Annotated in this window: 97 protein-coding genes and 9 pseudogenes (2 of these 106 only partly in view); 34 read left to right on the top strand and 72 right to left on the bottom strand. The window is 60.8% G+C overall.

Features of this window, described 5'->3' with window-relative positions:
• From OKW35_RS27145 to OKW35_RS27105, 9 genes and pseudogenes are all read right to left on the bottom strand, one after another.
• Positions 1–11, bottom strand: partial view of a peptidylprolyl isomerase gene (locus tag OKW35_RS27145; protein WP_429553638.1) — the 5' portion only. Its footprint begins 829 nt before the window's first position; the window shows 11 of its 840 coding nt (coding positions 1–11); it begins with the start codon at positions 9–11; the stop codon falls past the left edge of the window.
• 26 nt (positions 12–37) lie between these two features.
• Positions 38–1174 carry a DUF2827 domain-containing protein gene (locus OKW35_RS27140; protein ID WP_429553637.1) on the bottom strand — a complete coding sequence of 379 codons (1137 nt, stop codon included), beginning with the start codon at positions 1172–1174 and terminating at the stop codon, positions 38–40.
• 33 nt (positions 1175–1207) lie between these two features.
• The gene (locus tag OKW35_RS27135; RefSeq protein WP_429553636.1) at positions 1208–2311 is read right to left on the bottom strand and encodes a DUF2827 domain-containing protein; all 1104 of its coding nucleotides are present in this window, start codon (positions 2309–2311) and stop codon (positions 1208–1210) included.
• Positions 2308–3447, bottom strand: a complete 1140-nt coding sequence (locus tag OKW35_RS27130; protein WP_429553635.1) for a DUF2827 family protein — start codon at positions 3445–3447, stop codon at positions 2308–2310. Before OKW35_RS27130 ends, OKW35_RS27135 begins: the two co-directional genes overlap by 4 nt.
• 137 nt (positions 3448–3584) lie before the next feature.
• Positions 3585–4247, bottom strand: a complete 663-nt coding sequence (locus OKW35_RS27125; protein ID WP_429553634.1) for an OmpA family protein — start codon at positions 4245–4247, stop codon at positions 3585–3587.
• A 131-nt stretch (positions 4248–4378) separates the two neighbouring features.
• Positions 4379–4699, bottom strand: a pseudogene (locus OKW35_RS27120) (YadA-like family protein); the annotation flags it as partial.
• Positions 4700–4735: 36 nt separating this feature from the next.
• Positions 4736–8752, bottom strand: a pseudogene (locus OKW35_RS27115) (beta strand repeat-containing protein); the annotation flags it as partial.
• A 726-nt stretch (positions 8753–9478) separates the two neighbouring features.
• Positions 9479–9964, bottom strand: a pseudogene (locus OKW35_RS27110) (YadA-like family protein); the annotation flags it as partial.
• 828 nt (positions 9965–10792) lie between these two features.
• A pseudogene (locus OKW35_RS27105) lies at positions 10793–14026 on the bottom strand (beta strand repeat-containing protein); the annotation flags it as partial.
• On the opposite strand from OKW35_RS27105, the gene OKW35_RS27100 reads away from it, so the two are divergent.
• Positions 13950–14192: a hypothetical protein gene (locus tag OKW35_RS27100; RefSeq protein WP_429553633.1), complete on the top strand. Its 243-nt coding sequence runs from the start codon at positions 13950–13952 to the stop codon at positions 14190–14192. The pseudogene OKW35_RS27105 and the gene OKW35_RS27100 sit on opposite strands and share 77 nt — an antisense overlap.
• Here OKW35_RS27100 and OKW35_RS27095 read toward each other — a convergent pair.
• Positions 14096–15865, bottom strand: a pseudogene (locus OKW35_RS27095) (ESPR-type extended signal peptide-containing protein); the annotation flags it as partial. The gene OKW35_RS27100 and the pseudogene OKW35_RS27095 overlap by 97 nt on opposite strands.
• A gap of 114 nt (positions 15866–15979) precedes the next feature.
• Complete coding sequence (locus tag OKW35_RS27090; RefSeq protein ID WP_429553632.1) at positions 15980–16723, bottom strand: EAL domain-containing protein; 744 nt, start codon at positions 16721–16723, stop codon at positions 15980–15982.
• Between the two features lie 569 nt (positions 16724–17292).
• Between OKW35_RS27090 and OKW35_RS27085 the strand changes: the two genes are divergently transcribed.
• Positions 17293–17889 carry a recombinase family protein gene (locus OKW35_RS27085; protein ID WP_184031423.1) on the top strand — a complete coding sequence of 199 codons (597 nt, stop codon included), beginning with the start codon at positions 17293–17295 and terminating at the stop codon, positions 17887–17889.
• Between the two features lie 176 nt (positions 17890–18065).
• On the opposite strand, the gene OKW35_RS27080 is transcribed toward OKW35_RS27085, so the two are convergent.
• Entirely contained in the window at positions 18066–18662 is a 597-nt protein-coding gene (locus OKW35_RS27080) for a recombinase family protein (RefSeq protein WP_429553631.1), read from the bottom strand.
• Between the two features lie 1759 nt (positions 18663–20421).
• Between OKW35_RS27080 and OKW35_RS27075 the strand changes: the two genes are divergently transcribed.
• A complete protein-coding gene (locus OKW35_RS27075; RefSeq protein ID WP_429492225.1) occupies positions 20422–20913 on the top strand; it encodes a hypothetical protein in 492 nt (163 codons plus the stop codon).
• A gap of 782 nt (positions 20914–21695) precedes the next feature.
• On the opposite strand, the gene OKW35_RS27070 is transcribed toward OKW35_RS27075, so the two are convergent.
• From OKW35_RS27070 to OKW35_RS27040, 7 genes are all read right to left on the bottom strand, one after another.
• Positions 21696–23036, bottom strand: coding sequence for a serine hydrolase domain-containing protein (locus OKW35_RS27070; protein WP_184061702.1), 1341 nt, complete (start codon positions 23034–23036; stop codon positions 21696–21698).
• Between the two features lie 22 nt (positions 23037–23058).
• Positions 23059–23424: a BON domain-containing protein gene (locus OKW35_RS27065; RefSeq protein WP_260321224.1), complete on the bottom strand. Its 366-nt coding sequence runs from the start codon at positions 23422–23424 to the stop codon at positions 23059–23061.
• A gap of 60 nt (positions 23425–23484) precedes the next feature.
• Complete coding sequence (locus OKW35_RS27060; RefSeq protein WP_429353588.1) at positions 23485–24543, bottom strand: porin; 1059 nt, start codon at positions 24541–24543, stop codon at positions 23485–23487.
• Positions 24544–24645: 102 nt separating this feature from the next.
• The gene (locus OKW35_RS27055) at positions 24646–25950 is read right to left on the bottom strand and encodes an MFS transporter (RefSeq protein ID WP_184061704.1); all 1305 of its coding nucleotides are present in this window, start codon (positions 25948–25950) and stop codon (positions 24646–24648) included.
• A gap of 68 nt (positions 25951–26018) precedes the next feature.
• Positions 26019–27116, bottom strand: coding sequence for a CaiB/BaiF CoA transferase family protein (locus OKW35_RS27050; protein WP_429553630.1), 1098 nt, complete (start codon positions 27114–27116; stop codon positions 26019–26021).
• A gap of 50 nt (positions 27117–27166) precedes the next feature.
• Positions 27167–28348, bottom strand: a complete 1182-nt coding sequence (locus OKW35_RS27045) for an acyl-CoA dehydrogenase family protein (RefSeq protein ID WP_184052644.1) — start codon at positions 28346–28348, stop codon at positions 27167–27169.
• A gap of 11 nt (positions 28349–28359) precedes the next feature.
• A complete protein-coding gene (locus OKW35_RS27040; RefSeq protein WP_429553629.1) occupies positions 28360–29913 on the bottom strand; it encodes an AMP-binding protein in 1554 nt (517 codons plus the stop codon).
• A gap of 99 nt (positions 29914–30012) precedes the next feature.
• On the opposite strand from OKW35_RS27040, the gene OKW35_RS27035 reads away from it, so the two are divergent.
• Positions 30013–30903 carry a LysR family transcriptional regulator gene (locus OKW35_RS27035; RefSeq protein WP_429553628.1) on the top strand — a complete coding sequence of 297 codons (891 nt, stop codon included), beginning with the start codon at positions 30013–30015 and terminating at the stop codon, positions 30901–30903.
• Positions 30904–31462: 559 nt separating this feature from the next.
• A complete protein-coding gene (locus OKW35_RS27030) occupies positions 31463–33814 on the top strand; it encodes a filamentous hemagglutinin N-terminal domain-containing protein (protein ID WP_429553627.1) in 2352 nt (783 codons plus the stop codon).
• Between the two features lie 518 nt (positions 33815–34332).
• Here OKW35_RS27030 and OKW35_RS27025 read toward each other — a convergent pair.
• The gene (locus OKW35_RS27025; protein ID WP_429553626.1) at positions 34333–35595 is read right to left on the bottom strand and encodes an IS110 family transposase; all 1263 of its coding nucleotides are present in this window, start codon (positions 35593–35595) and stop codon (positions 34333–34335) included.
• A 768-nt stretch (positions 35596–36363) separates the two neighbouring features.
• On the opposite strand from OKW35_RS27025, the gene OKW35_RS27020 reads away from it, so the two are divergent.
• Together OKW35_RS27020 and OKW35_RS27015 are read left to right on the top strand one after the other, a co-directional pair.
• Entirely contained in the window at positions 36364–36900 is a 537-nt protein-coding gene (locus OKW35_RS27020; RefSeq protein ID WP_184041163.1) for a hypothetical protein, read from the top strand.
• A gap of 357 nt (positions 36901–37257) precedes the next feature.
• Entirely contained in the window at positions 37258–37446 is a 189-nt protein-coding gene (locus OKW35_RS27015; protein WP_429353581.1) for a hypothetical protein, read from the top strand.
• A 213-nt stretch (positions 37447–37659) separates the two neighbouring features.
• On the opposite strand, the pseudogene OKW35_RS27010 reads toward OKW35_RS27015, so the two are convergent.
• A pseudogene (locus OKW35_RS27010) lies at positions 37660–37895 on the bottom strand (integrase); the annotation flags it as partial.
• A gap of 114 nt (positions 37896–38009) precedes the next feature.
• Here OKW35_RS27010 and OKW35_RS27005 point away from each other — a divergent pair.
• A complete protein-coding gene (locus OKW35_RS27005; RefSeq protein ID WP_429553625.1) occupies positions 38010–39122 on the top strand; it encodes a CapA family protein in 1113 nt (370 codons plus the stop codon).
• Here OKW35_RS27005 and OKW35_RS27000 read toward each other — a convergent pair.
• The 4 genes and pseudogenes from OKW35_RS27000 to OKW35_RS26985 form a co-directional block, all read right to left on the bottom strand.
• A complete protein-coding gene (locus OKW35_RS27000; RefSeq protein ID WP_429553624.1) occupies positions 39119–39766 on the bottom strand; it encodes a dienelactone hydrolase family protein in 648 nt (215 codons plus the stop codon). The two genes, OKW35_RS27005 and OKW35_RS27000, sit on opposite strands and share 4 nt — an antisense overlap.
• 84 nt (positions 39767–39850) lie before the next feature.
• Complete coding sequence (locus tag OKW35_RS26995) at positions 39851–40069, bottom strand: four-helix bundle copper-binding protein (RefSeq protein WP_409259127.1); 219 nt, start codon at positions 40067–40069, stop codon at positions 39851–39853.
• Positions 40070–40668: 599 nt separating this feature from the next.
• The gene (locus tag OKW35_RS26990) at positions 40669–41940 is read right to left on the bottom strand and encodes an IS110 family transposase (protein WP_429488491.1); all 1272 of its coding nucleotides are present in this window, start codon (positions 41938–41940) and stop codon (positions 40669–40671) included.
• Between the two features lie 441 nt (positions 41941–42381).
• A pseudogene (locus tag OKW35_RS26985) lies at positions 42382–43300 on the bottom strand (LysR family transcriptional regulator).
• 342 nt (positions 43301–43642) lie between these two features.
• Here OKW35_RS26985 and OKW35_RS26980 point away from each other — a divergent pair.
• Positions 43643–44461 carry an alpha/beta fold hydrolase gene (locus tag OKW35_RS26980; RefSeq protein WP_429553623.1) on the top strand — a complete coding sequence of 273 codons (819 nt, stop codon included), beginning with the start codon at positions 43643–43645 and terminating at the stop codon, positions 44459–44461.
• A gap of 691 nt (positions 44462–45152) precedes the next feature.
• Here OKW35_RS26980 and OKW35_RS26975 read toward each other — a convergent pair.
• The 8 genes from OKW35_RS26975 to OKW35_RS26940 all read right to left on the bottom strand — a co-directional run bounded on the left by OKW35_RS26975 (position 45153) and on the right by OKW35_RS26940 (position 49816).
• Positions 45153–45491: a hypothetical protein gene (locus OKW35_RS26975; RefSeq protein WP_429353577.1), complete on the bottom strand. Its 339-nt coding sequence runs from the start codon at positions 45489–45491 to the stop codon at positions 45153–45155.
• Between the two features lie 3 nt (positions 45492–45494).
• Positions 45495–45746, bottom strand: a complete 252-nt coding sequence (locus OKW35_RS26970; protein WP_429553180.1) for a hypothetical protein — start codon at positions 45744–45746, stop codon at positions 45495–45497.
• 675 nt (positions 45747–46421) lie between these two features.
• On the bottom strand, positions 46422–46859 hold the full coding sequence (locus tag OKW35_RS26965) for a hypothetical protein (protein WP_429553179.1): 438 nt from the start codon (positions 46857–46859) through the stop codon (positions 46422–46424).
• A 144-nt stretch (positions 46860–47003) separates the two neighbouring features.
• Positions 47004–47180 carry a type II toxin-antitoxin system CcdA family antitoxin gene (locus OKW35_RS26960; protein ID WP_429354211.1) on the bottom strand — a complete coding sequence of 59 codons (177 nt, stop codon included), beginning with the start codon at positions 47178–47180 and terminating at the stop codon, positions 47004–47006.
• A complete protein-coding gene (locus OKW35_RS26955) occupies positions 47126–48205 on the bottom strand; it encodes a helix-turn-helix domain-containing protein (protein ID WP_429553827.1) in 1080 nt (359 codons plus the stop codon). Before OKW35_RS26955 ends, OKW35_RS26960 begins: the two co-directional genes overlap by 55 nt.
• A 139-nt stretch (positions 48206–48344) precedes the next feature.
• Positions 48345–48869 carry a hypothetical protein gene (locus tag OKW35_RS26950; protein ID WP_429553178.1) on the bottom strand — a complete coding sequence of 175 codons (525 nt, stop codon included), beginning with the start codon at positions 48867–48869 and terminating at the stop codon, positions 48345–48347.
• Positions 48870–48937: 68 nt separating this feature from the next.
• Positions 48938–49189 carry a hypothetical protein gene (locus OKW35_RS26945; protein WP_429553622.1) on the bottom strand — a complete coding sequence of 84 codons (252 nt, stop codon included), beginning with the start codon at positions 49187–49189 and terminating at the stop codon, positions 48938–48940.
• Between the two features lie 153 nt (positions 49190–49342).
• The gene (locus OKW35_RS26940; protein WP_429553621.1) at positions 49343–49816 is read right to left on the bottom strand and encodes a hypothetical protein; all 474 of its coding nucleotides are present in this window, start codon (positions 49814–49816) and stop codon (positions 49343–49345) included.
• A 229-nt stretch (positions 49817–50045) separates the two neighbouring features.
• Here OKW35_RS26940 and OKW35_RS26935 point away from each other — a divergent pair, with 229 nt between their 5' ends.
• On the top strand, positions 50046–50393 hold the full coding sequence (locus OKW35_RS26935) for a helix-turn-helix domain-containing protein (protein ID WP_429353571.1): 348 nt from the start codon (positions 50046–50048) through the stop codon (positions 50391–50393).
• A gap of 197 nt (positions 50394–50590) precedes the next feature.
• Here OKW35_RS26935 and OKW35_RS26930 read toward each other — a convergent pair whose 3' ends face one another.
• From OKW35_RS26930 to OKW35_RS26860, 15 genes are all read right to left on the bottom strand, one after another.
• A complete protein-coding gene (locus OKW35_RS26930) occupies positions 50591–50836 on the bottom strand; it encodes a hypothetical protein (RefSeq protein ID WP_429353570.1) in 246 nt (81 codons plus the stop codon).
• A gap of 680 nt (positions 50837–51516) precedes the next feature.
• The gene (locus OKW35_RS26925; protein WP_429553620.1) at positions 51517–52848 is read right to left on the bottom strand and encodes an MFS transporter; all 1332 of its coding nucleotides are present in this window, start codon (positions 52846–52848) and stop codon (positions 51517–51519) included.
• A gap of 50 nt (positions 52849–52898) precedes the next feature.
• Complete coding sequence (locus OKW35_RS26920; protein ID WP_429553619.1) at positions 52899–53426, bottom strand: heme-degrading domain-containing protein; 528 nt, start codon at positions 53424–53426, stop codon at positions 52899–52901.
• A 47-nt stretch (positions 53427–53473) separates the two neighbouring features.
• Positions 53474–54646 (bottom strand): dihydrodipicolinate synthase family protein, encoded by a 1173-nt coding sequence (locus tag OKW35_RS26915; protein ID WP_429553618.1) that lies wholly within the window; start codon positions 54644–54646, stop codon positions 53474–53476.
• A 9-nt stretch (positions 54647–54655) separates the two neighbouring features.
• Complete coding sequence (locus OKW35_RS26910) at positions 54656–56338, bottom strand: GMC family oxidoreductase (protein ID WP_429405845.1); 1683 nt, start codon at positions 56336–56338, stop codon at positions 54656–54658.
• Positions 56339–56349: 11 nt separating this feature from the next.
• A complete protein-coding gene (locus tag OKW35_RS26905; protein WP_429405843.1) occupies positions 56350–57129 on the bottom strand; it encodes a 3-ketoacyl-ACP reductase in 780 nt (259 codons plus the stop codon).
• The gene (locus tag OKW35_RS26900) at positions 57122–58675 is read right to left on the bottom strand and encodes an FAD-dependent oxidoreductase (RefSeq protein WP_429553617.1); all 1554 of its coding nucleotides are present in this window, start codon (positions 58673–58675) and stop codon (positions 57122–57124) included. The genes OKW35_RS26905 and OKW35_RS26900 overlap by 8 nt, the downstream gene beginning before the upstream one ends.
• Positions 58675–59781: an ABC transporter ATP-binding protein gene (locus OKW35_RS26895; RefSeq protein WP_429553616.1), complete on the bottom strand. Its 1107-nt coding sequence runs from the start codon at positions 59779–59781 to the stop codon at positions 58675–58677. The genes OKW35_RS26900 and OKW35_RS26895 overlap by 1 nt, the downstream gene beginning before the upstream one ends.
• Positions 59782–59785: 4 nt before the next feature.
• Positions 59786–60643 (bottom strand): carbohydrate ABC transporter permease, encoded by an 858-nt coding sequence (locus OKW35_RS26890; RefSeq protein ID WP_429553862.1) that lies wholly within the window; start codon positions 60641–60643, stop codon positions 59786–59788.
• A 54-nt stretch (positions 60644–60697) separates the two neighbouring features.
• Positions 60698–61666, bottom strand: a complete 969-nt coding sequence (locus OKW35_RS26885; protein ID WP_429405837.1) for a carbohydrate ABC transporter permease — start codon at positions 61664–61666, stop codon at positions 60698–60700.
• A gap of 82 nt (positions 61667–61748) precedes the next feature.
• Complete coding sequence (locus tag OKW35_RS26880) at positions 61749–63005, bottom strand: ABC transporter substrate-binding protein (protein ID WP_429405835.1); 1257 nt, start codon at positions 63003–63005, stop codon at positions 61749–61751.
• A gap of 92 nt (positions 63006–63097) precedes the next feature.
• Positions 63098–64639: an aldehyde dehydrogenase family protein gene (locus OKW35_RS26875; RefSeq protein WP_429553615.1), complete on the bottom strand. Its 1542-nt coding sequence runs from the start codon at positions 64637–64639 to the stop codon at positions 63098–63100.
• A 1-nt stretch (position 64640) separates the two neighbouring features.
• Positions 64641–65423, bottom strand: coding sequence for an enoyl-CoA hydratase/isomerase family protein (locus OKW35_RS26870; protein WP_429553614.1), 783 nt, complete (start codon positions 65421–65423; stop codon positions 64641–64643).
• Positions 65416–66987, bottom strand: a complete 1572-nt coding sequence (locus OKW35_RS26865) for an acyl CoA:acetate/3-ketoacid CoA transferase (RefSeq protein WP_429405830.1) — start codon at positions 66985–66987, stop codon at positions 65416–65418. Before OKW35_RS26865 ends, OKW35_RS26870 begins: the two co-directional genes overlap by 8 nt.
• Before the next feature lie 45 nt (positions 66988–67032).
• On the bottom strand, positions 67033–68052 hold the full coding sequence (locus tag OKW35_RS26860; RefSeq protein ID WP_429405827.1) for a Gfo/Idh/MocA family protein: 1020 nt from the start codon (positions 68050–68052) through the stop codon (positions 67033–67035).
• 116 nt (positions 68053–68168) lie between these two features.
• Between OKW35_RS26860 and OKW35_RS26855 the strand changes: the two genes are divergently transcribed.
• Positions 68169–69254 (top strand): LacI family DNA-binding transcriptional regulator, encoded by a 1086-nt coding sequence (locus OKW35_RS26855; protein WP_429353556.1) that lies wholly within the window; start codon positions 68169–68171, stop codon positions 69252–69254.
• A gap of 138 nt (positions 69255–69392) precedes the next feature.
• Here the strand turns inward: OKW35_RS26855 and OKW35_RS26850 are convergent, their stop codons facing one another.
• Complete coding sequence (locus OKW35_RS26850; RefSeq protein WP_429553613.1) at positions 69393–70640, bottom strand: DUF1479 domain-containing protein; 1248 nt, start codon at positions 70638–70640, stop codon at positions 69393–69395.
• A gap of 95 nt (positions 70641–70735) precedes the next feature.
• On the opposite strand from OKW35_RS26850, the gene OKW35_RS26845 reads away from it, so the two are divergent.
• Positions 70736–71668 (top strand): helix-turn-helix domain-containing protein, encoded by a 933-nt coding sequence (locus OKW35_RS26845; protein WP_429553612.1) that lies wholly within the window; start codon positions 70736–70738, stop codon positions 71666–71668.
• A gap of 21 nt (positions 71669–71689) precedes the next feature.
• Here the strand turns inward: OKW35_RS26845 and OKW35_RS26840 are convergent, their stop codons facing one another.
• Both OKW35_RS26840 and OKW35_RS26835 read right to left on the bottom strand, forming a co-directional pair.
• Complete coding sequence (locus OKW35_RS26840; RefSeq protein WP_429353553.1) at positions 71690–72502, bottom strand: IclR family transcriptional regulator; 813 nt, start codon at positions 72500–72502, stop codon at positions 71690–71692.
• A 43-nt stretch (positions 72503–72545) separates the two neighbouring features.
• Positions 72546–73112 (bottom strand): VOC family protein, encoded by a 567-nt coding sequence (locus OKW35_RS26835; RefSeq protein WP_429353552.1) that lies wholly within the window; start codon positions 73110–73112, stop codon positions 72546–72548.
• Between the two features lie 146 nt (positions 73113–73258).
• On the opposite strand from OKW35_RS26835, the gene OKW35_RS26830 reads away from it, so the two are divergent.
• The 3 genes from OKW35_RS26830 to OKW35_RS26820 all read left to right on the top strand — a co-directional run bounded on the left by OKW35_RS26830 (position 73259) and on the right by OKW35_RS26820 (position 76301).
• Entirely contained in the window at positions 73259–74107 is an 849-nt protein-coding gene (locus OKW35_RS26830; RefSeq protein ID WP_429353551.1) for a fumarylacetoacetate hydrolase family protein, read from the top strand.
• A gap of 58 nt (positions 74108–74165) precedes the next feature.
• Positions 74166–75689, top strand: coding sequence for a bifunctional 3-(3-hydroxy-phenyl)propionate/3-hydroxycinnamic acid hydroxylase (locus OKW35_RS26825; protein WP_429353550.1), 1524 nt, complete (start codon positions 74166–74168; stop codon positions 75687–75689).
• Between the two features lie 171 nt (positions 75690–75860).
• Positions 75861–76301: an MFS transporter gene (locus OKW35_RS26820; protein ID WP_429353549.1), complete on the top strand. Its 441-nt coding sequence runs from the start codon at positions 75861–75863 to the stop codon at positions 76299–76301.
• Between the two features lie 260 nt (positions 76302–76561).
• On the opposite strand, the gene OKW35_RS26815 is transcribed toward OKW35_RS26820, so the two are convergent.
• Positions 76562–76798 carry a hypothetical protein gene (locus OKW35_RS26815; RefSeq protein WP_184050433.1) on the bottom strand — a complete coding sequence of 79 codons (237 nt, stop codon included), beginning with the start codon at positions 76796–76798 and terminating at the stop codon, positions 76562–76564.
• A 24-nt stretch (positions 76799–76822) separates the two neighbouring features.
• Complete coding sequence (locus OKW35_RS26810; RefSeq protein WP_429553611.1) at positions 76823–77812, bottom strand: efflux RND transporter permease subunit; 990 nt, start codon at positions 77810–77812, stop codon at positions 76823–76825.
• Positions 77813–77828: 16 nt separating this feature from the next.
• On the opposite strand from OKW35_RS26810, the gene OKW35_RS26805 reads away from it, so the two are divergent.
• Both OKW35_RS26805 and OKW35_RS26800 read left to right on the top strand, forming a co-directional pair.
• The gene (locus tag OKW35_RS26805) at positions 77829–78089 is read left to right on the top strand and encodes a hypothetical protein (protein ID WP_429553610.1); all 261 of its coding nucleotides are present in this window, start codon (positions 77829–77831) and stop codon (positions 78087–78089) included.
• Positions 78090–78329: 240 nt separating this feature from the next.
• The gene (locus OKW35_RS26800; protein ID WP_429553861.1) at positions 78330–78602 is read left to right on the top strand and encodes an EAL domain-containing protein; all 273 of its coding nucleotides are present in this window, start codon (positions 78330–78332) and stop codon (positions 78600–78602) included.
• 106 nt (positions 78603–78708) lie between these two features.
• Here OKW35_RS26800 and OKW35_RS26795 read toward each other — a convergent pair whose 3' ends face one another.
• The 4 genes from OKW35_RS26795 to OKW35_RS26780 form a co-directional block, all read right to left on the bottom strand.
• Complete coding sequence (locus OKW35_RS26795) at positions 78709–80973, bottom strand: molybdopterin cofactor-binding domain-containing protein (RefSeq protein WP_429553609.1); 2265 nt, start codon at positions 80971–80973, stop codon at positions 78709–78711.
• Positions 80973–81425, bottom strand: a complete 453-nt coding sequence (locus OKW35_RS26790) for a (2Fe-2S)-binding protein (protein WP_026226223.1) — start codon at positions 81423–81425, stop codon at positions 80973–80975. The genes OKW35_RS26795 and OKW35_RS26790 overlap by 1 nt, the downstream gene beginning before the upstream one ends.
• A gap of 71 nt (positions 81426–81496) precedes the next feature.
• The gene (locus tag OKW35_RS26785) at positions 81497–81808 is read right to left on the bottom strand and encodes a high-potential iron-sulfur protein (RefSeq protein WP_184059819.1); all 312 of its coding nucleotides are present in this window, start codon (positions 81806–81808) and stop codon (positions 81497–81499) included.
• 16 nt (positions 81809–81824) lie between these two features.
• On the bottom strand, positions 81825–82823 hold the full coding sequence (locus tag OKW35_RS26780) for an aldo/keto reductase (RefSeq protein ID WP_184050441.1): 999 nt from the start codon (positions 82821–82823) through the stop codon (positions 81825–81827).
• A 146-nt stretch (positions 82824–82969) separates the two neighbouring features.
• Between OKW35_RS26780 and OKW35_RS26775 the strand changes: the two genes are divergently transcribed.
• The gene (locus OKW35_RS26775) at positions 82970–83425 is read left to right on the top strand and encodes a winged helix-turn-helix transcriptional regulator (protein WP_184050443.1); all 456 of its coding nucleotides are present in this window, start codon (positions 82970–82972) and stop codon (positions 83423–83425) included.
• 122 nt (positions 83426–83547) lie between these two features.
• Positions 83548–83778, top strand: coding sequence for a hypothetical protein (locus OKW35_RS26770; protein WP_221309100.1), 231 nt, complete (start codon positions 83548–83550; stop codon positions 83776–83778).
• Positions 83779–83840: 62 nt separating this feature from the next.
• Here OKW35_RS26770 and OKW35_RS26765 read toward each other — a convergent pair whose 3' ends face one another.
• The 3 genes from OKW35_RS26765 to OKW35_RS26755 all read right to left on the bottom strand — a co-directional run bounded on the left by OKW35_RS26765 (position 83841) and on the right by OKW35_RS26755 (position 86218).
• Positions 83841–84599 carry a sulfite exporter TauE/SafE family protein gene (locus tag OKW35_RS26765; protein WP_429553608.1) on the bottom strand — a complete coding sequence of 253 codons (759 nt, stop codon included), beginning with the start codon at positions 84597–84599 and terminating at the stop codon, positions 83841–83843.
• A 102-nt stretch (positions 84600–84701) separates the two neighbouring features.
• Positions 84702–85442: an aspartate/glutamate racemase family protein gene (locus tag OKW35_RS26760; RefSeq protein WP_429553607.1), complete on the bottom strand. Its 741-nt coding sequence runs from the start codon at positions 85440–85442 to the stop codon at positions 84702–84704.
• A gap of 47 nt (positions 85443–85489) precedes the next feature.
• The gene (locus OKW35_RS26755; protein WP_429353541.1) at positions 85490–86218 is read right to left on the bottom strand and encodes a GntR family transcriptional regulator; all 729 of its coding nucleotides are present in this window, start codon (positions 86216–86218) and stop codon (positions 85490–85492) included.
• A gap of 333 nt (positions 86219–86551) precedes the next feature.
• Here OKW35_RS26755 and OKW35_RS26750 point away from each other — a divergent pair, with 333 nt between their 5' ends.
• From OKW35_RS26750 to OKW35_RS26710, 9 genes and pseudogenes are all read left to right on the top strand, one after another.
• Positions 86552–87592: an ABC transporter substrate-binding protein gene (locus OKW35_RS26750; RefSeq protein ID WP_429353540.1), complete on the top strand. Its 1041-nt coding sequence runs from the start codon at positions 86552–86554 to the stop codon at positions 87590–87592.
• 13 nt (positions 87593–87605) lie between these two features.
• Positions 87606–88427, top strand: a complete 822-nt coding sequence (locus tag OKW35_RS26745) for an ABC transporter permease (RefSeq protein ID WP_429553606.1) — start codon at positions 87606–87608, stop codon at positions 88425–88427.
• A gap of 4 nt (positions 88428–88431) precedes the next feature.
• The gene (locus OKW35_RS26740) at positions 88432–89202 is read left to right on the top strand and encodes an ABC transporter ATP-binding protein (RefSeq protein ID WP_184050455.1); all 771 of its coding nucleotides are present in this window, start codon (positions 88432–88434) and stop codon (positions 89200–89202) included.
• Positions 89202–90173, top strand: a complete 972-nt coding sequence (locus OKW35_RS26735; RefSeq protein ID WP_184050457.1) for an NAD-dependent epimerase/dehydratase family protein — start codon at positions 89202–89204, stop codon at positions 90171–90173. The genes OKW35_RS26740 and OKW35_RS26735 overlap by 1 nt, the downstream gene beginning before the upstream one ends.
• Positions 90174–90177: 4 nt before the next feature.
• On the top strand, positions 90178–90978 hold the full coding sequence (locus OKW35_RS26730; protein WP_260334937.1) for an SDR family NAD(P)-dependent oxidoreductase: 801 nt from the start codon (positions 90178–90180) through the stop codon (positions 90976–90978).
• Positions 90975–92363, top strand: coding sequence for an amidohydrolase family protein (locus OKW35_RS26725; RefSeq protein ID WP_429353538.1), 1389 nt, complete (start codon positions 90975–90977; stop codon positions 92361–92363). Before OKW35_RS26730 ends, OKW35_RS26725 begins: the two co-directional genes overlap by 4 nt.
• Positions 92360–93085 carry a maleate cis-trans isomerase family protein gene (locus OKW35_RS26720; RefSeq protein WP_184050461.1) on the top strand — a complete coding sequence of 242 codons (726 nt, stop codon included), beginning with the start codon at positions 92360–92362 and terminating at the stop codon, positions 93083–93085. Before OKW35_RS26725 ends, OKW35_RS26720 begins: the two co-directional genes overlap by 4 nt.
• Before the next feature lies 1 nt (position 93086).
• Positions 93087–94526, top strand: a complete 1440-nt coding sequence (gene hydA, locus OKW35_RS26715; protein ID WP_429553605.1) for a dihydropyrimidinase — start codon at positions 93087–93089, stop codon at positions 94524–94526.
• A gap of 416 nt (positions 94527–94942) precedes the next feature.
• Positions 94943–95605: pseudogene (locus tag OKW35_RS26710) on the top strand (IS6 family transposase).
• Positions 95606–95690: 85 nt separating this feature from the next.
• Here OKW35_RS26710 and OKW35_RS26705 read toward each other — a convergent pair.
• Both OKW35_RS26705 and OKW35_RS26700 read right to left on the bottom strand, forming a co-directional pair.
• Positions 95691–95921, bottom strand: a pseudogene (locus tag OKW35_RS26705) (transposase); the annotation flags it as partial.
• A 71-nt stretch (positions 95922–95992) separates the two neighbouring features.
• Positions 95993–96901, bottom strand: coding sequence for a LysR substrate-binding domain-containing protein (locus tag OKW35_RS26700; RefSeq protein ID WP_429553604.1), 909 nt, complete (start codon positions 96899–96901; stop codon positions 95993–95995).
• A gap of 129 nt (positions 96902–97030) precedes the next feature.
• Here OKW35_RS26700 and OKW35_RS26695 point away from each other — a divergent pair, with 129 nt between their 5' ends.
• From OKW35_RS26695 to OKW35_RS26670, 6 genes are all read left to right on the top strand, one after another.
• Positions 97031–98053: an ABC transporter ATP-binding protein gene (locus tag OKW35_RS26695; protein ID WP_429553603.1), complete on the top strand. Its 1023-nt coding sequence runs from the start codon at positions 97031–97033 to the stop codon at positions 98051–98053.
• Positions 98050–99183, top strand: coding sequence for an ABC transporter ATP-binding protein (locus tag OKW35_RS26690; RefSeq protein WP_184068790.1), 1134 nt, complete (start codon positions 98050–98052; stop codon positions 99181–99183). The genes OKW35_RS26695 and OKW35_RS26690 overlap by 4 nt, the downstream gene beginning before the upstream one ends.
• A gap of 102 nt (positions 99184–99285) precedes the next feature.
• Positions 99286–100788, top strand: coding sequence for an ABC transporter substrate-binding protein (locus OKW35_RS26685; RefSeq protein WP_184068793.1), 1503 nt, complete (start codon positions 99286–99288; stop codon positions 100786–100788).
• 6 nt (positions 100789–100794) lie between these two features.
• Positions 100795–101739 carry an ABC transporter permease gene (locus OKW35_RS26680; RefSeq protein ID WP_184068795.1) on the top strand — a complete coding sequence of 315 codons (945 nt, stop codon included), beginning with the start codon at positions 100795–100797 and terminating at the stop codon, positions 101737–101739.
• Positions 101739–102635, top strand: a complete 897-nt coding sequence (locus OKW35_RS26675; RefSeq protein WP_184068798.1) for an ABC transporter permease — start codon at positions 101739–101741, stop codon at positions 102633–102635. The genes OKW35_RS26680 and OKW35_RS26675 overlap by 1 nt, the downstream gene beginning before the upstream one ends.
• Before the next feature lie 62 nt (positions 102636–102697).
• Positions 102698–104335 carry a gamma-glutamyltransferase family protein gene (locus tag OKW35_RS26670; RefSeq protein WP_184068801.1) on the top strand — a complete coding sequence of 546 codons (1638 nt, stop codon included), beginning with the start codon at positions 102698–102700 and terminating at the stop codon, positions 104333–104335.
• Positions 104336–104805: 470 nt separating this feature from the next.
• Here the strand turns inward: OKW35_RS26670 and eutC are convergent, their stop codons facing one another.
• The 10 genes from eutC to OKW35_RS26620 form a co-directional block, all read right to left on the bottom strand.
• Positions 104806–105603 carry an ethanolamine ammonia-lyase subunit EutC gene (eutC, locus tag OKW35_RS26665; protein WP_260321468.1) on the bottom strand — a complete coding sequence of 266 codons (798 nt, stop codon included), beginning with the start codon at positions 105601–105603 and terminating at the stop codon, positions 104806–104808.
• The gene (locus OKW35_RS26660) at positions 105600–106994 is read right to left on the bottom strand and encodes an ethanolamine ammonia-lyase subunit EutB (RefSeq protein WP_184068810.1); all 1395 of its coding nucleotides are present in this window, start codon (positions 106992–106994) and stop codon (positions 105600–105602) included. Before OKW35_RS26660 ends, eutC begins: the two co-directional genes overlap by 4 nt.
• Positions 106995–107022: 28 nt before the next feature.
• Positions 107023–107679, bottom strand: a complete 657-nt coding sequence (locus OKW35_RS26655) for an HAD family hydrolase (protein WP_184068813.1) — start codon at positions 107677–107679, stop codon at positions 107023–107025.
• An 82-nt stretch (positions 107680–107761) separates the two neighbouring features.
• A complete protein-coding gene (locus tag OKW35_RS26650) occupies positions 107762–109294 on the bottom strand; it encodes a sodium:solute symporter family protein (protein ID WP_184068816.1) in 1533 nt (510 codons plus the stop codon).
• Positions 109291–109548 carry a hypothetical protein gene (locus OKW35_RS26645; protein WP_184068819.1) on the bottom strand — a complete coding sequence of 86 codons (258 nt, stop codon included), beginning with the start codon at positions 109546–109548 and terminating at the stop codon, positions 109291–109293. Before OKW35_RS26645 ends, OKW35_RS26650 begins: the two co-directional genes overlap by 4 nt.
• 278 nt (positions 109549–109826) lie before the next feature.
• A complete protein-coding gene (locus tag OKW35_RS26640) occupies positions 109827–110762 on the bottom strand; it encodes a choline kinase family protein (protein WP_184068822.1) in 936 nt (311 codons plus the stop codon).
• 4 nt (positions 110763–110766) lie between these two features.
• A complete protein-coding gene (locus OKW35_RS26635; RefSeq protein ID WP_429553602.1) occupies positions 110767–111717 on the bottom strand; it encodes a phosphotransferase in 951 nt (316 codons plus the stop codon).
• 5 nt (positions 111718–111722) lie between these two features.
• Positions 111723–113003, bottom strand: a complete 1281-nt coding sequence (locus OKW35_RS26630; RefSeq protein WP_429353531.1) for a Zn-dependent hydrolase — start codon at positions 113001–113003, stop codon at positions 111723–111725.
• Positions 112981–113739, bottom strand: coding sequence for a DeoR/GlpR family DNA-binding transcription regulator (locus OKW35_RS26625; RefSeq protein WP_429291300.1), 759 nt, complete (start codon positions 113737–113739; stop codon positions 112981–112983). Before OKW35_RS26625 ends, OKW35_RS26630 begins: the two co-directional genes overlap by 23 nt.
• Before the next feature lie 258 nt (positions 113740–113997).
• Positions 113998–115343, bottom strand: partial view of an amidase gene (locus tag OKW35_RS26620; protein WP_429353530.1) — the 3' portion only. It continues 88 nt past the right edge of the window; only the last 1346 of its 1434 coding nucleotides appear in the window; the start codon falls outside the window, past its right edge; its stop codon occupies positions 113998–114000.

Here is a 115343-nt window from a genome sequence, read left to right as displayed (position 1 = left end):
ACGTTTTGCATGTGTGTTTTCCTCATCTGTGTTTTTTTCACGTGTGGTTTTCTGGGTAGGCCGCGACTAGCGCCGCGAGCAATTCGTCGTAACGGGCAATAAGCGGTTCGTGCGTGGCAAGGAAAGGTTTGATCGCTGCGCGCTGACGGGCGCGATACGTTTCCCAATTGCCGTTATGGTTTTTGATCGCGTGCACAAGCTGCTGCGTACCTGCATCCAGATCGCTTTCCGGATAGAAGTACCCGACTTCCTTGCACAGATGCGCGTTATGCACGAGCGCATATCCGTTCCAGGCCGCATCGAAATAGAAATAGTTCAGCGCGAGGCCCCATTGATGCGACACGACGATGTCCGTGTGCTCAGCCAGAAATTGCGGCGTATCATGACGGCCAACGAAGCTGACCTTGCTGTCGCGCACCAGGTCCAGGTAATGCGCGATGCCGATAAATTCAGGACACGAGCGCGCCAGATGTTCAGCGTTCGTCACGTGTACGTAGCCGAGTTTTTCGCCAACCTGCCGATATGCACTTTCTGCAATCAGCAGCGGATTCAGGCAGAACTTCAGCACGTCGATATTCGGTTCCATGATCGATATGCGTGCAGGCCCCTTACCCGGCCTGTATTCGCCCGCGAACGGCATTTCTTTCGTACGCATGTTGAGGCACATCGAGTCCCACACGAAAGGCACAGGGACGACTTTATGACGCCGCAGCACGCCGAGAAAGCCTGCGCTTGTCTCCATCACCTGCGGAATCACCCAAACCTGGTCATAGTTCTGGTTGATGAAAACGTGATCGGTCAGACGCCGCCCGAAAATCATCGCCTCAGTCATCTGCACGCATTCAGGCCCGCAGCAGTAGCTAACGATCTTCGTACCACGTGTTTTGAGATAGGCCGTCTGCTCGTTGCTGATCTGGCCGCCCAGCTCGATCAACACATCGAGACTGTCTTTTGCATCCGCGAACGCACGTGTCGGGAAGCGGTTCAAATCCCACGGCAGCGCGGAAGTAACGGCCACGTTCGTTGTGTTGACGAGCGTTACCTCGTGACGCAGCGGCGAATGCCGAAACAGCTTCGCCAGATACAGCGCGTTCTGCTTGATGCCGTTGACCCACAGACTTTCAGCTTCGTGGTGAAGCCCAATCGTGATACCGATTCGTAATTTTCGATTCATACTTCCCTCCTACTTTTTATAAGGTCAAACGGTTCAGGCAGTGACGACCGCCGCGATTGCCGCGCTGTACTGTTCGATATTTGCGGGCGCAAGCGGATCGAGCGTCGCGAGAAATGCCTGTGCTCTCGCCCTGTAGTCATCGAGGCTTGCGTCGTGAACGGCGAACGCTTCACGCAGCGCGAGGGCTCCCCCTTCGCAATCGAAATCCCCGTACCGATAGCCGCAGCCGCCCAACAAATCCGAGTTGTGGATCAGCGGATAACCGCCGTGCAGCGCTTCGTAATAGACGTAGTTCTGCGTGTTCTCCCACGTGTGCGAAACGATGGCGTCCGCTTGCCGCGTGAGAATCTCGTGAACCGGCAAACGCGGCTCGAATGTCGCGCGGCCCTGCGTGACGAGATCGAGGCTGCGAGCAAAACCGACGAACTGCGCATCATTTTTCAGATGCATCGTGTTGAAGAAACGCGCGTAGTCGATCAGGCCCGGTTGCTGCCGATGCGCAAGGTCTGCGAGTAGCATCGGAATATGCGACGTTTTTACCATGCAGATATTCGGTTCGAGCACGGCGAGCCGCCAATTCGACCGACCCGGCTTGTATCCGAACGCACCATTTGCCGCACGCTCAACAAGCGCAGGGCTCCACAGGTGTTGCATCGCCTTCACTGGCGCACGCAGTGCCGTTTCGTAATAGCTCGCGCAGGTTTTTTCGAACCCAGGCAACGTCCAGATTGCACTGTAGGGCGTGCCTGACACGAGCATTCCATGTGGCAGACCGAACATCATTCGCTCTATGTCGATCACGTAATCATTTGCTACGCGCATGCCGATGACATGACGACCTTTCTCGCAGAAACTGCGCGCCCAATCCGGATTAAGCTGCGCGCTCAGTTCGACAATCACGTCGAGCTTTTCTCGCGCCGTATCGAGGTCGATCACGGGCACAGGTGCGAATTCGAGAAATTGCGCTGCTGCTGCCGGATCGCCGTCGCCGCCGTTGACCAGGTACGCGGCTTCGACGTTGGGCGAATGCTTGAGCAGCATCGCCAGGAAATAGCAGTTCTGAAAAATGCCGTTTTCCCAAATGGACTGCTGGCCTTGACGCAGATAAATGGTCACGCCGACCTTTAGCTTTTTCATACTGCCACCCCCGCCTTTCTGGCAGTCAGGGCGAGCAGCAGCCGCGCGTACGCTGAAGCGTTGGGCGGTGCATGTGGTGACAGCGACGCGAGGAAGCTGCGCGAACGCTGCAGGTAATATTTGTGGTGCGCGTCGTGTGAGCGGGCGCGAAGAAGCTGCGCCGCGCCGGCTTCGATGTCTGAATCCGGATAGTAGTAGCCGTATCTTTCGAGCCACGGCGAATTGTGGATAAGCGGATACCCACCGTACAGCGCATCGAGGTACAAAATGTTCTGGTCGTTCTGCCATTGATGCGCGATCACGGCATCGGCATGCTGACTCATGAAACCGGCGAAATCGTGCCGGCCATCGAGCCGCACACGCTCCTTCCGGTTCAAATCCATCGAGCCGAGCAGAAAGGAGAACGACGGATGATCCTGCATCTTCACGCTGTTCAAGACGTGCAGGGATGTGACGGCATCCGGTTCCGCGCGGAAGGCTGCTTCAGCGATCAACATTGGAATCACGCAGCATTTGACGACTGAAATGTTCGGCTCAAACACGGCCGCGCTCAGACTGCGACGTATCGGCTCGCCAAGGGCAGGCCGCGATTCGTAGCCGAACTTGAGTCCGGCTTTTTCGACAGCCGTGATTCGCTGCTCGATAAATGTGCTGTCCCACAGAAACGGCACTTCGACAACCGGACAGCGATGCAGCGTGCGCATCATCGGAATCAACGCACGATCCTTGCCGAGAATCCAGATTTCATCGCAACGTGTGGCGCGCGAGAAATAGCCGTCACGTTTGAAAACGCTTGGTTCGATCAAGCCCACATACGGCTGACCGCAGCAGAAAAAGACAACTTTCGAACCGCGCGCGCGAGCGTAGTCGAGCCATTCGACATCGAGGCCCCCGCCCATTTCGAAAATCACATCCGGCAGTTCGGCCAGCTCACGCGGGGCGACGAGCGGCACGCCGTTTGCAAGTGCTTCGGCTTCTGGCGGCAAACACGGCTGATCGCCGCAGTTCAGAAGCACAATATCTGTCACAAAAGGCAACTCCCGCAGCAGTTGCACAAAGTAAAAGATGTTCTGCCCTAACCCGTTTTCCCATATGCTCTGCCCCGCGTGCGTGAGCACAGAAATCCCGATCTTCATTTCCCGTTTTCCCTCTTTTTAGTCTGTCGGTCCTTTCGCGCTAAAGCGTGCTCATTTCTTTTTATGCGCGAGCGTCGTTGTTCATTCGAACGCTCGCGCGAACAGCGCATTTGCGGTAGTACCCGTGCAGCATTTTTCTATTCGAGCGTGATGTCCACCCGCCGATTTTTCGCACGGCCTGCGGCTGTCGCATTGCTCGCGACCGGACTGCTTTCGCCGTAGCCGTGCACGTTGAATTTCTCCGCCCTCAAGCCGTGATCGCGCAGATACTTCTCTACCGACTGCGCACGCCTTTCGGATAGGTCCTGGTTGTGTTCAACGGAGCCAGTCGAATCCGTGTAGCCGTTAATCGTGATCGCCCTGAAAACCGTCCCGTTCGCAGCTTCAATGAGAACATCAAGTTTTTCGCGCGCCTCTGCTTTCAGCGTCGATTTATCCGTGTCGAAATTCGCGTCACTGTCGAGCGTGATGCGTTTCGGTGGAGCAACCGGTGCAACAACAGGCGCAGGAACAGGCGCGGGCTTCGCTACAATGGGTTGCGCAGGCTGCGGCGGCGTCGCGCATTGGAAAGTGAGACTGCGCACGTCACGCGGGTTTTGATCGTCGCCCAAAGGCGCAACCTGCTCGATAGGCTGCATCTGCTTTTTGCCGCAGATTTCTTTCGCCTGTGAAAAACAGGCGTCCTGGCCTTCGAAGAGACCGTGACAATCGACGCGGAATGCCTGCTGACCGTTCGGCAGACCGACCGAATATGCATTCCAATGGGGAGCCTGCGAAGTCGAACAGGCCGCGAGCAACACGGCGGTGAAAGCAACAAGCAGAAGTTTTGTTGACATTTTTTCCTCGGTTTTTGGATCGGCTTTTTTCTGCGCGGGACAGACTTGTGAAATCCATCCCGCGCAGGTTTCAACCCGTTATGCGCAAGCAGCCGTTACCACTGATACGACGCGCCTACGCCGTACGAACTGCCGGCGCTGCTGATGCCCACACCGCCCCGAACCTTCAAGTTGCTCGTAATGCGTGCGGTGAAGCCGATTGCGGTCGCACCGTAGCCCTGATAGCTCGCCCCGCCAATTCCGACCGAAAGCGTCTTGCCTTGATCGACATCCGGAATCATCGTGAGAGCCGTAGCCGCAGCAACGCCGCCGTATGCCTTGCGGGCAACGGAATTGATGCTGTTGTTCAGGCTGTTCTGCACGCCTTGCAGTTGGGACATGTTCACGCCATCAGTCGGGTTGATACCCGGCGCGACGTTCGTCAGGCGACGTTCGTTACCAGCCGAACCGAGGGAAACGGTGTTGTCCTCATCCGCGACCGAGCCCTTGCCAAGCGCAACCGAATCGCGCCCGCTTGCAACCGAACCCACACCCAACGCGGTCGAGTTATCTCCGGATGCAGTCGAACCGACACCCATAGCGCTCGAATTCACGCCGGTGGCATTCGCGTTGTAGCCGACCGCCGTTGCAGCGGCCCCAGCGGCGTTTGCGTTGTTGCCAAATGCCGAAGAATTCGTGCCCCCGGCAGTGGCGTTCACGCCCACAGCGATGGCATTAAAGCCCGTTGCACCATCGTTGTTGTAATTGCTGCCCTGGATACCGTTGTCGTTGATGCTCAGGTAGTGCGACGGTTTCAGGGTCGAAATCACCGTGGACAGCGAAGACACATTGCTGTTCGTCGTGGACAGGCCCGTCGAAAGCGAATTGACGCTGCTCGTCACAGTCGAAAGTCCGCTCGAAGTCGAAGTGCTCAACGACGACAAACCGGTACTCGTGGACGTGCTGAGCGACGACACGCCAGTCGAAAGCGAACTCGTTGCCGTAGACAGCGAACTGGTTGCAGTCGAAGTCGAAGTCGAAAGCGAATCCACATTGCTCGTGACCGTCGAAAGTCCGGTGCTCAAGCTCGAAATACCTGTCGAAGTCGAAGTGGACAGCGACGAAATACCGGTACTCAAGTTCGAAATGCCCGTGCTCGTGGAAGTCGAGAGCGAACCGATTGCCGTGCTCGTGGACGTGCTCAACGAATCCACGTTGCTCGTTACAGTCGAAAGACCCGTCGAAAGCGACGACACACCGGTGCTCAAGCTGCTGATGCCGGTCGAAGTCGAAGTGCTCAACGAATCGATTCCACTTGTCACGGTGGACAGACCTGTCGAGAGCGAACTCAGACCGGTTGACAGAGAGCCGATGCCGGTTGACGTGGACGTACTGAGCGAATCGACGCTGCTTGTCACAGTCGAGAGACCCGTCGAAGTCGAAGTTGAAAGCGAATCAACGCTGCTCGTGACAGTAGACAGGCCCGTACTGAGGCTGCTAATCCCTGTCGATGTCGAAGTCGAGAGCGACGACACACCCGTGCTCAAACTCGAAATGCCAGTGCTCAGGCTCGAAACAGCCGTCGAAGTCGAAGTGCTGAGCGACGAAATACCCGTGCTAAGACTGCTAATTCCGGTCGAAGTCGAAGTAGACAACGACGAAACGCCGGTGCTCAGACCGGATACCGCTGTCGAAGTCGATGTCGAAAGCGAATCAACGCTGCTCGTGACTGTGGACAGGCCGGTACTCAAACTCGATACAACCGTCGAAGTGGAAGTGCTCAACGACGACACGCCGGTGCTCAAACTGCTGATTCCCGTGGATGTCGACGTCGAAAGGCTCGAAACGCCCGTGCTCAGCGACGACAGGCCCGTCGAAGTCGAAGTGCTCAACGACGAAACTGCTGTTGAAGTCGAAGTGCTGAGCGAATCGACGTTGCTCGTCACAGTCGAAAGACCCGTTGAAAGCGACGACACCCCGGTGCTCACGCTGCTGATGCCGCTTGACGTGGAAGTGCTCAGGGAATCCACGCTGCTCGTCACAGTTGAAAGACCCGTGCTCAGTGACGAAACGCCGGTGCTGAGCGAAGACAGTCCCGTCGAAGTCGAAGTCGAGAGCGAACCGATTGCCGTGCTCGTGGACGTGCTGAGGGAATCGACGTTGCTGACGACCGTCGAAAGGCCCGTGCTCAACGAACCGAGGCCCGTACTCGTGGACGTGCTCAACGACGAAAGTCCCGTGCTCGTGGATGTCGAGAGCGACGACAAGCCTGTCGAAGTCGAAGTGCTCAACGAATTTACGTCACTGACGACTGTCGAAAGACCGGTGCTCAAACTGGACAAGCCCGTCGAAGTCGAGGTGGACAGCGACGATACGCCCGTGCTCAGGCTCGATACAGCCGTCGATGTGCTTGTCGAGAGCGAAATAATTCCCGTGCTCGTGGACGTGCTCAGCGAATCAATCGCCTGGTTCGTTTGATAAAGCTGCGAGCCATTGATTGCATCCGTGCTGTTCGCGTTGATTTGACCCGCCGCAACGTTCGTGATTTGACGTTCCGAACCCGGCGCACCAACACTCACTACGCCGACAGGATTTGCACCGGCGAACTGATACGTTGCGCCGCCGATAACTGCGCTCGGAGTCGGATGCGAAACGTCGGTAATCGAGCCTGCGCCAAGTGCAACCGAATTATCGTTTGCAGCATTTGCGCCGTCGCCAATCGCAACGCTGCTTGCGCCCGCTGCTGTGGCGTTCGTACCTGCCGCAATTGCGTTCAGACCTGTCGCGCCATCGTTCGCGTAATTGCCTTGCTGCACGCCGTTATCGTTGACGCTGTAGTAATGCGTCTTTGCGGCTTCGATTGCAGTCGAAGTCGATGTGGACAAAGAACTGATGCCCGTCGATGCAGACGTGCTCAACGACGACACGCCCGTACTCAACGAACCGACACTGCTTGTCACAGTGCTGAGGCCCGTCGAAGTCGAACTGCTCAACGAAGAAATGTCGCTGACCGCAGTCGAAAGACCCGTCGATAACGAACTTACGTTTGTCGAAAGCGAACTTGCGACAGTCGAGGCCGAAGTCGAGAGCGACGAAATTCCCGTCGATGCCGACGTGCTCAACGATGACATACCGGTCGAAAGGGAACTTACGCCCGTGCTCAACGAACCGATATTGCTCGTCACAGTGCTGAGGCCCGTCGATGCGCTCGTGCTGAGCGAATCAACGCTGCTCGTGACCGTAGACAGACCGGTCGAAGCAGACGTGCTGAGCGACGACAGGCCTGTACTTGCCGAAGTGGAGAGTGAAGCCACATTGCTATCCGTTGTCGAAAGGCCCGTGCTCAAGCTCGAAACGCTTGCCGATGTCGAAGTGCTCAACGAAGTGACGTTGCTCGTGACCGTCGAAAGACCCGTCGATGCCGATGTGCTCAGCGACGAAATGCCCGTGCTCAACGAACCGATGCCGCTCGTTACCGTGGAAAAACCGGTACTCGTGGACGTGCTCAACGAATCAACTGCACTCGCGACGGTGGACACACTTGCGCTGACGCTCGAAATTCCGGTCGATGCCGAGGTCGAGAGCGACGAAATACCCGTGCTCAGCGAACCGATGCTGCTTGTAGCGCCCGAAATTCCGGTGCTCAAACTCGATACCGCCGCCGAAGTCGAAGTCGAAAGCGAACCGACATTGCTCGCCACCGTTGACAGACCTGTCGAAGCGGACGTGCTCAACGAAGAAACGCCCGTGCTGAGTGAGCCGATGACACTCGTCACCGTTGACAGTCCGGTACTCGTGGAAGTCGAAAGCGACGAAATACCCGTGCTCAGCGAAGAAACCGCAGTGCTCGTAGACGTGCTGACCGCATCGATTGCCGAGTTCGTCGCGTACAGTTGCGAACCATTAATTGCGTCCGTGCTGTTTTGCGTGACCTGGCCTGCCGCAACGTTGGTAATCTGACGTTCCTCATTCGGAGCGCCGACGCTAACGACACTCGAAGGATTTTCACCTGCATATTGATACGTTGCACCGCCGACCGTACCGCTTGCAGTCGGATGCGAAACGTCAGTGATGGAACCCGAACCCAAAGCTACATCGCCGGTATTTGTCGCGACAGCGCCCGAACCAACGGCCACAGAGTTTGCGCCCGTCGCATTCGCAGTATTTCCGACTGCAACGCCTGCCGCACCAGCTGCGGTTGCGCCTACGCCTGCCGCGAGCGCATTGATGCCTGTCGCGCCGTCATTTTCGTAATTCGCGCCCTGGACGCCGTTGTCGTTGACGCTGTAATAGTGCGTCTTGCTTGCCGAAATCGCTGTAGACAGCGAACTCGTTGCACTGGACAGGCCGGTCGAAAGCGAACCGATGCCGCTCGTCACGGTAGACAGGCCCGTCGAAGTCGATGCCGACACAGAACCGATGCCGCTCGTGATCGTGGACAGGCTGGCCGAAGTTGCAGTGCTCAGTGACGACAGGCCGGTCGAAGCCGAAGTGCTCAAACTCGAAACGCCGGTACTGAGCGACGACACGCCAGTCGAAAGTGAGCTTACGCCTGTGCTCAACGAGGCCACATTGCTCGCGACCGTCGAAAGACCAGTGCTTGTCGAAGCGCTCAACGAAGAAATACCGGTGCTTGTGGAAGTCGAGAGCGAGGACACGCCGGTCGAAAGGGACGACACGCCAGTGCTCAACGAAGAAACACCCGTCGAAAGCGACGACACGCCAGTGCTGAGGCTAGAAATTCCCGTCGAAGCCGAAGTGCTCAGGCTCGATACACCTGTGCTCAACGACGAAATTCCCGTCGATGCGCTCGTGCTCAACGAAGAAACACCCGTGCTCAGCGACGACAGGCCCGTCGATGCAGACGTAGACAACGATGCGACATTGCTGTCGGTTGTCGAAAGCCCGGTCGAGAGCGAATTGATTCCGCTCGTGACAGTGGACAAGCCGGTCGATGCAGAAGTGCTCAACGACGAAATTCCCGTCGATGCGGACGTGCTAAGCGACGACAAACCGGTCGAGAGTGAGGAAACGCCAGTGCTCAAAGACGATACGCCGGTCGAAAGCGAAGAGACACCCGTGCTCAACGACGAAACGCCCGTGCTGAGGCTCGAAACTGCCGTGCTCGTGCTCGTGGACAGCGACGATACGCCGGTGCTGAGGCTCGAAATGCCGGTCGATGTCGAGCTCGAGAGCGCATCAACAGCGAGATTAGTTGCATTCAGTTGCGAGCCGTTAATCGCGTCTGTGCTGCTCGCGTTCACCTGGCCTGCTGCAACGTTTGTGATCTGGCGCTCCAGGTCCTTCGTGCCGACGCTTACAACGCCCGTGGGGTTCGCGCCTGCGTATTGGTATGTATTGCCACCGACCGTCCCGCTCGAAGTCGCAACGGCATTTTTCGTCAAAGCTCCGTTGCCGAGCGCGACAGAATTTGCAGTCGATGCTGTTGCGCCATTTCCGATAGCGATTGAATTTTGCGTCTTTGCCTGCGCGTTGCCGCCAAACGCTATTGCGCCATCGGTCGAAGCAGCCGCGCCGCTGCCGACTGCAACCGAATTGTTTCCGGATGTCGATGCGTTATTTCCGAAGGCTGCATCGCCATCGCCGGATGCTGTCGCGCCATGGCCCAACGCGGTCGAGTCGTTGCCGCTCGAAACCGAATTCTGTCCGATTGCGATGCCACCTGTTCCGTTTGCTTGTGCACTGTTTCCGACTGCAACTGCGCCATCACCAAGCGCGCTCGTGTTGTAGCCGATTGCCGCCGATGCATTTCCTTGTGCTACAGCACCGACACCCGCAGCGATTCCATTTACGCCGGTTGCACCGTCGTTGTTGTAATTCCCTCCCTGAACGCCGTTGTCGTTCACGCTGTAGTAATGCGTTTTGCTTGCGGAAATCGCAGTAGACAGCGAGCTTGCTGCTGTCGAAGCCGAAGTGCTCAGCGACGAAACGCCCGTGCTCAGACTGCCGACGCCCGTCGAAAGTGAACCGATGCCGGTCGATGCACTCGTGCTGAGCGATGCGATATTGCTGACCGCGCCGGACAGGCCCGTCGAGAGCGAACTATTTGCCGTCGATGTCGAAGTGCTCAACGAACTGATCGAATTCGACACTCCGGTCGAAAGGGAACTGAGCCCCGTGCTCGCGGAAGTCGAGAGCGAGGAAAGTCCCGTGCTGAGGGACGATGCGCCCGTGCTCAACGAACTGATGTTGCTGACGGCACCGGACAAGCCGGTAGACAGCGAGCTATTTGCCGTCGATGTGGAAGTGCTCAAAGAGCTGAGGCCGGTCGATGCCGATGTGCTCAGCGAAGACAGGCCGGTGCTCAACGACGATACGCCGGTCGAAAGTGAGCCGACATTGCTTGCGATCGTCGAGACGGAATTCGACAACGAACTGATGCCGGTCGAAGCCGAAGTCGAGAGCGAGCTTACGCCCGTTGAAAGTGACGAAGCGACCGTGGACAGACTGGAAATCCCCGTCGATGCGCTCGTGCTCAATGAGGAAACGCCGGTGCTCAACGAAGACACACCAGTAGACAGCGAATCGACGCTACTTGCGACTGTGGACAGCGAATTCGACAACGACGAAATTCCGGTCGATGCAGAGGTCGAGAGCGACGAAACGCCGGTACTCAGCGATGACACGCCGGTCGAAAGTGACGAAGCAACTGTGGACAGGCTAGAAACGCCCGTGCTCAATGACGAAATTCCCGTCGATGTACTTGTCGAAAGCGAATCAACAGCTTGATTCGTTGCGTTAAGCTGCGAACCATTTACGGCATCCGTGCTGTCTGTACTGAGTTGCCCTGCCGCAACGTTCGTGATTTGTCTTTCCGCATTTTTCGCGCCGACACTGACGACACTCGTCGGAGCCGCACCAGCGAAGTCATAGGACTTTCCGCCGATGGTTGCATTCGGAGTCGGATTTGCAGCAGCCGTGCTCGAACCGCTGCCAAGTGCAACGTCCCCTGCATTTGTTGCGACAGCAGCCGAGCCCAATGCGATCCCGCCATCCGCCGCCGCAGTCGAAGTGCTGCCGAGGGCAAGCGAGCCGGCTCCGGTTGCGCTGTTCGAATTACCGAGTGCGACTGCGCCTGTTCCATTCGCTGTATTGTTTGCGCCAATCCCCACCGCGCCCGTACCTGAAACCGAACCCGGATCGCCGATTGCAACTGCACCATCGCCGTTTGCGGTTTGCTGATTTCCGATTGCGACTGCACTACCGTTGAGCGCCTGCGATTTATAGCCCATCGCTACGGAACCGGGTCCCGCAGTTGCCGCGACCGTATTGCTGTCGCCGACAGCCACGCTCGAAGCGGCCAGCGCCTGCGAATTGTTGCCGACTGCTGTTGCGCTCGCGCCCGAAGCGGATGCGCCAACGCCCGCCGCAAGGGCATTTACACCGGTCGCACCATCGTTGGTGTAATTCGAACCTTGCGTGCCGCCGTCGTTCACACTGTAGTAGTGCGTTTTGTTCGCATCGACAACGGTGCTTAGCGACGAGACGTTACTGTTCGTCGTTGAAAGACCCGTGGACAGACTGCCGATGCCGGTGGATGCGCTCGTGCTGAGGCTCGAAATTCCCGTCGAAGCAGAAGTCGAGAGCGACGAAAGTCCGGTAGACAGTGAACTGTTCACCGTGGATGTCGAAGTACTCAACGAATTCAGCCCGCTCGCGACGGTCGAAATAGAACCCGACAATTGCGATGCGCCGGTACTGAGCGACGAAATTCCGGTCGAAGCCGATGTGCTTAGCGACGACAGACCCGTCGAGAGCGAGCTGACGCCCGTTGAAAGTGAGCTTGCGACAGTCGATAAGGAACTCACGCCGGTTGATAGTGACGATACCCCGGTCGAAAGTGAACTGGCAACAGTCGAAGCGGAAATCGAAAGGCTTGTGACGTTGCTGTTCGTTGTCGAAAGACCCGTGCTGAGCGACGACACGCCCGTCGAAAGCGACGATACGCCCGTGCTCAGGCTAGAAATTCCGGAACTCGTGGACGTGCTGAGCGAATCAACAGCTTGATTCGTTGCGTTCAATTGCGAACCGTTCACGGCATCCGTGCTGTCTGCGGTGAGCCGCCCCGCTGCAACATTCGTAATCTGACGCTCCGCGTCCTTTGCGCCGACGCTCACGACGCTCGCCGGTTTTGCGCCTGCGAACGCGTAAGTGTTTCCGCCGATGGTGGCGTTTGCTGTCGGATTCGCTGCGCCAGTGATCGAGCCGGAACCAAGCGCGACATCGCCGTCATTTGTCGCAATCGCTTTTGCGCCCACTGCGACCGAATTCGCGCCCGTACTATTTGCTGTGTCGCCCAACGCCACACCGCTCGCGCCTGCCGCTGTAGCGTTCGCGCCGACAGCAATTGCATTTACGCCGCTTGCGCCGTCGTTCGCGTAATTGCCTTGTTGCGTGCCGTTATCGTTGATGCTGACGTAGTGTGATTTGCTCGCCGAAACGATAGTGCTGAGCGACGACACATTACTGTTTGTCGTGGACAAGCCGGTCGAAAGCGAACCGATGCCGCTCGTCACGGTAGACAAACCGGTGGATGCGGAAGTCGAAAGCGAGCTAAGGCCGGTGCTTGCCGAAGTCGAAAGGCTCGAAATTCCCGTGCTCGTGGAAGTGCTCAACGAGGAAAGACCGGTGCTCAACGACGACACGCCTGTGGATAAGGAACTGACGCCCGTTGAAAGCGACGACACGCCAGTGCTAAGGCTCGAAATTCCCGTCGATGTGCTTGTCGAAAGCGATTCGACAGCCTGGTTCGTGGCGTCAAGCTGCGAACCGTTGACCGCATCCGTCGAATTTGCGTTCAGTTGGCCAGCGGCCACATTCGTGATTTGTCGTTCAGCACCTTTATCGCCAACGCTGACGACGCTTTTCGGGGTTGCGCCCGCAAAGCCGTACGATTTTCCGCCGATAGTTGCGCTCGCAGTCGGATTCGCTGCCGCAGTTACTGAGCCCGAACCCAAAGCCACATCGCCTGCATTTGTTGCCGTCGCCTTCTGACCAATCGCGACGGAATTTGCTGCTGCGCCGTTCGCTGCATCGCCGAGAGCCACCGCGCTTGCGCCCGCCGCCGTGGTATTTGTACCTATGGCAAGTGCATTTACGCCGCTTGCTCCGTCGTTCGCATAGTTGCCCTGCGGAGTGCCGTTGTCATTGATGCTCATGTAATGCGACGGTTTCAAAGTCGAAATCGCCGTGGACAATGAAGACACGTTGCTGTTTGTCGTGGACAGACCCGTGGACAAACTGGAAACGCCGGTACTGAGCGAGGAAATTCCCGTCGATGTGCTTGTTGAAAGATCATTGACGGCGAGGTTTGTCGCGTTGAGTTGCGAGCCATTGATTGCATCCGTGCTCGTATCACTGATCCGGCCTGCGGCCACATTCGTGATTTGACGTTCGGTGCCTTTAGCGCCTACGCTAACAACGCTCGTCGGCGCGGGTCCGGCAAATGCATACGACTTGCCGCCAATCGTGCCTGTTGGCGTGGGGTTCGCAGCGGCAGTAACCGAGCCGGTCCCCAATGCAACGCTATTCGCGTTCGCAGCGGTTGCGCCCTGACCGAGTGCCATTGCACTAGCACCTGAAGCGACCGACGCCGCGCCAATTGCTACGGAATTTCCGCCGACAGCCGATGCGGTATTTCCGAGCGCAAGATCATTGATAATCGTTGTGTTGCTGTCGATGCCCGCAACTGAGTTGGTTCCTGCCGCGAAAGAATCGTTGCCGTTTGCTTTAGCGCCCGAGCCGACAGTCACCGAATGCGCGCCTGCCGAAACCGCTGCCGCGCCGATTGCGGTGGCGTTCGTGCCTGCTGCCGTGGAATTCGTGCCGATGACCACCGCATTGATACCAGTCGCCGCCCCGCCATTGGAAATAGCGACGGAATTCGTGTTGCTGCTGATTGCGCTCTGACCGATTGCCATCGCGCCCGCACCGCTTGCCGTAGACGAGGTGCCGACTGCAACCGAATTTCCGCCGACAGCCGAAGCGCCATTGCCAAGCGCGATATCGTTAGCGATTGTCGTGTCACCTGCTACACCTGCGACTGCGTTTGTGCTACCCGCAAAAGAATTCGCCCCGTTTGCCATTGAGCCGAAACCAGCTGCAAGCGAACCGGCACCTGAAGCCGTGGCGTTTTCGCCCAAGGCTGTCGAGTCATCACCGACACTCCGTGCTTTTTTGCCTACGGCTGTACTGTCCAATCCGGCAGCCCCCGCATTAGCGCCCACTGCTGTTGTGTAATCGCCGGTTGCGTTCGCACCTGACCCCGCGACGGTCGAGGCTGCACCTGATGCGGTGGCGAACACGCCAAATGCAGACGCATTCGTATTGGACGACGTAGAGAAATTACCCAACGACAGTGCTGCCATTGCGCCCGACGCTGTAGAACTATTGCCGAACGCCATAGAGCCTGTGCCCGACGCAGTTCCCAGGAACGCAAAAGAATTGATGCCTGAAGCTGTCGAACCATAACCAACTGCAACGGCCCGGTTCCCTGCAGCCAAAGCCGTAGACCCGATCGCGACCGCATTTCCTCCGGTTGCTAACGCGGTTGAACCGAGCGCCGCACTCCCGATTCCGGAAGCTGTCGCGGCTGAACCGAGCGCCATACTTGCCGAAGCGTTAGCGGTCGCCGAGTGGCCGAGCGCGACTGCATCCGGTACGGTTGCCACCGCTGCCGCGCCCATCGCCATACTCGCGCTTCCCGAAGCTGTCGTTGCTGCTCCGAGGGCTATCGAATTACCGCCAGTTGCGCTAGCGTTCGTGCCGAGCACAATGTCATTCACGACTGTCGCGTCGCCTGCCACCCCCGCGACCGAATTTGTGCCGCCCGCAAAAGAATTGTTCCCGTTCGCTGTTGCGTTCAAGCCCTCAGCGACTGCGTTATTCCTAATCGCTGAAGAATTCATCCCCAAAGCCATACTTGCCGAACCGCTAGCAGTCGCGTTGTGCCCGAGCGCGATTGCACCCGTTTGCGACGCTTCCGTACTCGCACCTAATGCAAGCGAAAAATCGCCGTCCGACGATGAGGCAACGCCAATTGCAGCACTGCCGTCGCCTCCCGCGCTCGCCGTCGATCCGATTGCCGCGCTGCTATTTCCGCTTGATCGCGAATTAGAACCGACCGCAACAGCGCCCACGTTATTCGCACGCGCCGCTGTGCCGACAGCGGCAGCACCTTGCGCCGCAGCGACTGCAAGATATCCGACCGCTGTCGAATTTACGCCTGAAGTCGTGGTATTTGCACCGAGAGCAGTTGACCCGGAACCCGAGGCAGTTACACCGCAGCCGACAGCAACAGTCAGCAGTGCTCCGGCTGGCGATGACTGACTACATCCGGTGCCGGGATATAAAGCGGTTTGTGCTTCAGCCTCATCTGGCGTCATCAGCGAGCCGCCGAACATGACGGTCATTGCAACGGCCATGAGCGTAAGCGGCACGCCATTTACCTGATAAGGCGCGTGCGCTGCGTCACTCACAACGCCGCCTGCGCCCTTCCCTTTTCCGTGCGCCGTGTCTAGTTCAGAGACAGCGACGAAAGCCCCTAACGATTCATTCCAGATCGTCCGATAACTTATGTTCATTTTCAGCCCGCCTCTTTCAAAGGTTTTTCTTTAAACATCGTCAAACACACGCACATCTCCTGCGCAGGGGGCATCCCTCGCCGATGCGATTAGTAGTATTTGTTAAATCGAAAACTACAATTGCAAATTACTGGCAACCCAATTCAGGGCTTCAGGTGCCTTGACGAAATGACCCTGAACCCATTTCGTCGTGCACTCGTGGACATGTAGTAAATCCATCGGCTCATCAACGCCTTGAATTACTACATCGTCGGCCTGCTCTGCTGCGAGGCGTACTAACCGCGCGAGGCGTGCAACGTGTTTTTCGCCGTGGCGGGCAGCGGCGACGAAGGACGCATCGATCTTGATGATGTCAGGCGTATGGATGCCGATAGCGGTTTCGATTCCGAAGTTGTCTATCGCGATCCTGCAACCGGCCTGCTTGAGGCGATATGCGAAATACTGTGCGTTGTCGTGGGCGTCGAACCAGGCGGGCTCCGGAAATTCGATCACCAGCCGTTGCGCCACTTCGGGCGCTTCTTCGAGCAGATGAAAAATCGCATGCCACACGACATCTGCGACCGCGCTCTGAACGGAAATGTTGATGCCGAGCCTCAGAGTGGCAGAACCGCGCAAGGCCGCGATGGCTTGTTTGACGACGTACCGGTCGAACAGACGGATGAGCGACATGCGCTCAAGCGCCGACATGAAAAGAGCCGGATTCAATTCGTTGCCGCGTGCATCAGTCGCTGTCGCGGAACACTCGTGATAGAGCACGTTTTCGCTGCCTGTGACGTTGCACACCGGTTCACGGTGCAACTTCACACGCGAGTCGATCATCGCGCTAAACACTTCCCCCGCCAAACCCTTGTCGTCCATCTTCTTCTCCGGACCGGTCAATTCCGTACTTCTCTTTTGAGCGGACAGCACGCGAACCACAGATTTAAGTGTTAAAAATTCTGATTCTTTTTCGGACGGACCCCGCACGCACAGATCGCCCCGATCTATCGGTCACGGTCGTCGACTTCAATTTGCGAAACACTGTCAACCCTTCGCCTAGAGGCGGTCAAAAAGGAACCTTTGTGCCAAATTGCTAAAAAAGTTCTTCCAGCTTCCCTACGGCCGCGTCAGGTAAGCCCTACAGGCACGTCAGGCGAGGATTACAAGCAGCAAACTGGGGCGGACAAAAGGGTTCCTTTTTGTCCAGTAGAATGCGATCAGATCTTGCAATGCTTGACACTTCTGCGGCTCACGCGAACATAGACAAGTACAGAGCAACCGCAATGGCAAAGCTGTGCGCTCGCACCAAAAGCTTTGTGGATTTCTTATTGACTGACAGATGGATGAAGTACGCCTTTTTTCGCTGGGTTTGCCAGCTGTCGGCACTTTTCTCAGAGATGCAGGCGGCCTCCGGTACCGCAACGGGCCGCTCAGCGGAGGAGCACACTATGAAAATCGGATACGCGCGCGTCTCAACAGAAGAACAAAACCTATCGCTACAGCAAGACGCATTGCTGCGTGCAGGATGTGAAGTGTTGTACACGGACCATGGCATATCCGGCGCGTCCTTTTCCAGGACAGGACTGAACAACGCGCTCGCAAAGATATCGGCCGGCGATACGCTTGTCGTATGGAGGTTGGACCGGCTTGGCCGATCAATCGGGAAACTAATTGAACTGGTGAACTATCTTGGCAACAACAGTATCGACTTTATCTCGCTGACCGAGTCAATCGACACAACATCAGCCGGCGGCATGCTGATGTTCCACATGATGGCCGCACTGTCCGAGTTCGAGCGGCGACTCATTAGCGAACGCACTCGCGCAGGAATGGTGGCGGCGCGTGTACGCGGCAAGAACTTCGGCCGTAAGCCGCTACTAAGCCCGGCACAGCGCCGCCAGGCGGTCGCACTATTGGAAACGACCTCGATAGCCGAGATCGCACGGAAATTCAATGTGCATCCACGCACACTGAAACGGGCGATCAGCTTGGACGCAAATGCGATACGGCAACGAACGAAGCCGTCTGCGCAACGAGGTCAATGAACCTCCGTATTGAACAGACGCGGCTCAGGCGCGCAGCGTCGTTTTGAAAGATGCCGGTTGCTAGCGGCACTGAGTGGCATCCGGACGCACACGTGGGTCTTACCGAGACGGTCCCGTGGTGACTCACGGTTCCACCGAACCACCAACCGATCTATCGGCGGTCGCAGCGGCAATCGCTATTCCATATCGGCAGTAGTTAACGCCAGTGCTCTTGGCTGATTCATATATCGCCTCAACGTGCGCCTGTCGATATTTAAGGTCTCCGCAACGACCTTGGCAGGATGTTCCTCTAGCAATTCGCGAGCTCGTTGCCGCTGTGCCTCGTTCAATGCGGCCGGCCTACCGATATTGCTGCCCCGCGCACGTGCCGCAGCAATACCCGCGCGAGTCCGTTCACTGATCAGTCCGCGCTCGAACTCCGCAAGCGCCGCTAGCATGTGAAATGTGAAGCGTCCGCTTGACGAGCGCGTATCAATGTACTCGGTCAATGAAACGACTCGCACTCCGCGCATATCCAGGTCTCCGATTATTGCCGCGAGGTGCCTCATTGACCGCCCGAGGCGGTCCAGCCGCCACACAACAATAGTGCTGCCAGAGACAGCTGTGGCCAACGCTTCGTTCAAGCCGGGGCGGTCGAACTTGGCACCCGAAATTCCCCGGTCTGAAAACGTCACATCGCAGCCGTAGGCGGCGAGCGCTTGTAACTGCAGGTCCAAGTGCTGTTCATCGGTTGATACTCGGGCATAGCCGATTTTGTTGTCACTGATCTTCATACCGGTCGCAGGTTCTATTGTCGTGAAAAGATTGCGCCGTGCGCAAAATCTCGGGTGCCAACCCCGTCTTTAAGTCGGGTATGGATGTCTCGCCGCATCGTCCCGGAGGCTTCGCCGCAATTGGCGATTTCGCAAGATACCAACGCCGACGTTACGCTACTCATATGACGTACGATGACATTACGACGCGTCGCAAATTCTTAGAGCGGCGCGACGTGCGCAGCGCCGACGTTTAATTAAACGCTTTCGACGTCAAATGTGAATTGTAAAGCGGACAAATATGTTGACAACTTAATTCTCACATTTCGCGCAGCCATTTGTACAAATAATGTTAATTCCTATCTTTTGCTCGCCTTCAGGCGCGAAGTGAACTCAGGGTTTCGGAGAATCGGCCTTTGCTTCAAAATAGGGCCGACACATTCCCACCTCCTGGTCGGAAGAACGGATAGGGCGCACGCCTGCCGAAAGGCGTCAGGCAGTGGTGTCTGCCCCTGCCCGTCTCTCGCGAGCTCGTAATGGCAACATGGCGTACGTACTACGCAACATCCCTCAAGAACCTTTGCGGGCGACCAATCAATTGACCGAAACCGACAAAGCGGACATCAAACAGGCCGTCGCTATATTAATGAATGGACATGGGAAGTTCCGAGCTTCATAAGAACGCGCGAGAACCTTAAATCTGTCCACGTACCCATAATGAGTAGCTTATTGTCATTAAGTGGCGTTCTGTGCCGTCACGCCAAATTCATATAGATAAATAGTTAACTATGTTCTATGATGTCATATATCATTTGCGACCGTTGCGATTGCTCGATGGAATCCAGAACACAAGAGCAGTGGCGGAAAATCGACTTGCCGACCAGACCGATTTCGCGCAGCGCGACCAGCCGCTGACGGCGTTCCTCAACCGGTGTGTCATCGTCGCCGACCGCGCGCCAGGTAGCACAGACGTAGCGGCGTTTCGTCCGCGACCGAACGACCTTTCGCGATCCCGCAGACTTGGCTGTGCGCTCATAAGATCTATGGAGAAACATCAAAGTTTGCGGGGAAAAGTTGATCGGAAGGCCCTACCACCGTTGAAGTCTTAATCATGAGACAGGGTCAAAGTTCGCAGCAGCAATTGCGATTTCTGAGACTGCATCGATTCCAGCTGCGCAAAGTCTGCGGGATCGCCCACCAACAACCCTTGCGAAAGCGACAACAAAGAGTGCCACATCGAAATCATGCTGCTCCGCAACAAATAGGGACGCACCATTGCGACTCGTAATGTGTAGCCGACACGGAGTGCATGGATTTTCACCCGCCACAGCCATCCGAGCCTCAACGCCGGCAGCCCGCCCGAATTCACCCCCATCCGTAACAACGCACGCGACTGCGCTTTTCATCTCCGAACATTTCAACCAAAAGCTATAGCCAAGATGTCCCGGTAACGACAGAAGCGATAACACTGTGCGGATGTCGGGTCTTACGAGCCAATGTCGGTCGCCCCCCACGGCGGCAATAACAGATCAGATAGGTTCAAGAAAAATTTCCCGCGGCTGTGCTACGAAGACCGGAGCCCCCAACAGGTTCAACGAGAGTGGTCCAACTCCTAGCTAACACTTGCGAGCGGAATGATCTTCGGCAGCACCCGTCAATTCGATTCCCCGAATTCGCCCTCGCTGCTCCCTGGTAAAGTTACTTCTTCGCAACCCAGCCGTCCGTAGAGCTTCATCGCAGGGTCTTCAAGCGACGCAACAACCGGCCCTCGGAGTACGTGATGCTGTACGAACTGGACAACGCGGACGTGATGGCGAGTTCTGGCTATCTGGAACGGTTGAATAACCCGACTGCGTGGACGCGCCGAATAATGCCGACCCTCGAGCAGTTTCGCCGAGGCGGCGGAACTATTCTCGCCCGGGGTGCGAACTCGGCCGGACACGGCGGTCACCTCGCCATCGCACGATTTGAAGACGCACTACCGGAATGCCTGATAGCCCAGCAAGGGCAGGCAATCGTTGATGCGCTCGCGAAAGGCGACTGGGTTGTGAACGCGCAGATCATGGCCGTGAAAAACGAGGCGACAGCCATTGCCACGCAGGAAAAGTCAATGCGGCGAAGTTCAGAAGGTGAATTCGCCGGACTACTTCTCGTGGAGTCGCTCGATAATGGCTCGCTTGACCGCGCGATGATGCAGGCGAGCAAGGCAGCCGGGATCAATCCTGATTTGTTCGATTCATACGACCTCGCCTTCGTCTGCCATTCCAGGTAGGCGACTGCATAGGGCGTCTGATGTCTGGAATAACTCAACAGAGAGGGAAGCGCTCCGGCCAGGGCGAGACGTTGCATCGGATGCGAGTGTCAGCAATGGGACGGGCAGCAGCCGCACGCCATCCGATTGGCGATCGTCGGCTTTGGCCGAATTGTGCGGGTAGCTCGTCCGTCAGGTTCCGGAGTAATGCGGCCGCTCCAACGGCAGATTTCCCGGCTCGCTGAACGGCAAGTTGTGGCCGAGAGCACCAGTTCAATGAAGGTCCTGTAGAGCGACCGTTGAAAATCGTCGACGGCCGCTTTCGGGCGGCTTCTGTGGATGAGTACTGTCGGCCAGGAAGCGTCATTCGCCCGTCGCGTCGCTCGGACGTTCAGACGTCGGGTCCGCCCAGTAAACAGTCGTTCGATTGGCGAAGGCGAATGTTGCTTCGTCGGCCATACCCGACGTTCGGTTGTCGGCGTTTGCAAGGCAGCTTTCCGTCCCATTCCCGACTTTCGAATGAAGAGGTTTGCGGATGTCGCACTCGCTGCGGGCGAACGCGTACTTCCGACCCGGAGCCGCCCGTCGCACCCTGACCGCGAATGTCCCCTGAGCAACTACAAATCGGACGGTCGCAGACGAAGGCTAGCTGTCCGCCGGGCGATTAGCACTTAAACAGCGCGTACGGTCGCACCTAACCCTTACGTCGGCCGGCACATTGTGTCTCGGCGCGGCCGCGACGTCGCCCGCCCGATAACCGGGCGGCGCGTCGCGTTACCGCTCCCCGCTCGCACTGCAATGCGTTATCTGATCGCGGCACTGATGGCACGTGCGGCCTGGTTAAGCGCAGCGGCAGTATCGAGCGACGCCCGTGGGATCGAGCGCCCCGCTGCCGCACTGGTCGGTCGCGCGGCCTGATCAGGCGATGACGAGAACTTGACGATGGTGAGCTTCGTCTTAGGATCGACCAGGATCGATTGCCCGAACCGGCCGCCGGCCGCGAACGAGCCGTGCCCATCGTTCACCTGATACCAGTAGTCCCGATATGAGTAGCCCGGGCGGCCGGACGCCAGATTGCCCTTCGCGAAGGCGCGGGCGTTATCCGCAGGCATAAATGTGATGTGGGCGGTAGAAGCCGGGAGCAAAGTCGTCCGTCCCGCTTCGCCCAACCGCACTAACTCACCGAAACGTGCGGCGTCGCGAAGCGTCGTGTTGAAACCACCGCTTGCCATCTCGGTACCTAAACGATCGACCACGACGTCGCCGTCGTCTTCGGCGATCTTCTGCCACATCGTGCGGGAGACCAGTTCGCTCCACGACAGGCCAGACACGCGCCGTATCGCCCATGCGACAGCTTCGGGCGAGCCATTCTGGTAGAACCACACGTTTCCCGCCGTCGCGGCGGGCGTGGGGCGTGCCACTTTCAGGAAGTCGTAGATGCTGTCCGGCGCGCCGCTGCGGCGCGGAGTGATGCCCACTGCGCCGAAGAGTCCCAGATCTGGTGGAAGATCGGCCGGGTAGCTGACCGGCACCTCCATATCCAGATTTTGCTGGACCGTCGCGTCGCCGAACGGCGTGCCCGCCAGTTCGGGAACGTACGTCGAGAGTGTCGCTTGTGGGTCCAGTCGGCCTTCGTCGATCAGTTGCGCCGCGACGAGCCCAGTCACGGATTTGGTCATCGATGCCCACGCGTGCGTCTGCCGGGGCGTAAAGGAATTGAAGTAGCGCTCAAGCACCACCTTGCCGTCGTGAACGACGATGAAACCGTCGGTATAGGTGCGTCGCAGATAATCGGTCAGGGTTAGCGTCGTTCCGTCGACAGTGAACTGCACCTTGTCGGGGTCGAGCGCGGCACCGGCAGGTAGTGGCAACGGCGTGTGCGCGTGCTCGACATTTGCAGTAGGAGTCATCAGACGGGTATTGCGGAGCGCCCAGGCAAGGTTCGGGTAGCGCAGCGAGTTGGCCTTGGTCACAAGCTTGTCCGCAGGCGGAGGAAAGCCCTGCATGATGCCGAGTTCGACGGGGTCGCGAGATACCCCGACCTCCTGAGCATGCGTGGACAGCGGCAGCAGTGCGCCAATGACAAGCGCCACGGCGGTCGCGACAGGGCCAGTGGTGAGGTCACGATTTCGAGTGCTTTTCATGTTTTTTCCCGGAAGGCAGGCATTACAGAGATGGCCCGGAGAGGTGGATAAAATTCTCCACGCTTGAGACGCCGACGACCTGCTTTGCCGCTTCGACGGCCAGTGGAATCTGCTCGTTATCCGACACCGAGCCGGAAAGCGTGACGTGGCCGCTTTGTGCCTTCACGAAGATGCGTGCGGCGTTGAGCCCTCGAGTGCGAGCTAGTGCAGTCGATACCCGGCGAGCGAGCTTCCTGTCCGCGGCCTTCCTTGCCTTGACGGACGTCGCGTCAGAGGCGGTGGTGGAGCCGCCCGCGGATGCGGCCCCGGACTGGGCAAATGCGCCGGCGGACGCGCCGATAAGCGCAGCCATGAGCATAGCGCGGGGAATTCGAATACGGATCGTCATGCGATTTCTTCAATAAAGTGAATGGGTGGGATCGGCCAGGCGTAGGCTGGCGCCTCCCTTCTAGAAACGTGTCATGAGACCGAGTGACACGCCGGTCATCGTATGGGCACCGGGATTCAGGCCGAGTGCCGTGATGTTGGCGGGATCGTAACGATAGGCGCCCGAAAATCCATTCCGATCGAACTCCGCGTAGAGTTCGGTCTGCTTCGACAGAAAATACTCGGCAATTGCAAACGTTGTGACTTTACGGCCGCTGGCCGACGCGACATTGCCAAGATTACTGGCAATATCATCAATGAAAGCCGCCGTGAACTGTAACGCTGGCGTGACCGACCAGACGACTCCACCGCCCGGAATTCTGTCGCGGCGCCGGGGTGCAGTGGGCTTAGCGCCAGTAACGGTGAGATCGGCATAGTTCAGGTAAAGCCGCGCTGGTCCGATCTGGAGCGTACCGCCGGTCTGGAACGTCTGCGCCCATTGTGTCGCCGTCGCGTTCCACGTCTTTTGATACGACACGCCGCCGAGCGCTGGTCCCCACTGATACAAGGCCGCGCCCGAGAAGTTTGTCGCCGCGCGGGGATTGCCCGCGACGCCGCCGGGAGAATAGCTCGCGGCCATGCGAAAGCCGCCTACCTGTCCGATATATTTGACAGTGTTATTGAAACGCGAGTCCAGTGTGAAATAGTTAGCGCTATATACCACGCCTGGTTCGATCGCAATGGACTGTCCGCGCCCACCCGCCGGATCGATGAGAATGCCAAGGTCTTCGTTTGCGTTCAGTTGCCGGCCAAAGGTCAGGCGGCCAAAATTGCCAGTCAAACCGACGAACGCAGCCTGCGAAAACAAGGTGCCCGAGGTCTTCACCGCGCCGGTACCGCTGTTGAACGCGCCCTCCAGCTTGAAGATGGCCTTCAGGCCGGCACCGAGGTCTTCTTTGCCGGTAAAGCCGAACTGGTTGCCGGCAATGATATTGTTGTTGTAACCGACCACGCTGCCGCCCTTGGCGCCGTTCGTCCAGCGAAGACCGCCGCCGACATTGCCATACAACGTCACGGTTGATTGCGCACAGGCCCCTCCAGATAGCAGGCTTATCAGCGTCGCACCAAGAACCTTCTTCATACGTTTCCTTTGTTTTCTATTGGTATTATTACGGATAACTAATGGATGGCGTCCGTCCAGACGTGTCGCGGAACGCACTCAAAGACGGTGATGCGCAGAGTTTCAGCCAGGATCGGCGACGCTACGCGGCGCCGGGGCGCGGGACACGCCACCGGCGAGGCGCCGTTGCGAGCGCTGCGGGTCGAGGCAGAATCCGCAAAGCAGGCCGCATCCCAGCAGTACCACGCCGCAGGCGACGCACGCCTGCTCGAAGCCGCGCGCGGTGGACCGGCTGGCGCCGTCGATCAGCAGCCCGGTGACGATCGGCGCGGCGAGTCCGGCGAGCGATGAAAATCCGTTGCTCAATGCGAGGACGCCGCCCCGTTGCGAATCGGGGGTGACTTCGCCCAACATGGCAGGCCCGATCGAATACATGGCAAGCGTCATGCCACTGCCGAGCGTCAGCAGGATGAACTTCACCATGGGCGAGACGCCTGGCCACGCAAGCAACGCGATCAGTGCGCCCGCCACGATCAGCGTCACGGCCAGGAAGCCGCCGCGCCCGACTCTCGACGGCACCCCGTTCGCCAACAGGCGCTGCGACAGCCCGGCAAGCCCGAGGCTAAGGGGCGCCGTAATGGCGACGAATAACGCAAACATTCTGCCCGCGACATGCGGTTCATAACCCATTCCCAGTTGCAGCCAGGTTGGCGTCCAGGTGAGCGTCATGGCAAGAATCCAGTTGGCGGCGAAGTGCCCGGCAAAAACGCCCAGTACGGTCCGATCGGTCAGCAGCAGAGCGTACGGGACGCGCGCCGTGCGACCCTTACGCACGGGGCTCGACAAACGACCTTCCGCGCCGAATACGAGCCACGCGATGCACCAGAGGCAGCCCAGCGCGGACAGCACGAGAAAGTTTGCCCGCCAGCCCCAGTGTGCGGTGATGGCCGGAATGCTCAGCCCGGCGACCAGCAGACCGAGCGCGCTCCCCTGATGCAGCACGGCGACAGGCAGGTTGCGCCTGGCGTCCGGAAACCACTTATAAAGCGCATGCACCGCAACCGGCGAGGTCGGTCCTTCGCCGGCGCCGAGCAGCACACGGCACGCGATGATGCTCCAGATCGAACCGGCGACCAGCATCGGCAATTGCAGCAGGGCCCATGAGCCAGCCATCAGCAGCAACAGCCATTTTGTCGAAGCGCGATTCGCCGCGAGGCCGCCCAGCACAGCGGAAATCGAAAACAACCAGTTGAGGCTCCCGCCAATCAACCCGAACTGCGTGGGCGACAGGTGAAGCTCACGCATCATCGGGATGGACACGAGGCCGAGCACGACCTTGTCCAGAAAATTCACCAGCATCATCAGCGCGAGCATGATTGCGATAGACCATGCGCGCGCCGGTCGGTACCGGTTGTGTTCGTTTGTCATTCGGGTTGTCTCCGTAATGGTGGGGACGTCTTCTGCGTTCCTGCTATTGCTGTTGCTGTCGGACGGCTTCAGCCGTCGTGCTGGCCGAGCAGCGGGACGGTGTCCCCGGCATCGGGCAACCCCGCCGAAAATTTCACGGGAAAGCGCACCGCCATGGTTGCCTCGTTAGCGAGCTCACGGATCATGCCGCGTTCGCGCACGTGCGGATCGTCGAATAACTCGTGCGCGTCGAGCAGCGGCGACACCGGTAGATCGAAAGACGTGAGCGTGTCGAGCCATTCCGCAAGCGTGCGCTGCAAGAACATCTGCGTGAGCAGCGCGTTGACCTCGCGCTTGAACTGCTGCCTGCCAAGGCGTGACGCGAAGCGATCGTCAGTCAACGCGGGATAGTCGGCGCCGAGCGCTTCGCACAGGTTCAACCAGAACTTGTTCTCCAGAATCCCCAACGCAAGATGCCGGCCGTCTCGCGTCGCGAAAAGATCGTTCTCGGGCATGACGTTGGGCGATGCCAGCGGGCGGTCCGCATACTCGCGCGAGGTCCACGCGGCCGATGCAGTCCACGCCAACACACAGTCGTGAATCGATACGTCAAGATGCTGGCCGCGACCGTTCTGACGCGCGCTCATAACAGCGACCGCCAGCGCGAGCGCGGCGTGACTCGACCCGGCGTAGTCCGCAAGCCGCACACGTGGGCGCGTGACCCGGTCGTCGACCTGAACCGGAATCGACCAGAAACCGCCGAGCGCCAGGTAATTGAGATCGTGGCCAGGCCGGACCGCGTACGGGCCGGTCTGCCCGAATCCGGAAATCGAACACATCACGATGCGCGGATTCACTTCGGCGAGCGTCGAATAGTCGAGTCCAAGGCGTTTCATGATGCCTGGCCGGAAACCTTCGACCACCGCATCCGCGTCACGCACCAGTTCGAGCATCGCAGCCTGTCCGGCGGAACTTTTCAAGTCGAGCGCGATGGACCGTTTGCCCCGGTTGAGCTGGGCGAATATCTCGCGTCCGAGTTGGCGCGCCGGATCGCCGGTGCCGGGCGGCTCGACCTTGACCACGTCCGCCCCCAGATGCATTAGCATCGACGTGGCGTGTGGCCCGGGCAGCAGTTGACTCAAATCGACAATCTTGACGCCGTTCAGGCAGGACCATTCCGGTTTCATCGGTACCTCTTCACGGTATGCGGCAGCCGCGTGCGTGCTGCATTCTTCTTTTATGCCGGCGAGCCGGCCGGGTCGAGAATGACGCGGGCGATTGTATTGCGCTGGATCTCGCTCGTGCCCGTGAAGATGCGGAACATCCGCAGTTTCCGGAACGTCTGCTCGATCGGGTGATGGCGCGTCACGCCGACGTTGCCATGAATCTGCACGGCCTTGTCCGCGACTTCGAAGCAACGTTCCGACACGAACAGCTTGCAGGCCGCGGCCTTCATCCGCAGATCGGCACCGGCGTCCGCGAGCGCTGCTGTCTGGGCGATCATGCTTTCGCATGCCCACAGCGCGGCGGCCATGTCGGCGAGCATGTGCTGGATTGCCTGAAAGCGCGCGATCGGGCCGCCGAACTGCCGGCGCGTACGCGCATAGTCGAGCGACGCTTCGTAGGCCGCCGTGGCGAGGCCGAGCATCGTCGGGCAATGCAGCAGGCGGTTCACGTTGATACGCGACATGCCGAGCTTGAAGCCATTGCCCTCTCCGCCGAACACGTTTGCGCGAGGCACGCGCACGTCGACGAAGCGGATGTCCGCGTCGATGTGCTGTCCAGACATCGGCACATATTGCTGTTCGACCGTCACGCCGGGCCGGTCGAGATCGACGAGCACCGCAGTAATGGCAGGTGGCGTGGTGCTGGCATCGGTTACGCACATGACAATCGCGAAATCGGCAAACGGCGCGCCGCTGATGTAGTGCTTGACGCCGTTGATCACGAGGTCGTCGCCGTCCACCACGGCCGAGGTGGTGATGCTCTGCGCATCCGAGCCCGAGTGGGGTTCGGTCAGCGCGAAGCAGGTCGATTTCTCCCCACGGACCACCGGTTCGAAATAGCGCACGAGCTGATCCGGCGTCGCGTACTTGAGCATATTGCCGACGCGCGGCGGACCGCCCAGGTCGCCGAGCACGTGAGGCGCGAGCGCGGATCCGGAGGCGGCCAGATCTGCCTTGAGTGCGCACTGTTCAATGATCGACAGCCCCCGGCCGCCGAGCTTGACGGGCAGACATGCCGCGTAGAAGCCGAGCTGCGCGGAGCGGCGCCAGACACGGCGTAGCGTGTCGCGCGGCCAGATGTCTTCGCTGCCGATGCCGAGTTCCTGCTCCAGCGGCAACAATTCTTCCGCGATGAAACGGCGAATGCCCTCACGCGTTTCAACGAATACCGGATTGCTCAGGTGATCGAACATGGTTGTCCCCTTCAGTTGACACGACGCGAGATGCCTTGCCAGTACTGCTCGCGAACCAGCTTGCGGGCGACCTTGCCGCTCGCGTTCTTGGGCAGATCGGCGACGAAGCTCACCGTGCGAGGGAGCTTGTAGTCAGCAAGGCGGGCGCGGCAATGCGCGATGATTTCTTCGGCAGACGTATTGCGTCCGGACTTCAGCACGACCACCGCCTTGACACTTTCGCCCCACTTCTCGTCGGGCACGCCGACCACGCATACTTCCATCACATCGGAATGCTGATACAGCGAGGCTTCGATTTCGCTGGGATACACGTTGAAGCCGCCGGAAATGATCATGTCTTTCTGGCGATCGACGAGGTAGATAAAGCCCTCTTCGTCGACGCGCGCCAGATCGCCGGTGCGCAGCCAGCCGTCGACGAGCACTTCGCGCGTGAGTTCCGGCTCGCCCCAGTAGCCTTGGAACACGTCGGCGCCGCGCATGATGACCTCACCGATCGCATCGCCCGTGACTTCGCGGCCGTGTTCGTCAACCACCAGGACTTCAGTCTCGCCGGTCGGCCGACCGCACGATGCCAGCCTTTCGGGACGGTGCGCGATTGCGTCGGCATGATCGGCGATGCTCAGGCGCGTGACGCCCGAGGTCGACTCGCTCGCGCCGTAACCTTGCGACAGCACCGGCCCAATCCGCGTCCATGCTTCCTCGATGCGCGCCGGCGCCATTGGCGCGGCGCCGTAGCCGAGCATCTTCAGGCTCTTGAGATTGGCGGTGTCCAGCGCAGCGTCGTTGAGCAGCATGTTGATCATCGCGGGCACCATGAACACGTGAGTAATGCGCAGTCGTTCGATTTCCGAAAGAAAGTGCGCTGGCTCGAATGTATCGAACAGCACGAGTGTGGCGCCCGAATAGAGGTACGGCTGCATCAACATGCCCGACGCGTGCGTGACTGGTCCGATGAGCGCCAGGCGGTCGCCGGGTTTCGCGGGACGGTCCATGCCCAGCAGGATTTTGCGCAGCGACGCGAGGCGATTGCCGTAGGTCTGCATGGCCGCCTTGATCTTGCCGGTCGAACCGGACGAGAAGTGCAGCACGGCGAGGTCGTCGGGCGACAGAGTGACGTCCAGCAGGTTCGCGCTGGCCCGCGAAATCAGTGTCTCGTAGTCGGCATAGCCGTTCGCCGCTTCGCCAAGAGAAATGAATGTTTCGACTGAACGGAAACCTGACGAGTTGCGATCGTAAGTCGTGTATCCCGCTCCCGCGATCATCACGCGCGGTGCGCAATTCTCGACTACGTCAGCGGCTTCGTGCACCGTGAAGCGCGGATTCAACGCGGCCTTGACGAGCCCCGCCTTGTAGAGCGCGCATTCGATCTCCACCAGTTGCGTGCAGTTTCGGGCCTGAACCGCGACCCGGTCGCCTTTCGTCAGTCCAAGACCGAGTAATGCATTCGCGAGCCGGCTTGAGCGTTCGTCGAGTTGGCGGTACGTCAGCTCGCGCTCGCGATGCATGACCGCTACGGTGTCGCCCCAACAACGCGCGGCGCGGCGCAGAAAATAAGCAAAGCCCAATCGGTGTCTCCCGTTATCGATCTGGCTCTTAGTCTGTAAGATGGAGGGGATCACCACAATGACGCGTTGGCTATAAAGTCATAGCCGCTAGGAATGACAATGGAGACACGGGACCTGGAATATCTGCTTGCCGTCGAGAAGCACGGGGGCATTGGCCGTGCCGCCGAGGTACTAGGCATGAGCCAGCCGGCTTTGACCAAGGCGATTCAACGCGTGGAGGCGCAGGTTGGCCTGGGACTGTTCGAGCGCACGGCCAGCGGTATCGTGCCGACCCAGGCAGGGGCGCTGTTCATCGTACGTGCGCAGCGCATTGCGCTCGAATACGAAGACGCGCTGAAGGAAATGCATGCGATCCGGAGCGGCGAACAGGGCGTGCTTCGCATCGGTTATTCGCCAACGGTGCCAAACGCGCTGGTACTGGGCGCCTGCCGGCAGTTGTTGAACGAACGCCCGGCCGCGCGTCTGCGACTGCGGCGCCGGCTCGCGCGCGATCTGATCGACCTCCTCATGGCGGGCGAACTCGATCTGGTCGTGGCGCCCGAGCCGACTCGCAGCGTAGGCGACGTGACCTTCGTCGAGCTCTTTCGCGACTCGCTCTCCGTGCTAGCCGATGAGGCGCATGCACTACATCGCAAGCGCAATCTACGGCTAGCGGATCTGGCAGGTCAGGAATGGTTGCTGCCTGGACCGAACATTCTGCTGCGGCAGCAGGTCGACGCGGCCTTCGAGCGGCAGGGGCTCGGGCCGCCGAAGCTTCGCGTGGAAACCGATTTCGGTAGCACCTCGCTACTACATCTGCTGCGCGGCACGACGATGCTCTGCATAGCAGGCACCGAATCGTTCGAGAGTCTCGAGGGGTTGCGCGCGCTCAATCTCGACATGGAGGAACTCGACTTGCGTCGACGTATTGGCGTAGTGTTCCGGACCGGGGCTTACCTCTCTCCGCTTGCCCAACGCATGGTGGCACTGCTACAGGAGCGGAGCAGCTGAACCAGCTAGAGGCGTACATGTCATATTAGAACGGGCGAAGTTGCAGTGTTTTTGTGCCATCGTCCGCTCCCTGGACAAGAACGGACCGCCAAACGCGCTTACCCAACGGCAGAAATTGGCCGATAGCACCAGTTCGATGAACATTTTACAGAGCCGACATTGGAGTCCACAACGGCGGCTTTCGGGTTGATGGTGTGAACGCGTACTGCCGGCCAGGAAGTGTCATTCGCCGCTACTGTTGACCAGACATTTAGACGTCGGTTCTGCAGCCGCCAGCGGCCATTGGCCACCGGAACACAACTGATCTTCCTGGTCCGCCTTCTTCGGGTTCGGTATATCTACAGCCTTGGTTTGGACCTTCCCTTGTTTCCCTTATGGTTACCGCGTTCTGACCTGGCGAAGTGGCACAAAAGTCCCCATAAGAAGGTGCCAAACGCTGAGATATCGGCATGCATGCGCGACGCCAACTGCTATTCTTCAGACACGGCGACTCACGCGTCTCCGGTCGGCTCCGCGGGTCGTTGGCGGCCATTCCGCATGCATGCGGAAAGGGGGCTGTATGTCATGTGCAGAACCACCGCGGTCCGCGCGACGCGCACCGCATCGTCAACAGTCAAACGGACGCATCTGGCTCGCCATTGGCATTTCGCTGACTGGACTTTGCCTGACACCCGTGGCGTTCGCGGCGGGCAGCCTGCCGCAGGGCGGCCGTTACGTCGCCGGCACGGGCACGATAGCGGGCGCGGGCAACAGCCTCGTGATCACCCAACCCGGTTCGACCCGCGGTGTGATCGACTGGAACAGCTTTTCGGTCGGCGGGAACAACAGCGTTACGTTCGTCAACGGCACGGGCGCGACCTTGAACAGGGTCACGGGCGGCTCGCCGTCGGCCATCCTCGGCAGACTCGGCGCAACAGGCAGCGTGTATGTGATCAATCCGCAGGGCATCGTCGTGGGGCCATCGGGCGTGATCAGCACGGGAGGCCGATTCGTCGCGTCTACACTCGATGTCTGCAACTGTGCGTTCATGAAGGGTGGCGCGCTCACGCTGTCGGGAGATTCCAATGCGAGCGTGATCAACCTGGGCAAAATCAGTTCGAGCGGCGGCGATGTGTTCCTGATCGCGCGACAGGCGGTCGTCAACGCGGGCACTATCAAAGCGCCTGCCGGCACGGTGGAACTGGCGGCAGGCGGTCAGGTGCTGTTGCAGGACTCGACCAGCAGCAGACAGGTTTTCGTGCAGACGGGCAGCGATGGTTTGGTCGTCAACGGGGGACGCATCGCAGCCGCCCAGATCAGCCTCCAGGCCGCCGATGGCAACGTGTATGCGCTCGCCGGCGGTGGCGCGCGCATCCGCGCGACGGGCACGGCGAACCGCGACGGACATGTGTGGCTCGTCGCCGACAGCGGCCGGGTCGAGCGGTCGGGCGTGATCACGGCCAGGAACGCCGACGGCAGCGGCGGGACGGTCGATACCGACGCGGCACAACTGGCGTTCGGCAGGCACGCGGTGGTCGATGCAGGCCAATGGAATCTCTCGACGCCCGCTTTCACCATCGATGATGTCGCAGCGCATGCGTTGCAGCGCAGTCTGAACGCGGGCACTTCGGTCGACGTGACCACGACGGGCGCGAACGGCGCAACGGGCGACCTCGGCGTCGCGTCGAGCCTGCGCTGGTCCGGTCCGGCTTCGCTCACGCTTGCCGCGTACCACGATGTCTCGGTAGCGACGGGTACGACCATCGCGAACTCCGGTGCGGGCAACCTGACGTTGCGCGCCGACGCGTCGGGAACTGACAACGGTGGCAGCGTCATCAACAACGGCACGATCGACTGGTCGAAGAGTACGGGCATCGTCAGCGCGCTCTACGATATGAACGGTAGTTACAGCCCCGGCACGCTTGTCGCCAATCCGGTATGGAGCGCACCGCTTTACAGCGGGCTCGTGACACAGATAACTGGTTATCAACTCGTCAATTCGATCACGGACTTGCAGAACATCCAGAACAATCTGGCCGGCAATTACGCACTCGGCAAGGACATCGATGGGAGCAATTTCGCGTTCGTAACGCTCGCTGGTCCTCCCTTCCCTGGGAGTCCGGTTATGTTCATTCCGGTTATGTTCACGGGCCAGTTCGACGGTATGTGGCATACGATTTCCAACGTCTTGCCAAGCGATGTCGCGATATTTGGTGATATTGGCGCAACCGGTGTCGTGCGCGACGTGAACGTCGACTCGAACGTGAGCCTCACGGCTCCCTTTGAAACCTTACCCCTCGGCGCCGGGATACTGGCCTTTTATAACTACGGAACGATCGCCAACGTCTTTACCTCCGGGGCCTTTGGCACACAGGTCAGCAATTCATACACCGAGATCGCCGGACTTGTCGCTGAGAACGACGGGCTGATCGCGCGCTCGGGCAGCAGCGCAACCCTCCAGGGGGGCAGTGCCGCCGGGCTGGCCCTCACTAACGGAGGCACGATCACTGAGTCATACACAACCGGATCGGTCACCGGATCTGAACGTTCCTACGTCTCCGCGGGAGGACTTGTGTTGGACAATGAAAGCGCAACGTACGTGGGACACGGAGAAACGATCAACCAAGGAACGATCACTCAGTCTTTCGTTGCGGGTCCCGTGAGTTCGGGCACGACCGGCGGTTCGACCACGACCGGCGGCATCTGCGCACCCGCTTGCGGTGGCATCATTGGGAGCGACGTTTACTGGAACGTACAGACAACCGGACAGTCGTCGAGCGGCGGCAACCTGCCAGCGTCGAACGGGCTCACTACGGCCCAGATGAGCGACCCGGCCAGTTTTGTTGGCTGGGACTTCGGGCCGAACGGCGCATGGACGATGCCGCCCGGAGCGACGCACCCCGTTCTGACCTGGCAAGTCACCGGGCACTGAACCTTAGCCACCGTACCGACGCTTGCATGAGCGTCTGCCGCGTCGCGAGACGCGGCAGACAGATTTTTCGCGAGTTTCGCCCTGCCGTGGTCGTTCTTCCCGGCGGATGACATGCACCGATTCACGTAGAGCGTACGACCGAAAGCCGTCTTGCTACCCGTACGCATGGCCGGGAATCGCGAACGTTCGTTGGCGAAGCACATCCGGCCAACGATCCGCCTGACACCGATCAATTGGAAGGCCGATATACTCTGCGAACCGCCATTCAGTCGGCGACAGCCCGAGCGGCCGAGTCACGCCCTGAGGTGGTCCGTCAAGTGTTTTTGAACGGGAGCCTGTTCTTCCGAAGCCCTCCCGGTTTGACCTGCACGTTGCTGGCCGGGCGAGTTGCCCACCGCCGGCCAGCGTCATGGTCGTAGCACGCGACCCGTTGGCCGGCCGTGGACAACTCGCGACATCACGTCAAATCGAAGCCACCGGGACCCGGAACGAGCTGCGTAACCGTCGACCGGAAAGGGTTACCCCGGAAGCCCGAGGTGCTGGAGGAGTGACGAACCACGCTTCCTGAGGGCGTTGAGGTAGACGCCCTCGTCGTACCGTGTTCCGGTCTGCCAGCAGCGATAGACGATCCGTATCCACTTGAACGCCAACGCCCTGACGGCGGCCTGATACGAACTGCCCTTCGCACGCTGTTGCCGATAATAGGCGCCCGCCCAGAACGATTTGTTGATGGTCTGGCCCGCCCATTCAACGAAGGTCTGGCGCAGGAATGTCGGGCACTGCCAGCGCCAGTGCACCCAGCACTTCTTGCCGCTGCGTTCGGTGACCGGCGCGATGCCGGAGTACTTCTGCAGTTCATCAGCGCCCTTGAAGCGGTCACGTTGCTCGCCGAATGCAGCCAGCAGACGAGGCGTCAGATGCGGACCTGCGCCGGGCAAGCTGTCAAACAGGTCGAAGTCGGGCAGCGTTCGTGCGACTGCCGCGATTTCCTTATCGAACACGTCGATCGCAGCGAGCGCTGTGCGCAGTTGCGCCACCAACATCAGCGCGAGCAACCGGTGAGGTGCAACGATACCGGGATCGTCAGTCAGCGACACAGCGCAACGGATCGATTCCAGACGTCCCTCGATCAGTCTGGCCCGGCGACAGTTGTGCGCATGGAAGAACGTTTCAAGGGTCTTTCTGTTCGCGCGCCTGACTGCTGGCAGAGTTGGCCAGCGGGTCAGGAAATCACAAAACAGCACCGTGTCGATGTCCTCGAACCATTCCAGGGCTTGAGGGTAATACTGCTTGAGTGCGCTGGTTAGCCGGTTAGTGAATCGGGTCTTGTCGCCAACCAGTTCACGACGCTGCTCGATCAGGCTCAGCAAGGAACGCATGCCGGCGCTCTGCGGCCGGAGCGGGGCAAACCGCTCCGGATGGCGCAGCAGCAGGTCGAGTGCCAGTTCGGCATCAGTAGGATCGTCCTTGGCCCGGCTCGGCTTGAACGCCTCGCGGTACTTCGCGAGCATTGCGGGGTTGATCGGGAACAGTGTGACGAACGCATGTTTCTGCAACACAGAGACGATCGGCCCTCTGGCCAGCTCAAGCGCGATCGCGACGGGACCACCAAAGCGCTGATATAACGCCTTTGCCCATTCATCAATGCGTGTAACCTGGTGAGGGATGCAGTCGAACTCGCGCCTGTCGTCGCCAGCCTGCTGCAGGCAGATGTCATGTTTGGTATCGGCCCAGTCGATGCCGACGAAAGCCTTGAATTGCTGGTTCGATAGCGGTGCCATGTGAACCTCAGCAAGTGATAGATTACCCGGTAGGGACATGCATGCTTGCGTTCAGCGAAGGCAATATAGTGAGCCGGTGCGACGGCGAACCCTGAGTATTCGTTATCGAGCGCAAGCGCACCCGTGGACTCGAAGCTAACTCGGCAATCGTCCAGCGTTTGGGTCGACTTATTCGTAGTCCACGGGTGCATGTTCCGCCTGCACTGGCAGCTCGCTGCCAGTCCCACCAGTATCGATGAAAGCGGGACGGACTATCTATAAAGGGTCGGCTACAGCCAATTGCGTCCGGCGAAACGCTACAAGTCTGGCGCGACTGGAGGTAAGTCTTAATTTCGGCGTGCACGGTTGCACTGACTCTGGCGCCCTACGCCTGCATCGATTTCTCAGCCCGGGAGGTGATGAAATTGTTTGGTATCGCATGGCCAACCCATAGCGCATCACCACTGTCGTTCACTGAACGTCAGCAAAGTCGACATGCTGTCGATGGATGCGCCCAGCGTATGACAGATCCACTCGTAATGTGTTGAAAAACTCCCTTTCCTGCGCAACCGGACCGGCACCCGAAAAGTCGGCCTCTCAGATCGCCCTATGCGCCGCTCGTGAGCATCGGTGAAGGTTGAGAGGACACGCGCGTGACGATCGTCGCGCTTGGTCGGCGGGCAAGTCTCATCCGCTTCCAGCCGAACGTCGGCACTCAAGAACCAGCAGGTCTTCAAAGTTGTGCTATCTTGAATCATTGCCTCTGTCACTGCTGTCGGGGAGAAGGATATGAGCTTCAAAACAGCAATAGAACTAACCAAAAAATATTATGGCAACTATCCAGGTCCCACAGAAGAAACCTACGCACTAGCCGAAAAAGTTGCGGATTTTTTCAAAGAAAACGCGATCTCAGCGGCGGGCGTGATTGCCGTTGCGATCGGCTCGGATAAGTATCATTATCTCGGGCTATCCCCCGCCTTGCAAAAGGCTGTCATGACGCAGATGATTGACGAAGCTGGCGGGTCGGCGTTGAACGGGCACTTTCGACTTGGTAGAGGCCTCGAGGCGTACACTGGCGTGAAATTCGATCTTTCTCGAAAAGTGTCCACTGATATCGTCGGGAAAGCGAGCTTCAATAAAGGCTGCGCCGAGAAGAAGATTGTCTCGAACATGTATTTGAGAAAGGTCACTCTCAAAGAGATAAGCGTCATTCCCTTTCCGGAAACGATTTTCGCCGAAAGCATACCGGCCCATATTGTGGTCGCGAGTGCGGACGGGGCGTATATTGCGCCATGCGCCACCTGTCTTCAGATTTACCCCGGATAAGAAGTGATCAGTGGCAATTCGAAGGGCCGCTCCAGGACCAATATGCCTTTTGCATGCTCGTTGGTGGTGTTGTGCGGAGTCGTCGGGCTCATGAGGCAGAACCCGGCCATCATCAGCCTTTCGTCCGTGCGTGAGAAGAGACATACGAAGGTCGGCTTCATATCCGACAACGGCCCGTTGCGCTCGAGAGGCTACCGCTGCATCGCGAGTCTAATCGAACATCTCGGCTAAAGATCGAGCACCAGTACCTTGCTTCTCGCGCGCGATACGCAGGCCGTCAGGAATTCGGCAGCGATACGTGTGCAACCCATCCGGCCTGCTAGACTGGAAGTTCCCCTGCAAGCCATGGAGGGAGACATGACGACCGGCTACGTTGTGAAGACTGGCGAGAACTTCCTCTGCACCGCAGAGGACGGCGATATCGGCATGGCACCGGAGATTAAGGAAGCCACGTCCTTTCTCTCGTATGAGGATGCGAACAAAGTCGCGAACGAGCACGCCGACCCCGGATACGAAATCGTGGCCGTCAACATCACGAGACGCTGATGAGGAGTCCGCTCCCAGGCGCTCAGTGAACGAGGAGGGCTAGCAATTCAGGAGGCGCCATGCGATATGGTGCCCCGGCCCGCTGCGTCCAAAATCACCTGAGAATGGGCTGCACTGTGCATCAAGATTCGCACGACGCGGTCGATGCGCACATTGAACGTTAGCATGGACCGCAATCCCGTTTTCCACGAACGCTCAAGAGTTCGGAGTGTCGCCGCGCACCATGACGCCGGCAAACGGATTGATGATCACGTAGTGCTGGCCGACGAGCCACGCAAAGAGCGCGCGCAGCACGGCGAGCGCATACGCGGCGAGCGGACCGTCTGGCCGCGTGCGAACGCCCGCTATTCGGCGGAATCGCGCGGCTGTGGCCGGCCCGGCCGGCGCGGCCGTCGCAGCAACGCCCGGTACGCGATCGCATCGTCGGTCGTGAGCGAGAGAGCGGGACGATTGTAGAAACTGCGTCGCGGGCCCCGAACGCTAGACGCCGAAGTGCCAGCAAACTATCTTGAAGGCGTTCTGGGCGGCTTACCGCACCGGGAACATTGGTTTTTTCCAGAAGGATGAACTGCATCAAGCTGTTTCTGTGCGGTGACGTGATGTTGGGACGCGGTATCGATCAGATACTGCCGCATCCGAACCTGCCCCATCTCTTCGAACCCCATATGCGTTCGGCGAGAGGCTATGTGCGCCTCGCTGAAGCGAAAACCGGCTCGTTACCGAAGTGTGTCCCGTTCAGCTACGTGTGGGGCGATGCGCTGCTCGAACTGGAGCGCATGAGTCCTGCCACGCGCATCATCAACCTCGAGACGGCCGTCACATCCAGCGAGGACGCATGGCCCGGAAAGGGCATCCACTACCGCATGCATCCCGCCAACGCGCCCGTCTTGAGCGCCGCGAAAATTGACTGCTGCGCGCTCGCGAATAATCATGTGCTCGATTGGGGCTTTCGCGGGTTGACGGAAACTCTGAATGCCTTGCGTTCAGCCGGCATTCATACGGCTGGCGCGGGGCAGGACGACGTCGAGGCCGCCGCGCCTGCCTTGATCGAACTGGCGGGCGGCGGCAGAGTGATGATCTTCGCCTTTGCCACGGAATGCAGCGGCGTGGGCGCGGACTGGGCCGCCGGTTGGGGCCGAGCCGGCGTGAACCGGCTCCCTGATCTTTCGGCTGACACCGTATGCACGATCGCGGCGCAGGTGCGAGCGGTCAGGCAGGCAGCCGACATTGTCATCGTCTCGATCCATTGGGGCGAGAACTTCGATTTCGACATACCTGCTTCGCAGCGATACTTCGCGCACGAACTCATCGATTCGGCGGGCGTGGATCTCGTACACGGCCATTCATCGCATCACGTGAAGGGCATCGAGCTGTATCGAGGCAAACTCGTCCTGTACGGCGCCGGGGACTTCATCAACGACTATGAAGGTATCGGCGGTCAGGTAGCGTTTCGCAGCGACCTTGCGCTGATGTATTTTCCAACGCTCGACCTTGAAACGGGCACGCTGACCGAACTGTCGATGACGCCGACGCAGACACGCCACTTCCAGATCAACCGGGCGCCTGAAGAAGGCATTCGATGGTTACACGAAACGCTGAATCGGGAGAGTCAGCCATTGGGCGCCACTGTGGAGCGCCGCGCTAACGACACGCTCGTGCTGCGTTCGGGCGCTTAGGCGCCGAGATAACGCTTGAACCACTGCACCGCGTACCGTGAAACGGCTTCCAGTGTGCCGGGTTCTTCGAACAAGTGGGTGGCGCCGGGGACGATCACAAGATCCTTCGGACATTCGAGCAGAGCGAAGGCCTCCCGGTTGACTTCGATGACATTGACGTCGAGCCCGCCTACCACGAGCAACGTAGGCGCCTGCGCCGCGGCGAGGACGTCGCGTCCGGCGAGATCGGGCCTGCCGCCTCGCGAAACGATCGCCTCAACCGGGACCGACGACACGTGCGCCGCGCGGATCGCCGCAGCCGCGCCCGTGCTCGCGCCGAAGTAGCTGAAAGAGAGGCGTGTCGTCTGCTTCGCCGCGATCCAGGCCGTTGCTTGCGCGAGACGCATCGCCAGCAGCTTGATGTCGAAGCGGGCAGCGGGACCGGTGTCTTCCTGCTCGGAGAGCAAGTCCATCAGCAGCGTTCCGATCTTGGCCCGATTGAGTTCGGTGGCCACGTACTGGTTACGGGGGCTGAATCGTGAACTGCCGCTGCCGTGCGCGAGTAGAACCAGTGATTGAGCGTCCTGTGGCAGCGCGAGTGTGCCCATCAGGGAGGCGTCCTCCACCGGAATGGTGACTTCCTGCAATTGGAGCCTAGGTTCCATGACATCCTCAAACCGGGTGGGGCATTTCCGACCCGATACGCGACGCGCTGGCCGTCGGCGGGCGCGCTGTTGCTGAGCAAGACACTAGATTGCCCGGCAGGCTTCCGCGCATCTCCGGCACGCATCGCTGCATGTTCCGCAGTGCTCGGGTACGTGCCGCGCACATTCATCGGCGCACTCGTCACAGATCCGTGCGCAGAGTTCGCAAAACTCGGGTGCGAAATGGCTTTGTCGAGCCAAGGCCGCAGATGTGAGGCGGCATAGCGAAGCGCAATCGGCGTTGAGGCGAATACATTTGGCCATGTTAACCCGGCCCGGTTCATCGAGGCAGGCGGATGCGCAGCGATCGCAGGCAGCGGCACAAGCATCGCAGGCTTCAATAGACGGCTGATAGATTTCGGGGTTCATCGACGAAGCTCCAGCTTGAATAGAGTTGTTCGGCGTCCGCCGCGTGCTCTCCTCGAAGGCAAGGCGCAACGTGTTGCGATAACTTCAGGGCCGACCAGCGCGGCTCTCATAGCAGCGTAGTCGCTCGTGTCGGTGCCGTAAAGCGAAGCTACGAGTCGGATTCCTCGCGAATAGCTTCGTTAAACGTTTCGAGTTTGATTCGCTGTACCGGTTCGCCGCGGTTCCGGAAGAGATTCTTCGAGACAAGGTGAAAACTGAGGCACTAATCTCCCAGGTCGACGCTTTCCGCGATGGCCGCTCGGTGATCGACATTCGTCTCAACCGAAGCGGTCCCAGTGCGGCCAACTTTCCTTGGACCAACGGCGATAGCAAATGAGTGCAACCACCGCAACGGTTGCCGCCTGCTCCAGTGGAGCGGTGGCCGTTCTATCCTTGAAAGCTGCCGCTCAGTCTGCGCCTGCTCGAGGGGCGGCTTCACGCCCTGAGTCCGTCCGTCAAGTATTTCGAGGGGGAAGTGCGAGGCTTCCAAGGAGAGGCGAGCCGCGCTTCCTCAATGCATTCAGATAGACGCTCTCGTCGTACAGTGTCCGAGTTTGCCAGCAGCGGTAGAGGATCCGTATCCACTTGAACGCCAAAGCTCTGACGGCGGCCTGATACGAACTGCCCTTCGCTCGCTGTTGCCGGTAGTAAGCGCCCGCCCAGAATGACTTGTTAATTGTCTGGCCGGCCCATTCCACGAATGTCTGGCGCAGGAACGTCGGACATTGCCAGCGCCAGTGCACCCAGCATTTCTTGCCACTGCGCTCAGTGACCGGCGCAATGCCGGAATACTTCTGCAGTTCAGCAGCGTGCCTGAAGCGTTCACGCTGCTCGCCGAATGCGGCAAGCAGCCGCGGTGTCAGATGTGGGCCCGCTCCCGGCAGGCATTCAAACAGGGCGAAGTCAGGTAGCGTTCGCGCGACCATCGCAATCTCCCTGTCGAACACATCGATCCCAGCGAGAGCCGTTCGCAGTTGTGCCACCAGCGCCAACGCGTGCAGCCGGCAGGGTGAGAGGATGCCGGGATCCTCAGTCAGAGGGGTGGCCGAGCGGATGGACTCCAGACGCGTCTCGATCAGCCTGGGGCGGCGGCAGTTGTGCGCGTGGAAGAACGCCTCAAGGGTACTGCGGTGGGCGCGTTTGACGGATGAAAGCGTCGGCCAGCGCGTAATGAAGTCGCAGAACAGTACCGTGTCGATGTGCGCGAACCATTCCAGTGCCTGCGGATAATACTGCTTGAGCGTATTGCATAAGCGGTTAGTGAATCGCGTCTTGTCGCCGACCATTTCACGGCGCTGCTCGATCAAGCTCGTCAGACAACGCATGCCCGCACCTTGCGGTCTCAGTGGAGCGAACCGTTCGGGATGGCGAAGCAGCAGATCGAGTGCCAGTTCGGCATCGGTGGGATCGTCTTTGGCCCGACTCGGTTTGAACGCCTCGCGGTATTTTGCGAGCGTCGATGGATTAATCGGAAAGAGGACCAGGAAATCATACTTCTGAAGCGCGGAAACTATTGGTCCCCTTGCCAGCTCGAGGGCAACCGCGATCATCCCATCAAAGCGCTGATGTAATCCCTTTGCCCACTCATCAATGCATGCGACCTGATGAGGAACACAACTGAACTCTCGCCTGGTGTCGTCGGCAGCCTGCAGGCAGATATCGTGTTTCGCATCCGCCCAGTCGATGCCAACATACGCTGCAAACTGCTGATCCGATAGAGGCGACATGTGAACCTCTGCAAGTGATAGATTGTCTGGCAGGGACATGCATGCTTGCGTTCAGCGAAGCCAATATAGTGAGCCGGTGCGACGGCGAACCCTGAGTATTCGTTGACGAGCGCAAGCGCACCCGCGGACTCGAAGCTAAAGCCGCAAACGTCCAGGCGTTTGGGTCGAGATATTCGTAGCCCGCGGGTGCATGTTCCGCTTGCACTGGCAGCAAGCTGCCAGTGCTACCAGTATCAGTGAAAGCGGAACGGACTATCTATACAGGGTCGACATGAGTCTGATGCGATTTGGATGAGGCGTAGCCAAGGGTGTGAGCGGCCATCCGTCGCTGTGCGGCCAGGAAGGGTCATTCGTGTTTCGTGCCACGCTGACATTTAGACGGCCGCCCTGTCCGGCAAAGCGGCCATTCGATCTCGAAGCGAACGGGCAGGCACCCATTATCTAGACGGCATACCGGATGATGCTCTGATCTTGAACGTTTGCGACCAACTCATCGGCACGAGATAAAAGTCGAAGAAGCAAGGGGTTTGTATTCGCATTGTTGTATCCCATGGCGAGATCAATCGTCGGCGGCACGCCGTCAAGCGCCCGCGCAACAACATTCGGTGTCAGCATATTTTGCGCATATAGCGGGATAAGCGTAACGCCACCGGTGGATGTGACAAGCGACAGTGCCGACGGGAGGTTCTCGCCTTCGTACCCCGCCTTGAGCGTGATTCCGACTCTCGATGCGTAATCCTGAATCACGGACTCCAATACAGGCGAAGTCCTGGCTGAACTGACGTAGATTTCGCGGGCAAGATCTTGCGGCCGGATTTTTTTGCGTGACGTCAGGCGATGGTCTGCGGGCAGCACGGCGATCAAAGGCTCCTTTGCCAAGACCTTGAAAGACAGGCCATCCGTCTGTCGCTCACGGCGAAGAAACGCAACGTCTAGCTTCCCCCGCATCAGCCCGAGAGCAAGTTCTGGGGAAGACTGACTGCACAACGTGATCTCGGCCTGCGGTGCCTCCTCCCGGAGGATCCGTAACGCATGGGGTAGCCACACAACTTCCTGCCCGGCAAGGAAACCCATGGACAAGACAGGCTTTTCCGGCTGTTCCGCACCGCCGCGCGCCGTCAGTAGCCGCTTCAACTTGCAACAGCGCCAGGCGCGCGTGATCAAGGAAAACTCTCCCGGCGGCGGTGAGCGCCACGCCACGTGCCTGGCGCTCCAGCAACTTCACACCGACTTCGGATTCCAGGTCGCGAATCTGCCGGCTCAACGACGGCTGCGACGTGTGCAGTCTCCGCTGAGCGGCCGTCAATAGGCTGCCTTCCTCCGCAACGGCAACGAAATATCGCAAATGTCGAAGTTCCATCGGATCTCCGATATGCCTTCAAGGTATAGGTAAGAGTCTTACAAAGTCTTTGTCCTCAGGGAAAGGGATGCCTAATCTTTGCAGTAGCTTCCGTCTATGCATCGACGGAGGCACCACGGTCAAACCAGTCGCATCCGGGACGGAGAGGGCGATGTCCATAGATTCCAAGCTTAGCATCGTGTTCTGCCACGGCAGTCCATCGCGGCGTTGTCGGAGTGAGCTCCGCTCGCAGTTTTCAGATGCGCATTGTGAAATTTGACTGCGAAAGAAGCCGCTGGCAGCGTTCTCGATGCCTCGCGGAGCACCAACGCTTCAATCAATCTTTCAAAGGAGGTACCAGCAATGCCTACGATCACCACTCCGGACGGCGTAAAGATCTTCTACAAGGACTGGGGGTCCGGTCAGCCGATCATCTTCAGCCATGGCTGGCCCCTGTCGGCCGACGACTGGGACGCCCAGATGATGTTTTTCCTTCACCACGGCTACCGGGTAATCGCCCATGACCGGCGTGGGCACGGTCGGTCCGAGCAAGTCGGCACCGGCAACGACATGGACCACTGGGTCGCCGACCTCGCTGCACTGACCGAACACCTCGGCGTCCGCGACGCGATCCACATCGGGCACTCCACCGGCGGCGGCGAGGTGGCCCGCTACGTCGCTCGTCACCAGGAGCGGGTCGCCAAGGCAGTGCTGGTGGCCTCGTTGACGCCGAACATGGTGAAAACCGACGCGAACCCTGGCGGTCAGCCGCGGGAGTGGTTCGACGCGGTTAAGGCAGGCGTGCTTGGCAACCGGTCGGAGTTTTACCGGGCAGTCCCGGAGGGTCCGTTCTATGGATTCAACCGTCCGGGCGCCAAGCCGTCTGAGGCGGTGATCGCGAACTGGTGGCGCCAGGGCATGGCCGGCAGCGCCCAGGCCCATTACGAGACCGTATCCTCCTGGCTGGAGGACTACACCGACGATCTGAAGAAGATCACTGTGCCGGTAATGGTCATGCATGGCGAAGACGACCAGATCGTCCCGTTCGCCAGTTCGGTGCCCCGCGCGGTTGACCTGCTTGCGAACGGTGTCCTGAAGACATACTCTGGCTTCCCGCACGGCATGCTGACTACCCACGCGGACGTCCTCAACCCCGACCTTCTCAAATTCATCAGCTCCTGACGGGACGCAAGCCCGAACCAGAGCTAGGCAATTCGAGTGGCCCGCTCCACGGGTGCGCCACTCGACCTACGTGTCGGCTAAGGGTTGAGTTTCAGCGGACCACGTCGGACAGCAGTCGGCCCAGAGTGTGTCAAAACTCGAAATCCCTCGGTTTTCGAGTGTCACTTTACCCCTCGGTTTCCCGATCACCGGTCGCGGCGCAGGTTTTAACACACTCTGGGTCGCATGCGGCCGACTGACAATCGCGGCGGCTGCATTGCGAACGGCCGGAAAGCACACCCATAGCCGCCTCGCCAGCACCGACATCTAAATGTCCGCAACGGGTCGCAAGTACTCATTCGCTTTCCGCGGGACGAGTCATTCGCGACCACCGACCTGTGAACGACAGGAAAGCGCCCCATACCCGTCTGACCGGCACCGATGCTCGAATGACGGCTCAGGCCGAGCTGCTGCCTCTGAGGCGCCGTCATGAACGACCGGTCCATCTTGTTACCTGCGCTTGAACTCCCAACGTCGCACCGGCGGCGATGCGGTCGACAAGACTCGTTCAGCGATAAGGCTAACCTGTTCATCCGAAGGTAACGAGCCGCCTGAGTGTCGCGACGGTGAGTTCGGGATGCCCCATGAGAAACGGCAATCCATGATCGGAAAGTCTGAGCGACGCGCGGAGCCGCATGGGGCGGTAAGCCCTCTAGTCGCGCTCGTGAAATTCCCAGGGATTCATCCTGTCGACAGATACCGGCGCATTGGGTCGGGGCACGACGCCCTTCAGGGCTTGCATTGAGCCATCCGGTCCGGACGGCGGATCGACGCGAAGCCAACGCCCCAGCGTATCGCGGACACACTGCTGGCAAAGGTCAAGGCTCACATGGGCGCCGTCGCCGAAAATCGAGCCAAAGCCGCCACGCCAATCGAGCGACATCTTTTCGTACCACTCCCACTGATCGTCAACGGGCGTCATGCGCCGGCCGCAGCGGTCGCATGTGCATGCCGCGACCTCCTGCACCGTCCTGTCCCGGTATTCGCGCATGACCTATCCTTTTGCCCAGTCCGACTTTTCCCAGTCCGGCGGCACGAGACCAAGCTGCTTCGCAGTGTCGACCGGCAGGCGCAACAGCACCGTGCCCGGGCCGCGCTCCATGTTGCCGAGCATCGTGACTTCAGCGGCTACACCGTCGAGCTCGAGATACACGACGTCGTCCGGCTCAAGAATCTCGGTGTAGAGATCCCAGCCGGGCTGATCACCCTCTTTCGCCTGATACTTGATGTGGTTCCTGGTACTCATGAATCCCTGTCCCTTTTGCGAGCGTTTCGCCGATGCCCTGATTGTCGGCGGCCAATCGCTGCAGATACTGGATGCGGTCCGCGGCGTCACTGACAGCCGCCTCTCATTTCACTGTTCATCATGCGATCCCGGTTGGCCAGACAGGTTCGCAGGTGGTCCAGCCTTATCCCTTCTTCCGGATGAAGCAGCCGATCTGCATGCGGCCATGACAGACTCGAGTCGATAACCGCAATATGCTTCAGGGAGCGCCATTGTCGCAATCTCCGATGCCCGGCGTATAGGGTGTCTGGCGAGAAGCAGGTTGGCCGAGCGGCCGTGCTGCCTGACGCTTATAAAATTTGCAGCGCATTCCAGAACGCCATCATCGCCCATCACTGACCGTGCACCGCACTCGGGTTCCGGAGAGCCTTTCACTATGGGACAATCGATCCCGTTGCTGCAATGGCGGTACAGGAATGGGAGCGAGAGAACGGTGCGCGAGGAACTGTCAGGCATCCTGCGGGCAAAATACCCGCTCATCTTCGACGTCAACCCGACAGTCGCTGATGATCTGGATACCGTCCCAACGGTTTTCTGCCTGTGGGGTTTCGAGTGCGGCGACGGCTGGTTCGATCTGATCGACATGGTGTGCGTGAGGCTGCAACTTGCTACAAAGCACGGCGCACCGCTCTGGCATCAGCGCTGGCCGTTGAGAAAGTCGAACCAGTCGTGCGCGAAAGCACAGCCGTGGTCAGGAATGCCCGAACCGGCCAGTTTCCTGTCGAAGTACGTTCTGGCAGGCTCGTGAATCTCATCCAGACGCACGTAACGGTAGCCTGCGTCATTCACGTGAACCGTCACCTGCGGTTGCGTGGGTCGCGGCGGTAATGCTTCGCGTCCCTGGTTCAGTGCGGCGGCAACACAGCGCGCAACGAGGTCCCATACGCTGCCCGCCCATCTCGGATAGCCGCGCACCGTGGCCCGCGCGCCAACCTGCCCGAGCACCGCATCGTCCAGGGCCACCCTGTAGTCCGCGAGTGCGCCGCCACTCACGCGCGCGATGTCCGCCGTCGCGATGACCCGCTTTCCGTCTTCCCGTCCACCGGGCAGCAATTCAATGGTGATTCGAAGCATTCGCCTTTCCTTGTGATCTTGTCATCCGGTGCCGCAGTTGCGCGGACGCGCATCGGGTCGAGGTCCCGAACCTGCGCCGCGATCGCCTGCCCCCCAGCAAATCAGGCCGTCCCGGTGGCTTCGCCCGGACAGCTGAACGCCCCCTCAGAACTTCCAGTAGCCGTCGAGTGGAAGTCCCTGCTGCGCCACGCAAGCGTTCTCGCTTTCGATGGCTTTCGCGTTCTCCTTCCGCCATACCCCGCCCTGCCGGCCGGGCGCGAGGCTGGCTACGCCCCCTTGCGCACTTGCGACCTGTCGAGGCGATGTTCCTTCGCAACACAGACGACGTCCGCGGCCAGCGAAGGGTTCGCCGCTTTCGCCGGCATGCGGGTGCCGGCCACCGCGTTGCCAGGATCCGCACCGGTGATCCGCCGGGACAGTATTTCGCCGGCGAATGCCGCAGCGCGTTCCATGGACAGCGAGGGCCCCAGCAGGTCACGCATGCGGCCATCGGCAACGGCGGTCGTGAACGAAAAGCCCGCCGCGCCCACCGCGAGCATGTCATCCAGCACCGGAATCCTGAAGGCGAACCCGGCCGCGCGCGCGACCATGCGCGCGACGGTCTGGCGTGCGTGCGACGGATCGATCCCGTATGAGACGGCCACGTCGACCAGTGGCCAGCGATGCGCGCCCACCCCATAGCGGTGGGCCAGCAGGTCGGCATCGCGCGCGGCCCGGCCATCCAGCGGCTGCTCCGGTTGGAGCAGGTTGCGTCCGCGGGTGGCGAGGCACGCCGCGACGCGATGGATGGCAGCCTCGAGCGTTTCCGTGCCGATCGTCACGCGCCAGCGGCCATCGCCTACCCCGGGATGCGATGCCGACGGCGCCAGCAGTTGCCCCGGCGCGAGCAGCAGGGCGTGCTCCCAGGTGCGAAGGCGCGCCACGGTGAGCGCCTTCGGAAACGTCCCCTGCTCCCACTGCAACAGCGTGGGACGGGACACGTGACAGGCGCGCGCCACCTCCGCAACGCACAGGCCCAGTTCACTGCGCAGCCGCCGCGCGTGAGGGCCGATCTCGCGGCACCGGGCGGCGGGGATCCATGACTGGGGATCGCCGTCTGCGCGGGCGACGGCATCCGCTGCATTGAACACGGGGTCCGGCAACGGTTGCGTTTCAGGACCGAGCAGCCAACCCGGCGGCACCTGCAGGGCCGCTTCCAGCGCGTTCACGGTGGCGGCTGCGACGGTGCGCGGCCACCTTCCCTTCTCCCTGCGCACCAGGGTCACTCTTGCCACTCCCACCCTGACCGCGAGATCGCCCTGTGTCATCGCTGACGCCTTGCGTCGGTCCCGCAGGCGCTGTGCCATCCGCGGTACGTCGGATCGTGGAATCCACACACGCATCCCGGCCATCCTGATCCCCTTCATGAGGCTGTTTCTGTTTGAGCGAAGAAATGCGTCCGCACGCTGGAGACCGGACGACGGCCCGGCCGGCAGCCGCCCGGCTTCAACCGGTGCACGCGTACGCATTGGCGCGCGCGTCATGTAGCGCATGGTGCTCGCCGCCATGGCGCGCGTAGTAGGCGGCGCGCCGCTCCGGGTTGCGCGTGCCTGCGATGTTCTCGAGCCGCCAGCCACGCGGCAGCGGGCCGCCCAGCAGGAACCGCAACAGGGCCAGGTCCGTCTCGTAGTCGTAGCACAGCACCGGCCCGGAGTCGCCCGGCACCGCCATGAGCCATGCGCGCAGTGCCTCGCGCAGCGCTGCAAACGGCATCGCGCGCCCCTCGAACTGGCCGAGCTGCGGCAGTACCACGGCGCGGACAAAGTCGCTGCACAGCGCCGGATCGAAATCGGTCCGCTCGCCGTAGAACTCGTACCCGTTCTCGCCCACGAGGGCGAGACTGAGCAGCTGGCACTGCCGGAAGTCGGTGAATTCCGTGTCGAGGAAATACCGGTTGTTCCAGCCAGCCTGCGGCTCGAGTTCAGCCGGCAGTGGCCAGCGCAATGCGCCGTGAAAGTGTGTATCCGTCATGTCCGCTACTTCGTCATGTTGCCGTCGGCTCGCCCCGTGTCATCCAGCGCGAACCCGCCCGGGGCTGATCAGGGTTGGTCGCCATCATCCCTGCGCGCGTCTGACCCAGCCCGCACCTCCGGCCCCGGCATCATGCGGTGTTCGCGCGCGCCGCGGATCCGCCGCAGCGGCCCGGCGAGCACCGTCACGTGTGCGGGAAACGGGATCGGCACGGCCCCGGTTACGTCGTCGCGGGTCGCACGCACGAAGCGCCGCAGCCGCGCGCGCAGTGTTTCGGAGGTTTCGTCGGGAAGCCCGATCGCCCGCCTGCGTCTGCTCATACCGATCCCTGTTTGAAGCCGCAGCCGATGCGCCGGTGGTGCGCTGGCCGCGATAAGGCGGATTATCACGGCCAGCCTTCGTCCGGCCGCGGTGCATCGCGGTGATAGTCGTGCCCGGCCCCACGTCCGGACGGCGTCCACTGCGAGCCAAGGTCAGCGACCGGCAGCGGCTGGTGCCTTCGCGCGCCAGAGCCGCCTGCCGCGCGCCGGACGCGTCGCCAGGGCAACCGGCACGGAGAACGTGCGCCCCGCCGCGGTCGTGAACCGGGTCACCGTCACCAGCCGCTCGCCCTGGCTGTACTGTTCGGGCTCGGTGACGCCCACCCGGATCTCGCTCAGCGGATCGAGCCTCCACCGGTCGACCTCGCGCGCGAATTTTGTGCTCAGCACGGCGGCGCCACGGAGAACGACATCCCCGCCGACAAACTGCTCCAAGTGCGGCGCCGTTGTGGACAAATCGAGCATCACGATCGTGGGGACCACCCGCGAGCGTGCCGGCGACACCCGCAGGATCAGCACGTCCCGCGGAATCAGCTGCTCGATCGCCGTCCACGCGGTCGCGCCTTCGGACTCGACGAACGGCAGCGCGTACGGCGGCAAACGGTTTCTTTCACTCGTCACAAACATACTGCCAACTACCTCATTGCTTTCTCTATCAACTAGCCGCCTGTGGCCGCGCCAGCCTCCCCAAGAGGATCAAACACCCTCCCGCGAACAAATCACCACCACGAAAAATCCGCCAAACCCAGACTGCATATAGGTTTCAGCCTGATATTTCCCGTTTTATTCCCAGTGTACTGGGAAGACAAATTATAGCGCCAACTGGAGAGTGCTCCCATTTCACTGGGAGAAAAATTTGGAGTTGGCCGAAGTCTTCGGGGCGGTCCTGCGCGAGCACCGTATCCGCGCCGAGCTAACACAGGAGCAGTTCGCTTTTGAAGCGGATATACGGCGCAATTACGTCAGCATGCTGGAACTTGGCCAGCACCAGCCAACTCTGACTATGCTGTTCGCGCTTGCTGCCGCTTTGAAATGCTCGCCCAGTGAACTTCTCGCCGAAGTCGAACGGAAGCTCAGAAAATCTCGTCGCTCGACCAAGAAAGCGCCGAATGCGGTCAAAAGGCGCGTGACAACTGCCACCGACCATTCGCGTGACAGCGAGGCGACCGATCGCTCACACCGGCGGTCCCGGCGCAGCAGCTAAACCAGCATCCCTGCTCTCCAAGTGAAGGACAGGATTTCGCGGCCTCAGAGCGGGGACGAGGTTCATCCGATTAGCCTGCACGCTAGCGAGTCCACTTGCCTCCACTTCTTGGCGCCCGTGCCGCTCGTCACATCTCCCAAGAAGTGAAGAGGCTGCAGCGTCAGATCTCGTTCAATATCGTCGACCCGCTGGGCCAGTTAACGATCGTGGGCATAGAGCCGGTGGATCAGTTGGACTAGCTTCGGCGGCCGATCGTGCATCGCGAGAACGTCGGCCAACCAGCATAGCGTGGCCCTCGCCAGGGGAACGACTGCGCCGAATTCGGGCAGGCTGGTGTGGGGCCAGTTGATGGTGGCCGAGCGTTCGGTGATCAGCCCTTCGCGGGCCCCGCACAATGCCGCCTGAAGCTGTTCTGCTTCTGTCTGTGGTTCAATGAAGCGCATCGCGGGACGCGAGGCCGTCTGGCAAATCGCCTCCGCGTCAATGTAAACGTTCCTGTTGCTAAATGGTGGACCGGGCGATGCACGACGCGAAGGAGCACAGCCGGGCGAAACGCTTGCCATCGATGCCGGGTGAGCTTGCCGCGTGACGCAGACGCAAGGCACCACGGTCGCTAGAAAAGCTTGAACGTACGTTTAGACATTCTGATTAATTAAAAATTCGATCATTCCTTTTATGTAAAATCACACGGGCGGCGACTAAGCAACCAACTTCCGGATCCAACGCAGTGCTCGCACGTAAAGTTCCCATGTGAGCCCACCGAATTGCGTCCGGACGATCACAAAGCTCGTTTTTGCAAATTTCGGATGGCTTTAGGTAGATTCGCGTACCAGATGTTGCAGGCGCTTTGTCCTGATTACGCGCAGACGCCGTACCGGCCCCCGCCGGGGCGTCAGTGACGCTACCAAGCGGGACAACTGTTCGAACGCCGGCGGCGACGGGGCGACACTACCGCCGGTTCCAGGATATAAAAAGTTCGTCGCCAGCGAGAAAGTCGGTCGTGCTCTGGCGCTTCATATGCGAGACAGAACTGTGAGCGGAGGCGCCGAGTCCTGAGCGGACGTCCTTAACGTTCTCCTTGCAACTCCCGACGTGTGTCGACCCGCAGCACAACAGCAGAACACTAGCTGTTCAGATCGACCCCGCGCGTTTCCGGTGCAAAAAATGTCGCAAGGAACGTGATGCCCGCTAGAACCATGACATACAGCGCTATCGGCCAATAGGCACCGTGTGACCAGCCAATCAGTGCAGCGGCAATGAAGGGCGCCACGCCTCCCGACGCGACGGCAGCGAACTCCTTGCTCACAGCAACACCTGTATACCGGAAGCGCGCGCTGAACAACTCCGGAAAGTACGCTCCCTGGATACCGTACATCCCGAAAACGCCAACGCCTATCGCCAGAGTCATACTTACGATGATCAACAACGGATCCCTTGTCTCGAACAGCCAGAATGCGGGAAAGGCCCAGGCACAGGTGAACAGCGCCGCAAACCGGTACATCAAGCGACGTCCAAACCGATCCGACAACCAGCCCATCAGCGGAATCGTCACAATCGCCAAGCCTGCTGCAACCGTAATCCCGAGCGTTCCAACCGACTTGTCGACAAGCAGTATCTTCGTGAGATAACTGAGGGCGAACACCTGGTACAGATAGGATGAACCATTCTCCCCAACGCGTAGCCCGAATGCGACGAGCAGCGTTCGAGGCGACTCGGAAAGCAAGTCCCTCACCGGACGTTCGCTTACCTGGCCAGATCGGCGGATTTCCTGGAACACGGGACTCTCTTTCACCCGCATCCTGATAATGATGCCGGCGAAAACCACCAGAGCACTAAAGAGGAAGGGAATCCGCCAGCCGTACGACATGAACTCATCCTTCGGCAAGCGTTGTACAAGCGTGAACATCGCACCGGCAAGCAATATGCCAAGAATACAACCGGCGAATGGCAGGGCTGCATAGAAACCTCGCCGGGCTGGCGGCGCAAACTCCGACACAATCAGTGAAGCGCCCGCCTGCTCCGCTCCCGCGCCAAACCCCTGAAGCAGCCGCAGTGCCACAAGCAGCACGGTTGACCATACGCCCGCTGTTGCATACGTCGGCAACAACCCGATAAAAAACGTTGATCCGCCCATCAGCAGAACCGTAGCAACAAGTACGACTTTCCGTCCCAGTTTGTCGCCCAGCCATCCGAAGAATAATCCTCCAAAGGGACGTGCGAAGAAGCCCGCCGCATACGCGCCAAAGATGGCAAGGAGCCCGGCCGCCTTGCTTAGCCCAGGGAAAAACAGGTCAGCAAAAATCAAGGCGGATGCCGTTCCATAAATGCTGAAGTCGTACCACTCCATTGCACTGCCGGCTGTGCTCGCCGCGATCACACGGCGAAGATCCGCTATACCGCTTGTCTCCGCGGCATGTGGGCCGGCAGCCACCAGGCCCATCGTGTCAGTTTTCATAAGGGGGTCTCCTTTACAGTTTTTCTCTCAACAGTCAAGCGTGCGTTGGCTCACTCGATTGCATGCGGGGCAGTCCGCGGATACGACAGCACGCAATCTATATGCGGAATTCCGAGGTGCCAGCACAAAGCTTCGATGACCAGTTCATGATCCTTAACGTGATCCAGTCCGGACACTGACATGGCGCCGACGACACCCACATTGGCCACGCGAAGAGGTACGCCCCCGCCGAACAGCGTGTAGTCCCGCCCGGACAGCCCATTTGATGTCAGCGACCACCCCTCATGCGCGAACATCAGGCCCACCTCAAGAGAACTCCTTCCGAAGTGGAAGACCGTATTCTCCTTGCGGCGAATCCATTGGCCGTTGTCTGCACAGCTTCCTTCCAGCGCGCAATAGAAGAGCGCACTGCGCGGATGAATCACACATACGGCGACAGGAAGGCTGCGACGGGAGGCGATATTCACAACGATCTCTCCAAGCTTGCGCGCGACTTCCGCGTTGAAAGCAGGCAACATCGTTCGCATCGGCTGTTGATCGAATGTCTCATCCTTCAAACTCAAGGCTCTACTCGGCATCTCACCCTCTCACCGCGCAATCCGGTCCGCAGCCATTGCGATCCAGTTCATTGGACGATTCCTGCCCGCACCTGCAAGAAGGTTTTCATTCGCTGCAGGGCGAGTTCGGGCCCGATCAACACGCCACAGGCGTCCGCTTTCCGGAACACTTCGGCGAAATGCAGCACCGACCGCGCCGACTCCATGCCGCCGGCCATCGAGAAATGGTCCTGATGACCGTTGAGCCACGCGAGGAAGACAACGCCCGCCTTGTAGTACTGTGTCGGCGAACTGAAGAGCTCACGCGCCAGCGCCACCGTGGGTCGCATCGTGTTGTGGTAGGCCGCGATATCGTTTCTGGCCAACTGGCCCAGCGCTTTCGCCGCGACTGGTGCAATCGGATCAAATATGCCCAGTAACGCGTGCGATATGCCCGTGCTATCACCTGCGATCAGATCGCCGTAGTTGAAATCGTCACCGGTATACATCCGCACGCCGTCCGGCAACTGGGCGCGAAGCTCGCGCTCATACTCAGCGTTCAGCAACGAAATCTTGATGCCCTCGATCTTGCCCGCATGCAGGTGGATGATGTCGAGTACAGTTGCCATTGCGGCGCGAACGTCACGACTGCCCCAGTATCCCGCGAGCGAAGCGTCGAATGCTTCGCCGAGCCAGTGAAGCACGACCTTCTTGCGACTCTCGGCAAGTACAGCGTCATACACCTTCTTGTAGTCATCAGGCGATCGGGCTGCGGCGCACAATGCACGACTCGCCATCATGATGGCCCGGCCACCGGACGCTTCCACGACTTCGAATTGCTCCTTGTACGCCTGGATCACATCCGACAGGCTATGCCGCTGCCGGTCGTCCAGATGATCGGTGCCAGCACCGCAGGCTAGATCCGCTCCTGGGATAGTTCTCGCGTGCGCGATGCTTCGGCGAATGAGTTCAGAGGCCGTCTGCCAGCCCAGACCCATGCCTCTTTGTGCGGTGTCCATGGCTTCGGCGACCTTGAACCCGAGGCCATACAGATAGCTCCGGAATGCGAGCGTCCTGTCCCAATCGATCGCCGGCGCGTCCGACCACGGCTCATAGTCGAGAGCGGGATCAACCACGACATGGGCAGCAGCGTATGCCACGCGATTGAACTCACATTTCGACTCCAGCGTGATGTTCTCCTCCAAGGTCTTCAACGTATACGGATTCAATTCGCCATTACGGGTTGGCAGAAGGATTTTCATGGCTACCTCTCAGAAAGCGGTCGATGTCGGAATCTTGTGAGCACCTCGTTCAGCACGCGCAGTGTCTGGCGCCGGGATGCGGCCGAGGATATGATCGGCTGCCTTCTCCGCGATCATGATCGTCGGTGCATTGGTGTTACACGACGGAATGAGCGGCATCACTGAAGCATCGACAACGCGAAGTCCGTCAATACCAACCACTCGCAAGTCAGGCGTGACTACGCTATGTTCGTCCTCCGGGCGCCCCATCCGGCACGTACCGACCGGATGATGATCAGTCTTCGCGTTGGCACATGCGTAATCAAACAGTTCGTCGTCTGTGCTGACCTTCGCACCCGGCAGGATCTCCGTCTGCACAAACCGCTTCAGCGCTGGCTGATTCATCAATTCACGCGCAAGGCGCAAACCCTTTAGCGCTGCATCGCGGTCTTCGCGCTCCGACCAGTAGTTGGGATCAATCAGCGGCGCTGCCGCCGGATCAGCACTGGCAAGGCGTACGCTGCCGCGCGATTTGGGCCGAAGATATGCGGTATTCAAGGTGACGCCGCCATGGCGAAGTTTCGCCATGCCCGCTTCTATTCCTGAACCCAGGCCGAGATGGAACTGGATGTCGGGCGATCGGGCCTGAGTCGCTGCGACGCCGTCCGCATACCAGAAGCCGCCTGTCTCGAACAGGCTCGACGCAACCGGGCCCTTCTTCAGGAGCAGGTACTGCAGGCCTGCCCACGCTGCATGCCGGAGTTTGTTGTACTTGTCGTAAGTGTGATCGCCTGTACATTCGGCGATGACAAACAGGTCGAGATGATCCTGCAGATTAGAGCCGACGCCCGGCATGTCCTGCACGACGCGTACACCCGTTGACCTCAAATGATCAGCCGGGCCGATGCCTGATTGCATCAGCAGCTTGGGTGATCCAATGGCTCCAGACGACACGATCACTTCGCGCCTCGCTCGCACAACAACTGGCGTGCGGTCGGTTCCACTGACCAGTTCTACGCCGACTGCGCGCCCTCCTTCGACGATCACGCGTAGCGCCTGTGACTGTAACCTGACCGTGAGGTTAGGCCGCCCGAGGATCGGGTCAAGGAACCCGACGGATGCCGATGCGCGCCGTGCGTTGAACTGCGTCAGCTGATAGTAGCCGAGACCTTGCTGTTCAGCGCCGTTGAAGTCCGCGTTAAAAGGCATGCCCATCTCCTGACCCGCCTGAAAGAACGCTTCGCAGATCGGCAGAGGACTGATCGGGTTTGACACTCCTAGCGGACCACCGTAGGCATGGTATTCATTTGCGAAGCGCTGATTGTTCTCGGATCGTTTGAAATAAGGCAGTACATCCCGGTAACTCCAACCCGTTGCGCCACCCATGCTCTCCCATTCGTCGTAGTCGGCCGGCACGCCACGCGTGTAAATCTGCGCGTTGATCGACGAGCCGCCACCGATGACTTTCGCTTGTGTGAAGCGCAAGACACGGTCCTTCAGATGCTTTTGAGGCACGGTATGCCAGCCCCATGAACCGATGCCCTTGGTCATCTTCGCGAAACCAGCGGGCATGTGAAAAAGCGGGTTGCGGTCGCCGCCGCCAGCCTCAAGTAGCAAAACCGTCACGGAAGAATCGGCGCTCAGGCGATTCGCCAGTACGCAACCGGCCGATCCTCCGCCCGTAATAATGTAGTCGTAGCTATCGGTCTTCATGCTGCTCACCTTCAAAAGGCAGAAATCGAGAGGCCACCGTCAATCTGGAGCACGCTGCCTGTGGCAAACTGCAACGCGCCGCCCGCCAGTTGGCCGACCGCCTTCGCGACATCGTCAGCCTCACCCCAACGGTTCATGGGAACGAGCCCCTCCTTGAAACGTGCCTCATACTTCTGCGCAACCCCTGCGGTCATCGGCGTCCGGATAATCCCCGGTCGTACCTCAAAAACCGGGATGCCGGCATGAGCAAGTCGTAGTGCGAACAGCTTTGTCATCATCGGCAAAGCGGACTTCGAGAGGCAATACTCGGCCCGCTCAGGGGACGCCATCGTGGCTGATACCGACGAGACTGTGATAATCGCGCGAGGGCGACCTGACTCTCCGCTCAACATATGGCGAGCAACCGCCTGAGTCATGAAGAAGGTTCCGCGCAGATTCACTCCAAGCACAGTGTCGAACGCCTCAGAAGTCACATCCAGCAGATCACCGCGCGCGGGCGAGCCGATTCCCGCGTTGTTCACCAGGCAATCCAGATCGCCGCACCACGCCAGCACACCTTCGAGCACTCGCGCGTGGGACGCTACATCCTGCAGATTCGCCATAACGAAGAGAGACCGCCGTCCCTGGTCCTCAATCGCCCTTAGCGTCAGAGCGGTATCTTCGTCATCGACCACGTCGGTAATGGCCACGTCATAGCCGCGCGAGGCCAACTCGACAGCGATCGCGCGCCCGATTCCGCGGCGGCCGCCCGTGACGAGCGCTGCGAGAGGTTGCATTGCGTCATCAGGCATGTCGGCCTCCGTCAAAAGCGTGGTCTCCGCTAGCCGTGCGGCTGCGCGTCAGCTCCGAACGAAGGTGTTCGCCGACCCGTAGCGCCTGGGCGGCTACCGTCAGTGCTGGATTGACGGCAGCAGATGATGGGAAAAAGCTCGCATCAACGACGTACAGGTTCTGGTGGTCATACGCCTTGCAGAACGGATCGAGCGGCGCGGCGCCAGCGTCATTGCCGAACCGGACCGTCCCACATTGATGGGACGGCGTGTCCTCGCCAAAGCGTCTGCTGACCACCAGCGGATAGCCCGCGTCCTTGAGCAGACGCTTCGTTTTTTTTACAAAACGTTCATGCGGTTTGAGGTTGGTGCGATTCCACGTCAGCTGGATCTCACCGGACGACGTTAGCTCTACGCGACTATCGGCGCTCGGCAAGTCTTCCGACATCGCGTAAAGATCGACACTGTGACGGCCTATGTATTCCAGAAGCTTCCTCGGCACGTACGGAAGCGCGCCACGAAGCATCGGTTCGCGGATCTTTCCCAGCATTTGCAGATTGCCCAGCGGCCACCGGTCATGCACGCCGCCAAAGTAGAAGTCGTTGACCGAAAGCGTCTTCGGAAAACGGGTGTCGTTGACCGTCCTCGGGTCGATTGCCAGAATCGCGGTGCAGTTATGATTCATGTAGTACCGCCCGACCGCTCCGGACGTGTTCGCAAGCCCGTTCGGAAACTTGTCGTTAGCCGAGGCAAGTAGCAGAACGGCGCTATTGATCGCCCCTGCCGACAGCACAAACGTGTCGCCAGTGACCGTAAGCGGACCGTCCCGCGTCTGAACTTCGAGGCTCGAAATTCTTCGCCCTGTCGGGTCGGTCACGAGTCGTGTCGCACGTGCGCCCGTCAGCAGGGACACGCCTCCTTGTTTCAGCGCGGGGCGCAACAGGCACATCTCGGCGTCTCCTTTCGCGTCAATGCGGCAAGGAAAAGCGTCACATGTGCCGCAGCGCACGCACGTGCCGCCGTCGCCGAAATCGACCGAAGCCGGCATAAAGAACGGATGCAGGCCCTGCTGCCGAAGCTTCTCCCGGAGCCTTGCAATCACAGGTTCGTCAGGTATCGGTCCATGACGATAATTGACGGATCTCGGCGGCTCGGTCGGATCCTGACCAGCGGACCCTCTCACACCGAACAGTTCCTCGGCCTGGTCGTAGTATTTTTCGAGGTCCTGGTACTTGATGGGCCAAGCGGGCGACACGCCTTCCTCATGCGCGAGTTCTTCGAAGTCGGCTTCGCGCAGCCGGAACATCGCGGTACCGAAGAACTTCGTATGCCCGCCGACAAAGTAGTACTGGCCAGGGCGATAGCGCTCGCCAGCGCCGTTGAGCCAAGTGTCGCGCGTGCGATACCGGAGCTGGCCGAATACGGCTTCCGCGTCCCAGTTCTGCAGTTCGCGGGGAAGATTGTCGCCCCGCTCGATCACTACGACACTGGCACCCGTACCCGCGAGTTGCAGGGCAATCGCGCTGCCGCCGACGCCCGAACCAACGATGACGACATCGGCATGCATCACGCTATCCTTTCTTCCGTTTGCGCATCGAAGAGGACCAGCTTCGACAGATCGACCCGCAGGTTGCAGCGCTCGCCCGGGCTATGCGGAATGTCGGCACCAAGCCGGGCCGCAACTTCGACCCCGCCCATTTCAAGCGCCGCCAGCGTATCCGGTCCCGTGGGCTCCATGACCAGCACCTTCACCGCTACCTCGCGCACCGCATCCGGGACCCGCGAGGATTCCACACCAATCGCTTCTGGTCGAAGGCCGGCAATCACCTTCTTGCCCGCGTATCGCGCGACCGCCGCGGGCTGGGCCGGCAGATCAAGGCGAACCGCGGCACTGCCCTCGCCCATCGTTAAAACGAGTGTGTCGTTTCGGGTGGAGAGCACTGCCGGAATGAGGTTCATCGACGGCGAGCCCATGAACGTCGCGACAAAGGTATTGGCCGGCGTACTGTAGATCTCGGCTGGCGTGCCGAACTGCTGGATCACGCCCCCCTTCATCACCGCGATCCGGGTCGCGAGTGTCATCGCTTCGATCTGATCGTGAGTCACGTACACGATGGTCGCGCCAAGCCGTTGATGCAGCTTCTTGATTTCGGTGCGCATGTCAACGCGCAGTTTTGCGTCAAGATTGGACAGCGGCTCGTCGAACAGGAAGATTTTCGGGTCCCGCACCAGCGCCCGTCCCATGGCGACACGCTGCCGTTGACCGCCCGAGAGTTGGCCCGGGCGGCGCTTGATCAGGTGCTCGATCTGAAGCAGTCTTGCAGCGTCCGCGACGGCCTTATCCCTCTCCACTTTCGACACCTTGCGCATCTCCAGACCGAAGCTGATGTTCTGGCCGACCGTCATGTTCGGATACAGCGCGTAGCTCTGAAAGACCATCGCGATATCCCGCTCGCTGGGATGCAGGTCGTTCACACGGTCGTTGTCGATCCGGATCTCCCCACCGGAGATAGTGTCGAGTCCCGCGATCAGCGACAGCAGGGTCGATTTTCCGCAACCGGACGGCCCGACAAGTACGAGGAAATCGCCATCGGTCACATCGATGTTGATGTTTTTCAGGATTTCCGTCGGGCCGTACGCCTTGCGGACATTTGAAATATGCAGAGAAGCCATTTCCTTACCCCTTTACCGAACCGGTCATCATGCCGCGCACGAAATAGCGGCCGCCGATCACATAGACCAGAAGAGTGGGCAGCGCGGTAATCACGGCCGCTGCCATCTGAACGTTGTACTCACGCACGCCCGTCGACGTATTCACGATGTTGTTCAGTGCGACCGTAATAGGCGCCGTGCTGCCCGTCGTAAATGAAGCACCGAAAAGGAAGTCGTTCCAGATATTGGTGAACTGCCAGATGACCGTTACAGTGATGATGGCGCCGGAACACGGCAACAGGATGCGCAGGAAGATCCTGAAGAAGCGCGCGCCATCGATCATTGCGGCCTTCACCAGTTCATCGGGAAACGCGACATAGAAGTTACGGAAGTACAGCGTCGTAAAGCACAGACCGTAGACAATGTGCACGAACACGAGACCCGTAATGGACTGGGCCAGCCCGATTTTCCCGAGGAAGGTCGCCATTGGAATGAGCACGATCTGGAACGGGATGAAGCATCCGAACAGCACGAGCCCAAACAGGATGTTGTCGCCCCTGAATCTCCATTTGGTCAGCACGTAACCGTTGAGCGCGCCAAGGAAGGTAGAAATCGCAACTGCTGAAATGACCATCCTTGTCGAGTTCCAGAAAAACCCCTTCACGCCGGAACAATCGAGGCCAACGCACGCTTCCCCCCAGGCTTTAAGCCATGGCTCCAGTGTCCACGCACGTGGCAACGCGAGAATGTTTCCGCTGTACACCTCCGAAAGAGGTTTGAACGACGTCAGCATCATTACCGCGAGCGGGATCAGATAGACGACGGCAAAAAGCGCCAGCAGTCCATAGATCACGATCCTCGATACGTAGTTATGCTTACCCATCACCATTTGCGGCGAGTCCCAGCCTTTTTTCGACATGACGATCTCCTGACTGGACTAATGCGAGCCGCTGCCGCTGCGCGGACGAAGCTCTGAATAGAGATACGGGACCATGATCGCTGCGACCGTGCACAGCATCATGACCGCACTCGCCGCTCCCATTCCCAGCTCGTTTCGCGTGAAGGTGAATGAGTACATGAACGTCGAGGGCAACTCCGTCGAATAGCCGGGACCTGCTCCTGTCAAGGCCACCACCAGTTCATAGCTCTTGACCGCGAGGTGAACGAGGATGACGAACGCGGAAACGAAAGCCGGCCGCAGTTGCGGGATGATGATGCGTCGATAGATAGCCGGCATTCTCGCCCCATCGATCGATGCGGCTTTGACCATGTCCTGATCGATACCCCGCAAGCCTGCGAGGAACATCGCCATGACGAAGCCGGACGCCTGCCACACCGCGGCGATGACCACGGTGTAAATGGCCATTCGGTCATCGATGATCCAGTCGAACCTGAAACCGGTCCAACCCCAGTCGTGGAAAAGCTTCGTCAGCCCGAGACCGGGATTCAGTATCCATTTCCAGGCTGTGCCCGTGACGATGAAGGAGATCGCCATCGGATAAAGAAAGATCGCGCGCAGCCCGCCTTCCGCCCTGATGCGCTGGTCGAGAAGAATGGCGAGGCCCAGCCCGATCCCCATGCACAGGACGACATACAGCGATGCATAGATTCCCAGGTTGGTGACCGCAACATGCCAGCGCGGATGTGCCCAGACGCGTCCGTACTGCATCAGGCCGCCCCAGTGCAGATTGGCAAACGCGCGTGAGCGTGTGAACGACAGGACCGTGGTCCAGACGATAAAACCGTAGACGAAGATCAGCGTCGTAATCAACGTGGGCGACAACACAAGCTTTGGCAATACCTGCTCGAACCGGTTTCTGAGGCTTGACCGGCGTTTGTCGTGAAGATGGGATTCGTCCGCCGTACCTCGTGACGAGGTATGAGCGGTCCGGTGTGTAGTGTGCATGGCAACCACCTCTACTTCGGGAGCATCGGGTCTCGCAGGGGCACTCTGGAACACCCCCGTGAGCTCTAGGACGGTGTACGGCCTACTTCGCGTTGTTGACGGCGTCGACCAGCTGTTTCACCGCATCGGCAGATGACTCGTTAGAGTTGAAGAAATGCGTGACGACGTCATAGACCGCGTTCTTCGGCCCATCGGGCATTGCGTGTCCATGCGCGAAGCTGCCTACCATCGTGCCGCTCTTCAGCGCAGTGCGAAGATCAGCCATCGACTTCTGGCCGCACTCGTCGAACCCATCGGACGGCACATCGAGACGCGCTGGAATCGCTCCCTTGATCTGGTTGAATTTCGCCTGCACGCCCTTGTCCATCACCGTCGACGCGAACGCATATTCACCAGGCAGGCTGGCGTCGCCCTTCTTGAACGTCGCAAACTGATCCGTATTGAAGATGAAGTCGCCCTGGGTGCCGGGGTACTGGAAGCACAGGTAGTCGACATTGGCCTTCTTGCCGGCGTTCACGAACTCGCCCTTCGCCCAGTCCCCCATGATCTGCATCGCGGCCTTGCCGTTGATGACCATCGATGTTGCGAGGTTCCAGTCACGACCCGGGAAATTCGGATCGACCATACCGCGCAGCGCGCGCATCTGGTCGAATGCCTTTTCCATCGTCTTTGAGCCGAGCGCGGCAGGGTCAAGATTGACGAGCGCCTGGGTATAGAACTTCGGACCGCCGGCAGACATCACCGCGCTGTCGAAAATCGTCGCTTCCTGCCACGGCTGCCCGCCGTGGGCGAGCGGCGTGTAGCCAGCCTTGCGAATCACGGCGGCATCGGCAACCAGCTGGTCGAACGTCTGCGGCGGAGTCAGATGCAACTGATCGAAGATCTTCTTGTTCGCCCAGATCCAGTTGGTCCGGTGAATGTCGACCGGCACCGCGACCCAATGACCATCGACCTTCGAGAAACGTTGAATCGGACCCGGCACGAGCTTGTCCCATCCTTCTTTTGCCGCGATCGGATCGAGGTTGGCCAGAAAATCCTGCGACGCGTATTCAGGAATGGTAAAGCCGAGCATCTGGATGGCGTCAGGCGGATTGCCGGATGCAACGCGAGCTTTCAGTACCGTGCGCGCTGCTTCACCGCCTCCCCCTGCAATCGGCGCGTCCTTCCAGGCGTATCCGCGCTGCTTCAAACCGTCCTTTAATACCTCCAGCGCTTTGGCTTCGCCGCCCGAGGTCCACCAGTGCATCACTTCGACGGATTTGGTGTCGGCCGCAAACGTCGTGCTGCTGCCACTGACGGCGATGGCTGCCACGAGTGCAAAAAGTGTTTTCCTCAACATGTCTCACTCCAGATGGGTTGCTCTCTCTGATGGAGAGGGTTTTCAGTCTTTTTCCCGGCGGACCCTTCCGCCCGAGGCTTGTTTCTTGCCTGCTATTTCTTCGCCGGCAGCCAAAGGTTCTTGCGTTCTCCGATATGCAGTTGAATCGTCTTCGTCTCCGTATAGTCCTCAACCGCCTGCTTGCCGAGTTCGCGGCCGACGCCGCTCGCCTTGAATCCGCCAAACGGGAGTTCCGGATATCCGTCGAGGAAGGTGTTCACCCAGATCGTCCCTGCGTCGACACCGCGTGCGACCTTCAGGCAAGTATCGATATCGCTGCTCCACACCGCGGCTGACAAGCCGTACGCGGTGTCGTTTGCGATTTCGATGGCATGATCCAGATCGCGGAACGCGATGACACTCAAGACAGGGCCGAAAATTTCCTCTCTAGCGACACCCATGTCTGCCGTGACATCGGTCAGGACAGTCGGCTGCAGATAAAGGCCGTTAGCGCTTACGTAACGCGCGCCGCCAAGACGCACCTTCGCACCTGCCGAGACACCGGTCTCGATATGACCGAGGATGTCGTTCATCTGCTGTTCGCTGACGATCGCGCCTACCTTTGCATCAGGATGAAGCGGGTCGCCGACAGGCACTTCGCGGGCACGCTCGATAACAACAGCGACAAACCGCTCCACGATGGACTCATGCACGAGAACCCGGCTACCGCTGTTGCAGCATTCCCCAGCGTTGAAGTACACGCCGAACACGACCGCGTCGACCATTGCATCCCAGTCGCAGTCCGGGAAAACGATCTGAGGATTCTTGCCGCCCAGTTCCAGGGCGACTTTCTTGAGTTTCTTTGAGGCCACCCCGGCGAGCATCGACCCCACATGGGTCGAACCCGTGAACGAGAGCATGTCGACCCGTGGACTCTCGGCGAGAGGCTGACCGACGCGTGAGCCCTTGCCCGTTACGACATTCGCGACCCCGGCTGGCACGCCTGCCTTTTCAAGGATCTCCATCAACATGACGGTCGTGCCGGACGTCAGTTCGCTGGGCTTGATCACGCATGTGCAGCCCGCTGCCATCGCGAATGGCAGTTTCTGGCACAAAATCCACAGCGGAAAATTCCACGGCGTGATGATGCCGACCACCCCGATCGGCTGACGCAACACCAGTCCAAGCATGTCCTCGCCCAAGGTGTTGTAGGCGTCACCGCTGGTGGTGCGGGCGAGGCTCGCGGCGTATTGCCACAGATCGACGCAACCGGCGACCTCCGCGCGCGCCTGGGTGAGCGGCTTGCCGTTCTCCAGCGATTCGATTAGCGCAAACCGCTCGATCTGGGCCTGGATGCCATCCGCGATCGCCAGCAGCACGCGGGCACGCTCCGCTCCCTTCATCTTCGGCCAGGGGCCGTGGTGAAATGCACGATGGGCCGCATCAATTGCCGCGTCGACGTCCTCGGGCGTCGCCACGGCATAGGTGCTGACCAGCTCGCCGTGAGCCGGACTGAGCCGCTCGACACGTTCGCCGCCACCAGCCTCGCGCCACTGCCCGTCGATGTAGAGGCGACCGTGATACACCTCGAAGTCAGTCTTATGAGACGCCACAAGCAAGGGCGCCAGTTCCGGATTCATGTTTGCAGTCGTCATGTCAGTTACCCTCAAAGTTCGCCGGCCGCTTTTCGCGAAAACTCAGCATTCCCTCACGCGCATCCGCAGTGGTTGCCGCCAATGCACCCGCCATCGCCTCGAGGGTGGCCGCAGCACCCTCGCCGTTTGCCGCGTTCACCAGTTGCTTGGTCAGTTGCACCGACACGGGCGCGAGACGTGCGATCTGTTCGGCCATCTCCAGCGCGGCGTTCAATGCGCCGCCCGCTGACGCCACTTCGTCGATCAGACCAATTTCGTGAGCGCGCGCGGCGTCGATGCGCCTGCCGGTGAGCGCGAGCATCTTTACCCTGCTCGCCCCAATGACCGAGACAAGCCGTTGTGTGCCAGACCAGCCCGGGCACGTCGCTATACCCGCCTCTGGCAGGGCGAAGGTCGCGGCAGGTTCTGCAATCCGGATGTCCGCGACCGCGGCGAGCTCCAGCCCGCCTCCGAGTGCGTGTCCATTGATCGCGGCGATGACCGGTGCACGAAGCGCAGCCCAACGATCAAAGATCCTGTGTCCGCGCGGTACCCACTGACGCCACATATCAAGTGGCGTCAGCGCGGACCATTCATTGATGTCCGCACCCACGCAGAAAGCCTTCGTTCCCGAACCCGTCAGGACCACGGCGCGCACATCGGTCCACGCATCAAGCTCAGCGGCGACCGCCTCCAGACGCATCAGCATCAGTGGGGTCAAGGCATTGAGCTTCTCGGGGCGGTTCAACGTGACAACAGCGACTGCGCCGCTGCGCTCAAACTGGATTCCATCGATATCAGCCACGACGTGCCTCCCTGAGTTGCAGGCCGTACGGCGATTCGCTGAAAATCGCGGCATTCATGGTCTTCAGTTCCGATGAAACAATCAAAGGAAAGTCCGCCTGCTCAAGCACGTCCCTGTTCAGGTCGATGCCGGGCGCCACCTCGATCACTTCAAGACCTTGCTTCGTAAGCTGCAACACACAGCGTTCGGTCACATACAGCACCTGCTGACCACGCTGCTGCGCCATGCGGCCGCTGAACGTGACGTGGTCGACGTCGCCGATGAACTTCTTCGATTTGCCTTCCTGAAGGATCGTCAGCCGTCCGTGACCGACCTCCAGCTTCGCGCCGGCCGTGAAAAAACCCGAGAAGACGAGCTTCTTCGCGTGCGTCGTAATGTCGATGAAGCCGCCACATCCGGCAGTCAGATACGGCTTGCTGGGCAGCTTCGAGACGTTCACGTGGCCGTTGCGGTCGATCTGCAGAAACGACAGCAGCGAAACATCGAAGCCGCCTCCCTGGAAGTAGATGAACTGCGAAGGCGACGGCATGATCGCGTCGGCGTTTGCCGAGCAACCGAAGGCGAAGCCGAGCAGCGGCATACCGCCCACCGCACCCTGCTCGATGGCCCACGTCACACGGCCGTTGAGTCCTTCTTCAAGGAGAATGCGCGGAACGTTGGCCGAAATGCCGAAGCCGAGATTCACCGCGTCTCCGTCCGCGATTTCCATCGCCGCGCGGCGCGCGATTACCTTTTCCGCGTTCCAGTCGGCAAATGCAAATTCGCTGTCCGGAACCTTGATTTCGCCGCTGATCTCCGGGTCGTATTCGATCTGCGTCGTCTGTTTCTGCTCGGGGTCCACGACCACGTAGTCAACGAGGTTGCACGGAATATGCACCTGCTGCGTACCGAGCGACCCTGCCTTCACGACTCGCTTGACCTGGGCGATGACAATGCCACCGTTGTTACGCACTGCAAGCGCCTGGTCGCGGCCGCCGAGCAGCGCGCCTTCGTGTTCGTAAGACAGGTTGCCCCGCTCATCCGCTGTGGTGGCACGCACGATAGCGACGCGCGGCACGATATTCGGAAAGAAGAGCCACTCCTCGCCCGCGAACGTGACCTTGTCCACGATCGGCTCGGATTCCGAGAGACTGTTCATTGCGCCGCCCTGCCGGTCCGGATCGACGAAAGTGTCGAGCCCCACCTTGGTGAGGACGCCGGGGCGCTTCGCGGCCGCGTCCCGATGCATGTCAAACATCACACCGCTCGGCAGGTTGTATGCGCGGATTTCATTGTCGACCACCATCCGCCAGATGTCGGGCATCGGTAGACTCGATGGGCCGCTGGGAAACGAACCGGCGATGATCGACTTGATAAGACCGTGCTTCGCCAGATGATCAACGCCTTTGACGCCATACATGTCGCCAGCTGCTATCGGATGCAGCAGCGAAAGTTGTCGGGGATGGCCTTCGGTTTCAAAGCGCGTCCCGATCGCCGCCAGCATGGCGTCGGGGCAGCCAAGGCCACTCGACGAACTGACGGTCACAACGTCACCATCGTTGATCAGGCCTGCGGCAGTCGCCATCGAAATAACTTTGCTGGAACCCACAATAGATCTCCTCAAACTGACTCAGCGCACGAACTGCTGCGGGACGGCGACGTGTGCACCGGTTGAAGCCGACTCTTCAAGCGCAAGCGCGGTAACCAGTGACCGGTATCCGTCCCGGCCAGTGGCTGCGGGATCCTCACCGAGGAGAACAGCGCGATGGAACTGGGCGACCGCGTTGACATAAAGGTCCTGATGGACGACCTCGATGATTTCGAAACCTGCTGCTGAACGCAGCTCGATTTCTCCGACGGCGCGCTGGGTCATCACGTCACGTGCGATGAGCGAGCCTTCGGTCCCGTGGACCTCGAGGCCGGTCGGCGCGTACGGCACGGTGAACGCGTCGTGAATCTGGGCAAGCACGCCGTTACTGAACCGGATGATTCCCATCACGCCGTCGGCGAGGCCTTGGGTACCCATGCTTCCGGACGAGGTCATCGCGCTCACTTCGACGGGTTCTGCATCCAGAATGAAGCGAAGGGTGTCGGCGTCGTGCACGGAGATGTCGAGCACGACGCCGCCGCCCGCATCAGGGCGCTCGATTCGCCAGCCGCGGAGGTGCGGCGGTAGTGAGACCGCGTGGAAGACTCGCACGTAAAGCGGCGTGCCAACCGCACCGGAAAGGATGAGTTCACGCAGACGGCGGTGTGTCGCTGCACACCGCAGGTGATGGTTCGTGCCAAGGACAACCTGGTGGGCGGCGCACGCCTCGATCATCTGGCTCGCGTCAGCCTCTGAGAGCGCAAGCGGCTTTTCGCAGAGCACGTGTTTGCCGGCAGCGGCAGCCGCCAGTACCTGAGGCAGGTGTTTTTCGTTCGTGCTGCTGATGTAGACCGCGTCGATGTCGCGATCGGCGAGGATCTCATCGAGGTTCGTGCCGGACTTTGAAATCCGATGCTTGTCGGCGAACTCGCGGACGCGCCCGGCGCTGCCGCTGACGACCGCTTCGATCGTGCCGTCCGGCTGCGACCGGATCGCGTTGACCATCCACTCGTCGGCTATCGTGCTGGCGCCGATCAGCGCCCAGCGAATCTTGGAAGTCATTGTCTCTCTCCGTTGGAACGTTCCAACCAGCGTTTATTGGATCGTTCCAACAAACTGTAGTAGACTCATTTCACCGTGTCAAATACTTTTGGAACGTTCCAATTGTGCAAAGCAACATGAAAACAGTTCCGACGATTCAGGACATTGCAGCGGCTGCGGGGGTATCCAAGTCGACGGTCTCGCTGGTCCTTCAACAGAGCCCAAAAATCAAGGCGGAGACGGCCGACAAGGTTCGGGCGGCGGCACAGCTCCTCGGCTACGTCTATAACCGCGGCGCAGCAAATCTGCGCGGGACCCGAAGTACCATCGTCGGGATGGTCATTAATGATCTGACTAACCCCTTCTTTGTCGAGTTGCTCGTCGCCATCGAGCGGGTACTCGCGCAGTCCGGATACACGACGCTGATGGCACACACTGCCGAAAACGTCGCGACCCAGACCCGTGTTCTGCAATCGATGCGTGAGCAGAATGTGGCCGGCCTGATCATGTCTCCTGCGCTGGGAACACCTGAGCAACTGCCGGACGAGATCAAGTCCTGGGGAATTCCACTTGTCCTTGTCATGCGACCGATGGGCACGGATGTCGACACGGTCGGAGTCGACAACAGCTTTGGATTCGCTCTCGCGACGGAACATCTGGTTGCTCAGGGCCACACACGTATCGCATTCGCCGGCAATCGAACGGGGTATGCGGTTGCGAACCAGCGCAGGCAGGGCTACCTCACGGCGATGGCCAGTCATGCCCTGCCTGTCGCCGACGAGTGGATCATCGACGTTGAACTGACTCCGGAGGGCGGTCGCAAGGCTGTCCGCTCCATCTTCGAGATGCGGCCTCGTCCGACGGCGGTGGTTTGCTATAACGACCAGGTTGCGTTTGGCGTGTTGCATGAACTGGACCGAATGGGCAAACGTGCGGGCAAGGCGCTCGCGGTCGTTGGCTGTGACAATGTGGTGGCGGCAGAACATACCAATCCGCCACTCACTACTCTTTCCGCTGGAGCGGACAAACTCGGCACGATCGCGAGTGAGACGCTGCTGGCCAGGCTCGATCCAGCGGCGGACGGAAAAGAACCACCCGTGCAGTACTTCGCCATTCCGCAGCTGGTCGTCAGGGAATCAAGCGTGGGCTCCGCGGGGCGCCACCCGCATCTTTCCGTCGATCCCACCCGCACAGAACGTCGCGTTGCAGGCCAGCGGCAATAGACTTCTGCCCCCTTGATCCATCGCGCGTCAGCCAGAGGGGCTGGCCGCATCGTGGCGGGCCGTCTGGCTAACCCCGAACCGACCAGGCGACCCGCCTACGAATCGGTGGATTGCCTTTCGGCCCCCAGCGACGGCGTTTCACAGCGCAAAGCCCATCTGGTCCTTGCCGAGTTCAGTCAGGTCTTTCTCCGCCGCACGTCCGACAAAGTCGACTTCAAAATTGTCCGCAGGAAAGTCCGGCGGGCTATCTCCGTTGAGAAAGGTCGGCAGCTGGCGTTTAAGGTAGGCGTCGTTCTTTGCACACGCTGGCGCAGCCGATATGTACATGACGTTGCTGTAGCCCTTGCCACGATGGGCATCTTCGACCGCGTGAATCACGTCGCTATGCCAGAAGACGGTGTCCCCTGCCTGCATCAGTGGAATGGAGGACAACGCTTCTTGAAGCGGACCATGCCACTCCCGCTTGATCGAAAGTGCGCGGCCAGGTAATGCGCCGCACAGGTCGTCATCTGGCACGTCATCCTGGAGAGCGCGCAACAACACATACACCATGGCGTTGGCAATTGGCACAAGCTGAAGCGTGCCGTCTCCCGGACCTTGCGCAGTGAGCGCTGTCCAGCCCTGGAAAGTACGGAACATCGAACAGACAGTCGGTGACGGAATCTCTCTCGCCTCGGGGCGATACGCGGCATCGAACGCGTCGTAGCGGCGCCAGTCGCCACTAAACACGTGTCGATAAACACGCCGGAAATTGTCGTCAAGCCAACGTTCGACTGACCCACCGTCGCAATGAGCAGACAGCCCGAGCGACTCCGAGCCGGGGGGGCGACGCCGCAGCCGGTCCGCGTACACTGGAACGCGGTCCGGATCGAAATGAACGCGCCCTTCGCTGTCGTGTTTCCAGAGGCGGTTCAGAAAGACGCGCGTCTGAGTGAGTTCGGGCGCCTGGCGCGCTTCGATCTGAGGCTTCGACCAGTAAATGCCGTAGATCTGAGGCTTGCTCGAAGCGAGGTTACCGAAGTACTTGTCTTCCGCACGATGCGCGAGTTTTTCGTCGAGGCCATTGGACTCGACATACTCGGCGACCTGCGCGTCCCAGCGTTCAGCGCGCTCGCGGCTGAACACACCCCGAACGACGCAGGCCCCTCGATCCTTGATCGATGCGATCTGCCCGGCGCTCACCCGGTCAGCGGCGATATCCGCATACTGGATTTCAGGAATGACGGACTCACCGCGGGCACGCTGCTCCGCGATGGTAGCGACCTTGCGCTGAATTTCAGCTTCGACCTGCTGGAATACGTCCTTATAGTTCGGAAGGCCGGCGCGCAACAGCTTTTTAGCCGCCCGAATAGCGGTCGGCAAATCGTCGATGTGAAGGGATTCCATGGTGGCGTCTCCTGGTGTTCTTTGATGACTGAAGCTTAGCCTGGGCCAGGATGGGCGGGTGATACAATAAGGTCAACTTCTTTGCGATTCCAGCCATGAAGGCTCTATACGAACATGTCGAGATGAGCGCCGGATGCTCCGTGCGGGTTTATCACCGGAAGCTTCCGCGTATTCCGTTCGAATGGCACCATCACCCGGAATATGAACTCACCTTGACGATGAATAGCCGTGGCAAGCGCTACATCGGTGACTCGATCGCCGGGTACGAGGGCGATGACCTGGTGCTCGTCCCGCCGGACTTGCCTCATACCTGGTCGTCGAACCGTTCGATCGACGGCAGCGCCCCGCAGGTCGCTATCGTCATCTGGTTCGAAGGCGACTGGGCGCGACGACTGGCAGATTGCTGCCCCGAGTACGAAGCACTTCATCGGCTTCTGCGACGCGCTGCCTGCGGCCTTGCGTTCAGAGCGGAAGCCGGGGCAACGGTGCGTAGCCGACTCGAGGGTCTTTTGTCTGTGTCTCCCAGAGAGAGACTCAGCGTTGCGCTGGACATCCTGTGCACATTGGCCGATGAGAAAGCACGGCCACTCGCATCCCCCAGCGCATTTGATCAGGGCAACGTGGGGCGGCCTTCCGGCCACGAGCCGGAGCGGATAAATCGGGCGTTAGCAGTTATCGAGGCACGGTTTGCCGAACGGTTGACACTGGCGGAATTAGCCGCCGCCGCGACCCTTTCAGAGCGCACACTCAATCGATATTTTGTTCAGCATATCGGCGAAAGTGTCGGGAAGTATGTGAGCCGCGTGCGAATCGGTCACGCATGTCGAATGCTCGCAGACACCTCATGGCCCGTGTCGGTTATCGCCGCGCATTCGGGATTTCCCAACGTTGCCAATTTCAACCGTCAATTTCGCGCGCTGAAAAAGACGACTCCCGCGGCCTATCGGAAAGAATTTGCGGGTCGGCCACGACATCAACTGAATGCCCCGTTGACACTGGAGGCGAGATCGCCATCCTTGGACCGCTGATGAATGGCCTTCAGCTTGTGACTAAGCGGACCGCTTGGCTCGCGATATCGTGTGCGACGAAACTGCGGCCCCGGCTCCCCTACTTTCGATGACCGCGCGCGTGCGCTGAGAGGTTCGCGCCGCTGCCTCCCGGATCGATTCTACGAGCCGGTCCAGATTCGCAAATTCGAGTCGCTGCGTCGGTACGATCACCGCAAGCGATCCGACTGCTTCGCCCGAATCGTCCGTGAACAGCGGCGACGCCAGTGCAGAAACGCCGTTTTCCAGTTCGTCCCTCGACAGGTAAAAGCCCGCGCGTCGGATTTTGAGCAGCGACGCGCGGAACTCGTCGAGTGTCGTCCCCAAGCCGCTTTGCGCGATCTCTTCGGCATACTGATCGAACAGGACCGCCAACTTGGCCTTCGGAAACGTGGACAGGATCGCTTTTGGAGCGGCGCCGAGAAACAGGGGCCGCGGACGGCCTCGGCCGTATCGGAGGTCAAGCGCCGCCTCGTGCGTTTCGCGATGCGTGTCAACGAGCTCGCTCCCGTACCAGCGCGACATCACCACATCGAAGCCCGAGTGTTCGCTCAACTCGCGCATGATCGGCTGGCCGATCGCAAGCAGCGGATCCGACACGCGCAGATGGTAATCAAGCTTGATGATGCGAGGGCCGAGACCATAGTCCCCGCCTGCAAAGCGGATGAGCAAGCCGGCGTCCACGAGCTCGCGCACATAGCGGTAAGCCGTTGGAATCGAGCAGTCGAGTTCGGTGGCAACGTCTTCGACGGACAGGAACGGCTTCGCCTCCGAAAACAGCTCGAGTATGGATAACAGTCTCGTGATGCTCGACATCTCTGTGCAGGGCTCCTCGTGTGTGAACGGATTATATCCGCGCTTATGCAAGCCCCATCCGCTCGGCCATTTCTGCCCGCCAGACGCTGCGCGGCCTGAACCCCGATAGCGCGCGCGCATGGTGTTCAACGGCCGCGATCAGTTCAGCATCGGGCAAGTTGAAGTCGACAGGCACCCGCATTGGCTGATCGACATACCACGGCGTGTCGATGAAGAGTTCGAGGCGGTTGCCTTCGGGATCGCGCGCATAGATCGAGATCGCATTGCCGTGAGTGACGGGGTTGATTTCCTCCAGGCCTTCCGCGACGAACCGCTGGTAAAACTGCCTCAGCGTGGCAAGGCTGTCCGCTTCGAACGAAATCTGGTTGATCGGATTGAACGTCAAGTGTTCGGGGCGGCCGCTCGCGAGCACGATCTGGTGATGCACCGCGGGATCGCGGCTCAAGAACACGAGTCGCACAGTGCCGTGCGGCGTCTGCAGCGTGCCCCGATCCGTCACGGTGAACTCCAGCACCCGGGAATAAAAGTCCTCCACCCGTGCCATGTCGCTCACATAAAAACCCATGTGACTCAGCGACAGGCCCGCTCGCGCTTGCTTCATACCGTTCATGCTTGTCTCCACGTAGTGATAAACCCTAACAAAAAAGACGTTGTGTCCTTTGTAAAATTTAGTTTATTCTCAAAATGAGATAAATGTACAACTTTTTGAAGGATCGAAGCGCTGATCGCATCGACTTTTTATCCACCGGAGCATCAATGAAACTCGCCAGCTTTTCTACCCATCAAGGCCCCTCGTTCGGCATCGTTCGCGACGCAACTGTATTCGACCTCGGCAAGCGTCTTGGCGGCCGCTATGCGGATCTGAAAGCGCTGATTGCCGCCGACGCATTCGGCGAGGCTACCCAGGCGGCCGAAGACACGAAGGGCGACTACCCGCTGTCGGAAGTCACGCTGCTGCCGGTGATTCCGAGCCCTGAACAAATCTTTTGCGTGGGACTCAACTACGCAGACCATGTCAAGGAAACCAATCGCGAAACCACCGAGCATCCAGTCATCTTCATGCGGGTGCCGGCTTCGCAGGTTGGCCACGGCCAGCCGATGCTGCGTCCGCCTGAGTCGCACAAGTTCGACTATGAGGGTGAGATTGCCGTCGTCATCGGGCGCGGCGGACGGCGCATTGCCGAAGCCGACGCGTGGAATCACATCGCTGGCTACGCCTGTTACAACGACGGCTCCGTGCGCGACTGGCAGCTTCATACAGGCCAATGGGGCCCGGGCAAAAATTTCTATCGCACCGGCGCATTCGGGCCGTGGATGGTGACGAGCGACGAGATCGAACCCAACGCGGTGATGACGCTCGTCACCCGCCTGAACGGCCAGGAAGTACAACGCGCGACGACGCAGATGCTGATCCACGGCATCGCCAAACAGATCGCCTACCTGTCGACCTTCACCCCGCTCTCTCCAGGAGATGTGATCGTGACCGGCACGCCCGGCGGCGTCGGCGCGAAGCGCAACCCGCCGCTCTTCATGAAGCCGGGCGACGTGACGGAAGTGGAGGTAGACGGGATCGGTGTGCTGTCCAACCCGGTCGCCGACGAGTAACACCCAGCGCCGGACTCACGCTGTGCGTGCGCCCGGCGTCTTCCAGACGGACTCAGACATGTCAGATAAAACCATTTCGACGCACGCGTGTGATTACGACGTGGCAGTCATCGGCCTCGGGCCCACCGGAGCGACGCTGGCCAACCTGCTCGCAATCGAAGGCTTGCGGGTGCTGGTGCTGGAGCGAGACAAGGACATTTTCGCGCTACCCCGCGCAGTGCACTTCGATGGCGAATGCATGCGCGTGTTCCAGACCGTCGGCATCGCGGACTCACTGCTTCCCAAGCTGTTTGTCGGTCCCGGCATGAAATTCGTGAACGCCGAGGGCACGTTGCTGATCGACTGGCAGCGCCCCACTTGCATCGGGCCGCATGGCTGGTGCGCGAGTTACAAGTTTCATCAGCCCGATCTCGAGAACGCGTTACGTGAACGCCTGGCCGGCCAGCCGAATGTCGATGTGCGCCTGCGTCACGAAGTGTTCGCGCTAGACGAGACGAGCAATGGCGTCCGACTCCGCTTCGAAGACACGAGTTGCGGCAAGCTCGGCCATGCCACTGCCCGTTACGTCGTCGGCTGCGACGGCGCGCGCTCGATTGCGCGGCGCTTCATGGGCACTGAACTCACCGATCTGAAATCGCATGAACGTTGGGTGGTCGTCGACGTATTGCTCGATGCACCGCGGCCAGACCTCGGCGATTACTCGATTCAATACTGCGACCCGGTGCGCCCGACCACCTACACGCGCGGCCCCGGCAATCGCCGCCGCTGGGAGATCATGGTGATGCCCGGCGATGATGCGGCACAACTCGGTTCTCATGAGTGGCTGTGGGGCAAGCTCGCTCGCTGGATTTCGCCGGCCGACGCACGCCTCGAACGTTCCGCCATCTACACCTTTCACTCGGTGGTGGCCAACGGCTGGCGCCGTGGGCGACTTCTGCTTGCCGGAGATGCCGCGCATCAGACGCCGCCTTTCATGGGCCAGGGAATGGCGGCCGGTATCCGCGACGCTTCGAATCTCGCATGGAAGCTGGGTGCCGTCATCCGCGCAGAGGCGCCTGATACCCTGCTCGATACCTACGAATCCGAGCGTTCGCCGCACGTGCGCGAATTTATCAAAACAGCGGTGCAGCTCGGGTCCGTGATTCAGACGACCCGTCCGGAACTTGCCAGCAGCCGTGACAGCGAAATGAGCGCAGCGATTCGCAATTTCGTCACCCCGCAACCGAAGCTCGGCCCGGGAGCCGGTCTCGATGAACCATCAGGCGTTGTTGGACAAATCGCACCCCAACCCCGTCTGGCGGACGGACGCCTGCTGGACGACGTGGTCGGCTATCGCTTTGCACTCGTCGTGCTACCGGAGTTGCTCGCTGAATGTAGCGACATTTCTAGTCGCGCCGCGCAGGCTGGCGTCGAGATCGTCGCCTGCGAAGGGGCTGCCGTCCGTGAGTGGTTAGCTTCAACCGGCGCTTCAGCTGTGCTTATACGTCCCGACCGGTATGTGTATGGCGTCGCTCAGGAGGCGGAATCCTTGTGCTGTCTGCTTGAACACGCATTACCTGGCTCGCAGACAGAGAGCGCATGACCGGGTAAGTCCGCAAAACGCGTTGAAGCGCGAGAGACATCGTCACCAACGCACGCAAATCATTGGACAAAGAAGCCAACAATCACTGGAGGAGTCATGGAGACAACCCGTAATCCGGTCGGCGGCGCCGACCACCCGCAGCCCCCCGGCCTGACATGGTCGCAGTGGAAGATGATTCTCATCGCGAGCCTTGGCGGCTCGCTGGAGTTTTACGATTTCATCGTCTACGGCTTCTTTGCGCATAACATCGCGGCCCAGTTTTTCCCGAATGCGTCGTCGCTGATCAGCATGCTCGCGACTTTCTCCCTGCTTGCGATCGGGTACGTGATCCGGCCGCTCGGCGGGATTGTGCTCAGTAGCTGGGGCGACCGTTATGGCCGGCGTCCGGTATTCCTTGGCTCGATCATTGTGGTCACGACCGCGACCATCTGTCTGGGGCTGCTGCCCAACTACCAGAGTTGGGGCATGACCGCGTCGATCCTGTTGATCATGCTTCGCATGCTCCAGGGTTTTTGCGTCGGCGGAGAAATGCCCGGCGCCATCACCTATGCGGTGGAAGCGGCACCGCATAGGCGGCCAAAACCGCCTGCGCGCGGCATGCCACGTCCATGACCGACAATATTTGTGTTCATCCCCATACTCCTGAACGGCAGATGTCAAAGGCCCACCCTATGTACGCCTCGTTGCATCGCACGAGGCCAAGGGTAGGTGAACGAAATTCCGTGGACTTGTTCCAGCGCGCCCAAATGCTTGCACGGGCGCGAAGCAGGACATCAGCGCCGCGAGCGGGTCGATGCTGTCGCACGGCCAGTCGAGTCGGCAGCGCGCCCGGCAAGCTGGACGCTTCGACTGCCGGGCGCAATGCGTCGTACTCAATGCGATGACGCCGTCCCCGCCTGCAGCGTGGCGGCAGGTATTTGCGCTTCGCGCGGGAAGTAGCACGCCGGCGATTTGACGTGCACTTGCTGATTGCCACCGGGCAGGCCCGCATAGTCGACGGTCCGGGTTGTCGCAGTCTGCGCAAGCGGCGCACGGTGAGCCTGTGCCGACGAATAGGCGCAGCCGTTCAGCAGAGCGACGAAGATCAGGCCAACGAGAGTTCGTATCATGAGGAATGTGTCGCGTGATCCGACTCAATGAGCTTCTTTTAGCGCCGCGCTCGAGACCAGCGCATCCGACCTGTTCCACCAACCGCCGCCGACGGCCTGAAAGAGCGCCGCCGTGTCCGCGAGCCTCGCAGCCCTCGCCTGGATCGCGGCAACGTGCGCCGTTTCATAGCTTTGCTGTGCCGTCAGCACGGACAGGTAAGCGATCTCCCCCGTCTGCAGCTTCCGGCGAGCGATATCGAGGCTGCGCGATGCAGCCTGTTCGGCGGCCACGGACGCTTCCAGCGTCTTCGCATCGGCTTGCACACTTTGCAAGACATCGGCAACGTTCTGGAACGCGTTGATGAGCGTCAGGCGGTACTGCCCCGGCCTGCTCGTAGACCGCCTGTGCGGCGCGCTGGCGGTGCAGCAGCGCCCCGCCCTGAAAGATCGGCTGAAGCGCATCGCACTGCAGCGCCCGTTGCTTTTCGAGCGGCGGTACCCGAGCGGAAGCTTGACCTGCGTGGCCACGGCATGTTGCGCAGCGAGCACGAACCCGGCGAAATCGCGGCCGCGCACGTTGGCCTGCACCATGATCACGCGCTGCCCCTGTTCGCGCTCGATCGTCGAAGGACCGGGCTCCATCCGGATGTCGGCGACTTCGGCGAGCGGCACGGCCTTGCCCGCGCCGTTGCTCACGCGTAGCGCGCCGACTCGCGCCACATCAGTGCGGTCTTGCGGCGTCAGACGAACGCGTATGTCGAAGCGGCCATCGTTATTCGAAATCGAGCCAACGGTGCGGCCTCCAAGCGCCTGCACCACGTCGAGCACCTGGCTCGCATTGAGGCCGTAGCGCGCCACCGCATCCCGGTTCACGATGATGCGCAAGTACGGCTGGCCGACCGTCTGTCGCGCTTGCGCGTCGGCGGCTCCCGGCACGCGAGCGATCACGCTCGCAATACGCTGCGCGGTAGAGCGCGCCGGTTGCCTGCTCGAGCGCGCTGGCCTGGAGCTCGGTGCGCGCGCCAAGATCGGCATTGCCGGCGGCAATCGCGTGACTCATGCCGGCGACTGCATCGGCGCCATCGCGCACCTGTCCCACGATGTCCGCGAGCGCTTCTCTCATCCGCACGACAGTCGCCATCACCCTAGCCGTATCGCCGGTGCGCAACCCGGCGCGCTGGGAAAGATCGCCGCGCCGAATCGCATCGGCGAACGCGATCAGCTCACGCGGCTCCGCGCCGAGCGAGGGGCCGATGTTGCGCACGACAAGCACCGCAACGCCACCACCGATCACGCACGCAAGTCCGGATAGCGCAAGCATCATCCAGCGGAAATCGACGCTTATCTGACGTGCCTCGGCACCGCCCTGCCGGTTCAGCGCTTCCTGAAAGTCGATCAACTGGTTGATTGCCGCGAGCCACTCGACCAGCGCGGGGCGCGCTTGCTGGAGCAGCACGGTGCGCGCCCCTTCGGTGTCGCCGGAGGTTTGCCGTGCAACTACCTCGTCGATAAACGGCGTGGCCTTGTTGCCCGCATCGATCACGCGCGCCCAGTGATCCGCAATGCCGATAAGGGTGCGCCCTTCGCAGCCGCTATTCGCGCGTCGGCTGAACAGTTCTGTAAGCTCGGCTGCAAGGTGCTTGCTGAAGGTGTCGAAACGGCAGCCCAGCACGACGCATTGCAGAACTGCGGCATCGAACTTGCGCAAGGGTGGCTTTACGGCAAGCCGGCGGCCGTTGCGTCATTGCCAGCCAGGCCGCAGACGACCCAACGGCGGGTTCGCAAAACGATTTCGAAAGAACTGGCGCGCACCGAAGCGCACTGAACACCGCCGCCCGCGCACAGCGTTCCGTTGACGCGACAGCTCTATCGTTTAACGCTGATTTCATTCTCACGGTAGGCAGCCGCTCGAACTCCGTTGCATTTTGCCGCTACGTCCGTTTCAACAGCGACGTATCCACCGGCAACGCACGAATGCGCTGGCCGGTCGCATTGAAGATCGCGTTGCAGATGGCCGCTGAAGTCGGCGGCACGCCCGGCTCGCCAACACCGCCCGGCGGCGCATCGCTCGGCACGATATACACGTGTGTCTCGGGAACGGAATCGATACGGGCAACCTGGTAGTCCGTGAAGTTCGATTGCTCCGACGCGCCGTTCCGGAAAGTGAGTTCACTGTATAACGTGTTGCCGAGCGCCATCACCACCGCGCCCTCGAACTGCGCAATAACCCGATCGGGATTGACGATGCGCCCGCAGTCGACGGCCAGATCGACGCGTGTCACACGCACCGAACCGTCGTCGGCCACCTGCACATGCGCGACCGCCGCCACGTAACTCAGAAAGCTGCGATGTACCGCAATCCCGCGCCCATGCCGCGCCGGCAATACGGTCGACCACCCGGAGCGCACGGCGGCCGCGCGAACCACGGCCGCATGGCGGGCGGTGTCGATCGGATACTCGTCGATCGACGCGCCGTAGTTCGGGTAATCGACCCCTAGTGCATGCAGATCGACATGCCGCGGCGTGCCGAGCAGCGTGAGCAGGTGCTGCACCGGATCCTGCCGCGCGGCCGCGGCAAGTTCATCGACGAACGCCCCTAATGCGAAGCCGTGGGGAATGTTGTATACCGATCGATACCAGCCGATGCGCGTGTGTGCAGAGGCGGCGCCGTTCTCACACCGCACGTTGGCGATGTCGTAAGGCATGTCGGTCACGCCCTGCCCCAGTTCACCCGCCGCCCCGTAACGGACATCAGCCTTGAATGTCGAACTGATCGACGGAAACACCGTGCGGTGCAACCACGCGACCGTCTTGCCTTGCGCATCGAGCCCGCCTTCCATGTGCTGGGCGCACACCGCATGGAAATAGTCATTGTGCACATCGTCTTCGCGAGTCCACGTGAGCTTCACGGGCGCGCCGACCTCGCGTGACAGGAACGCCGCCTCGGCCACGTAGTCAGGCTTGGACTTACGGCCGAAGCCGCCGCCCAATAACGTGACATTGATCGTCACGGCCCGCTCCTGCACGCCGAGCACCTGTGCCACGGTCGTGCGAGCCTGCTGTGGATTCTGCGTCGCGGTCCAGACTTCAACCGCACCGTTCGCATAGGACGCGGTCGCGGCGAGCGGCTCCATCGCCGCATGCGCCAGGTGCGGCACGTAGTAGTCCGCCGAGACATGGTGGGCGGCGCTCTTTAGCGCAGCCGCTGTGTCGCCGTTGTTGCGAACGATTTTGCCCGGCTGCCGCACGGTGTCCTCGAGCGCCTTGCGATAAGCCTGACTGTCATACGATGCATTCGGCCCAAGGTCCCAGTCGAGCCTCAATTTCCGCCGCCCTTGCATCGCAGACCAGGTGCTGGTTGCCACCACCGCGATGCCGCCCAGCGGCTGGAAACCGGCGGGCAACGGCGCAGCGGGAATGCGGACCACATGCAGCACGCCGGGCACTTTCATCGTTTCGGTCGAATCGACGCTCTTGAGCGTCGCGCCATAGACCGCCGAATGTTCGATCGACGCGTACGTCATGCGGGGCAACACGACATCGATACCGTACGTCGCCCGGCCGTGGACGATGTCGTCGAGATCGACGATCGGCAGCGACTTGCCGATATAGCGCCATGTACCCTCGTCTTTCAGATGCAGCGTGTCACTGCTTGGCACCGGCTGACGCGCCGCCGCCGTTGCGAGCGCGCCGTAGGCGACGCGCCGCCCGCTCGCCGCATGCACGACATGACCCGGCTCGGTGTGACAGGTCGCTGGCGCCACGCGCCATTGCACGGCGGCCGCCGCCACGAGCATCTGCCGGGCCGTGCCCCCTGCTTCGCGCAATGGCTGGAAGAACTGGCGGATGCTGCGCGAGCCATCGGTATTCTGGTCGCCATACTTCGCATCGCCTTGCGCCTGCACGACCTTGACGGCGTTCCAGTCGGCGTCGAGCTCGTCGGCAAGAATCATCGCGAGACTGGTGCGGATACCGGTCCCCATCTCCGAACGATGCACGACCAGAATGATCTCGCCGGACGGCGCGACCGAGACATACACGTTCGGTGCGAAAGCCCCTTTCGCGCCATTCGCGGATGACAGCACGCTCGCCGCGAGCGCGGTGCCCGCGCCGCCGATTTGCAAGCCCAGCACAACCCCACCCGCCAAGGTCCCTTTCAACACCCCGCGCCGGCTCAGATTGACGATTTCGCCCATCACGCCTCCGACGCTGCCGCCTTGATGGCGGCCTTGATGCGTTGATAGGTGCCACAGCGGCAAACATTGCCGGACATCGCTTCGACGATCTGCTCGTCACTCGGCTTCGGCGTCTGCTTGAGCAACGACGCGGCCTGCATGATCTGTCCCGGCTGGCAGTAACCGCACTGCGGCACATTGGCGGCCTTCCACGCGCGCTGCACCGGGTGATCGCCGCCTTTGCCGAGTCCCTCGATGGTCGTTACGGGCTTGCCCTGAACATCCGCCAGTGCGGTCACACACGAACGCACAGCGACACCGTCCAGATGGACCGTGCATGCGCCGCACGCACCGACCCCGCAACCGAACTTGGTCCCGTGCAGCCCGAGCAGATCACGGACTGCCCACAGCAGCGGCATATTCGCATCCGCATCGACGTTGTGATGCACGCCGTTCACAATGAGTTCCATCAACTGATTCCTCGTAGTCGACGCGAACGGCCCAACGTCGTCATGCGCCGTATCGCTTTACCCGCACAAGCCGATCAGGCTCTCGCCTGATAGGCGTTGCACCATCCCGCGCCGCTCACCTGCTTCGCACCGAACAGCGCGCAAAGCGCGCTCGTGTCGGCTGGCTTGCCCTGATAAAACTGGCAATTCGAGCAGTGCTGGTTGGCGCTGAAGCGCGGATATTCCGCGTGATCGACACGCGATGCGTCGGTCCGGTAGCCGAGCGCCTGCGCGGCCGGATCGCCTTCCTGAAGCTGCGTGGGCGCGGCCCACGCAGTGCCGCCGGTCATTGCCAGCGCCGCGGCGCCAACGGTATGCACAATGAAGTTTCGTCGATTGGTTCGCATGTTCAATACACTCCTTTCACGACACCAGAACACGTTGCGGCGGTGCCATAAACTCCGGCCCTACCGGGTCCTTGACGAATTGCGAGACGATCGCGTCGATTTGCGCAAAGGCCTTGTCGTCGAGTCGCCAGCCGAACGCGGCTTCGAGTCCGTCCAGTTGCGACGGACGGCGCGCACCCCACAGCGCGATCGTCGGGCCGCGGTCCAGCACCCAGCGCACGGCAAGCGCAAGCACCGACTTGTCGAAGTTATCGCGCGCGAAGACGTTCAGTGCTTTCACAGCGTCGACATACTGCTGACGACGCGGCGCACGGAACTTCGGGTCATGTTGACGCAGATCGTCGCCCTCGAAACGCGTTTCGGCGCCGATGCGCCCTGCCAGCAATCCGCGGCACAGTGCGCCATAGGCGAGTGCAACCAGCCCATGCTGTTTCACATAAGGCAGCACGTCGCGGTCGATGTCGCGTTCAAACAGGTTATAAGGCGGCTGGGTGGCGGACAGCGGCGCCACGCGACGGAACGCGTCCATTTGCGCCGCAGAGAAATTGCTGACGCCAAGCGCGCGAACCTTGCCTTCCTTGCGCAGGTCGTCCAGCACCGCGGCGGTCTCTTCGATTGGCACGAGCGGATCGGGCCAGTGAACCTGGTACAGATCGATGTAATCTGTCCGCAAGCGCCGAAGTGTATCCTCTACTTCATGACGAATACGCTCCGGCGAAGCATTGCGAAATACCTTGCCATCCTGCCATTCGAGAGCGACTTTCGTCGCGATGACTGCCTTGTGGCGATATCCATCGGCCAGCGCTTTGCCGACGATTTCCTCCGACGCGCCGAAGCCGTACGCCGGCGCCGTGTCGATAAGGTTCACGCCGCTGTCGAGCGCCCGGCGGATCACCGCAATCGAGTCCTTCTCATCAGTGCCGCCCCACATCCATCCGCCGATCGCCCACGTGCCCAGGCCGATACGCGATACAGGCGTCGATAAACCCTCAACTTCAATTGTTTCAATAGTCATGCGATGCTCTCTGGTTAAAGCGCCGCATCCATGTCGAATACGGTCCGAGAAAAATGCGACGTGCCAAAAGGACGGGCAAGCGAGTCGATTATTTCAGCCGCATCCGGCGATCACAAGAAGGCACCTGAAGGTTCCATACTTTCCCCATGGAAACAAATTGCTACGACGGCCCTCACGCCGCCGAGAACCCGCAGAAGAAAACCGATGACCTCGCGCGCAACGTCATCGAGCAGATCGCCGACAAGTGGACGATCCTCGTGATCGATGCGCTGGGCACCCATGGCGAGATGCGTTTCTCGCGGCTACGCGACGAGGTGGGGGGCGTCAGTCAGAAGATGCTCACGAAGACCTTGCGGCAACTCGAACGCGACGGTCTCGTCACGCGCTATGTGCATCCCGTGATACCGCCTCGTGTCGACTATCAGTTGACGCCGCTAGGACGCAGTCTGCTCGACAAGATCTGTGGGATCTGGGACTGGGTGGAAGCGCATATGACGGAAATGGAATCGGCGCGACGGCAATTCGATCTCGGCGAAAAGCGTACCGATCGCGCGCCTTCGAACCGTGACGCGGAGTCCGGCTCACAAACGCGCCTGGAATAGCCGAACGCGTTCGCAGCGCGCTTGCCATGGGTGGTCGAGTCGCCGGTGTCTTCCTGAACCGTCTCAAGACACGCGAGGCCGGCCACGATCGATAGCGGCTGTTGCTCGGATTGAAGGCCACCATGAGCGAGGCCGAACTGCATCTCCTGCGTGCCCGGCTGGACGGGATATTCGCAACAAGGCCGCCCGTGGCGAATTGCGCCGCGGCCTGCCCACCGGGATGGGTGTGGGGCGAAGCCGACGGCGAGGTCAGGCTGCACCCCGACGAAGCCGTCGTCGGAGCATTGCGCACCGTGTTCGCACGTTTTGGTGAGGGTTCTGTCGCAGTAAGGCCTTCCACCCGTCTGATTTAAGTGAAGGCATGCACCAATGCGACGCTCGAGCTAGCGACGAAGTCTTTCGGACATCGATGAATTCATCGACCCCACGCGATGAGCCAAGGAATAGCAGACGCGAGAGAGGCCGCCCCCGACACTGTTAGCAGTCCAAGCACGATTTTCCGGAACGCGACTTCACTCATGCCCATGTAAAGCCGTGCGCCGATTACGGATGGGACGACCATTGCCGGCGCCACTACGGCAAACATTGGAAGGTCCGTTGCCGTAATCGTTCCGCTGAAAGCGTACGTGACCATGGTTACCGAAAGTATCGTGAGATTGAAGTTTTGAACGAGCCCGCGCTGATGATCTTTATCGAATCCACGAAGTACGCACCACAGGTTCGGAAATACACCTGCAAATCCCCCGAGGCCGCTCATGACGCCACCCAACAGGCCAACCACGCCGTCGGCCATGGGACCGCCGCGTGAGATTCGCGGCAATCTGGTGGCGAAAAACATGATTGGGCACCATAGCACCAGTAGGGCGCCAAGGAAGGCCTTGAACCGGTTGACGTCCAACACCGGGAGGAGCGCAGCGCCGACCGGAATCCCAATCAAGCCGCCCAGTATGAACGGCAAAAGATCCCGCCAGCAGATCCTTCGACGCACGGTGATAACCGACATGATCTGGCCGGTCAAGGCTCCAAAAATCGCTAGCGGGGCTGCGAGCTGTGGGTCGAGGCTCCATACCCATACGGACATTGCCACAAGGCCAAAAGCAAAGCCAGAGAGCCCCTGAACAAAGCCGCCCGCTGCAGCGCCTACCGCTACGACAATAACGGAGCTTACTGACATGGTAGCGGCCTTCTTCCTGGCTACGAACTGCGATTGATAGATTGCAACCAATGCACGGCATGCGGACCGACGATCAATCCCGTCGATTCAACCTATCCCGCTCTACGACCGAAGCAACCCGCGGATCGCGGCCGACAACCCCGCATCAGGCTTTTCAGGTGGCTTGGCAAAGCTGCCGATTTTCGGGCTGACCGGGCGCAAGCGGCAAAGCGTCTCTGCCTGGCAAACCGCGCTGGATACGCCATCGATGACAGGTACCGGAAGCCTGTCCGCGACCGTTCGCGCGAGACCCGCGAGCGGCGCACCGGCAAGGATTAGCACGTCAGCCCCGTCTTCCTGAACGGCCTGATCGCACAGATCCAGCAACATGGACGCATGGTCATCCTGGACCGTTGAGGCGTTGCGCAGTGGACGATCGAGATGGCGAATACCTGCCAGTCTGCTCAGCATGCCGTATCGATCGACGGTCTCGCGATACCAGGCGGTGATGCGCCGCGAGATGGCGATGATGCCGATGCGCTGGCCCATTTGCGCAGCCGTCATCAGCGCAGCCTCGGTCATGCCGACCACCGGCACGTCGAGCACTTCGCGCAGTTCGAGGAGACCCGGATCGCCGAACGCCGCGATCATCACTGCGTCGTGTTGTCCAATGCGCTCACCTGCGATGGTTGCTGCCGCGTGAGCACCGAGCAGCGCTTCAAACCGCGTTTCGATATAGGCGACCCCACTCGCCGCCGTTGCCATTTCAATTTGCGTCTCGCTGGCGGCAACATGCCGCGCTTCGGCCTCGATCAAGTCGGTCACGCCGATAGATATATTCGGGTTGATGATCAACAGTTTCATGTTCACTCTCGAAGGATGACTGTCCAGGCGCAGCCACGAGGCGGCGACTAGCCGAAGATCGCGGAAAGATCGACTTCCGTGTCTTCCGGCAGAGAGAGATCAAGAGTTGCCTCGATATGATCGAGATGCGTGATCGCTGCTGCTACCGCCGCAGTCAGATCGCCCCTCTGCATCAGTTCGACGATTTCCGTGTGTTCGTGATTCGGACACGCGGGCACGTTCGGGGAATCGAACAGCAGGATGATCAGACACGTCAGTGACGCGAGTTCCCGCATCAATTTGGTCAGCGGCGGGCTGCCGACCATCTCGGCGATCAGGAGATGAAATTCGCCAGACAGGCGAATGACGGCGTGCTTGTCGCCCTTGTCGCGAGCCGCCCTCTCCTTCGCAATATGCGCGTGCAGCCGGCGGAAATCGTCCTTGTCCGCGCGCTCGACCAATGTGCGAATCAGCGCTGGCTCCAGAATGCGGCGAGCCTGGAAGATATGACGTGCGTCATGCACCGATGGACTGGCGATATAAGCGCCGCGATTCGGAATAGTCGTCACGATGCCTTCGTGCGTCAGCCGGGCAAGCACCTTACGAATTTGCGTGCGGTTCACCTTGAATACGCCTGCCAGCTTCTCTTCCACCAGCTTCGTACCCGGGACGAGCCGGTGCTCCATCACGGCCGTCAGGATGCGCCTGTAAATGGCATCGAGCTTGTCGTCATCGACGCCCAGTATCTGTTCGGTGCTGCGCGCCTTGCGCGAGCGTGGCTCTTTCTCGGTCAACACTTCGGGCACCCTCGTCAAGCATGTTTGTGTCGATGCAATTGTAGATTGTCACAAAACAAATTGGAATTGTTCAACTGTGCACTGCCATTGTTCAGCAGCACCATGTGCGCGCTTAACAATACTCGGCCGCACCTGAAGAGTGCCGCCGACGCGTCAACGCTTGACTTCCGCCAAGGCGGCCACGCGAGGATCACGAACTGGCAGATACTGCGCCGGTCGCGGCTCACCCGCAATTCAGACCGCCGAGACGACTAAACCAGACGAAGATTGGCACATGAGTTGCTTTGTCTGTCACAACGACAATCTATTTTGTGACAAAAAAGGAATCTCCTGATGCAGCTTGCCCGTCTGTCTTTCTCTACGCTGAGGCGTGCCGCCCGGGCGCTCGTCGCACCCGTCATGATGGCCGTCGCACTCGCCCCGACCGCCGGCCATGCGACGGACGCCGATCCGGTACAGCTTGGATACGCGAAGTGCGCGCATTGCACGCCACTGTCGCTGACTCCCCAGTACGCAACTGGCGTGAAATTAACCGCGGTGCCGTTCAACACGGGCAACGACGTGCTTACCGCGCTACTGTCGAAGAGCATCGACATCGCGCAGGTCACCTACCTCCATTACGTGACCGCACTCGACAAGGGGTTCAAGGTCGTGGCTGTCTCCGGCCAGATCAACGGCGGATCGCGCATTCTGGTAGCGAACAGCCTTCCGGTTCAGCCGGGCGACTGGGACGGCCTTAAAAAGCTCATCATGGAATACAAGAAGGAAGGCAAGCCTTTCCGCGTCGCCGCCTCCCGCGGCAATGCGCAGGATATCCATATGCGTGGCGCGTTTCTAACGCACGGCATCGATATCAACAAGGACGTTCAGTTCATCAACATTCCGAATCCGTCCGATCACGCTTCAGCGCTCCGCCGTGGTGAGGTCGAACTGATCACGTCGGTCGAGCCGTTCGCGACGCAGATCAGTGCCGTGAAAGCCGGCAAGTTCTTCGCCTTTCCGTACGACCAGGCTGCGGGCAAGCTGACCAACCTGATCGTCACGCGCCCGGACGTGATCGAGACCAACCCCCAGGGGGTGCTCGAAACAGTCCGTGCCATCGTCAAGGTCGATGAACTGATGGCGGGTAACAAGCCGCTTTTTATCGACACGATCCAGAAAGTGACCGGTCTCGACAAGGAGATCGCGACGGGTGCGGTACAGAACCTTGATCCGGACTACAAGATGTATCGCACCTCGGCAGTGGCCATTGCCAAAATGATGCACGACCTGAGGTACGTCAACTCGGACGTGAGCGACGCGGTCCAGAAGAACCTCGACTACAGCTTCCTGGAGAAGGTGACCGGCAAGCCCAAGGCTCAACTCGGCTATTAATTCGGATCGCGTGATGACATCGATAACTTCATCGCGTTTCTACCGGCACATCGAGCGGGGCATTGTCCCGGTACTGCTGATCGCCGGCTGGGAAGCGTTCTCACGCTCAGGCATCCTACCGGCGGCGCTGCTGCCCGCGCCTTCGCAGGTGCTGATCGCCTGGGCTGACTGGATCTTTTCGACCGATGGCAACACTCAGACCTATTCGGGCCACTGGATCTTCGACATTGCGGCGAGCGCCGGCCGCGTGTTCGCGGGGTTTGGAATCGCCACGGTAATGGGTGTCGCAATTGGCATGGCGATCGGGTGGTCGCGATCGGTCGAGTCGCTCGTCGAGCCGACATTGCAGACGCTGCGCCCGGTTCCGCCTGTTTCATGGATTCCGCTCGCGATCATCTGGTTCGGCATCGCCAACAAACCGGCGATCTTCCTGGTGTTCATGGGCTCGTTCTTCCCCATACTGCTGTCGACGATCCATGGCGTCAAAACCTGCGACCGTAACCTGCTGAGAGCGGGCGCGATGACGGGCGGCACGGGCTCCATGCTGCTGCGTCACATCGTCTTCCCGGCGGCACTTCCCAGCATCTTCTCCGGTCTGCGCATCGCCATTGGCTCCGCGTGGATGCTGACGGTGACCGCTGAGATGGTCGCGGTCAAAAGCGGCGTCGGCTATGTACTCTGGGACGCCTACTACTTCCTTCGATACGACGTCGTCATCGCGTCGATGGTCAGCATCGGCCTGCTGGGCTTCCTGAGCGACTACGTGATCAAGGCAATCTCCGGGCGCGTCCTGCGCTGGCAACGGGGTTCCACACTGCAGGCACGGGAGCGCTGAAAACATGGCACTTATCACAATCGATCGCGTCTCGCGCACCTTCGAAGACACAAAACGCAAGCAGACCGTTACCGCGCTCGATAACGTCAGCCTGAGCGTCGAGCGCAACGAATTGCTGTGTCTGCTCGGCCCAAGTGGCTGCGGCAAGTCGACGTTGCTCAACATGATTGCGGGCTTCGACAAGCCTACTGCGGGCACCGTCAGCGTAGGCGGTTCGGTCGTCGAGGAGCCCGGCGCCGACCGTGGCGTCGTCTTTCAGCAAGCCAACCTGATGCCATGGCTACCCGTGTGGGAAAACGTCGCCTTCCATCTGAAGATGCGTAACGTGGGGAAGTCCGAGCGACGCGAGCGTGCACAGCGATACATTGAAATGGTGGGGCTGAAAGGCTTCGAAAACCATTTCCCGAGCGAGTTGTCGGGAGGTATGAACCAGCGGGTCGGCATCGCGCGTGCGCTCCTGATGAATCCGGAAGTGATTCTGATGGACGAGCCATTCGGCGCGCTCGACGAGCAGACCAAGATGGATATGCATGCCGAACTGATCCGGATCTGGCGCGAGAGCCGCAGCACGATTGTTTTTGTGACGCACGGAATCGACGAATCGCTTGCACTCGGCACGCATGTCGCAGTGATGTCGGCGCGGCCGGGACGCATCCGCGAACTGCTGCCCATCGAGCTGGAACGGCCTCGCGATCCGACCAGCGCGACATTCAACGACTACAAGCGCCACATCCTGTCCTTGCTGCGTCCCGAAACCGTGGCGGAGCTGGTTTGATGACAACCTTTGTCACAGGAAGCAGCGGCTTTGTCGGACTGGCGCTGACCGAGCGGTTGCTGGCCGAGGGCGAAACGGTCATCGGCTTTGATTGCAGCGCGCCGCGCGATGCCGCGTTGCGCGCGTTCGCCGCCCTGCCCGGCCGCTTTGTTGCCCTGACCGGCGATACCCGCGACATCCGTGCGCTGACAGATGCGATGCGTACGCACCGGCCATCGCGTCTGGTCACGCTGGCAGCGATCACTGCGGATGCCGCCCGCGAGCGCGCCATGCCGCAGACCATCTTTGACGTCAACGTCGGCGGCGCACTTGCCGCGCTCGCTGCGGCAGCGGCAGTGGGCGTCGAAAGGATGGTGCATGGCAGCTCCGGCTCAGTCTACGGTGCCAGCGGCCGGCAGAACACGCATCAGCTTAGCGAAGATCTGACGCCGCTGTTACCCGAGGCGCTTTACGGCATCTCTAAGCGAACCGCTGAAGAAGCCGTGCTGCGGCTTGCACGGCTGCATGGGCTCTCGCTGACCATTGGCCGTATCGGCACATGCTTTGGACCCTGGGAAGCCGACTCGGGCGTGCGCGACACGCTTAGCGCACCGCTCCAGGTACTGGAACGGGCACGCAGAGGCGAGACGGTCGTGCTGCCGCGCACTCATCGCCGCGACTGGCTGTACGTGCGCGATGCGGCGGCAGCGCTGGCTGCATTGCTCGCGCAGTCAGCGCTTGCGCACGTCGCATACAACGTGGCAGCAGGTTTCGAATGGAGCGTTGCCGACTGGTGCGACCGGCTTGCAGCAAGGTATTCCGGCTTCGATTGGCGGATCGCCCGCGAAGGCGACGTGCCCAACATCGATTACTACGCGGACTACGATCGCGCGTCGATGGATATTACCCGCCTTCTAAACGACACCCCATTCGTCCCGCAATACGACCTCGCTGCCGCGGAAGCGGACTTCGATCGATGGATAAAACGCTGATTCCATGAACGCCAAACCGCATTTGACTGCAAGCCTGAGCATGGAAGGCAAGGTCTGCATCGTGACGGGCGCCGCGTCCGGCATCGGACGCGCCATCGCGCGTCAGCTCGCCGCGAACGGTGCGGTTGTCGTGATTGCGGACATAACGACCGACGTCATCGAAGGCGGTGAGCCGACTGCGACATTGATTGTTCGCGACGGCGGCATAGCACACTTTATTTTTACCGACGTGAGCGACACGGCCCAGGTCGATGCACTCGTTGCGCAGACAGTCGCGCGTTTTGGCCGGCTGGACGTGCTGGTGAACAATGCCTGCATCCGGCATGCGCGCCCCCTGCTCGACATGGAAGAGGCCGACTGGCAGCGCGTGCTCGACGTGAATCTGACTGGCGTCTTTCGCTGCAGCCGCGCCGCCGTGCGGCAGATGACCGGCCAGCCGCCGGTAGATGAAGTGCGCGGTCGCATCGTTAATCTGTCGTCGCAACACGGCATGATCGCGGCGCCGGGGGATCTCGCTTACGGCACCGCGAAAGCCGCGATCGACTACATGACGCGGCAGATCGCAACCGACTACGCGCCCCACGGCATTGTCTGCAATGCCGTCGCACCCGGCAAGATTCAAACCGGTGCTAGCGGCCGCGCAATGGATCCCGTGGTGCTCGATCGCGCGACCCGGCGAACGCCGTGGCCGCGCCTCGGTCACCCGGACGACATTGCGCGCGCCGTTCTTTTCCTGGCAAGCGATCTCTCCACGTTCACGACCGGCACCACGCTGATGGTCGACGGTGGCTGGATGGCCGCATGAGCGCACACGACGATCTGCACGCTCCACTCGATCTGCTGATCACCGATGCCACGCTGCTGCTCGCAAATGGCCAGGCGCAGCGGGCGTCGCTCGGTATTCGAGGCGCACAGATCGCGTATATCGGAAGAGCGGCCGGCGCGGCGCCGCCCGCCGCTCGGCGCGTAGTGCCGCTTCCGGGACGCGTCATCACGCCCGGATTCATCAATACGCACTACCATGCGGGGCTGAACTTCGTGCGCGGCGTCGCGGCGGACTGCGGGTTTGCGCCGTCGTACACGCCCGGCTTACCGCAGGCGTCCTGGCTCACGCCCGACGAAGCGTGCGTGCTGTCGCGGTTCGGCGCGCTCGAAGCGTTGCAAGCGGGATGTACAACGCTCGTCGATAGTTTCGTGCATGCCGAGGCCACGGTCGAAGGCATCGCCCAGACAGGCGTGCGCGTCTTCGCGAGCCAGCGTCTGGCCGACGTCGATTTCACGTCGTTATTGGCGGGCGAGCGGCGGTTTGAACGCGCCCGTGGCGAGCGTCAGCTCGAACGCGCCGAAGCGTTCGTTGCACGATGGGCGGGCTGCGCCAACGGACGAATCCAGACCCACCTGACTGCTCACGCGCCCGATACCTGTTCGATCGACATGCTGAAGGATGTCGATGCGCTAGCCCGCCGCCTGAATCTGCAGGTCAGCACGCACCTCGCGCAAAGCGCAGAAGAAGTGGCGTGGGTTCGAGCGCAGTATGACCGCTCGCCGGTCGAACTGCTCGATGAACTCGGACTGCTCAATGAGCGCCTGCTGGCCGCCCACTGCATACACGTCAATGACACGGACATCGCACTGCTTGGCAAGAGCGGCGCACACATCGTCCATATTCCATTGGGCAACGCGATATCTGGACGCCTTGCGCCGACGCGCCGCCTGATGGAAGCAGGCGCGTCCCTGTGCCTCGCCACCGACACCATGCATGGCGACATGATCGAAGCCATGCGCTGGGCGCTCGCCATGGGCCGCCTTCAGGGAGGCGGCGTGGACAGTGACTGGCAACCTCACGATGTCTTCTCGATCGCTACGCGTCACGGTGCGTTGGCGCTCGGCTGGGGCGATCGCCTCGGCGAGATCGCGCTCGGCCGTCTCGCTGATCTGGTCATTCTCGATTTTCGCCGCTCACATCTCACCCCGTGCGTCGATGCGCTCGGCAATCTCGTTCACAACGCGAGCGGTGCCGACGTCGAAAGCGTCATCGTCAATGGCGAGTTCGCCGTCAGCGACGGGCACGCTCTGTTTGTCGATGAAGACGCCGTTCGCGCGGAAGCCCAAGGCGTCTGCGAGGCCGTCTGGCGACGCTGCGACACCCCACGGCGTCCCTATCCACCTGCTTCAGGTATCCACTCATGAGTCAACGCATCCGGCTGGGTATTCTCACGCCCTCTTCCAATACTTCGCTTGAACCGCTTACGCAGGCAGTTGTGGCCGCCCTTCCCGGCGTCAGCGTTCATTTCGCCCGCTTTCCGGTTACGCAGATCGCACTTAGCCCCGACGCGCTCGCCCAGTTCCAGCGCGACCATATCCTCGATGCCGCACGGCTGCTCGCCGACGCGCATGTCGACATGATCGGCTGGAGCGGCACGTCTGCAGGCTGGCTTGGCTTCGACCAGGACGAAGCACTGTGCGAGGCAATCACCGAGGCCACCGGCGTGCCGGCGAGCACCTCGGTCCTCGCGCTAAACCGCGCGCTCGGTGCCCTCAAGATCCGCCGGCTCGGGCTCGTGTCGCCGTACCTCGCCGACGTTCAGCAGAAGATCATCGCGAACTACGCGGCACGCGGCATCGATGCGTCGTGCGAAAGCCATCTCGGCATTCAGGACAATTTCGCCTTCGCTCTGGTGGACGAACCGACGTTGGACCGCCAGGTGGCCGACGTGGTCGCTGCCGGCGCAGAAGCCGTAACGACTTTCTGTACCAATCTGTATGCCGCGCACCGTGTCGTTCATTGGGAACAGCAGCACGGCGTGCCGGTGCTCGACACTGTGACGACCGTCGTTTGGGACATGCTTCGCCGCCTTAACGTGGACACTCGCCGCATCGACGGCTGGGGCCGACTTTTTCGGGAAATCTGATATGCCTGCCTTCGATACTGTCATTCGCAACGCACGCGTGGTCACGGCCGCGGACATCTTCAGCAGCGACATTGGCATCCGCGATGGCCGGATCGTCGCCCTCGGACTCAGCCTGGACAGCGGCGAGCGTGAAATCGACGCCGCCGGCCGTCACGTGACACCGGGCGGCGTCGATAGCCACGTGCACTTCGACCAGCCAACCGGGGACGGCTCCATCATGGCCGATGACTTCCTGTCCGGCACGACATCCGCAGCGTGCGGGGGCACGACCACGGTGATTCCGTTTGCCTGTCAGCAGAAGGGACACACGTTGCGCGAAGCGATCGACGATTACCACCACTGCGCCGGCGCGAAAGCCGTGATCGATTACTCCTTCCACATGATCATTACGGACCCGACGCCTCACATCCTCAAGGAGGAACTGCCCGCGCTGATCGCCGAAGGCTATACCTCCTTCAAGATCTACATGACGTACGACGCGCTCAAGCTGAGCGACCGGCAAATGCTCGATACGCTGTCGGTGGCGCGCAATGAGGGTGCGATGGTGATGATCCACGCGGAAAACGCCGACTGCATTGCCTGGCTGACGGAGCGCCTGCTCGAAGCGGGTCATACCGCGCCACGCTATCACGCGACGTCGCGACCGATGCTCGTCGAGCGCGAAGCCACCCATCGCGCAATCGCCTTCGCCGAACTGGTCGACGTGCCGATTTTGATCGTGCACGTGTCGGGCCGGGAGGCCGTCGAGCAGATTCGCTGGGCTCAAAGCCACGGTCTGAAGGTCTACGGCGAAACGTGTCCGCAATATCTATTTCTCACCGCCGACTCGCTTGGCTGCGACGACAGTTTCGAAGGCGCCAAGTGCATCTGCAGTCCGCCACCGCGTGACAAGGCGAGCCAGCAGGTGATTTGGGACGGCCTCGAAAACGGTTCGTTTGAAGTCTTCTCGTCCGACCACGCGCCGTTTCGCTACGACGGCCCAGATGGCAAGAAAGCGCACGGCGAGAACGTTTCGTTCGATCAAGTCGCCAACGGTATTCCCGGTGTCGAGACGCGCATGGCTTTGCTGTGGTCCGAAGGCGTTCGTCAAGGCCGCATCACGCCGCAAAGCTTTGTCGCGCTGACGTCGACGAATGCAGCAAAACTGTATGGGCTGTATCCGCGCAAGGGGAGTATCGCGATCGGCGCCGACGCCGACCTCGTCATCTGGGACGAAGGGCTTGAATTCGAGATCAAGAACGAAAACCTTCATCATAACGTCGATTACACCCCATACGAAGGCATCCAACTGAGCGCGTGGCCCGCCCTCACGATGGCGCGCGGAGAGGTAGTATGGGACGGGCAGAAGCCTTGCGGGGAATCGGGACGAGGCCAGTTCCTGCCTTGCGCGCGACCCGATCCGGCGAAGCCCCGGCGGCGCAAGACGCTGTTGCCGCTTTGATTATCCGCCTCGAAGTCCGGGGGCTCGCGCGGCCCTGCCTCGCGTGTCTAGCACTTCAAGCCATGCGCTCTCAATTGTCCACATCGCGCATTTTCGCGCCAGCGCGGGCGATAGGCGCGTGCAGTTGTCGCCGGTCAGGCCAGTGTCTCCGTCCCTGAGAAGGGACGGATTGAACCGCTGACGAGCCGCCGCCTGCACGTATGGGTTGTTGCATTAAAAGGCCAGACTTAGAACCCTTAACAAAATGAACGAAGGGGCTGTTAAGGAAGGTCTGCATAACCCCTCTTTCGGAGCGCTGACGTTTTAGTGTCAGCACGAAGAATACGGGCTTTGTCGCATTAACGCGGGGGAGGTAAACTTCGAGGCTGATGAAAACGCTTCGTTCGCACAATGAAGAAGACACTACACCACGAACTATGCTTGCTCCGGCCGTCGCCAAGGTTCTGAAGCGGCTGCACTATCCCTTTGAAGTGATGCTGTTGTGCGTGCGGTGGTACGTGGCCTACTCGCTGAGTCTTCGGAACCCTGCGGAAAATGCTGGCTGAGCGCGACATTGAGGTCGACCATTCGACGGTACATCGCTGGGTCATCAAGCTGGTGCCGCTGTTTGAAAGACGTTTCGCAAGTACAAGCGTCCGGTCGGCAAGAGCTGGCGGGTTGATGAAACCTATATCAAGGTCAAGGGCTCGTGGAAATATCTTTACCGCGCAGTGGATAAGGCGGGCAATACCATTGACTTTCTGTTCAGAGCAAGGCGGGATAAGCCTGCTGCGCGGCGTTTCTTCAAAAAGGCAATCGGTCAGAACGGTTCGCACGAGACGGTGACCATCGACAAAAGCGGCCCCGCGCTTAACGCGGTCAATGCCGAGCGCGAGATGCCCGTCAAGGTTCTTCAGATCAAGTATTTCAACAACATCGTGGAGCAGTACCGTCGGGCCATCACACGCCGAACCCGACCGATGCTCGGATTCAAGGATCTCAACTGTGCGCCTGTCATTCTGAGTAGCGTCGAATTAATGCACATGATCAAGAAAGGACAGCTGCAATGTTCTGGCAACAGCCCGCTGTCTGCCGCCTAGCAATTTTACTCGTTGGTTTCATAAGCTATCAGAACAGCCCGTTGGCAGGATTCATATGCGGCAACACCCAGCGTCTTACTCGCTAAAGCAGAGCAGTATTTGACCACTCTGATTTCAAAACGAAGTGATGCAACGACTGGTGCCGCGCGCTGACACGTTCAGGTTCGAGGTGGGCGGCCAGCGGCTCCACGCTTTTACGCCGCAACGGCAACATCAAGCCTTGGCAGTATCCCACCAGCCCAGCGTTGCGATCGCTGTGCCCGAGTGCCTCGCAAAGATGCTCCAGGTACTCATCGAACGACAATTTCCCGACCATCGCTTCCTCATGCCACGTCTGAAGGAGTTTCTGCAATGGCATGAATTTATCGACAGAGTAAAGTTAGTCCTTCACGGATCCGCAAGCGGCCTGGATATCGAAGGGTCAAGCGCCCAGTCGCTGTGCAGCGCATCGATAATCGCCCGCGTGATGCCGGGCCGGTCATATGACGCGCGCTGGATCATGCCGACCGTGCGCAACACCGGCGGATCCGAAATCGACAGCACGCGTAGTAACGGATCGTTTTGCCAGTTGCCGCGATGCAGAAGCGGCAGCACCGTGACGCCGACATTTTCGCGCACCAGCGCGACGATCGTCTCGATCGAGTTGAGTTCGAGGAATTCGTTGACCGTCACGCCGGCTGTCTGCAGTGCATGCTCGACGACGCGCCCGGTGCGCACCCGCCGGTCGAAGCGCAGAAAGGGGTGGCTGCGCAGGACCCTCTGCGGATCGTTGTCGCCGATTTCGCGGCTAACCACCAGCATCAGCGGCTCCGTGTATAGCGTCGTCCACTTCAGCGTGTCGGATAGCGTCGTGTCGGCATGCGCGACGATCGCCGCGGTATCGACCTCACCCGCCTCCACCATCCGCGCCAGTTCGTCGGAGCGTGACGACAGCAGCCGCACGTCCAGTTGCGGATGCGCGGCCTTCAAATGCGCGACGACCAGCGACAGCGCGCCGATCACCGACACCATCGCGCCGATGGTCACCGGCCCGACCATCGAACCCGCCGGCGTCGCCTCGAGTTCGGCCAGCAGGTCGAAAATCTGCTCGACTTTCGGCCAGATCTCTTGTCCGTGGCGGCTCAGCGCAATCTGCCGACCGCTGCGGTCGAACAGCTGCCGGCCCAGCGCCTGTTCGAGCCCGCGCATCTGCAAGCTGACCGCCGCTTGGGTCAGCGCGACGCTCCCGGCCGCTGCCGCGAATGATCCGGTCCGCGCGACGGCTCGAAAGGTTCTTAACATGCGGAGGGTCGGCATCGCTCATGCTCAAGGAAAAGTTAAGTATCGGTAAGAAATATTAATATTTTCCATCGTGAAGCGCACCACATACTTTCCGCCAGCACAGCCTTTGAACAGGACTAGCAGCACGATATGGAGTTTCCCAGCATGACCGATGCCGCCCGCCGACCGGTTCTGGAGGTCCGCGGCTTTTCGTTGAAGTTCTCGCGCGCCGCCGAGGTGCCGAACCTCGTCCACGACGTGTCGTTCTCAGTCGGCACTGGCGAGACGCTATGCATCGTTGGTGAATCGGGCTGCGGCAAGAGCGTGACGTCGCTCGCACTGATGGGGCTGCTCGCGAGTCCGCCTGCGCAACGCGTCGCCGGCACCGCGCACTTCGAAGGCAAGGACCTGTTCTCACTGTCGGAGCGCGAACTGGCCGACATTCGTGGCAACCGGCTGTCGATGATCTTTCAGGAGCCGATGACGTCGCTGAACCCGGCGTTCACGGTCGGCGAGCAGATCGGCGAAAGCATCCGGCGGCATCGCGATATCGGGCGCGGGCAGGCGCGCGAGCAGGCGCTCGAGATGCTGCGGCTAGTGCGGATCCCGGCGCCGGAAACCCGGCTCGATGCGTACCCGCATCAGCTTTCCGGCGGCATGCGCCAACGCGTGATGATCGCGATGGCGCTCGCGAACCGCCCGCGCCTGTTGATCGCCGACGAGCCGACGACCGCGCTCGACGTGACGATCCAGGCGCAGGTGCTGGCGCTCGTGAAACATCTGCAAGCCGAGACCGGCACTGCGATGGTGTTGATCACGCACGACCTCGGCGTCGTCGCGGAAGTCGCCGACCACGTGGCGGTGATGTTCGCGGGACGCATCGTCGAATACGGTACCGTCGCCGATCTGTTCGACGACCCGCAGCATCCTTACACGATCGGCCTGATGGGCGCAATTCCGTCGGTCGGCAAGCGCGAAGGCGCGCTCGCGACGATCCGCGGTTCAGTGCCGTCGCCCGAGTTGATGCCGCACGGCTGCCGCTTCGCGCCGCGCTGCCCGTTCGCCGAGCAACGCTGTATTGACGCCGCGCCGCCCGACAGGGTGATCGCCGGCGTGCATCGCGTCGCGTGCTGGCTCGCTCCGGTCGAACAGATCGCCGCGCCGCTATTGCGCAAGGAAATTGCATGACGACGCCCACTAAACCGACGCCGCACGCACACCCGGCCTCGAATTCGCCGACGCCGATCATCGAGGCGCGCTCACTGACAAAGCATTTTGGCGGTACGCGGCAGCTCTTCACGCGCACGCCAACCGTCTATGCACTCAACGACGTGTCGTTCGCGGTCCACCCCGGCGAGACGTTCGCGATCGTCGGCGAATCTGGCTGTGGCAAGTCCACGCTGGGCCGCTTGCTGCTCCGTTTGATCAACTCGACAGACGGCCGCATCTTCTATCAAGGCAAGGACATCACGCATCAGCAAGGCGCGCCGCTGCGGCGGCTGCGCCGCGAAATGCAGATCATCTTTCAGGATCCGTTCGCGTCGCTGAATCCGGGCATGACCATCGGCCAGATCGTCGGCGAGCCGATCGCATTGCACGGGCTCGCGCGCAACAACGCCGAGCACCGCGAGCGCGTCGCCCAACTGCTGCGCACGGTCGGCCTGCAACCGGCCTACGCGGACCGTTACCCGCACGAATTCTCCGGCGGCCAGCGACAACGGATCGGCATCGCGCGCGCATTGGCCGGTGAGCCGAAGCTGATCGTCGGCGACGAGCCGGTGTCGGCGCTCGACGTCTCGGTGCAGGCGCAGGTGATCAATCTTCTCGAGACACTGAAACAGGACCTCGGCCTCACGCTGATCATGGTTGCGCATGACCTCGCGGTGATCCGCCATATGAGCGACCGCGTCGCCGTGATGTATCTCGGCGAGATCGTCGAACTGGCCGATGTCGATGCACTGTTCGACGCGCCGCTGCATCCGTACACGCAAGCACTGCTGCGCGCGATTCCGGCGAGTAGCCCGCACGAGCGGCGTGCGAAGCCTTCGTTGTCCGGCGATCTGCCGAGTCCGACCGCGCCGCCTTCCGGTTGCCGTTTCCATACGCGCTGTCCGCATGCGAAGCCGTACTGCGCGCAAGCGCGGCCAACCAGCGAACGACTCGAGGACGGACGGCAGGTCGCGTGCCACTTCTGGCGCGAGATCCAGAACGCCGGCGGCGGCGCGCCGCTGGCCACGAGCGTCAGCCCGAAATTGATCGAGCGGCTCGCGATCTACCGCAACCGCCAAACGACGCTGGCCGCGGCCGGTGGCGACTGAGCCGGTGGTCGAGATGAAATTCCAGTGAAGAATCGAGCCGCGCGCCGCGCCGCTGCCCCTTCACCAAACCATTTTATGAATTGGAAACAAAGGGAACTCCTCATGCGAAGAATGTTGATTGCCGCAGCGCTCGCACTCAGCGCCAGCGCCGCGATGGCCCAGACCGGTCAGACGATACGGATCGGCTTGCAGGACGACATCGGTTCGCTCGACCCCGCTCGCAGCGTGCAGCTCGTCGACCGGATCGTGTTTGCGTCGATGTGCAACGCGCTGGTTGATATCACGCCCGATCTGAAGATCGTCCCGATGCTGGCAACGTCGTGGACGACGAGCGCCGACGGCAAGACGCTGACGTTCAAGCTGCGTCAAGGGGTGAAGTTCCAGGACGACGAGCCGTTCAATGCGGCCGCCGTCAAGGCAAACCTCGACCGCGACCGCACGCTGCAGACGAGCAACCGCAAGAGCGAACTCGCGTCGGTCGATCACGTCGACGTGATCGACGACTACACGGTTGCAATCGTGTTGAAGCAGCCGGACGCCGCGCTGCTCGCGACGCTGACCGACCGCGCCGGCATGATGCTCGCGCCGAAGACGTTCGCCGATCCGGCCGGCGTTGCCGCGCATCCGGTGTGTTCGGGTCCGTACAAGTTCGTTCAGCGCGTGCAGAACGATCGCGTCGTGCTCGAGAAATTCCCTGGCTACTGGGACGCCGACAAATACCCGATCCAGCGCGTGATCTTCTTGCCGATTCCGGACAGCACCGTGCGCCTCGCCAATCTGCGTTCGGGTTCGCTCGACATGCTCGAGCGCCTCGCGCCGTCCGATGTGGCGTCGGTCAAGAGCGACACCAACTTCAAGTTCGCGCCGGTCAGCGGCTTCGGCTACTACTACGTTACGTTCAACATCGGTAACGGCAAGCGCAGCAACGCGGTGCTGAGAGACAAGCGCGTGCGGCAGGCATTCGAACTCGCGATCGACCGCGACGCGATCAACCAGGTGATCGGCGCGGGTATCTTCGCGCCGGCGAATCAGGCGGTGCCGAAGTCGAGCCCGTACTACAACGCGTCGCTCCCAATGCAGCATCGCGACATCGCGAAGGCGAAGGCGCTGCTGAAGGCGGCGGGCCACGAGCACGTCGACATCGAGTTCACTTACCCGAACAACACGGTGTCGAGCCAGATCGTGCAGATGATGCAGGCGATGGTCAGCGAAGCCGGCTTCAACCTGAAGCTGCGGCCGACCGACTATGCGACCGAACTCAATGCCGCGCACACCGGCGACTTCGAGGCGATGTATCTCGGCTGGTCGGGCCGTGTCGATCCGGACGGCAACCTGCATCAGTTCAACACGTGCGCCGGCAACCTCAATTACGCGCGTTACTGCAACCCCGGAGTCGACCAGTTGCTCGACGCCGCGCGCGTGAAACTGACCACCGCGGACCGCAAAACAGAGTACGACGCGGCGTCGAAGCTGCTCGCCGACGATGATCCGATCATCTATGTCTATAACCAGCCGTGGCCGTTCGAACTGTCGAAGAAGGTGCAAGGCTTCACGCCCTATCCCGACGGCCTGATCCGCCTGCGCGGCGTCAGTATCAAGGGCTGACCGATCATGCTGCCGATCATTGCAAATCGCGTGCTGGTCGCCATTCCGACGCTGATTCTCGTGTCGATGCTGATCTTTGGCCTGCAAAAGCTGCTGCCTGGCGATCCGGTGACGGCCATGGCCGGCGAAGATCAGGATCCGCAGTTGATCGCGTCGCTGCGCGTCAAGTACCACCTCGACGAGCCGGTGCCGACGCAGTACGCGCTGTGGGTCCGTGACGTCGTGCATGGCGATCTCGGCGCGTCGCTGCGCACCGACGTGCCGGTGACGTCGCTGATCGCGCAGAAGCTGCCGGTCACACTACAGCTCGCGGCGATGGCGATGACCTTCGCGATCGGTATCGGTATTCCGGCGGGCGTCATCTCCGCCGCAAGCCGCGGCGGCGCGCTCGATTACGGCGCGAATATCTTCGCGCTATCCGGCATGTCGATTCCGAACTTCTGGCTCGGCATCATGCTGATCTTCATTGTGTCGGTGCGCTGGCATCTGTTGCCGTCGTCCGGCTACGTGTCGCCGACCGAAAACTTCTGGCTCAGCATCAAGACCATGCTGATGCCCGCTTTCGTGCTCGGCGCCTCGCTCGGCGCGCAATTGATGCGCCACACGCGCAGCGCGATGCTGAGCGTGCTGCGCACCGACTATATCCGGACCGCGCGTGCCAAAGGGCTGCTGCGCGGCACCGTCGTCATCAAGCACGCTTTTCGCAACGCGCTGGTTCCGATCGTCACCGTGCTCGCGCTGCTGTTCGGCGAACTGCTTGCGGGTGCGGTGCTGACCGAGCAGGTTTTCACGATCCCCGGCTTCGGCAAGCTCATCGTGGATGCCGTGTTCAATCGCGACTACGCGGTCGTGCAGGGTGTGGTGCTCGTCACCGCGCTGTGCTTCATCGTCGTGAACCTGTGCGCCGACGTGTTGTACGTCCTTCTCAATCCCCGACTGAGACGCAGCTGATGGCTACTCCCGCCACCCCCGTTCACGCATCGGCCGCTGCGTCGCAGACGACGGTACTGCCGCGCCGCAAGCGCCGCGGACTCGTGAAATTCATGCGCAATCGCGCCGCCGTGTTTGGCGCGGCGCTCGTGCTGCTCATCGTCTTCATGGCGGTATTCGCGCCGTGGCTGTCACACTACGACCCGGTGCAGGCCAGCTTCATGACCGTGCGGCAGGCGCCTTCGGCCGCGCACTGGTTCGGCACTGACGAACTCGGCCGCGACGTGCTGAGCCGTCTGCTATGGGGCGCGCGCGCGTCGCTGCTGGCGGGCGTCGTGTCGGTCTGCATCGCGGTCGTGATCGGCGTGCCGCTCGGCTTGCTGGCGGGCTATTTCGGCAAGCTCGTCGACGGCGTGATCTCGCGAATCGCCGATGCGTTGCTGTCGATTCCGTTCCTGATCCTCGCCATCGCGTTCGCCGCGTTCCTCGGACCGAGCCTGACCAACGCGATGGCCGCGATCGGCATCTCCGCGATGCCGCGCTTCGTCCGGCTGACGCGCGGCCAGGCGATCACCGTGAAGGCCGAGGAATACGTCGAAGGCGCGCGGGCAATCGGCCTTGGCCACGCACGGATCATCGTGCGGTACATCCTGCCGAACGTGCTGCCGCCGATCATCGTGCAGACCAGCCTGACGATCGCGACCGCGATCATCGCCGAAGCGAGCCTGTCGTTCCTCGGGCTCGGCCAGCTGCCGCCCGCGCCGTCGTGGGGTTCGATGCTCAACACCGCGAAGGATTTTGTCAGCCAGGCGCCGTGGATGTCGATTTTCCCGGGCATCGCGATCTTCCTGGCCGTGCTCGGTTTCAACCTGCTTGGCGACGGTCTGCGTGATGCGCTCGATCCGCGCGAGTCGTAACCGGATTCCATCACCGCTTCAATCGGCCGACTGCCCTCCCATCACTTTCGTTTGAGTTTTCAATGACACGTTTCAATTGGCAAAACCCGTATCCAACGCCCCGCTTGCCCGTGTTCGCGCGCAACATCGTTTCGACGTCCCATCCGCTTGCCGCACAAGCCGGCCTGCGCATGTTGTGGAAAGGCGGAAATGCCATCGATGCGGCGATTGCCGCGGCCGCGGCAATCACGGTCGTCGAGCCAGTCTCTAACGGCCTCGGCAGCGACGCGTTTGCGCTCGTCTGGGACGGCAAAAAGCTGCATGGCCTGAATGCTTCCGGCGTATCGCCGGCGGCATGGAACGTCGATTACTTCAAGCGTAAGTACGGTGAGGAAAACGGTCTCGCGAAGCACCCCAAGCGCGGCTGGGATGCAGTGACGGTGCCGGGCGTGATCGCCGGCTGGGAGGCGTTGCATCAGAAGTTCGGCTCGCTGCCGTTCGCCGATCTGATGGAGCCGGCCATCGAGATCGCCGAGCGGGGCCATGCGGTGGCGAGCATCGTTGCGTACAAGTGGGCGGCGGCCGTGCCCGAACTGAGGAACCAGCCCGGTTTCGCCGACACGTTTATGCCGCACGGCCGGGCGCCGGAAGTCAGTGAACTCGTGCGCTTTCCCGGTCACGCGAAGACGCTGCGCAAGCTCGCTGAACAAGGCCCGCGTGCGTACTACGAAGGCGAGATCGCAGAAGAGCTCGCCGCGTTCTCGCGCCAGGGCGGCGGCGCGCTCACGATGGACGACCTGCGCAACTACCGCGTCGACTGGGTCGAACCGATCAGCAAGGACTATCGCGGCCACACGGTGCACGAAATTCCGCCGAACGGTCAGGGCATTGCCGCGTTGATCGCGCTCGGCATTCTCGAACAGTTCGACGTGGGCTCGCTGCCGGTTGACGGCATCGACTCGCAGCACCTGCAGATCGAAGCCATGAAGCTCGCGTTCGCCGACGTCTACCAGTACGTCGCCGATCCGCGTTCGATGGAGGTCACGCCCGAACAGATGCTCGACGACGCGTACCTGAAGTCGCGCGCGAAGCTGATCGACCCGAAGCGTGCCACGCAATTCGACTTCGGCATGCCGAAGGCGGGCGGCACGATCTACATGTCGGTGGCCGACGAGCGCGGCATGATGGTCAGCTTCATCCAGTCGAACTACATGGGTTTCGGCTCGGGCATCGTGGTGCCGGATTCCGGCATTTCGCTACAGAACCGCGGCTACGGGTTCTCAATGGATCCGAAGTCGGCGAACGTGGTCGAGGGCGGCAAGCGCCCGTTCCACACGATCATCCCTGCTTTCCTGACCCAGCAGGCGGACGGCAGGCAGGAAGCGGTGATGAGCTTCGGCGTGATGGGCGGTGACATGCAGCCGCAGGGGCATTTGCAATCGATCGTGCGCATGCTCGACTACGGCCAGCAACCGCAGGCCGCCTGCGACGCGCCGCGCTGGAAGGTCAATCGCGACTTCTCGGTCGACGTCGAGGCGACGCTCGATGAGGACACGGTGCGCGCGCTCGAGGGTCTCGGCCATACGATCAAGTCGGTCGAGGATCCGTATATGGACTTCGGCTCCGGGCAGTACATCTGCAAGCTCGATCGCAACGACCCCGAGCGCGGTTATGTCGCCGCGAGCGACAGCCGGCGCGACGGACTGGCTGCCGGGTTCTGATTCGGCAGCCGTGCTGTTCAGAGTGCATGGGCCTCGCAGGTGGCGACCCGCCGCTTGCGAGGCTCGGCCGCCATTCATGCGCTTGGTGAAGCGCTTCACGGCACGTGAGTCTATCTGTCCCTAAGCAACTTCCTTGGAAGGCGGACCGTGCGATTGATCGGCTACCGTGTCTGTCAATCTGTCCGGCCTGTCGATCGCGGACCTCGACTTTCATACTCAGGCCGGTTCGGCATTAGTGGTTCAGACAGAAGCACGCGCTCACAGCTTCAGCAGGCGACAGGCCGGCGCGGAAAAAAGACTGCAATCGCCGGACGAACGCGTCGTCAGGTTCCCAAGGCACGCGAATGAATCCCTCTCCGAAGGCTTCTTCGTACACGGCGTTTGTCCATGCGCGCAGGTCGAGTTCGAACGAAAGAGGCAGTGCTGTCTGATTGGACTGGATGACCATGACAACCTCCACAACATCGAAGTTAGTTGGCGTCCGGTGCTGCGATCGCCGTAGACGCGTCTTTGGCCGCCTTTTCCAGCAATGCATCGCTCTCGTCTTTAAGTCCCACGCCAGTGAGGCCCAAGCGGCGCGCATGCGTCAGCAGATAGTGCAGCTTGTGCGCGGCTGCGCCGTGACTCAATCCCTCGGGGCGCACGTTCGAAATGCAATTGCGTTGCGCATCGGCGCACCCTACTTTAGGCGCGTACGTCAGGTAGATGCCGAGGCTATCCGGCGAGCTCAGCCCGGGACGTTCGCCGATCAGCATCACGACGAGCCTGGTCCGCAGAATTTCGCCGATCTCATCGCCAAGCGCTACCCGTGCTTGCCGAGCGACCACCACCGGACCAATTCTCCAATCCGCAAGGCGTGAAGAGACGGCCCTCAAAAGCGGAATGGATTGCTTTGCAGCAGCACAGGCCGACAGCCCATCGGCAATCACGAACACCACTTCCGGCGCTTCGATGGAGGCTTGCGCAAGCGCCTCGCGGCTCTCCTCCGACAGGCGTCTCCCCAGATCCGGACGCCGCAAGTAATGCTGACGGTCCGGCGCAGCACTATGCACATCAAGCGTGGTGAAGCCGTTCGCGCGCAACTGCTCATGCAGCGAATCAGCGTCGAGCGGATGATGCACCGCATCGCGTGCCTGCGCGTGCGATAGATTGAACGCGAGCAGCGGCCCAGTCGGCAGGCTGTTGCCGGCACGACCCAATGCGATACGCGCATTGGTGAACTGACGCAATGCGCTCCAGGGGTTCTTTTCGAGGAAGTCGTTGCTCATGCGATCCCCATCCATTCGCGCGCACCTTCCAGCAATGGTTGCCGTATCGCGCCATTGAGCAACACGCCGAGCGCGTCGGCGACCTGCATCGACTCCAGCCACTCTTCGAATTCCGGCGCACGCCTTAGGCCCAATACGTCGCGCACATAAAGCGCATCGTGGAATGAGGTGCTCTGGTAGTTCAGCATCACATCGTCCGCGCCGGGGACGCCCATGATGAAGTTGATTCCCGCGACGCCGAGCAGCGTCAACAGGTTGTCCATATCGTCCTGATCGGCTTCCGCGTGGTTCGTGTAGCAAATGTCGCAACCCATCGGCACGCCGAGCAGCTTGCCGCAGAAGTGATCTTCGAGACCCGCGCGCGTGATCTGCTTGCCGTCATAGAGGTATTCCGGGCCGATGAAACCGACCACCGTATTGACGAGAAACGGATTGAACTTTCGTGCCACCGCATAGGCACGCACTTCGCAGGTCTGCTGGTCGACGCCATGATGCGCATTCGCCGACAACGCGCTGCCCTGCCCCGTTTCGAAATACATCACGTTGTTGCCGACTGTGCCGCGATTGAGCGAGAGCGCCGCTTCATAGGCTTCCTGCAGCAACGCAAGCGAAATGCCGAAGCCGGCATTCGCTTTTTCCGTACCGGCAATCGACTGAAACACCAGATCGACCGGCGCGCCCTTGCCGATTGCGGCAATCGTGTTGGTGACGTGCGTCAGTACGCATGATTGCGTCGGCACCTGATAGCGTTGCCGGAAATCGTCGACCATCAGCAGCAGCGTGGTAATCGCGGCCAGGCTGTCGGTAGCCGGATTGATGCCGATCATCGCGTCACCGCAGCCGTACATCAGGCCGTCGAGCATCGAGGCGGCGATGCCCTTGACATCGTCGGTCGGATGATTCGGTTGCAAGCGCACTGACATGTGGCCAGACAATCCCACGGTGTTGCGAAAGCGTGTGATCACCGGACGCTTGCGCGCCGCCGCGATCAGGTCCTGGTTACGCATCAGCTTCGACACCGCGGCGACCATCTCCGGTGTGAGGCCGGCGGAGATACGCGTGAGTGCATCGGCATCCGTCTCGCTGCTGAGTAGCCAGTTGCGGAAATCGCCGACCGTCAGATGGGATATCTCGGCGAAAGCTTCGGGCGAGTGATCGTCTATGACAAGGCGCGTGACTTCATCGCTTTCGTACGGAATCAATGCCTCGTTGAGGAAGGTGCGCAACGGCACCTGCGCGAGTGCCATCTTGGCTGCGACGCGTTCTTCCTCACTGGCCGCCGCGGTGCCGGCGAGCTGATCGCCCGAGCGCAGCGGGCTCGCCTTCGCCAGCAACGTTTTGAGATCGTCGAACCGGTAGGTGCGTGTGCCGATCGCTTCGGTATAGCTCATCTCGCGTTGCTCCAGAGTGCCGCGCACGTTAGTGCCATGTCAACACAGGCCACCCACACTCCTTCGCGTGCGCTGCCAGCACCCGGTCCGGATTGACCACGTGCGGCCTGTCGACCTCGCACAGCAGAGGTAAATCGTTTCGCGAGTCGGAATAGAAGCTGGCACCGGCCAGGCTTTCGTCGTGCGCCTTTAGCCATGCGCGCAGCCGAACTACCTTGCCTTCCCGATACGTCAGTACGCCAGAGGTGCGTCCCGTATAGACACCGTCCTCCGTCTGGATATCAATCGCCAGAACATGATTGATACTGACTCGCGCCGCAATTGGCTCGACCAGATGCGCGCTCGACGCCGAGATCACCAGCAGGGTGTCGCCACGCTGGCGATGGGCGTCGATCACATTCCGCGCGTCGGCCCGAATCCTCGGCTCGATCACCTGTTCAACAAACGCATCGATCTGATGGCGCACATCAACGACGCGGCGACGGGCGAGCGGTGCGAGTGTTGCTTTCATGTAATCGTCCATCGTAAGCAACCCTTCGCCGTAGGCACGCATCATCTCGTCGTTTTGCCGTACAAATGCATCGGCGTCGCCGACCCATCCCAGGCGTGCCATCTCGCTGCTCCACAAATTCGCGCAATCTCCATTGATAATCGTGTCGTCAAGATCGAAAATCGCTAAAGTCATCCGGCCTCCGTTGAGTCAAATTCTCGATGCCGCGGCAGCATCAAAATGCGAGATCCATGCCGGCCGCCGCGGCCGCTTTTCCTTAATGTGTTACCGGTACGGCGACCGTCGAAGGTGCGCGGCCGCGCACAGGCTTCGCGAACAGCCGGTCGAGCCGGGCGATCTCGTCGGTCGACGGCTTGATCGCTAACGCAAACACGACGAACACGACGAAGTTCGCTGCGAGCCCGACAATCCCGCTGGTCAGCGAACCGAGCGCGCGGATGTCGTCCGGATAGACGGAAGTCAGCACGATCGCGATTGCAATGCCCACCAGCATTCCCGCAATCGCGCCCTGCTTGTTGCCACGCCGCGTGAAGATGCCGAAGAACAGCGGGACCGCAAGCTGGATGATCCCTTGATATGAAATCTGCGCGAGTAATTGCAGTCGGCTGTAGTCGAAAGTCAGATATGCAAGGATCGCCGCTGCGACGATGAACACGACCATGCCCGCCTTGGACAACACCATCAACTGGCGATCGGTGCGCGGCGTATTCCACGTCGCGAGGTCGTTGGCGAACTGCGTGCCGCAGACCTGCACACAACCGTCGACATGGCCGATGCTCGCCGCAAGCACAATCACGATTGCCACCGCGAGAAGCCACGAGCCGCCGATATCGGCGAGTGCGACGAACCAACCGTGCTGCGGCTGTGCGGCTACGTTCGGGTCCTGACTCGCGGCAGCCGCGAACAGCATCAGGATGCAATAGAAGCCGCCAACCAGCAGCATCGTCAGCAGCGTGCCCTTCTTGACGGCCCTTACGCCGCTCGCCGTATAGATCCGCTGGAAGCTCATCGGCCAGCACATTGAGCCGATCACACCGGTGAAGATCAGGCTGAACATGTACCAAGGACCGTAACCGGTACGCGCGTCGCCGGGAATCAGCAGCATCTTCGCCGGCAGTTGCGACAGGTGCGAGAATGACGCGTGGTTGCCGAATAGCAACAGGATGCACAGCACCGCGCACAGCACGTACGCAATCAGCCCCTGGAACATGTCGGTCATGATCAGCCCCCGCATCCCCATGCTGACGGTCCAGTACTGGCGGATCAGTACAATCACAACACCAGCAGTCAGGCAAGCCGTCACGGTCCACTGGCCGAACGTTGCGAACTGGAATAACGTCGCGAGCGCCTGGATCCCCATCACGACCCACGGAAACACCGAGATGATCCCGATGATCGACGCGATTCGCTTGACGACCGGGCTGTTGTAGCGCATGCCGAGGAGGTCCGGCTGCGTCGTCAGGTTGAACTGCCGGCCCCACGACCACGCCCGGTTTGCCATCAGATACATCGCGGTCACGCCGAGCGTCGCGTAGACCATCCCGTAGAAACCGAGCACGCCGCCGACCGACAGTGCGAAGAACGCGGTGAACGTCGAGCCGGGCCACCACGAGTTCGTGTAGCTCATCGCGACGAACCACGGGCCGTACGAGCGGCCGCCGACGGCATAGTCGGAGAAGCTTGTGCTCCGGCGGTTGGTCGCATACAGAACCGCGATCATCGCAACGAGAAACACGACGATCATGCCGAACGTGACGACCGGGTTGCCGGGATTCGTGAAGTGGGTCATGTCGGTTCTCCTTCGTTGGCGAGTTCGCCGGACACGCCTTCGGCCACGTACAGCGCCCATATGCCGAGCCCGACCAGGACCGCGTTCGCGATCCAGTAGAAGATCGGCAGCGGTACGCCGAGCACGAGTTGCTTACTGCCGCTGACGCCTAGATAGAACGGCGGACACAGCGCCATCAGAAGAAGCAGGAAGAAATAGATGCCGAATACAATCTTCTTCGAATTCGGCATCGAGCTTTGGATCGATTCAGCCATGATCGGCTCCTCGCGAGCGGCGGGTTGAGGGACACGAATGGAACGCGCTGTCATCTCGCGCGCCCAGCCGATAGGCACCGCCTTCGGCGTGCCGGACCGAAGATGGCGTCAGATCCGCCCGGACGCGGCCAATCGCTTTTAATTTCGCTCTGGATTCCTTAATAACCATAATGCCTTCCCATCCTGAAAATGAAATCGGGTTCTCAATAGGTCGTCGAGCTCAAGCGTCGGCGCAGAACCAGTTTATGCACGGAGCTGTTTTCAAGCGCCTAGTCTCTTCACGCCTGCCTCAGCCATGTTTCCCACTGCGGATCCTGAAAGACGATGCGAGCGCGCATCTGTTTCCAGAACCCGTACTTATAGAAATCGAAATCGAGCCGCGACACCGCACGCTGCACCATCGCCCACGTCGACCATTTCAGATCGGCGAGCGCCTTGTTCAACTGCACACGCGCGACGACCTGGGGCGTCACGCGACCGAAATAGTCCTCGAGCAACGCGAGTTCCATCCTAGGCGCGAAGAACATCTCGCCGAACCACAGGGCGAGCTCGTAATGCCGGTCGTTGTTCGACGCGTACTCGAAATCGACCAGGCGAATCTCGCGCGCATCGTTCAGCATGAAGTTGCCGGCGAGGGTATCGTTCATGCAGGGCGCGAGATCCAGACCCGACGCTTCGAGCGCCGCACGGGCACGACGGTATTGCTGGCACAGCCAGTCGTGATCCGGGGGTTTAACCGCGTGCAACGCTTCGACCTGCTGCTGATGTTCGTCGATCATGTCAAACATGGTCTTCGTCTGAGCGAGCACCGGCTGATCATTGAACGCCTTCAGTGCACGCAATGCGTTGTGCCGGACCTCACGCTCGAGGAAGTCGAGGTTTGACGACGCGCGCCAGCCTTCCATGAACTCGAACACCTCGACGCCCAGGTCCTCGAGGAACGCGAACACCGGCGCGCCGTAGCCGGTTATCGCGGCCTTCACGCTCGCTTCGTGTGCAGTGCGGCGGTCGATAAACATCTCTGTGCCCTGACCCGGCACTTTGAAAAAATACGCAGTCTGCGCGCCGTCGACTTCGACGCGCCAGTTCGTGTTCGAGATGCCGCCACCTACCGGTGCGTAGCGAATATCGTACCCTTTCCATGCAGGCAATTCACGAATCGCAGCTTCAATCTCGTGTTCATGATGGGTCTGAGCCTGACCGAGTGCTTTCATCGAATCATCCCTTCAGCAGACGAAGCCAGCCTTCGAAGCGCGCGTCCTGAATGCCTTGTCGGCAGCGCAACGAAGTCCATTGAGCGAGTTTCGTGAATTCGAGACGGCGCGGTGACGTCGTGCCTAGCCACAATCCCCACAGTGTCCAGTACCAGTCGTTGACAAGCGCATACAGACGGCAACGCGCGTAGTCGGCTTCGTCGCAACGGCCAGCCCAGCGCACGATACCCTCCCGCCATTGCGGCTCGAACTGATACAACTCGTTCAGCGTGATAGCCACGTCGTACCAAGGGTCGCCGCAGCCACCGTAATCGAAATCGATCAGCTTGAGTTCGCCTTGCGGGCCAACCATCACGTTGCTCGCAAGGCCGTCACCGTGCAGTGGCACGACCTCTACGTCCGATGCCTGCAACGCATTCCATGCACGATCTATGCAGTCATCGGTCCGCAACCCGTCGATCGGCAATTCCACCGCATCACGTCGACACAGCGCCCGAAGTCGGGCGATGTCGTCCATCGGAGACGAGACAAACATGGGCGCTGGACCGTCATGCACTTGCCGCTTCGCCGCCCACAGCGCGTCGAGACGCTCGGGTGACGCGAGATCGTCAACGCGCGCCCAGCGCCATTCGGAGGCCTCCAATCGATCGAACAGCAGCACGCCGCGCTGCATATCAACGATGCGCAGCGCGACCGTTGCTTCCGCTTGTGCCGCACAGCGGCTCGCGTCGACGGTCCGCGCAACGTCGATCAATTCTTTCATATCGTCGTGCAGCACTTTCGCATACCACGATTGAGCGCCCACCGCGACGACGAAGCCGGCCCATTCGGTCGCGAGCCGCGTCGGCGACGCGACTGCTCCGGTACCGTGCCCAACCTGCGCGTCGTTGCCTAGCCCTACTGCATTCAGCGCGTCGAGCAATCGAAGGGATTCAGGCGATTCCGTCAGCATCATCGTCCTCAAAGGTAGCTCGACGATTCAGTGCAGATGCGCTCCAGCAACGCGCTCAACAGACGCAGGCCGTTGTGCAGATCGGCATCAGCGGTGTACTCGGCTTCGTTGTGCGAGACGCCCCCGCGACTAGGTACGAACAGCAGGCACGTCGGCGTGACGCGACTCATGCTAATCGCATCGTGGCCGGCGACGGTGACGCTATCGCCCGCTGGCAAGTCGAGTTCGAGGCTGACGTCGTGGGCAAGTCGCGACAGGCCATCATGCAGCTTCAGCGGGGCGCGAAGCTGGCGGCTTTCGATCTCGATGCGCGTGCCGGTCTGTTCAGCGATATTCCGCAACGTCGCCTCGAAGCATGTTGCAGTGCCGTCCAGCAGCGCAGTGGACGGCGAACGGAATTCAATGTGTAGTATCGTCCTCGACGGCACGACGTTCGGCGAATTCGGATATACGTCGAGGCGGCCAACCGAACTGTGCATTTGCGCGCCGTGCCGCACGGCTTCCGCATGGACCGCGGCGATCGTGTGCGCTGCCGCCAGCAATGCATCGCGCCGGTCGGCCATCGGTGTAGGGCCGGTGTGATTCTGCTCGCCGTCGAAGCGCACTCGCCATTTCAATGCGGCCCACGTCTCGCGGACCACGCCAATTGCGAGCCCCTCGCGCTCGAGATTCGACGCCTGCTCGACGTGCATCTCGACATATGCGGCAATAGGCAGATCGAGCATCGCATCGCCGAGATAGCCAATCTGCTCCAACGCACTCTTCAGCGTGACGCCTTGCCGGTCCTCGCATGCCCACGCGTCGTCGAGCGACATCGCGCCGGTGAACACGCTGCTACCCGTCAGGCTCGGCTGGAAACGCGCGCCTTCTTCGTTGGTCCAGTCAACGACCGCCAGATTGCATGGCGCACGGTGACCACTCGCGCGAAGCCTCTGCGCGATGCCGACGATCGCGGTCGCGCCGGCAAGCACGCCGTATACACCGTCAAAGCGGCCGGCGCTCGGCTGGCTGTCGAGATGCGACCCGCACAACACGTACGGCGCGCCCGGCGTCAAAGTCACAAGCCCGAAGACGTTGCCGATTGCATCGATGTGCACATCGAAACCGTGCTCGTCGAGCCAGATGCGGAACAGATCACGAACCTGTCCGTCCTGGGCCGACGCCGCGAGCCGATGCAGACCGCCGGCCGGCGTCGCGCCAATCGCGGAGCTTGCGCTGAACAGCGCGTCGAACGCGCGCAACTCATCGGCGTTGGGTTGAACCAGTTCAGGGATGGACGATATCGACATGAGCTTGTTCCAGGCGGTCTATGTAGTCGGCCGACAGCGGGCGGTTTGTGACGAGCGTCGCGATCGCGTCGAACGGTAGTGTGTTGATGAACGTGCGATGGCCAAACTTGCCATCGTCGGCGAGCACGACGCTACGCACGCAATGCACAACAAGCGTTCTGCGCAGCATGGCTTCGGATTCTTCGTAATCCATCAGCCCGAGCTTCAGATCGACCGCGCCAATGCCCATAAAGGCGATGTCGTAATGGAACTGACGGGCGAATTCGAGCGTGTGCGGGCCGATCAATGCGTTGTCGTTACGACGGACGTCGCCTGGTGTGACGAGCACGTGGTTGTCGCTCTGCTGCGTCAACAGTTGCGCAATGTCGAGCGAGTTCGTGACGACTCGCAACTGGCTGAAGCTTGTCAGCTGATGCGCGAGTGCGAGTGTTGTCGTGCCGGTGTCGAGGAACAGCGCCATTCCCTCCTGCACGAGGCCGCTTGCGCATTCGGCAATCTTCGCTTTCGCCTGTGTCCTGATCCGGTTGCGGACCTGCAGCGGTTGCTCCTCGTTAAGCCGCGGCAGGATCGCGCCGCCGTGAACGCGACGCAACTTGCCGAGTTCTTCAAGATATTTGAAGTCGCGGCGAATCGTTTCTTCGGAGACGACCAGCTGCGTAGCGAGGTCGGCGGCCTTCACGCGTTTCTGCTGGCTCAGAAAACGCATGATTTCTTCGAGGCGAGGCTGATTCAGCATAGGTAGATGAGTCCGGCGTACAGGGAAGCAACCAGTGTAACGAGGTTTGCCGCGCGTTCGGATCACGCGGTGGCAGCGCCCGGATTGTGCCAACAGGCGGTGGTGCGTCGGCGTGGCATCGTCCGCGTCGAGACGTTGCGCCACTCGCAACTTCGTCTGTTGCTGGAGCACAGGTCTCGGCGGTGCCATCAGCGCGCGCCGTTCTGGCCAGGCACCGACTTGATGTGCGTCGAAATTGCAGATCGTCACGGTACGCTCCTAGCCCACGAGCAACGGCGGCAGCCGATGTTCCCACGGCGCAATTGCCTCGAACGCCGCGCAGAACTGCAGCACGTCGCCATCTGCGAAGCGCGGCCCGATGACCTGCAAGCCGATTGGCAAACCTGACGGACTCCAGCCGCACGGCACGCTCGCCGCTGGGTTGCCGGACAGATTGAATGGGTACGTGAACGGTGTCCAGCGCGCCCACGGCACCGCGGTGTCGTCGACGCCATCGAGGTCAGATGGCGCAATCCGGTCCGCGTCGAACGGAAGAATTGGCAGCGTTGGCGTCAGCAGCAGATCGAAGCGCTCGAACAGCTTGTGGACTTTGCAAGCGAACGCCGCGCGCTGCTGGACCGCGGTCAGATAGCCGGCCAGATCGTAGTCCGCAGAACGTTCGATTAGCGTCGCGAAGCCCGGTTCGAGCTCCTCCTTGCGATTGGCAAGCGACTTGCCGTACACGATTCCGCGGCCGCCGACCCATAGGGCCTCGAACGTCGGCAACGGGTCATGCCATTCGAGCGCGGGCATATCAATCGTGACTGGCAGCGTCCGCGCAATCTGATTGACCGCCGCTTCAACTGCTGCCGCAACAGCCGGATCGACGTCAACGTTGAACAGCGTCGGACAAAACGCGACGCGCAGCGGCCGCAGCGGCGAATCGCAACGCGCGAGGAACGTTTCAGTCGGTGCTGGCAACGCTTGGTGATCGCGTGGGTCGGGACCGGATAGCACGTCGAACAGCAGCGCGCTGTCGCGCACCGTCCGTGTGATCGGACCGGCATGGCTGAGCATTTCGGTCGCCGACCAAGGCCACGTCGGAATCCGGCCGAGCGAGCCCTTGAGCGCGAACGTGCCACAAAACGCACTGGGAATCCTTACCGAACCGCCACCGTCCGAACCGAGCGACGCGGGCACCATCCGTGCGGCGACCGCGATTGCCGAACCCGAACTGGAGCCGCCGCTCGTGAGTTGTGGGTTCCAGGGATTGCGGCCGTTGCCGAATACGCGCGACAGGCTCGCGCCGCTCCAACCGAACTCAGTCGTCGCGGTCTTGCCGACGATGATCGCCCCCGCATCCTTCAGGCGTCGGATAATCGGCGCATCATCCGACGGCACATAGTCGAGCGCGGTCAGCGAACCCCGCGTCGTCCGCAGACCAGCGGTCGAAAACAGGTCCTTGACGCCGAACGGAATGCCATGCAGTGGCCCTCTAAAACAGCCGCGGGAGGCTTCGAGCGTCAACGTTTCGGCCTCAGCCGCCGCCGTTTCGGCGTAGATGTCGCCGAATGCGTTCAATGTGGGATTGTGGGTTTCTATCGCTTTCAGGCTGTGCGCTATCA

It is taken from the genome of Paraburkholderia sp. MM5477-R1 (assembly GCF_050436385.1).
Taxonomy (GTDB): Bacteria; Pseudomonadota; Gammaproteobacteria; order Burkholderiales; family Burkholderiaceae; genus Paraburkholderia; species Paraburkholderia tuberum.
The sequence above is the reverse complement of the archived record's forward strand: the minus strand, read 5'-3'. Positions and strand labels throughout refer to the sequence as shown.

What these genes read in the sequence shown, in the direction of transcription:
- OKW35_RS27140 (WP_429553637.1), bottom strand. Translation starts at nt 1,174, where the DNA reads ATGAATCGAAAATTACGAATCGGTATCACGATTGGGCTTCACCACGAA.
- OKW35_RS27135 (WP_429553636.1), bottom strand. Translation starts at nt 2,311, where the DNA reads ATGAAAAAGCTAAAGGTCGGCGTGACCATTTATCTGCGTCAAGGCCAG.
- OKW35_RS27130 (WP_429553635.1), bottom strand. Translation starts at nt 3,447, where the DNA reads ATGAAGATCGGGATTTCTGTGCTCACGCACGCGGGGCAGAGCATATGG.
- OKW35_RS27090 (WP_429553632.1), bottom strand. Translation starts at nt 16,723, where the DNA reads ATGGACGACAAGGGTTTGGCGGGGGAAGTGTTTAGCGCGATGATCGAC.
- OKW35_RS27085 (WP_184031423.1), top strand. Translation starts at nt 17,293, where the DNA reads ATGAAAATCGGATACGCGCGCGTCTCAACAGAAGAACAAAACCTATCG.
- OKW35_RS27080 (WP_429553631.1), bottom strand. Translation starts at nt 18,662, where the DNA reads ATGAAGATCAGTGACAACAAAATCGGCTATGCCCGAGTATCAACCGAT.
- OKW35_RS27075 (WP_429492225.1), top strand. Translation starts at nt 20,422, where the DNA reads ATGCTGTACGAACTGGACAACGCGGACGTGATGGCGAGTTCTGGCTAT.
- OKW35_RS27070 (WP_184061702.1), bottom strand. Translation starts at nt 23,036, where the DNA reads ATGAAAAGCACTCGAAATCGTGACCTCACCACTGGCCCTGTCGCGACC.
- OKW35_RS27065 (WP_260321224.1), bottom strand. Translation starts at nt 23,424, where the DNA reads ATGACGATCCGTATTCGAATTCCCCGCGCTATGCTCATGGCTGCGCTT.
- OKW35_RS27060 (WP_429353588.1), bottom strand. Translation starts at nt 24,543, where the DNA reads ATGAAGAAGGTTCTTGGTGCGACGCTGATAAGCCTGCTATCTGGAGGG.
- OKW35_RS27055 (WP_184061704.1), bottom strand. Translation starts at nt 25,950, where the DNA reads ATGACAAACGAACACAACCGGTACCGACCGGCGCGCGCATGGTCTATC.
- OKW35_RS27050 (WP_429553630.1), bottom strand. Translation starts at nt 27,116, where the DNA reads ATGAAACCGGAATGGTCCTGCCTGAACGGCGTCAAGATTGTCGATTTG.
- OKW35_RS27045 (WP_184052644.1), bottom strand. Translation starts at nt 28,348, where the DNA reads ATGTTCGATCACCTGAGCAATCCGGTATTCGTTGAAACGCGTGAGGGC.
- OKW35_RS27035 (WP_429553628.1), top strand. Translation starts at nt 30,013, where the DNA reads ATGGAGACACGGGACCTGGAATATCTGCTTGCCGTCGAGAAGCACGGG.
- OKW35_RS27030 (WP_429553627.1), top strand. Translation starts at nt 31,463, where the DNA reads ATGTCATGTGCAGAACCACCGCGGTCCGCGCGACGCGCACCGCATCGT.
- OKW35_RS27025 (WP_429553626.1), bottom strand. Translation starts at nt 35,595, where the DNA reads ATGGCACCGCTATCGAACCAGCAATTCAAGGCTTTCGTCGGCATCGAC.
- OKW35_RS27020 (WP_184041163.1), top strand. Translation starts at nt 36,364, where the DNA reads ATGAGCTTCAAAACAGCAATAGAACTAACCAAAAAATATTATGGCAAC.
- OKW35_RS27015 (WP_429353581.1), top strand. Translation starts at nt 37,258, where the DNA reads ATGACGACCGGCTACGTTGTGAAGACTGGCGAGAACTTCCTCTGCACC.
- OKW35_RS27005 (WP_429553625.1), top strand. Translation starts at nt 38,010, where the DNA reads ATGAACTGCATCAAGCTGTTTCTGTGCGGTGACGTGATGTTGGGACGC.
- OKW35_RS27000 (WP_429553624.1), bottom strand. Translation starts at nt 39,766, where the DNA reads ATGGAACCTAGGCTCCAATTGCAGGAAGTCACCATTCCGGTGGAGGAC.
- OKW35_RS26995 (WP_409259127.1), bottom strand. Translation starts at nt 40,069, where the DNA reads ATGGCCAAATGTATTCGCCTCAACGCCGATTGCGCTTCGCTATGCCGC.
- OKW35_RS26990 (WP_429488491.1), bottom strand. Translation starts at nt 41,940, where the DNA reads ATGTCGCCTCTATCGGATCAGCAGTTTGCAGCGTATGTTGGCATCGAC.
- OKW35_RS26980 (WP_429553623.1), top strand. Translation starts at nt 43,643, where the DNA reads ATGCCTACGATCACCACTCCGGACGGCGTAAAGATCTTCTACAAGGAC.
- OKW35_RS26975 (WP_429353577.1), bottom strand. Translation starts at nt 45,491, where the DNA reads ATGCGCGAATACCGGGACAGGACGGTGCAGGAGGTCGCGGCATGCACA.
- OKW35_RS26970 (WP_429553180.1), bottom strand. Translation starts at nt 45,746, where the DNA reads ATGAGTACCAGGAACCACATCAAGTATCAGGCGAAAGAGGGTGATCAG.
- OKW35_RS26965 (WP_429553179.1), bottom strand. Translation starts at nt 46,859, where the DNA reads ATGCTTCGAATCACCATTGAATTGCTGCCCGGTGGACGGGAAGACGGA.
- OKW35_RS26955 (WP_429553827.1), bottom strand. Translation starts at nt 48,205, where the DNA reads ATGGCACAGCGCCTGCGGGACCGACGCAAGGCGTCAGCGATGACACAG.
- OKW35_RS26950 (WP_429553178.1), bottom strand. Translation starts at nt 48,869, where the DNA reads ATGACGGATACACACTTTCACGGCGCATTGCGCTGGCCACTGCCGGCT.
- OKW35_RS26945 (WP_429553622.1), bottom strand. Translation starts at nt 49,189, where the DNA reads ATGAGCAGACGCAGGCGGGCGATCGGGCTTCCCGACGAAACCTCCGAA.
- OKW35_RS26940 (WP_429553621.1), bottom strand. Translation starts at nt 49,816, where the DNA reads ATGTTTGTGACGAGTGAAAGAAACCGTTTGCCGCCGTACGCGCTGCCG.
- OKW35_RS26930 (WP_429353570.1), bottom strand. Translation starts at nt 50,836, where the DNA reads ATGCGCTTCATTGAACCACAGACAGAAGCAGAACAGCTTCAGGCGGCA.
- OKW35_RS26925 (WP_429553620.1), bottom strand. Translation starts at nt 52,848, where the DNA reads ATGAAAACTGACACGATGGGCCTGGTGGCTGCCGGCCCACATGCCGCG.
- OKW35_RS26920 (WP_429553619.1), bottom strand. Translation starts at nt 53,426, where the DNA reads ATGCCGAGTAGAGCCTTGAGTTTGAAGGATGAGACATTCGATCAACAG.
- OKW35_RS26915 (WP_429553618.1), bottom strand. Translation starts at nt 54,646, where the DNA reads ATGAAAATCCTTCTGCCAACCCGTAATGGCGAATTGAATCCGTATACG.
- OKW35_RS26910 (WP_429405845.1), bottom strand. Translation starts at nt 56,338, where the DNA reads ATGAAGACCGATAGCTACGACTACATTATTACGGGCGGAGGATCGGCC.
- OKW35_RS26905 (WP_429405843.1), bottom strand. Translation starts at nt 57,129, where the DNA reads ATGCCTGATGACGCAATGCAACCTCTCGCAGCGCTCGTCACGGGCGGC.
- OKW35_RS26900 (WP_429553617.1), bottom strand. Translation starts at nt 58,675, where the DNA reads ATGCATGCCGATGTCGTCATCGTTGGTTCGGGCGTCGGCGGCAGCGCG.
- OKW35_RS26895 (WP_429553616.1), bottom strand. Translation starts at nt 59,781, where the DNA reads ATGGCTTCTCTGCATATTTCAAATGTCCGCAAGGCGTACGGCCCGACG.
- OKW35_RS26890 (WP_429553862.1), bottom strand. Translation starts at nt 60,643, where the DNA reads ATGGGTAAGCATAACTACGTATCGAGGATCGTGATCTATGGACTGCTG.
- OKW35_RS26885 (WP_429405837.1), bottom strand. Translation starts at nt 61,666, where the DNA reads ATGCACACTACACACCGGACCGCTCATACCTCGTCACGAGGTACGGCG.
- OKW35_RS26880 (WP_429405835.1), bottom strand. Translation starts at nt 63,005, where the DNA reads ATGTTGAGGAAAACACTTTTTGCACTCGTGGCAGCCATCGCCGTCAGT.
- OKW35_RS26875 (WP_429553615.1), bottom strand. Translation starts at nt 64,639, where the DNA reads ATGACGACTGCAAACATGAATCCGGAACTGGCGCCCTTGCTTGTGGCG.
- OKW35_RS26865 (WP_429405830.1), bottom strand. Translation starts at nt 66,987, where the DNA reads ATGGCGACTGCCGCAGGCCTGATCAACGATGGTGACGTTGTGACCGTC.
- OKW35_RS26860 (WP_429405827.1), bottom strand. Translation starts at nt 68,052, where the DNA reads ATGACTTCCAAGATTCGCTGGGCGCTGATCGGCGCCAGCACGATAGCC.
- OKW35_RS26855 (WP_429353556.1), top strand. Translation starts at nt 68,169, where the DNA reads ATGAAAACAGTTCCGACGATTCAGGACATTGCAGCGGCTGCGGGGGTA.
- OKW35_RS26850 (WP_429553613.1), bottom strand. Translation starts at nt 70,640, where the DNA reads ATGGAATCCCTTCACATCGACGATTTGCCGACCGCTATTCGGGCGGCT.
- OKW35_RS26845 (WP_429553612.1), top strand. Translation starts at nt 70,736, where the DNA reads ATGAAGGCTCTATACGAACATGTCGAGATGAGCGCCGGATGCTCCGTG.
- OKW35_RS26840 (WP_429353553.1), bottom strand. Translation starts at nt 72,502, where the DNA reads ATGTCGAGCATCACGAGACTGTTATCCATACTCGAGCTGTTTTCGGAG.
- OKW35_RS26835 (WP_429353552.1), bottom strand. Translation starts at nt 73,112, where the DNA reads ATGAACGGTATGAAGCAAGCGCGAGCGGGCCTGTCGCTGAGTCACATG.
- OKW35_RS26830 (WP_429353551.1), top strand. Translation starts at nt 73,259, where the DNA reads ATGAAACTCGCCAGCTTTTCTACCCATCAAGGCCCCTCGTTCGGCATC.
- OKW35_RS26825 (WP_429353550.1), top strand. Translation starts at nt 74,166, where the DNA reads ATGTCAGATAAAACCATTTCGACGCACGCGTGTGATTACGACGTGGCA.
- OKW35_RS26820 (WP_429353549.1), top strand. Translation starts at nt 75,861, where the DNA reads ATGATTCTCATCGCGAGCCTTGGCGGCTCGCTGGAGTTTTACGATTTC.
- OKW35_RS26815 (WP_184050433.1), bottom strand. Translation starts at nt 76,798, where the DNA reads ATGATACGAACTCTCGTTGGCCTGATCTTCGTCGCTCTGCTGAACGGC.
- OKW35_RS26810 (WP_429553611.1), bottom strand. Translation starts at nt 77,812, where the DNA reads ATGCCGATCTTGGCGCGCGCACCGAGCTCCAGGCCAGCGCGCTCGAGC.
- OKW35_RS26795 (WP_429553609.1), bottom strand. Translation starts at nt 80,973, where the DNA reads ATGGGCGAAATCGTCAATCTGAGCCGGCGCGGGGTGTTGAAAGGGACC.
- OKW35_RS26785 (WP_184059819.1), bottom strand. Translation starts at nt 81,808, where the DNA reads ATGCGAACCAATCGACGAAACTTCATTGTGCATACCGTTGGCGCCGCG.
- OKW35_RS26780 (WP_184050441.1), bottom strand. Translation starts at nt 82,823, where the DNA reads ATGACTATTGAAACAATTGAAGTTGAGGGTTTATCGACGCCTGTATCG.
- OKW35_RS26775 (WP_184050443.1), top strand. Translation starts at nt 82,970, where the DNA reads ATGGAAACAAATTGCTACGACGGCCCTCACGCCGCCGAGAACCCGCAG.
- OKW35_RS26770 (WP_221309100.1), top strand. Translation starts at nt 83,548, where the DNA reads ATGAGCGAGGCCGAACTGCATCTCCTGCGTGCCCGGCTGGACGGGATA.
- OKW35_RS26765 (WP_429553608.1), bottom strand. Translation starts at nt 84,599, where the DNA reads ATGTCAGTAAGCTCCGTTATTGTCGTAGCGGTAGGCGCTGCAGCGGGC.
- OKW35_RS26760 (WP_429553607.1), bottom strand. Translation starts at nt 85,442, where the DNA reads ATGAAACTGTTGATCATCAACCCGAATATATCTATCGGCGTGACCGAC.
- OKW35_RS26750 (WP_429353540.1), top strand. Translation starts at nt 86,552, where the DNA reads ATGCAGCTTGCCCGTCTGTCTTTCTCTACGCTGAGGCGTGCCGCCCGG.
- OKW35_RS26745 (WP_429553606.1), top strand. Translation starts at nt 87,606, where the DNA reads ATGACATCGATAACTTCATCGCGTTTCTACCGGCACATCGAGCGGGGC.
- OKW35_RS26740 (WP_184050455.1), top strand. Translation starts at nt 88,432, where the DNA reads ATGGCACTTATCACAATCGATCGCGTCTCGCGCACCTTCGAAGACACA.
- OKW35_RS26735 (WP_184050457.1), top strand. Translation starts at nt 89,202, where the DNA reads ATGACAACCTTTGTCACAGGAAGCAGCGGCTTTGTCGGACTGGCGCTG.
- OKW35_RS26730 (WP_260334937.1), top strand. Translation starts at nt 90,178, where the DNA reads ATGAACGCCAAACCGCATTTGACTGCAAGCCTGAGCATGGAAGGCAAG.
- OKW35_RS26725 (WP_429353538.1), top strand. Translation starts at nt 90,975, where the DNA reads ATGAGCGCACACGACGATCTGCACGCTCCACTCGATCTGCTGATCACC.
- OKW35_RS26720 (WP_184050461.1), top strand. Translation starts at nt 92,360, where the DNA reads ATGAGTCAACGCATCCGGCTGGGTATTCTCACGCCCTCTTCCAATACT.
- hydA (WP_429553605.1), top strand. Translation starts at nt 93,087, where the DNA reads ATGCCTGCCTTCGATACTGTCATTCGCAACGCACGCGTGGTCACGGCC.
- OKW35_RS26700 (WP_429553604.1), bottom strand. Translation starts at nt 96,901, where the DNA reads ATGCCGACCCTCCGCATGTTAAGAACCTTTCGAGCCGTCGCGCGGACC.
- OKW35_RS26695 (WP_429553603.1), top strand. Translation starts at nt 97,031, where the DNA reads ATGACCGATGCCGCCCGCCGACCGGTTCTGGAGGTCCGCGGCTTTTCG.
- OKW35_RS26690 (WP_184068790.1), top strand. Translation starts at nt 98,050, where the DNA reads ATGACGACGCCCACTAAACCGACGCCGCACGCACACCCGGCCTCGAAT.
- OKW35_RS26685 (WP_184068793.1), top strand. Translation starts at nt 99,286, where the DNA reads ATGCGAAGAATGTTGATTGCCGCAGCGCTCGCACTCAGCGCCAGCGCC.
- OKW35_RS26680 (WP_184068795.1), top strand. Translation starts at nt 100,795, where the DNA reads ATGCTGCCGATCATTGCAAATCGCGTGCTGGTCGCCATTCCGACGCTG.
- OKW35_RS26675 (WP_184068798.1), top strand. Translation starts at nt 101,739, where the DNA reads ATGGCTACTCCCGCCACCCCCGTTCACGCATCGGCCGCTGCGTCGCAG.
- OKW35_RS26670 (WP_184068801.1), top strand. Translation starts at nt 102,698, where the DNA reads ATGACACGTTTCAATTGGCAAAACCCGTATCCAACGCCCCGCTTGCCC.
- eutC (WP_260321468.1), bottom strand. Translation starts at nt 105,603, where the DNA reads ATGAGCAACGACTTCCTCGAAAAGAACCCCTGGAGCGCATTGCGTCAG.
- OKW35_RS26660 (WP_184068810.1), bottom strand. Translation starts at nt 106,994, where the DNA reads ATGAGCTATACCGAAGCGATCGGCACACGCACCTACCGGTTCGACGAT.
- OKW35_RS26655 (WP_184068813.1), bottom strand. Translation starts at nt 107,679, where the DNA reads ATGACTTTAGCGATTTTCGATCTTGACGACACGATTATCAATGGAGAT.
- OKW35_RS26650 (WP_184068816.1), bottom strand. Translation starts at nt 109,294, where the DNA reads ATGACCCACTTCACGAATCCCGGCAACCCGGTCGTCACGTTCGGCATG.
- OKW35_RS26645 (WP_184068819.1), bottom strand. Translation starts at nt 109,548, where the DNA reads ATGGCTGAATCGATCCAAAGCTCGATGCCGAATTCGAAGAAGATTGTA.
- OKW35_RS26640 (WP_184068822.1), bottom strand. Translation starts at nt 110,762, where the DNA reads ATGAAAGCACTCGGTCAGGCTCAGACCCATCATGAACACGAGATTGAA.
- OKW35_RS26635 (WP_429553602.1), bottom strand. Translation starts at nt 111,717, where the DNA reads ATGATGCTGACGGAATCGCCTGAATCCCTTCGATTGCTCGACGCGCTG.
- OKW35_RS26630 (WP_429353531.1), bottom strand. Translation starts at nt 113,003, where the DNA reads ATGTCGATATCGTCCATCCCTGAACTGGTTCAACCCAACGCCGATGAG.
- OKW35_RS26625 (WP_429291300.1), bottom strand. Translation starts at nt 113,739, where the DNA reads ATGCTGAATCAGCCTCGCCTCGAAGAAATCATGCGTTTTCTGAGCCAG.